At 45.7% G+C, this 115,032-nt stretch carries 114 protein-coding genes and 6 tRNA genes (2 of these 120 only partly in view); 84 read left to right on the forward strand and 36 right to left on the reverse strand.

The genetic code is table 11. From position 1 onward, the window contains the following. From FD975_RS03590 to FD975_RS10505, 6 genes are all read left to right on the forward strand, one after another. Positions 1-2,387: the 3' portion of an Hsp70 family protein gene (locus FD975_RS03590; RefSeq protein WP_215303184.1), read on the forward strand. The gene continues 106 nt to the left of window position 1, outside the view; the window shows 2,387 of its 2,493 coding nt (coding positions 107-2,493); its start codon lies beyond the left edge, outside the window; its stop codon occupies positions 2,385-2,387. Continuing rightward, entirely contained in the window at positions 2,384-3,820 is a 1,437-nt protein-coding gene (locus tag FD975_RS03595; RefSeq protein ID WP_215303186.1) for an ATP-binding protein, read from the forward strand. Before FD975_RS03590 ends, FD975_RS03595 begins: the two co-directional genes overlap by 4 nt. Before the next feature lie 11 nt (positions 3,821-3,831). Continuing rightward, on the forward strand, positions 3,832-4,458 hold the full coding sequence (locus FD975_RS03600; protein ID WP_215303187.1) for a hypothetical protein: 627 nt from the start codon (positions 3,832-3,834) through the stop codon (positions 4,456-4,458). Between the two features lie 15 nt (positions 4,459-4,473). Beyond that, positions 4,474-6,120 (forward strand): hypothetical protein, encoded by a 1,647-nt coding sequence (locus tag FD975_RS03605; RefSeq protein ID WP_215303189.1) that lies wholly within the window; start codon positions 4,474-4,476, stop codon positions 6,118-6,120. 100 nt (positions 6,121-6,220) lie between these two features. Beyond that, the gene (locus FD975_RS03610) at positions 6,221-6,559 is read left to right on the forward strand and encodes a hypothetical protein (protein ID WP_215303191.1); all 339 of its coding nucleotides are present in this window, start codon (positions 6,221-6,223) and stop codon (positions 6,557-6,559) included. 7 nt (positions 6,560-6,566) lie between these two features. After that, positions 6,567-7,394 (forward strand): HNH endonuclease signature motif containing protein, encoded by an 828-nt coding sequence (locus FD975_RS10505; RefSeq protein ID WP_215303193.1) that lies wholly within the window; start codon positions 6,567-6,569, stop codon positions 7,392-7,394. A 256-nt stretch (positions 7,395-7,650) separates the two neighbouring features. Here the strand turns inward: FD975_RS10505 and FD975_RS03620 are convergent, their stop codons facing one another. The 6 genes from FD975_RS03620 to xerC form a co-directional block, all read right to left on the reverse strand. Further along, a complete protein-coding gene (locus FD975_RS03620) occupies positions 7,651-8,997 on the reverse strand; it encodes a phage/plasmid primase, P4 family (protein WP_215303195.1) in 1,347 nt (448 codons plus the stop codon). After that, complete coding sequence (locus FD975_RS03625) at positions 8,994-9,827, reverse strand: toprim domain-containing protein (protein ID WP_215303196.1); 834 nt, start codon at positions 9,825-9,827, stop codon at positions 8,994-8,996. Before FD975_RS03625 ends, FD975_RS03620 begins: the two co-directional genes overlap by 4 nt. After that, complete coding sequence (locus FD975_RS03630) at positions 9,824-10,408, reverse strand: hypothetical protein (protein WP_215303198.1); 585 nt, start codon at positions 10,406-10,408, stop codon at positions 9,824-9,826. The genes FD975_RS03625 and FD975_RS03630 overlap by 4 nt, the downstream gene beginning before the upstream one ends. Before the next feature lie 90 nt (positions 10,409-10,498). After that, positions 10,499-10,711, reverse strand: a complete 213-nt coding sequence (locus FD975_RS03635; RefSeq protein WP_215303200.1) for a helix-turn-helix domain-containing protein — start codon at positions 10,709-10,711, stop codon at positions 10,499-10,501. Positions 10,712-10,793: 82 nt separating this feature from the next. Further along, positions 10,794-11,165 (reverse strand): hypothetical protein, encoded by a 372-nt coding sequence (locus FD975_RS03640; protein WP_215303201.1) that lies wholly within the window; start codon positions 11,163-11,165, stop codon positions 10,794-10,796. Continuing rightward, positions 11,162-12,196 (reverse strand): tyrosine recombinase XerC, encoded by a 1,035-nt coding sequence (xerC, locus tag FD975_RS03645; RefSeq protein ID WP_215303203.1) that lies wholly within the window; start codon positions 12,194-12,196, stop codon positions 11,162-11,164. Before xerC ends, FD975_RS03640 begins: the two co-directional genes overlap by 4 nt. Before the next feature lie 115 nt (positions 12,197-12,311). On the opposite strand from xerC, the gene dusA reads away from it, so the two are divergent. The 6 genes from dusA to FD975_RS03675 all read left to right on the forward strand — a co-directional run bounded on the left by dusA (position 12,312) and on the right by FD975_RS03675 (position 16,362). Further along, positions 12,312-13,406 (forward strand): tRNA dihydrouridine(20/20a) synthase DusA, encoded by a 1,095-nt coding sequence (gene dusA / locus FD975_RS03650; RefSeq protein WP_215303204.1) that lies wholly within the window; start codon positions 12,312-12,314, stop codon positions 13,404-13,406. Between the two features lie 64 nt (positions 13,407-13,470). Continuing rightward, positions 13,471-13,546, forward strand: a tRNA-His gene (locus FD975_RS03655). A 61-nt stretch (positions 13,547-13,607) separates the two neighbouring features. Further along, on the forward strand, positions 13,608-14,378 hold the full coding sequence (locus FD975_RS03660; protein WP_215303206.1) for an SUMF1/EgtB/PvdO family nonheme iron enzyme: 771 nt from the start codon (positions 13,608-13,610) through the stop codon (positions 14,376-14,378). A 19-nt stretch (positions 14,379-14,397) separates the two neighbouring features. Next, complete coding sequence (locus FD975_RS03665) at positions 14,398-15,723, forward strand: ATP-dependent RecD-like DNA helicase (protein WP_215303208.1); 1,326 nt, start codon at positions 14,398-14,400, stop codon at positions 15,721-15,723. A gap of 52 nt (positions 15,724-15,775) precedes the next feature. Then, positions 15,776-16,036, forward strand: a complete 261-nt coding sequence (locus FD975_RS03670; protein ID WP_251371409.1) for an AbrB/MazE/SpoVT family DNA-binding domain-containing protein — start codon at positions 15,776-15,778, stop codon at positions 16,034-16,036. 5 nt (positions 16,037-16,041) lie between these two features. After that, a complete protein-coding gene (locus FD975_RS03675) occupies positions 16,042-16,362 on the forward strand; it encodes a type II toxin-antitoxin system PemK/MazF family toxin (protein ID WP_215303806.1) in 321 nt (106 codons plus the stop codon). An 8-nt stretch (positions 16,363-16,370) separates the two neighbouring features. On the opposite strand, the gene FD975_RS03680 is transcribed toward FD975_RS03675, so the two are convergent. Genes FD975_RS03680 through FD975_RS03690 form a run of 3 tightly spaced genes read right to left on the reverse strand, consistent with a single transcriptional unit; the run spans position 16,371 to position 19,050 of the window. Beyond that, complete coding sequence (locus FD975_RS03680) at positions 16,371-17,960, reverse strand: gamma-glutamyltransferase family protein (protein WP_215303210.1); 1,590 nt, start codon at positions 17,958-17,960, stop codon at positions 16,371-16,373. A 14-nt stretch (positions 17,961-17,974) separates the two neighbouring features. Beyond that, on the reverse strand, positions 17,975-18,700 hold the full coding sequence (locus FD975_RS03685) for an LrgB family protein (protein WP_215303212.1): 726 nt from the start codon (positions 18,698-18,700) through the stop codon (positions 17,975-17,977). Then, the gene (locus FD975_RS03690; protein WP_215303214.1) at positions 18,697-19,050 is read right to left on the reverse strand and encodes a CidA/LrgA family protein; all 354 of its coding nucleotides are present in this window, start codon (positions 19,048-19,050) and stop codon (positions 18,697-18,699) included. The genes FD975_RS03685 and FD975_RS03690 overlap by 4 nt, the downstream gene beginning before the upstream one ends. A gap of 134 nt (positions 19,051-19,184) precedes the next feature. On the opposite strand from FD975_RS03690, the gene FD975_RS03695 reads away from it, so the two are divergent. The 6 genes from FD975_RS03695 to soxA all read left to right on the forward strand — a co-directional run bounded on the left by FD975_RS03695 (position 19,185) and on the right by soxA (position 23,986). After that, on the forward strand, positions 19,185-19,634 hold the full coding sequence (locus FD975_RS03695; RefSeq protein WP_215303215.1) for a (2Fe-2S)-binding protein: 450 nt from the start codon (positions 19,185-19,187) through the stop codon (positions 19,632-19,634). Positions 19,635-19,643: 9 nt separating this feature from the next. Continuing rightward, positions 19,644-21,875, forward strand: coding sequence for a xanthine dehydrogenase family protein molybdopterin-binding subunit (locus tag FD975_RS03700; RefSeq protein WP_215303216.1), 2,232 nt, complete (start codon positions 19,644-19,646; stop codon positions 21,873-21,875). A 139-nt stretch (positions 21,876-22,014) separates the two neighbouring features. Then, entirely contained in the window at positions 22,015-22,371 is a 357-nt protein-coding gene (soxX, locus tag FD975_RS03705; protein WP_251371410.1) for a sulfur oxidation c-type cytochrome SoxX, read from the forward strand. Positions 22,372-22,443: 72 nt separating this feature from the next. Next, a complete protein-coding gene (locus FD975_RS03710) occupies positions 22,444-22,881 on the forward strand; it encodes a SoxY-related AACIE arm protein (protein WP_251371411.1) in 438 nt (145 codons plus the stop codon). Continuing rightward, positions 22,878-23,207: a thiosulfate oxidation carrier complex protein SoxZ gene (locus FD975_RS03715; protein ID WP_215303222.1), complete on the forward strand. Its 330-nt coding sequence runs from the start codon at positions 22,878-22,880 to the stop codon at positions 23,205-23,207. The genes FD975_RS03710 and FD975_RS03715 overlap by 4 nt, the downstream gene beginning before the upstream one ends. Further along, positions 23,204-23,986, forward strand: coding sequence for a sulfur oxidation c-type cytochrome SoxA (gene soxA / locus FD975_RS03720; RefSeq protein WP_251371412.1), 783 nt, complete (start codon positions 23,204-23,206; stop codon positions 23,984-23,986). The genes FD975_RS03715 and soxA overlap by 4 nt, the downstream gene beginning before the upstream one ends. Before the next feature lie 8 nt (positions 23,987-23,994). On the opposite strand, the gene purU is transcribed toward soxA, so the two are convergent. From purU to FD975_RS03740, 4 genes are all read right to left on the reverse strand, one after another. Continuing rightward, on the reverse strand, positions 23,995-24,849 hold the full coding sequence (purU, locus tag FD975_RS03725; protein WP_215303227.1) for a formyltetrahydrofolate deformylase: 855 nt from the start codon (positions 24,847-24,849) through the stop codon (positions 23,995-23,997). Positions 24,850-24,894: 45 nt separating this feature from the next. Beyond that, the gene (locus FD975_RS03730) at positions 24,895-25,326 is read right to left on the reverse strand and encodes a hypothetical protein (RefSeq protein WP_215303229.1); all 432 of its coding nucleotides are present in this window, start codon (positions 25,324-25,326) and stop codon (positions 24,895-24,897) included. Continuing rightward, positions 25,307-25,714 carry a surface-adhesin E family protein gene (locus FD975_RS03735; protein ID WP_215303231.1) on the reverse strand — a complete coding sequence of 136 codons (408 nt, stop codon included), beginning with the start codon at positions 25,712-25,714 and terminating at the stop codon, positions 25,307-25,309. The genes FD975_RS03730 and FD975_RS03735 overlap by 20 nt, the downstream gene beginning before the upstream one ends. A gap of 71 nt (positions 25,715-25,785) precedes the next feature. Continuing rightward, positions 25,786-28,251: a penicillin acylase family protein gene (locus tag FD975_RS03740; protein ID WP_215303233.1), complete on the reverse strand. Its 2,466-nt coding sequence runs from the start codon at positions 28,249-28,251 to the stop codon at positions 25,786-25,788. A gap of 134 nt (positions 28,252-28,385) precedes the next feature. Between FD975_RS03740 and FD975_RS03745 the strand changes: the two genes are divergently transcribed. Next, positions 28,386-28,474, forward strand: a tRNA-Leu gene (locus FD975_RS03745). Between the two features lie 21 nt (positions 28,475-28,495). Further along, positions 28,496-28,942 (forward strand): hypothetical protein, encoded by a 447-nt coding sequence (locus FD975_RS03750; RefSeq protein ID WP_251371413.1) that lies wholly within the window; start codon positions 28,496-28,498, stop codon positions 28,940-28,942. On the opposite strand, the gene FD975_RS03755 is transcribed toward FD975_RS03750, so the two are convergent. Genes FD975_RS03755 through FD975_RS03775 form a run of 5 tightly spaced genes read right to left on the reverse strand, consistent with a single transcriptional unit; the run spans position 28,939 to position 33,107 of the window. Next, positions 28,939-29,352, reverse strand: a complete 414-nt coding sequence (locus tag FD975_RS03755) for a biopolymer transporter ExbD (RefSeq protein WP_215303235.1) — start codon at positions 29,350-29,352, stop codon at positions 28,939-28,941. The genes FD975_RS03750 and FD975_RS03755 overlap by 4 nt on opposite strands. Positions 29,353-29,354: 2 nt before the next feature. Continuing rightward, on the reverse strand, positions 29,355-30,047 hold the full coding sequence (locus FD975_RS03760; protein ID WP_215303237.1) for a MotA/TolQ/ExbB proton channel family protein: 693 nt from the start codon (positions 30,045-30,047) through the stop codon (positions 29,355-29,357). Between the two features lie 4 nt (positions 30,048-30,051). After that, complete coding sequence (locus FD975_RS03765) at positions 30,052-30,747, reverse strand: energy transducer TonB (RefSeq protein WP_215303238.1); 696 nt, start codon at positions 30,745-30,747, stop codon at positions 30,052-30,054. Then, positions 30,744-31,550, reverse strand: coding sequence for a glutamate racemase (murI, locus tag FD975_RS03770; RefSeq protein WP_215303240.1), 807 nt, complete (start codon positions 31,548-31,550; stop codon positions 30,744-30,746). The genes FD975_RS03765 and murI overlap by 4 nt, the downstream gene beginning before the upstream one ends. 33 nt (positions 31,551-31,583) lie before the next feature. After that, a complete protein-coding gene (locus FD975_RS03775; RefSeq protein WP_215303241.1) occupies positions 31,584-33,107 on the reverse strand; it encodes a fumarate hydratase in 1,524 nt (507 codons plus the stop codon). A 167-nt stretch (positions 33,108-33,274) separates the two neighbouring features. Here FD975_RS03775 and acs point away from each other — a divergent pair, with 167 nt between their 5' ends. From acs to FD975_RS03830, 11 genes are all read left to right on the forward strand, one after another. Continuing rightward, a complete protein-coding gene (gene acs, locus FD975_RS03780; protein WP_215303243.1) occupies positions 33,275-35,248 on the forward strand; it encodes an acetate--CoA ligase in 1,974 nt (657 codons plus the stop codon). A gap of 60 nt (positions 35,249-35,308) precedes the next feature. Beyond that, a tRNA-Ser gene (locus FD975_RS03785) sits at positions 35,309-35,399 on the forward strand. A 232-nt stretch (positions 35,400-35,631) separates the two neighbouring features. Beyond that, positions 35,632-36,204 (forward strand): phasin family protein, encoded by a 573-nt coding sequence (locus tag FD975_RS03790; RefSeq protein WP_215303245.1) that lies wholly within the window; start codon positions 35,632-35,634, stop codon positions 36,202-36,204. A gap of 97 nt (positions 36,205-36,301) precedes the next feature. After that, the gene (locus FD975_RS03795) at positions 36,302-36,607 is read left to right on the forward strand and encodes a YciI family protein (protein ID WP_215303247.1); all 306 of its coding nucleotides are present in this window, start codon (positions 36,302-36,304) and stop codon (positions 36,605-36,607) included. Positions 36,608-36,674: 67 nt separating this feature from the next. Beyond that, entirely contained in the window at positions 36,675-39,053 is a 2,379-nt protein-coding gene (locus FD975_RS03800) for a DUF748 domain-containing protein (protein WP_251371414.1), read from the forward strand. Positions 39,054-39,062: 9 nt separating this feature from the next. Further along, positions 39,063-39,287, forward strand: a complete 225-nt coding sequence (locus FD975_RS03805; protein ID WP_215303250.1) for a hypothetical protein — start codon at positions 39,063-39,065, stop codon at positions 39,285-39,287. Positions 39,288-39,488: 201 nt separating this feature from the next. Then, positions 39,489-41,291 carry an NAD(P)H-dependent oxidoreductase subunit E gene (locus FD975_RS03810; protein ID WP_215303252.1) on the forward strand — a complete coding sequence of 601 codons (1,803 nt, stop codon included), beginning with the start codon at positions 39,489-39,491 and terminating at the stop codon, positions 41,289-41,291. Positions 41,292-41,327: 36 nt separating this feature from the next. Further along, positions 41,328-44,222, forward strand: coding sequence for a formate dehydrogenase subunit alpha (gene fdhF, locus FD975_RS03815; protein WP_215303253.1), 2,895 nt, complete (start codon positions 41,328-41,330; stop codon positions 44,220-44,222). Positions 44,223-44,438: 216 nt separating this feature from the next. Then, entirely contained in the window at positions 44,439-45,419 is a 981-nt protein-coding gene (locus FD975_RS03820) for a TRAP transporter substrate-binding protein (RefSeq protein ID WP_215303255.1), read from the forward strand. Positions 45,420-45,472: 53 nt separating this feature from the next. Then, entirely contained in the window at positions 45,473-46,012 is a 540-nt protein-coding gene (locus FD975_RS03825; protein ID WP_215303257.1) for a TRAP transporter small permease, read from the forward strand. Then, the gene (locus tag FD975_RS03830) at positions 46,009-47,301 is read left to right on the forward strand and encodes a TRAP transporter large permease (RefSeq protein WP_215303259.1); all 1,293 of its coding nucleotides are present in this window, start codon (positions 46,009-46,011) and stop codon (positions 47,299-47,301) included. The genes FD975_RS03825 and FD975_RS03830 overlap by 4 nt, the downstream gene beginning before the upstream one ends. Before the next feature lie 61 nt (positions 47,302-47,362). On the opposite strand, the gene FD975_RS03835 is transcribed toward FD975_RS03830, so the two are convergent. Continuing rightward, positions 47,363-48,916 (reverse strand): rhodanese-like domain-containing protein, encoded by a 1,554-nt coding sequence (locus FD975_RS03835; RefSeq protein ID WP_215303260.1) that lies wholly within the window; start codon positions 48,914-48,916, stop codon positions 47,363-47,365. A 9-nt stretch (positions 48,917-48,925) separates the two neighbouring features. After that, positions 48,926-49,429 carry a hypothetical protein gene (locus tag FD975_RS03840; RefSeq protein ID WP_215303262.1) on the reverse strand — a complete coding sequence of 168 codons (504 nt, stop codon included), beginning with the start codon at positions 49,427-49,429 and terminating at the stop codon, positions 48,926-48,928. Between the two features lie 136 nt (positions 49,430-49,565). Between FD975_RS03840 and nadB the strand changes: the two genes are divergently transcribed. Further along, the gene (nadB, locus tag FD975_RS03845; protein WP_215303264.1) at positions 49,566-51,227 is read left to right on the forward strand and encodes an L-aspartate oxidase; all 1,662 of its coding nucleotides are present in this window, start codon (positions 49,566-49,568) and stop codon (positions 51,225-51,227) included. 10 nt (positions 51,228-51,237) lie between these two features. Here nadB and nadC read toward each other — a convergent pair whose 3' ends face one another. Genes nadC through pgi form a run of 4 tightly spaced genes read right to left on the reverse strand, consistent with a single transcriptional unit; the run spans position 51,238 to position 56,238 of the window. Beyond that, positions 51,238-52,095, reverse strand: coding sequence for a carboxylating nicotinate-nucleotide diphosphorylase (nadC, locus tag FD975_RS03850; RefSeq protein WP_215303266.1), 858 nt, complete (start codon positions 52,093-52,095; stop codon positions 51,238-51,240). A 48-nt stretch (positions 52,096-52,143) separates the two neighbouring features. Then, complete coding sequence (nadA, locus tag FD975_RS03855; protein ID WP_215303268.1) at positions 52,144-53,262, reverse strand: quinolinate synthase NadA; 1,119 nt, start codon at positions 53,260-53,262, stop codon at positions 52,144-52,146. A gap of 49 nt (positions 53,263-53,311) precedes the next feature. Then, on the reverse strand, positions 53,312-54,697 hold the full coding sequence (locus FD975_RS03860; protein ID WP_215303270.1) for a phosphomannomutase/phosphoglucomutase: 1,386 nt from the start codon (positions 54,695-54,697) through the stop codon (positions 53,312-53,314). Between the two features lie 44 nt (positions 54,698-54,741). Further along, positions 54,742-56,238, reverse strand: a complete 1,497-nt coding sequence (gene pgi, locus FD975_RS03865; RefSeq protein ID WP_215303272.1) for a glucose-6-phosphate isomerase — start codon at positions 56,236-56,238, stop codon at positions 54,742-54,744. 140 nt (positions 56,239-56,378) lie between these two features. On the opposite strand from pgi, the gene FD975_RS03870 reads away from it, so the two are divergent. The 3 genes from FD975_RS03870 (at position 56,379) to FD975_RS03880 (ending at position 58,556) form a co-directional block, all read left to right on the forward strand. Next, positions 56,379-57,515: an NAD(P)/FAD-dependent oxidoreductase gene (locus tag FD975_RS03870; RefSeq protein ID WP_215303273.1), complete on the forward strand. Its 1,137-nt coding sequence runs from the start codon at positions 56,379-56,381 to the stop codon at positions 57,513-57,515. Positions 57,516-57,535: 20 nt separating this feature from the next. Then, positions 57,536-57,625 (forward strand) — tRNA-Ser (locus FD975_RS03875). A gap of 247 nt (positions 57,626-57,872) precedes the next feature. After that, positions 57,873-58,556 carry a tetratricopeptide repeat protein gene (locus FD975_RS03880; RefSeq protein ID WP_215303275.1) on the forward strand — a complete coding sequence of 228 codons (684 nt, stop codon included), beginning with the start codon at positions 57,873-57,875 and terminating at the stop codon, positions 58,554-58,556. An 85-nt stretch (positions 58,557-58,641) separates the two neighbouring features. Here FD975_RS03880 and FD975_RS03885 read toward each other — a convergent pair whose 3' ends face one another. Continuing rightward, complete coding sequence (locus tag FD975_RS03885; protein WP_215303277.1) at positions 58,642-59,223, reverse strand: hypothetical protein; 582 nt, start codon at positions 59,221-59,223, stop codon at positions 58,642-58,644. A gap of 281 nt (positions 59,224-59,504) precedes the next feature. On the opposite strand from FD975_RS03885, the gene FD975_RS03890 reads away from it, so the two are divergent. From FD975_RS03890 to FD975_RS03910, 5 genes are all read left to right on the forward strand, one after another. Further along, positions 59,505-59,855 (forward strand): DUF1924 domain-containing protein, encoded by a 351-nt coding sequence (locus tag FD975_RS03890; protein WP_251371415.1) that lies wholly within the window; start codon positions 59,505-59,507, stop codon positions 59,853-59,855. Continuing rightward, on the forward strand, positions 59,852-60,328 hold the full coding sequence (locus FD975_RS03895) for a diheme cytochrome c (protein WP_251371416.1): 477 nt from the start codon (positions 59,852-59,854) through the stop codon (positions 60,326-60,328). Before FD975_RS03890 ends, FD975_RS03895 begins: the two co-directional genes overlap by 4 nt. Positions 60,329-60,336: 8 nt before the next feature. Next, positions 60,337-61,011, forward strand: a complete 675-nt coding sequence (locus tag FD975_RS03900; protein ID WP_215303280.1) for a cytochrome b/b6 domain-containing protein — start codon at positions 60,337-60,339, stop codon at positions 61,009-61,011. A gap of 59 nt (positions 61,012-61,070) precedes the next feature. Next, positions 61,071-62,513: a sensor histidine kinase gene (locus tag FD975_RS03905; protein ID WP_215303282.1), complete on the forward strand. Its 1,443-nt coding sequence runs from the start codon at positions 61,071-61,073 to the stop codon at positions 62,511-62,513. Between the two features lie 94 nt (positions 62,514-62,607). Then, entirely contained in the window at positions 62,608-64,710 is a 2,103-nt protein-coding gene (locus FD975_RS03910) for an alkyl/aryl-sulfatase (protein WP_215303291.1), read from the forward strand. 88 nt (positions 64,711-64,798) lie between these two features. Here FD975_RS03910 and FD975_RS03915 read toward each other — a convergent pair whose 3' ends face one another. Then, complete coding sequence (locus tag FD975_RS03915) at positions 64,799-66,013, reverse strand: CaiB/BaiF CoA-transferase family protein (protein WP_215303293.1); 1,215 nt, start codon at positions 66,011-66,013, stop codon at positions 64,799-64,801. A 113-nt stretch (positions 66,014-66,126) separates the two neighbouring features. Between FD975_RS03915 and FD975_RS03920 the strand changes: the two genes are divergently transcribed. Further along, positions 66,127-66,930, forward strand: a complete 804-nt coding sequence (locus FD975_RS03920) for an enoyl-CoA hydratase/isomerase family protein (protein ID WP_215303294.1) — start codon at positions 66,127-66,129, stop codon at positions 66,928-66,930. Positions 66,931-66,957: 27 nt separating this feature from the next. On the opposite strand, the gene hemW is transcribed toward FD975_RS03920, so the two are convergent. The 3 genes from hemW to rph are packed head-to-tail and all read right to left on the reverse strand — an operon-like array spanning position 66,958 to position 69,499. Beyond that, complete coding sequence (gene hemW, locus FD975_RS03925; RefSeq protein ID WP_251371417.1) at positions 66,958-68,166, reverse strand: radical SAM family heme chaperone HemW; 1,209 nt, start codon at positions 68,164-68,166, stop codon at positions 66,958-66,960. Further along, a complete protein-coding gene (gene rdgB, locus FD975_RS03930) occupies positions 68,150-68,749 on the reverse strand; it encodes an RdgB/HAM1 family non-canonical purine NTP pyrophosphatase (protein WP_215303295.1) in 600 nt (199 codons plus the stop codon). Before rdgB ends, hemW begins: the two co-directional genes overlap by 17 nt. Before the next feature lie 18 nt (positions 68,750-68,767). Further along, the gene (gene rph / locus FD975_RS03935) at positions 68,768-69,499 is read right to left on the reverse strand and encodes a ribonuclease PH (RefSeq protein WP_215303296.1); all 732 of its coding nucleotides are present in this window, start codon (positions 69,497-69,499) and stop codon (positions 68,768-68,770) included. A 32-nt stretch (positions 69,500-69,531) separates the two neighbouring features. Here rph and FD975_RS03940 point away from each other — a divergent pair, with 32 nt between their 5' ends. The 4 genes from FD975_RS03940 (at position 69,532) to FD975_RS03955 (ending at position 73,758) form a co-directional block, all read left to right on the forward strand. Continuing rightward, positions 69,532-70,476 (forward strand): YicC/YloC family endoribonuclease, encoded by a 945-nt coding sequence (locus FD975_RS03940; protein ID WP_215303297.1) that lies wholly within the window; start codon positions 69,532-69,534, stop codon positions 70,474-70,476. Positions 70,477-70,497: 21 nt separating this feature from the next. Next, positions 70,498-71,148 (forward strand): guanylate kinase, encoded by a 651-nt coding sequence (gene gmk / locus FD975_RS03945; protein WP_215303299.1) that lies wholly within the window; start codon positions 70,498-70,500, stop codon positions 71,146-71,148. Between the two features lie 45 nt (positions 71,149-71,193). Then, positions 71,194-71,397, forward strand: a complete 204-nt coding sequence (gene rpoZ / locus FD975_RS03950; RefSeq protein ID WP_011902918.1) for a DNA-directed RNA polymerase subunit omega — start codon at positions 71,194-71,196, stop codon at positions 71,395-71,397. A gap of 102 nt (positions 71,398-71,499) precedes the next feature. Continuing rightward, the gene (locus FD975_RS03955) at positions 71,500-73,758 is read left to right on the forward strand and encodes a bifunctional (p)ppGpp synthetase/guanosine-3',5'-bis(diphosphate) 3'-pyrophosphohydrolase (protein ID WP_215303815.1); all 2,259 of its coding nucleotides are present in this window, start codon (positions 71,500-71,502) and stop codon (positions 73,756-73,758) included. A 12-nt stretch (positions 73,759-73,770) separates the two neighbouring features. Here the strand turns inward: FD975_RS03955 and greB are convergent, their stop codons facing one another. After that, complete coding sequence (gene greB / locus FD975_RS03960) at positions 73,771-74,271, reverse strand: transcription elongation factor GreB (RefSeq protein ID WP_215303300.1); 501 nt, start codon at positions 74,269-74,271, stop codon at positions 73,771-73,773. An 18-nt stretch (positions 74,272-74,289) separates the two neighbouring features. Here greB and FD975_RS03965 point away from each other — a divergent pair. From FD975_RS03965 to FD975_RS03995, 7 genes are all read left to right on the forward strand, one after another. Next, positions 74,290-74,366: transfer RNA gene (locus tag FD975_RS03965), tRNA-Arg, on the forward strand. Between the two features lie 88 nt (positions 74,367-74,454). After that, a complete protein-coding gene (locus tag FD975_RS03970; RefSeq protein ID WP_215303302.1) occupies positions 74,455-75,627 on the forward strand; it encodes an ABC transporter permease in 1,173 nt (390 codons plus the stop codon). Continuing rightward, positions 75,627-76,394 carry an ABC transporter ATP-binding protein gene (locus tag FD975_RS03975; RefSeq protein ID WP_215303304.1) on the forward strand — a complete coding sequence of 256 codons (768 nt, stop codon included), beginning with the start codon at positions 75,627-75,629 and terminating at the stop codon, positions 76,392-76,394. The genes FD975_RS03970 and FD975_RS03975 overlap by 1 nt, the downstream gene beginning before the upstream one ends. Then, a complete protein-coding gene (locus tag FD975_RS03980) occupies positions 76,391-77,305 on the forward strand; it encodes an MlaD family protein (protein ID WP_215303306.1) in 915 nt (304 codons plus the stop codon). Before FD975_RS03975 ends, FD975_RS03980 begins: the two co-directional genes overlap by 4 nt. Further along, entirely contained in the window at positions 77,302-77,967 is a 666-nt protein-coding gene (locus tag FD975_RS03985) for a membrane integrity-associated transporter subunit PqiC (protein WP_251371418.1), read from the forward strand. Before FD975_RS03980 ends, FD975_RS03985 begins: the two co-directional genes overlap by 4 nt. A gap of 40 nt (positions 77,968-78,007) precedes the next feature. After that, complete coding sequence (locus FD975_RS03990; protein WP_215303308.1) at positions 78,008-78,793, forward strand: SDR family oxidoreductase; 786 nt, start codon at positions 78,008-78,010, stop codon at positions 78,791-78,793. Positions 78,794-78,804: 11 nt separating this feature from the next. Next, entirely contained in the window at positions 78,805-81,276 is a 2,472-nt protein-coding gene (locus tag FD975_RS03995; RefSeq protein ID WP_251371419.1) for an ABC transporter permease, read from the forward strand. A gap of 24 nt (positions 81,277-81,300) precedes the next feature. Here FD975_RS03995 and FD975_RS04000 read toward each other — a convergent pair whose 3' ends face one another. From FD975_RS04000 to FD975_RS04015, 4 genes are read right to left on the reverse strand one after another with little or no spacing between them, the layout of a single operon-like run. Next, positions 81,301-81,840 (reverse strand): RDD family protein, encoded by a 540-nt coding sequence (locus tag FD975_RS04000; RefSeq protein ID WP_251371420.1) that lies wholly within the window; start codon positions 81,838-81,840, stop codon positions 81,301-81,303. A gap of 13 nt (positions 81,841-81,853) precedes the next feature. Beyond that, positions 81,854-82,486 (reverse strand): DUF3106 domain-containing protein, encoded by a 633-nt coding sequence (locus tag FD975_RS04005; RefSeq protein WP_215303310.1) that lies wholly within the window; start codon positions 82,484-82,486, stop codon positions 81,854-81,856. A gap of 25 nt (positions 82,487-82,511) precedes the next feature. Then, entirely contained in the window at positions 82,512-82,976 is a 465-nt protein-coding gene (locus FD975_RS04010; RefSeq protein ID WP_215303311.1) for a DUF3619 family protein, read from the reverse strand. Then, complete coding sequence (locus tag FD975_RS04015) at positions 82,973-83,542, reverse strand: RNA polymerase sigma factor (protein WP_215303312.1); 570 nt, start codon at positions 83,540-83,542, stop codon at positions 82,973-82,975. The genes FD975_RS04010 and FD975_RS04015 overlap by 4 nt, the downstream gene beginning before the upstream one ends. A 193-nt stretch (positions 83,543-83,735) precedes the next feature. Here FD975_RS04015 and FD975_RS04020 point away from each other — a divergent pair, with 193 nt between their 5' ends. The 6 genes from FD975_RS04020 (at position 83,736) to FD975_RS04045 (ending at position 90,464) form a co-directional block, all read left to right on the forward strand. Then, on the forward strand, positions 83,736-85,523 hold the full coding sequence (locus FD975_RS04020) for an acetolactate synthase 3 catalytic subunit (protein WP_215303313.1): 1,788 nt from the start codon (positions 83,736-83,738) through the stop codon (positions 85,521-85,523). Beyond that, positions 85,523-86,014, forward strand: a complete 492-nt coding sequence (ilvN, locus tag FD975_RS04025; protein WP_015420909.1) for an acetolactate synthase small subunit — start codon at positions 85,523-85,525, stop codon at positions 86,012-86,014. Before FD975_RS04020 ends, ilvN begins: the two co-directional genes overlap by 1 nt. 51 nt (positions 86,015-86,065) lie before the next feature. Next, positions 86,066-87,082, forward strand: coding sequence for a ketol-acid reductoisomerase (gene ilvC, locus FD975_RS04030; protein ID WP_215303314.1), 1,017 nt, complete (start codon positions 86,066-86,068; stop codon positions 87,080-87,082). A gap of 63 nt (positions 87,083-87,145) precedes the next feature. Continuing rightward, on the forward strand, positions 87,146-87,793 hold the full coding sequence (locus FD975_RS04035) for a phosphatidylserine decarboxylase (RefSeq protein WP_215303315.1): 648 nt from the start codon (positions 87,146-87,148) through the stop codon (positions 87,791-87,793). 27 nt (positions 87,794-87,820) lie between these two features. Then, positions 87,821-88,684 carry a CDP-diacylglycerol--serine O-phosphatidyltransferase gene (gene pssA, locus FD975_RS04040; RefSeq protein WP_215303317.1) on the forward strand — a complete coding sequence of 288 codons (864 nt, stop codon included), beginning with the start codon at positions 87,821-87,823 and terminating at the stop codon, positions 88,682-88,684. Positions 88,685-88,916: 232 nt separating this feature from the next. Next, positions 88,917-90,464 carry a 2-isopropylmalate synthase gene (locus FD975_RS04045; RefSeq protein WP_215303319.1) on the forward strand — a complete coding sequence of 516 codons (1,548 nt, stop codon included), beginning with the start codon at positions 88,917-88,919 and terminating at the stop codon, positions 90,462-90,464. 40 nt (positions 90,465-90,504) lie between these two features. Here FD975_RS04045 and FD975_RS04050 read toward each other — a convergent pair whose 3' ends face one another. Further along, positions 90,505-90,867, reverse strand: a complete 363-nt coding sequence (locus FD975_RS04050) for a YSC84-related protein (protein ID WP_215303321.1) — start codon at positions 90,865-90,867, stop codon at positions 90,505-90,507. Between the two features lie 41 nt (positions 90,868-90,908). Then, a complete protein-coding gene (locus FD975_RS04055; protein WP_215303323.1) occupies positions 90,909-91,106 on the reverse strand; it encodes a hypothetical protein in 198 nt (65 codons plus the stop codon). 211 nt (positions 91,107-91,317) lie between these two features. On the opposite strand from FD975_RS04055, the gene rpsO reads away from it, so the two are divergent. The 26 genes from rpsO to FD975_RS04185 form a co-directional block, all read left to right on the forward strand. Beyond that, positions 91,318-91,587, forward strand: coding sequence for a 30S ribosomal protein S15 (gene rpsO, locus FD975_RS04060; RefSeq protein WP_015420915.1), 270 nt, complete (start codon positions 91,318-91,320; stop codon positions 91,585-91,587). 271 nt (positions 91,588-91,858) lie between these two features. Next, a complete protein-coding gene (gene pnp, locus FD975_RS04065; RefSeq protein WP_215303324.1) occupies positions 91,859-94,015 on the forward strand; it encodes a polyribonucleotide nucleotidyltransferase in 2,157 nt (718 codons plus the stop codon). A 38-nt stretch (positions 94,016-94,053) separates the two neighbouring features. Continuing rightward, the gene (locus FD975_RS04070; RefSeq protein ID WP_215303326.1) at positions 94,054-95,052 is read left to right on the forward strand and encodes an NAD(P)H-quinone oxidoreductase; all 999 of its coding nucleotides are present in this window, start codon (positions 94,054-94,056) and stop codon (positions 95,050-95,052) included. A 17-nt stretch (positions 95,053-95,069) separates the two neighbouring features. Further along, positions 95,070-95,828: a triose-phosphate isomerase gene (gene tpiA, locus FD975_RS04075; RefSeq protein WP_215303328.1), complete on the forward strand. Its 759-nt coding sequence runs from the start codon at positions 95,070-95,072 to the stop codon at positions 95,826-95,828. 22 nt (positions 95,829-95,850) lie between these two features. Continuing rightward, positions 95,851-96,198 (forward strand): preprotein translocase subunit SecG, encoded by a 348-nt coding sequence (gene secG, locus FD975_RS04080; protein ID WP_215303330.1) that lies wholly within the window; start codon positions 95,851-95,853, stop codon positions 96,196-96,198. 86 nt (positions 96,199-96,284) lie between these two features. Then, a tRNA-Leu gene (locus FD975_RS04085) sits at positions 96,285-96,369 on the forward strand. 109 nt (positions 96,370-96,478) lie between these two features. Then, positions 96,479-96,838 (forward strand): NADH-quinone oxidoreductase subunit A, encoded by a 360-nt coding sequence (locus FD975_RS04090; RefSeq protein WP_215303332.1) that lies wholly within the window; start codon positions 96,479-96,481, stop codon positions 96,836-96,838. A 5-nt stretch (positions 96,839-96,843) separates the two neighbouring features. Beyond that, entirely contained in the window at positions 96,844-97,326 is a 483-nt protein-coding gene (locus FD975_RS04095; protein ID WP_011902891.1) for an NADH-quinone oxidoreductase subunit B family protein, read from the forward strand. Between the two features lie 3 nt (positions 97,327-97,329). After that, the gene (locus FD975_RS04100) at positions 97,330-97,929 is read left to right on the forward strand and encodes an NADH-quinone oxidoreductase subunit C (protein WP_215303334.1); all 600 of its coding nucleotides are present in this window, start codon (positions 97,330-97,332) and stop codon (positions 97,927-97,929) included. A 3-nt stretch (positions 97,930-97,932) separates the two neighbouring features. Then, positions 97,933-99,186, forward strand: coding sequence for an NADH-quinone oxidoreductase subunit D (locus FD975_RS04105; RefSeq protein ID WP_215303341.1), 1,254 nt, complete (start codon positions 97,933-97,935; stop codon positions 99,184-99,186). 23 nt (positions 99,187-99,209) lie between these two features. Beyond that, complete coding sequence (gene nuoE, locus FD975_RS04110; protein ID WP_215303342.1) at positions 99,210-99,716, forward strand: NADH-quinone oxidoreductase subunit NuoE; 507 nt, start codon at positions 99,210-99,212, stop codon at positions 99,714-99,716. Continuing rightward, the gene (nuoF, locus tag FD975_RS04115; protein ID WP_215303344.1) at positions 99,713-101,011 is read left to right on the forward strand and encodes an NADH-quinone oxidoreductase subunit NuoF; all 1,299 of its coding nucleotides are present in this window, start codon (positions 99,713-99,715) and stop codon (positions 101,009-101,011) included. Before nuoE ends, nuoF begins: the two co-directional genes overlap by 4 nt. 31 nt (positions 101,012-101,042) lie before the next feature. Further along, positions 101,043-103,358, forward strand: a complete 2,316-nt coding sequence (gene nuoG / locus FD975_RS04120) for an NADH-quinone oxidoreductase subunit NuoG (protein ID WP_215303346.1) — start codon at positions 101,043-101,045, stop codon at positions 103,356-103,358. A gap of 8 nt (positions 103,359-103,366) precedes the next feature. Then, positions 103,367-104,440, forward strand: a complete 1,074-nt coding sequence (gene nuoH / locus FD975_RS04125) for an NADH-quinone oxidoreductase subunit NuoH (protein ID WP_215303348.1) — start codon at positions 103,367-103,369, stop codon at positions 104,438-104,440. 11 nt (positions 104,441-104,451) lie between these two features. Next, positions 104,452-104,943 (forward strand): NADH-quinone oxidoreductase subunit NuoI, encoded by a 492-nt coding sequence (nuoI, locus tag FD975_RS04130; RefSeq protein WP_215303350.1) that lies wholly within the window; start codon positions 104,452-104,454, stop codon positions 104,941-104,943. Between the two features lie 21 nt (positions 104,944-104,964). Continuing rightward, a complete protein-coding gene (locus FD975_RS04135) occupies positions 104,965-105,612 on the forward strand; it encodes an NADH-quinone oxidoreductase subunit J (protein ID WP_215303352.1) in 648 nt (215 codons plus the stop codon). Further along, on the forward strand, positions 105,609-105,917 hold the full coding sequence (nuoK, locus tag FD975_RS04140; protein ID WP_114652695.1) for an NADH-quinone oxidoreductase subunit NuoK: 309 nt from the start codon (positions 105,609-105,611) through the stop codon (positions 105,915-105,917). Before FD975_RS04135 ends, nuoK begins: the two co-directional genes overlap by 4 nt. A 2-nt stretch (positions 105,918-105,919) precedes the next feature. Further along, positions 105,920-107,980 (forward strand): NADH-quinone oxidoreductase subunit L, encoded by a 2,061-nt coding sequence (gene nuoL / locus FD975_RS04145; RefSeq protein ID WP_215303354.1) that lies wholly within the window; start codon positions 105,920-105,922, stop codon positions 107,978-107,980. A 24-nt stretch (positions 107,981-108,004) separates the two neighbouring features. Then, a complete protein-coding gene (locus tag FD975_RS04150; protein WP_215303356.1) occupies positions 108,005-109,471 on the forward strand; it encodes an NADH-quinone oxidoreductase subunit M in 1,467 nt (488 codons plus the stop codon). A 10-nt stretch (positions 109,472-109,481) separates the two neighbouring features. After that, a complete protein-coding gene (gene nuoN, locus FD975_RS04155) occupies positions 109,482-110,987 on the forward strand; it encodes an NADH-quinone oxidoreductase subunit NuoN (protein WP_215303357.1) in 1,506 nt (501 codons plus the stop codon). A gap of 105 nt (positions 110,988-111,092) precedes the next feature. Further along, positions 111,093-111,695: an NUDIX domain-containing protein gene (locus FD975_RS04160; protein ID WP_215303359.1), complete on the forward strand. Its 603-nt coding sequence runs from the start codon at positions 111,093-111,095 to the stop codon at positions 111,693-111,695. Between the two features lie 61 nt (positions 111,696-111,756). Continuing rightward, positions 111,757-112,284, forward strand: coding sequence for a DUF1178 family protein (locus tag FD975_RS04165; protein ID WP_215303361.1), 528 nt, complete (start codon positions 111,757-111,759; stop codon positions 112,282-112,284). Between the two features lie 81 nt (positions 112,285-112,365). Continuing rightward, positions 112,366-113,118: a transporter substrate-binding domain-containing protein gene (locus tag FD975_RS04170; protein ID WP_215303362.1), complete on the forward strand. Its 753-nt coding sequence runs from the start codon at positions 112,366-112,368 to the stop codon at positions 113,116-113,118. Positions 113,119-113,162: 44 nt separating this feature from the next. Next, positions 113,163-113,816: an amino acid ABC transporter permease gene (locus FD975_RS04175; RefSeq protein WP_215303364.1), complete on the forward strand. Its 654-nt coding sequence runs from the start codon at positions 113,163-113,165 to the stop codon at positions 113,814-113,816. 34 nt (positions 113,817-113,850) lie between these two features. Beyond that, positions 113,851-114,582 carry an amino acid ABC transporter ATP-binding protein gene (locus FD975_RS04180; RefSeq protein WP_215303365.1) on the forward strand — a complete coding sequence of 244 codons (732 nt, stop codon included), beginning with the start codon at positions 113,851-113,853 and terminating at the stop codon, positions 114,580-114,582. Then, positions 114,582-115,032, forward strand: the 5' portion of a protein-coding gene (locus FD975_RS04185; RefSeq protein WP_215303366.1) for an amino acid ABC transporter permease. Its footprint extends 215 nt past the window's final position; the window shows 451 of its 666 coding nt (coding positions 1-451); the start codon lies at positions 114,582-114,584; the stop codon falls past the right edge of the window. The genes FD975_RS04180 and FD975_RS04185 overlap by 1 nt, the downstream gene beginning before the upstream one ends.

Consider the following 115,032-nt stretch of genomic DNA (forward strand, 5'->3'; position numbering starts at 1 on the left):
CATCTGCGATATTCATTGATAAGCGTGGAAATAGGTATGTAGGTGCCAGGGCCTATGATAGCTCTGCGAAAAATCCAGATAATTCAGCAACTTTATTTAAGAGATTGATTGGTACAAATACACCAATTACCTTGAAGGCTGTAGATAAGGTTATGACACCAGAGGAGTGCTCGGCTGAAATCCTTAGAGTACTTTTTTCTTATCTACCAGAGGAAATTAGAAATGATGACTCTACAGGCACTGTAATCACAGTACCTGCAGCATTTAATCAAATGCAAAAAGATGCAACAATGGCAGCTGCCGAACTTGCTGGAATCGGTAAGGTTGCCCTAATGCAAGAGCCTGTTGCGGCAGTAATGTCTGTAATGAAGAGTAGAAAAATTGATGGCACATTCCTAGTCTATGATCTTGGCGGCGGGACGCTTGACATTGCAATTGCGGAGAGCACCTCAGGTCGGGTTAGTCTTCTAGCTCATGGCGGAATTGCAATGTGTGGTGGGCGAGATTTTGATCGGATTCTTTTTGATAATGTTGTCAAACCATGGCTTGTCAGCAACTTCGACTTAGGTGAAGCTTTTGCCACCGAGCCTAAATTTAAAAAATTACGCAATATTGCTCTTTGGGCTGCTGAAAAAGCAAAAATTGAGCTTTCTCAGAAAGAAGATGCAATTATTAGCATGCCTGAAACTGATATTGGAATTCAGGACGAGTCAGGTGCAGATATTTATCTGGATATCTCGCTTAGTCGTAACCAGTTAAACGATCTCATATCGCCCAAAATAGAAGAATCAATTGGTGCGACAAGGGATGCTCTGGAAAAAGCAGGGCTAACACCCCATGATATTGAGAGGGTTGTATTTGTAGGGGGGCCAACAAACTATAAGCCCCTAAGAGATAAAGTTGCCTTTGAATTGGGAATTGCCCCTTCAACCGATGTCAACCCGATGACTGCTGTTGCAGAAGGTGCCGCAATTTTTGCAGAATCAATTGACTGGTCTACGCAGAATAGGTCAAGAAAAAATAGTCGAGGTGCTCTTAGTACTGGCGGAACTTTGAATCTTGGTTTTAACTACATAGCCAGAACGCCAGATCAAAAATCCAAAATTATTGCCATGGTTTCAGGAAGTGTTGCGCCTGGTACAGAGTTTCAAATTGATAATTTAGACACTGGATGGTCTTCTGGTCGGATTACTTTGGTTGATAAAGCAGCCCTTGAGGTCTCGCTATCTAAACCAGGTGAGAATGTATTCAAAGTGTTTATTTTTGATGCAAATGGCGGGCCGATACGTATTGAAAATACAAGACTAGTAATTACTAGAACTGCAGCAAGCATTGATGCCATTCCTGCATCTCACTCGATTGGTCTTGAGGTCAAAGAAAAACTTGCCGGAAAAACTACGCTTGATTATTTAATTAAGGATGGAGACCAGCTTCCAAAAAAAGGAAAAAAAGTATACAAGGCAGCAGAGTCTTTAAAAGCAGGAAGTTTGAATTCTCTTAAATTTAAATTATGGGAAGGCGATATATCAGAGTCAATTTCTGATAATCGGTTTATTGGTATGTTTGAAATCAAAGGGTCAGATATTGAAGAGGGGGTAATCGCAGCAGGATCAGAGCTTGTATGCGACTTTGAGATACTTGATTCTGGAAATATTATTTTAGAAGTATCTGTGCCCTCAATAGGGGGATCCTTTCATAGCGGTAGAAATTTTTACTCGCGTCAAGAAGGCCAAATTGATTACAGTCAGGCCGCAAAAGTTGTCAGTGAACAAGCATCCAGCGCGCTTGATAAATTGGATTTAATGAGCGGAAAAATAGATGATCCTCGCCTTGATGAGGCTAAGAAGAAGCTTCAGGAATCTTCAGCAATTCGTCCAGATGAGTCGGACCCGGAGACAACTAAAAATGCTATGGATCAAATCCAAGATGCAAAAAGACTGATGTCTCTTGCTCGCAAAGAGCACCTACAGCAAATTCGTCAAATTGAACTTGATACTGTCACTAATGTATTTAATGAAGTCATTCGCCAGTATGCTAGACCAACAGAAGAGTCGGCTTGTGACAATTTGATAAGAACCGCACAGAGAGCAATAGACAATAAGAGCCCTGAGTTTGAGGCGCTTATTGACGAGCTCAGAAATAAAAATTTCCAAATACTATGGCGACAAGATTGGTTTATTGCAGATAGATTCAAAATGTACTCGGATGAGCCACATAAGTTCCCTGATATTCCTGAGTATCATGCATTAATTGCCGAGGGAAACAAGTCAATTTCCGCTGGAGATGTAGATAAGTTGAGGCAAGTTGTTGCTCAGCTTGGATCCATGAAGATCTATTCTGGTGATGAGGATGACATGATTGCAGCAACTAACATTATTTCCGGATGAATATGGAGCAATGGCTTCCAATCGGATTAGATCTACCTCTTGGGTATAAAGCTAAGAAGGTGCTTCAATCAGGAAATTCATGGCAAATTATACAAGCTTCTGAGGCTGGTAAAGCGCTCATCGCAAAGGAATCATTATTTGATAAGTGGATTAATGATGGACTTATTGATGAAACTATATTCTCAAAATTTATTTATGGAGAAGAAGTTTTCTACTCCCTTTATGTCCCTAACAAATACCAATTAACTACCCTTGATAAAGCTAAATCACCAAATTCAAAAAATGATGCAATTTCATTTGCCCAGTGTCTAAAAAAGACTAGGGATAGAAATATAGATATCGCACTACACGATGCGATTTTTATAGAGTCCATAACAAGACTGCTTCCTACCTATTCAATATCAACGCCGGTTGGTGATGATGTGCTCTTAGGATACTGGTTGACAGGTGGGATACCGATTTCTGTTCATTCTTCTAGGCGACTAAAGCAAATTGTTAGTTGGTTGGATCCAAAATATCTTGATGAAATAATTAATGTTTCAGGTATTGATGCTTCAAACAATTCTATTTTGGAGGCAGGGCTACTAAAAGATTCAGAGAGCCCAGTCGATCCAATCGGGAGGTCTAATCAGCTTGATGGCAAGGAAATTACTCAAAAATCTTCTCATTTTGAGTTGCCTGGCCGAATTGAGTTGACTCATTTTTTCAATGAGCATGTTGTAGATATTATTAATAATGAAGAGCGTTATAAATTGCTTGGAATTAATTTTCCCTCCGCCATAATTCTTTATGGCCCACCAGGTAGCGGCAAGACTTATGCGGTGGAGAAGTTAACTGATTACTTGGAATGGCCAATGTTTGAAGTTGATGCCAGCAGCATCGGAAGCCCATATATTCATGAAACTAGTAAAAAAATTGCCGATATCTTTAAGAGGGCGATTGAGAGCTCCCCTTCAATATTGGTTATTGACGAAATGGATGCTTTTTTATCTGACAGGGAAGCTGGGGCTGGCCAGCACAGGGTGGAGGAAATTGCTGAATTCCTAAGGCAAATCCCAGAGGCCACAAAAAATAAGGTTTTAATTGTCGGCATGACAAATAGGATTGATACCATTGACTCTGCCATTCTTAGGAGGGGTAGATTTGATCATGTAATTATGGTTGACTATGCCAATGAGGAAGAAATTTTAGGAATGCTTAAAAATTCTTTATCTAAGATCCCAAAAGCAGATGATCTTAAATTAATTGATGCCTCAAAAAGGCTTGCTGGTAGACCTCTTTCTGATGCGGCTTACGTAATTAGGGAGGCTGCGAGACTGGCAGCTAGAAGTGGTAAGACTCTCATAGATCAAGAAAGTTTGAATATCGCTCTGGATGAAACCCCTGTTAGGGATAAAAAATCAGAGCAACATCGTCCAATAGGATTTCTTTAGAGGGATGAGAAATGTCGGAGAATGACAATAAAAAAGGATTTGCTGGCCTATCTTCACTTGAGTCAAAAGTGGAGCCTGTTCACAGTAAAGAAGTCCCGGATCAAGAAAAAAATGAAACAAATTTAGAGGAGCCCCATTCGCAGGCAGTTAGAACAGAGCCTCCCCCCATATCAACTGTTGTGCCTAAATATACCTATTCTCCAGAAATGGAATTTGTTAAAAAGTATTGGATATGGCTATTGTTGGGAATTTTTCTTATTTATATTTTCGCATCTCAGGATAGTAAAAAAACCACATCTACTAGTTACTCATCTGGCTCCTATACTCCGGCACCGGCCTATACGGCGCCAAGCTTTAGTTCGGAGCTTGTTGAATCAAAACCCCTGTACGGCGCAAATAATGTACTTACTGCCTCTGAAATTTATTATTGCAAGGCTGAGGAGTTGAGAATTGAGTCTAACAAGACAACTGTTGATCGTTATGATGATTTTTCTTTGACAAGGTTTAATCAAACAGTCCAAGACTACAACAGTAGATGTGCCCAGTATAGATACAAAGATGCCGCCATGAATTCAGCAAACAATGCGCTTGAATCAAATAGGTATTCAATAGAGGCCCAAGGTAGGGCCAGGATGTGATGTTGAGGATTTAATATGCGCCAATTAACAAAGAATAATTTAAATGAAAATCCTTTTTATATTCTGAAGGCAAGCCCCAGGGATACTAAGGCAAAAATTATTGAGTTCGCCGATGAGGTGGGACTCAGCTTAGACTCTGAGATTTGTAATAAGGCTCGCTCAGACTTAACAAATCCTCGCAATAGAATCGCGCATGAAATATCTTGGTTTCCAGGTGTTTCCCCAAAAAAATGCCAAGAGCTAGCCCTTTTATCCCTTAGTAACCCAAAGTTTGTTCTTGATGAATCATCCTTGCCGCCTCTGGTTTTGGCAAATTTATGGACAGCATTCTTTGAAGCTCTTGATGATGGAGAGAGCGGGGTGGAAATATCAGATTCAATTGTTAAATTTGCACATCTTTTGGAAGGCCTGTCTGCTTCAGACATTATGCGAGATCTTAATGAAGATCGCCTTGTTTCTGGATTTGCAGAGATTACATCATTAGATTTAGTGGAAGAGGCTTTAACCGAAAGAAAAAAAGTCTTCAAGCTGATAGTAAGAGATTCCCTTAACAGACTTTCTACGGATCAGTTAATTTCAGTTATGACCGATGTATGCACTGAGGGTACATTAAGTGGTGAGATAAATGCGCCTGAATTTATCTACTCAATAATTGATTCTTATGAAATTGAAACCCAAGTATTTTTAAGTAATGAATATGAAACAGCAAAGAAGCTATGCACTGCTATCTTAACTAATGCAGCTGCCAATTCTTCATTGGAGCCAAATTTATCAAATCTTAATGATGTTTCTAGAAACTTCTCAAGAGTGGCTAAGCCAATACAGCTTGCATATAAGTCTAGAGGCATGGAGCATGAATTAAGTAAAACATATGCATATGAAGTAAGGTCTTTGGCTATCGATCTTCATAATAAGCATAACCAACTCGATACATCCTTAAGTCTTACAAAAGTTAATAGGGAAATTTTTGCAGATATCCCTGAATTTGTTGACCGAGCCGATGAGGATCGGGAGACTTTAATTCAATTCCAGGCTGATAAAGAAAAAAGTAAGGAAGATCAAGAGGAGTGGGCTCAAGAAATTACTTATAGCGCTGAAATTGGTTTGGTCTTTAAGGAAACTTTGTCCCTGTCTCCAAGTGGTGCATCATATGGTGCGAAAAAATACCCCCTTGATAGCATTACGAGAATTGGGTGGGGTGCGGTACGAAATTCTGTCAATGGGATACCAACTGGTACGGACCACACTATTTTCTTTGGTGATTCTAATTCACAGGCAACTGTCACAACAAGAAAAGAAAAGGTTTACCAGGACTTTACTGATAAGTTATGGCGAGCTGTTGGAATTAGAATTATTACTCAGATGATCTCTCTCCTAAGGGCCGGAAACTCTATGAATTTTAGGGAGATGACTGTATGGGATGATCGTGTAACCCTTAAAAAGCATAAACTTTTCGGGTCTGAAGATGTTACGTGTCCCTGGTCTGATGTGCAGATTTGGTCTGCTGATGGCTCCATGTACATTGGACACACTAAGGACAATAAAATATATAGTGCCCTTCCTTATCTCAGCACTGCTAATGCGCATGTATTGGAAATGTTAATTAGAGCTGCATTTAAGAAGCCTGGGCTTATTAAGCTAAGCCAAACCTTTGAAAACTAGACCTTAAGCACTTTTCTATTAATCTAATTGCATTTAATTTGGGTTATTGACTTTTCTATTTGAAATTTGCTATAGGTATCTCTCGCATGGAAAGGCAATAATGAAAACATTTATGCAACAGATTGAAGACTCCGAGGAGCTCACTGCAGTCCATGACACCGAAGTTACAAAGCCTCAAAATCCCAACCCAGATAAACAAATAACCAGTAAAACCTCACATTTTGTGCCCGATATTCCTGCATTTACAACTCTGAAGTTCGAGAAGGGGGTCAATAACAGTTATTGGGTTCATCTAATTGCTCAGTGTGGTGTTAAGCAGGGTTTAGAGATTTATTTCAGTAGTGACTTTATGGCTCCTGAATATATAGAGTTCATTAGGAAGTTAAATATCTGCACTAATCAAATCTTAGATTTTGTTGATTCAATCTCAAATAGTTAAAAATTTCATGCCATTTAATCCAAATCTTCACCAGGGTGCAGAGCTTAATAATGAGGAGCTATGTAATTTGTTCGGCTGTAGTCCTCAAGGTGGAATGCGAAGATCGCTTAAGAATGGGGCTCTGGTATTAATTTCCAATCGGGTAGAGTCTCTCTACCAGGATAGATTTGTTGACGATGTTATTCATTACACCGGAATGGGGCAGGTTGGCGATCAAGATATTAATAGTGCCCAGAACAAAACACTCAATGAATCCAAAATCAATGGAGTAAGTGTTTATCTATTTGAAGTTTTAGAGCCTAGAAAATATACCTTTACCGGTCAAGTTGAGTTAGCAGGCGAGCCATACCAGGAGGTGCAGGAGGATGTAGAGGGTAATGATCGGAAAGTTTGGATGTTTCCTCTTGGCTTCATTGGTGGGCAGCATTTGAAGCCTTTACCTGCCGAGAAAGTTAAAAGCCTAGAGATTGCTCGGGAGCGACAAATTACCAGGCTCGATAGAGAAGAGTTGCTTCATAGAGCTAAGCAAGCTGCCAAATTACCTGGCTCTAGGGCTGTCGTGTCGAAGCAATATCAAAGAAATGAGTATGTAGCCGAAGAGGCTAGAAGAAGGGCTCAAGGCATTTGTCAGCTATGTAGTGAGGCTGCTCCTTTTGCCAACAAAACTGGGCAGCCATATCTTGAAGTGCATCATGTGCAATGGCTTGCAAAGGGGGGTGAAGATAGCTTACAGAATACTGTGGCACTTTGTCCTAATTGCCATCGCAAGATGCACATCCTTGATGCGGCTGAAGATAAGCAATTCTTGCTATCTAATTTAATGCTAAAAGTCTAAAATCACGCGCGCGCGAGGGGTAAAAATACCCCCTAAAAATCGGGCATCCGATATAAAAGAATGCCCACCCGGTATGAGATCGCTTTTGTATTGCTTTAAAACATCCCCCCCAGGGGGTGTTTAATCTCAGTTCAACCTAATTCATTTTTCTCCTTTTCCTCTGGTGTAGGGTAGTGCACCCTTTTCCATTAACTCTCTATATTTAGGGTGCATAGAGTGAATAAAGGAAAGGCATACACTGGCCTACACCAATTAGTTAAAACACTGAATTTGCAATCTTTATGACTCCATATAAATTGCCATTTTTTGACCTCTTTTTAGTGAATCTTTTGGACATTTCTTCACCCCATTGAGTTGCACCTTGTGGCTGCTCACCTCGATTTAGCTTCCAATCTTTATATGTTTGATAAAGAGGATCTGATCGCTCAAAGTTCACATCGGATGGCTCCAGGGCTTCATCCATCCAATTGAATGGAGTTGATTGACTGCTCATGTAGTCTTGGATCTCAGCCTCAACCACATCACATCTGGGCAGTCTTTTGCCTAGAGTCATCCACTTGATATGCCCATCAATTAGCCAGCGCATGATGTTTTCATCCTCTTTAGCTAATTTCTCAGGCAGATCTGGATCACCCCTCCCTGTGAAGTTGGCACCAAACCTGACCATCTTGATGCGACTATTCATTGCCTCTGTGACTGATGAGAGTCTTGGTCTGTGATTGCCATAGATCAGCAGCTTAAATGTGCGATCAAACTCAAAGAGATCTCCTCGCATGAATCTGGCTGAGAGCTTTGCATCACCAGTGAGCTCATTGATTCTGTTTTCACTCCAGAATGATGATGAGTCCACCTCTGATGCGACAGCAAGTCTGCATCCAAGCAGATTCGCAATCTCAGTAGGATGACCATCATGCTTTGACTTGAGTAATGTGGAGGAGGGGATCTTCCTGGCATAAGTCCCCATGACTCGCATCACTGCATCGCCTAGAGTATTTTTACCATTGCGACCATTGCCAATCCAAAACATCAGCCAATGGTTTTCGACTGCTCCTGATAGGCATGCCCCCAGTGCAATTTGTAAAAACTCCATCAGCTCATCATCGTTGAGTGTGATCTCCTGCAAAAACTGTGGGAATCTGAACCCATAGCCATCGCCAGGAGCCACATTGGTGATGTTTGTAATTAGATCCTTTGGGTCATGCTCTTTGATCCCACCAGTTCTCAGGTCATAGGTGCCATCTGGACAGTTCAATAGATATCGGTCAGAGTCAAACATATTGGATGACCTTGCAAATGTTGGATCGTTTTTGCAGAACCATTCCACACCACTGGCGAATGACCTTTTCTCTGCTTGCTTGCCACCCACCAAAGTGGATGCAACATTTCGGCAGTAATGAGAGACCAGTCCCATTTTCTGAGCAGCCCAATATTGACCAGTCCACTCAAACCAATTATTTGAATGGTGATCAAAGATCAATCTGTCTGTGTATCTCTGGGCGAATGCCAGGGCCACAGTGTGCTCTGATCCACCTTTGAGAAGTGCATTCTCGATTGGCTCAATCTCTGTGGATGGATCAAATACCTCGATTTGATTCATGCTCATTGCTCACCTCGATTCAGTAAGTCATTGAAGTCAGTCCAGGATGGGTCGCAGTCAGGGCCAAACTTGGGGAATATGGCCTTGCCACTCACAGCTCTGGCAGCCTCCATCGCAGCTTTCCTGCCAGTCTCATCAGTGTCACCAGCGATGATGATGTCCATCTTTGGCAATTCCAATTTGAGGCTGAGTGCGACCTTGATCAGATTGCTTGCGCTAAATGCCACCACCACAAAATGCTTTCCACTCTCATGCAGGGATGCAGCTGTGGCATATCCCTCGCAGATGATGATTGGCTTGCCCTTTGTGATCATGCCAATGAAGTGACAGCCTCCAGCAGCTTTGCCACCAGGGAAAAACCTCTTGCCTCCAGCAGTATTGATAAATTGAATCGATTGCATATCGCCAGCCACTGAGTAGATCGGCACCATCAATGTTCCCTCTTTAGAGATCTTGAGGCCATGACTTTTGACTTTCTTTTTCACCAAATATGGATGGTCATCTGGGGCATCAGGAGCAGCATCAAAGATGTCCTCACACTTTTTGGCATTGGTCATATAGGTGAGCTCTCTTTTTGCATCCTCGATTGCTCTTGCCTTGGTGATCTGCATTGCAAATTGCTCTCGCTCATAGGGAGTCTTTTTGGACTGAGCTGATTGCCAAATAAATCTGTCACCATTGCGCCAGTCACCGACTACACCACCAGAGCAGTCCTCAAAGAGCAGACCCCATCCTGAGTAGTTTTTGCCAAACCTAAAGAATGTGCCTGGCTTGATGACATCTGGCAGCCTATATTCTGGAAAGTGATCCCGAATAAAATCTTTAAATTCGTTCATTGAATTATCCCCTCTGGCTTATCAAAGTGCCCCAGGGTCTCTCGATAGAGATTGAGTAATACCAATGCATGTGACACAGCAAGAAATATCTCAGTAGTCTCAACTGTGGGGAATAAGGCCTGCATCTTTTCCTCAACCAGGAATAAGAGTGCCACCTCGGACTTAGCTGATCCTGATGCAAATACAGCACCAGCAATCGTGCTGGCCAGCATCGCCATGCCAGTTCTAGTCTGTTCATTTGCCTCCATGCTTTGGCCCTTGGTGATGATGAATTGAGCATCGGCATTGCTAAGCAGAGAGAAGATATAAGTCAGAGCTGATTCACTGACTTGCTCATCCCACACTCGGTTGTGGACTACCGCTTTGACTGGCCTAGATGAGACAGCAGCATCAATCAAATCAATGAAGATGGCCTCGCCAGAGTTGATTAAGAAATATCTCGATTGCCAGCAAGGTCTCTCTGCTCTGTCATTCCATAGCTCCACCACTTGGTGAATCTGACTCTCTAGGAATCTGTTGATATGGGCATAGTTCGCAGTAGGGTGCGCAGACTTCCCCTCTCTAAGGTATTTAGGTAACATTGGAGAAGCCTTTTTTCTTAATGAGAGTTTTGGAGAGGGTTAGAGCTGATTTGGGGTGCAACCCTTGTCGGCTCGTTTTGTTTGTGGGGTTCATAAAATCCCCTTGAGATGGCTGTGATTCTTTGTGCGCTCCCGAATAAATGCCTCAACATCTGCGATGGCATAGAAAATGGTATTGCCGACTTTTGAGAATGCAGGACTCTGGCCTCTATATCTCCAGGCAGCTGCTGTCTTAGGTGTGATGTGCAGCAGAGAGCAGAAATCTGCTTCTGTGATCATCTTCATCTGAGCTAATGCTTCCATATTTAAATCTCCTTTTCACTTGGAGACTCAAAGATAAAAGCAGGAAATTGGATTCAAACTTTGAATCCAGCTTATTTTTTAATTAGCTGATCTTTTTATGAATGGTGTTGTATCTCACACCATATTTTCTGGCGAGTTTATGCTTTGCCTTGATGATTAAATCTCTATCCTGAGTATCACCAGTGATGGATGCGATCTCTGCAAGGAGCTCCTCTTTGCTAGGGGTGCCAGCGCCAATCTTTGCGGCAGCTTTATTGCCTGATTCCATGATTCGGCTACCCTTACTTGCTGCCAAATCTTCTAGGAGTTTTTGCATCATCGATGGATCGCCTCGATCCCTTAGGATTTGGGCCTCTCTAAATAAGGACTCGAGCACCTTAGTGTATGGCACTGACTCCATAGTGCCATCTGGGAATGTATATTCCACATTAAATTTCTTCTTATCCTGAGTCATATCTTTTTTGCCAGATCAGATGCTTTGAGATTCATATATCGCTTGAGCATGTCAAATGATTTGTGTCCAGAGATAAGTCTTAACTCAGGCATTGTGAGCTCTTTGTTGGCAAAGTTTGTAATTGCATGGTGCCTAAGATCATGAAAATGTAAATCAATGATCGGTGGATCAATTTGTTGGCAGCTGCGAGTGAATCTTGCACTCACAGAGCGATGATTAACTGATAGGAATATTCGGCCCTCAGTGCGCTTGCCAGCATGCCTCTTGAGCACATCTATGGCTGTTTTAGTCAGTGGAATAGTTTGATCATTGTTATGTTTATCAGTAGGTGACTTGCGCTCTCTGATCAGTACTGTGCGATCTTTCCAATTGCAATCCTCAATCAAGAGACCACAGATCTCGGCCAGACGCATCGCACTTTCAATTGCAATAGTGGTGATATCTGCCATTGGTATTTTGATGAGATCGCCTTTGCCTTTCCAATGTTTGAATAAGGCACTGAGCTCAGCCTTTGTTGGTGTTCTTGATCTTTCCTTGCCTCTAGTTTTTAAGCCGGAGTGGGTGAGGGCGGCTCTAGCATTCTTTGCCATATCTGGATCAATGTTGATCCTCCTGGAATGATGTGCCCATTTGAGGACAGATCCAAGTGTTGAGAGGTAGCCAGCGACAGTGACACCGGTTGCTCCAGACTTGATGAGCTTATCTGTGAACTCTCTGATGTGCACTTGGTTGAATGATTGCACTGGCGCGGCTGCAAATTCTGTGGATAGTCTTTTGAGATTGGCAGTCTTTGTGCGGCCCCATTTGATTTTGGGCTCAAGCTCTGCATAAGCATCTATTAACTCTGAGAGATAGGTGCCTCTTGGCACAGTAATCAATCCTGCGTTGCCGGAGCTCTCGATGGCTGCCTCAATATTGGCAGCCCACCTTGCAGCCTCTGTTTTGCTTGTAAAGGTATTGGATCTATTGACCCCCTTTTTGCGAATCTGGACTCGATAGTGGCCGGAGGGTAGCTTAACAATGGTGCTCATCAATAACCTTTAAAATGGCTCGTGTGCAAATTACTACTCAATTGGATGCCTAAATGATACAGAATTCAGTCAGATTGTGTGCAATTTGTGTGCAAATATTATTCAAAGTAGCTAAATGACAGACAGCAAAACCAAGCCCAGTATGAAGAGATTAGCTGTTGCCCCGATGATGGAATGGACAGATCGTCACTGTCGTTCTTTTCATCGCTCTCTGACTAAAGAAGCAATTCTCTATACCGAGATGGTTACCACCGGCGCACTCATTCATGGAGATGTGCCGCGTCATTTAGATTATTCGCAAGAGCAGCATCCTGTTGTTCTTCAATTGGGTGGCTCCGAACCTTCTGATTTAGCTAAAGCTGCGGAGTTAGCGCAGCAGTGGGGCTACGATGAGATTGATCTTAATTGTGGTTGTCCATCAGAGCGCGTACAACGTGGCGCCTTTGGCGCCTGCTTGATGGCTGAGCCACAACTCGTTGCTGATTGCGTTAAAGCAATGAAGGCAGCTGTGGATACTCCGATTACCGTAAAGCATCGACTTGGTTTGGATTCGATGGATGCTGCTAACTCTAAGGCAGACTATCAATTTGCATTGAACTTTATTCTTGCTGTGGCTGATGCGGGCGCTAGTCAGGTAACCATTCATGCACGCAATGCAGTGCTGAAGGGTTTATCTCCTAAAGAGAACCGCAGCAAACCACCGTTACGTTATGAAGTGGCTGCCAAGCTTCGCTTAGATGCGCAAAAGCAATTTCCTAATCTCAAGGTGTTACTCAATGGTGGTCTGGAAACTAATGATCAGATTGCTGGTCACTGGGATGATTTTGATGGCTTCATGGTTGGAAGGGCAGCGTATCATTTCCCGGCATTGCTTTTGGGCTGGGATGACATGATTTATACCGATGGCGATGCAGCTGGATACCTCTTTAGTGAAACTGAGTGGCATCGTATTCAGGTTGCGCTGGTGAAGCAAGTTCAAGCTTGGTTTGATGAGTGCCAAGCCAAAGGAAAGCCTTTTTATATTGGTGCATTCACCCGCCACATTCTGGGCCTGGCACATGGCAGGGCAGGTTCCCGCTACTGGCGTCAGCGCCTTTCTGATCACCATGCCCTAGCTAAAGTACAAAGCAAGGCTGCCATTTTGGACTTCTTTATTGATGCTAGCCTGACCCTGGGCGATTGGGCAGCATTTGAGTTTGAAAGCGCCTAAACCCTGCATCTAAGCCATTTTTGACAGGGTTTTGCCTCAAAAGCTATAATCTAAGTCTTCAGTGGCGGACGTAGCTCAGTTGGTAGAGTCCCAGATTGTGATTCTGGTTGTCGCGGGTTCGAGCCCCGTCGTTCGCCCCACCGAATATTGCATTATCCTAAGGCTCCCTTCGTGGAGCCTTTTATTTTTGAGATCATTCTGATGAAAAAATTCGATATTCTCCCAATTCTGTTTGGCTTAGTCCTGTCCGCTATCGCGATCTATTTCATGTTGCGATCTGCGCCCGCAAATAGCGCGACTGCATCAACTATTCCTGTAGTTAAAGTCGGATCTGTATCTTGGGATCAAACCGAGATGACCATTGCTGATGTCAAGACTTTTGCTGATGCCACTGGTTTTGTGAGTCAGGCGGAGAAAAATGGTGGCGGACTTTCTTACGAATCTGGCTTTGTTACAAAACCTGGCTGGACTTGGAAGACTCCTTATGGTGTTAAACCAAAAGCCACTGAGCCGGCAGTGCATCTCAATCAATCCGAAGCTGCTTCTGTTTGTCGCTTCTATGGCAAACGTTTACCGACTGATGCTGAATGGATCTCTGCGGCGTTTGTGGAACAAAGAGAGACTCCTTCTGCTGGCTATACCAAAGGTCAACGTTATCCCTTTCCAGGTGGATCCACCCCGGCTGTCTCCCATTGCTTGAATGGTTGTGGCGATTACAAGGGTGTAGCACCAGCAGGTGCGTTAAATCGCGGTACTGGTCATGTACCTACTGGCACCACAAAACCTGGAGTGAATGGCTTATTAGATATGGGCGGTAATGTTTGGGAGTGGACAGCAACTGAGCGTCATGGCGGTTTCATTACCCGAGGCGCTTCCTGGTGGTATGGACCAGACAGACAAAAAGAGTCTGATGTGGAGTCCAAGTCGGCAGATATTGGTGTGGTGTATATCGGCTTTCGCTGCGTTAGTTGATCCCATGAAACAATAAGGGATGACCAATTCCATAGTAGACCCATCCGCTATTGAAATTACCCCTGAATATCAGGACGTAATCGACGCCATCGAACGTCATGACCCTTATATTTTTGTTAGTGGTAAGGCGGGTACCGGTAAGACTACCTTAATTGGCTATCTGCGTGAGAACATTCCAGGTAACGTCGTGGTGGTGGCGCCAACTGGCGTAGCTGCATTGCAAGTCAAGGGTGTCACGATTCATTCATTCTTTCGTTTACCACCACGCTTAATCTTTCCAGAAGAAGACATCAAGCCTTTAAAAGATAAGCGTCTCTATAAAGATATCCGACTGCTTATCATTGATGAGATCTCCATGGTGAGGGCAGACGTGATTGATGCAATGGATTTGTTTCTGCGCGCTAATGGTCCACATAAGAGCCAGCCCTTTGGCGGCATTCAGGTGATGTTTGTGGGGGACTTATTTCAATTGCCACCAGTTGTATCCCAGGCAGATATGCAGGTGTTATCTGAGCGAGGCTATGAGGGCCCTTATTTCTTCTGTGCGATGGCCTTGCATCGTAAAGACGTGACTATGGTGGAGTTGTCTAAGATCTTCCGTCAGAAGGATGCACACTTTGCAGGACTTCTCAATCAGATCCGTATTAATCAAGATATTGGTGAGGCGCTCAATATTTTGAATGAGCAGTGCTTTGAAAATGCACCAGAAGTGGATGATCAAACAATTACGCTGACTACAACCAATGCCCGTGCCGATCAAATTAATAATGCAGGCCTGCGTGCATTAACTACAGACGCCAAAGTCTACACCGGTAATAGTACCGGCAAGTTTAATGTTGACGATCGTAATTTGCCTTCACCCAATCATCTGACTTTGAAGGTGGGTGCCAAGGTCATGTTTACCGCGACTGATAGCAACTTTCCTAAGCGTTGGGTTAACGGTACTATTGGCGTGGTCCGCGAATTGTTGCCCAATAGTGTGAAAGTGATGGTGCAAAACGGCCCTTACTCCAATACGGTTGAAGTAAAAGGCCATCAGTGGGAATCTTATCGCTATGACCATGACATGATGTCTGGAAAGATTTCACCTAACATCATTGGCACCTTTGTGCAGATTCCATTAATGCTAGCCTGGGCTGTCACTATCCATAAGAGCCAGGGCAAGACGCTCGATAAGATCAAAGTAGATCTCTCATCGGGAGCATTTGCATCAGGGCAAGTCTATGTAGCCCTGAGTCGCTGCACCTCAATTGAAGGGATCACCCTAGAGCGACCAATACAGCCCAAAGACGTGAGCTGTGACCAAGAGGTGAAGCGTTTCTACCTCAACTGTTTGCCTGGTTAATCTTTATCAAGCCTTGACTTTGCAATAAAATAGTTATAACATTGTTATTACTATGAAAAAACAGTTGCATCTTCAAATCCGTCAAATAGGTAACTCTCGTGGAGTGGTTATTCCTAAGGCTATCCTTGAGCAGATAGGATTTGATGATCAGGCTGACTTGGTGATTGAGGGTGACAGGCTCGTATTGAGTAAACCCAAAAAAAATCCCCGTGAAGGTTGGGCTGAGGATTCAAGAGCAATTGCCGAGGCTGGTGAGGACGAATTAGTGTTGGGCGACTTTATGAATGAAGCTGATGAGGATTGGGTTTGGTAAAAAGTATCGTTTCACGCGGAGATATTTGGTTAATTAATCTAGATCCAACTATGGGAAGTGAGATTAAAAAGACTCGACCATGCGTTGTTGTATCTCCGCAAGAGATGCATGACTTTTTGCGAACCGTGATTATTGCGCCAATGACCACAAAAGGAAGATTAGCATCCTATCGCGTGCCGATTACACACGATGGTAAAAAAGGTTTAGTCCTCTTGGATCAGATTCGCACAATAGATAAGGCCCGCCTAGTCAAAAGATTAGGCGCAGTCAGCAATAAAACATTGGGAGCTAGTCTCGATATATTGCAGGCAACTTTTACGCCGTAGTTGGAAATCTAGAATCCCGCTGCCAATCCATCTCGGCGATGATCGCTACCAGCAATATAGGCATCCTTAGTTTCTTCACCGAGCAGTGCAATTGCTTGGGCGCTACCAAAATCTAAGCTATTTGCCGGCATCACGGTCACTTCATGCCCCAGCGCTTTCAAGCCTTCAACTACAGCCGTGGGCATAGAAGCTTCTACCGTCAGTTTGCCAAGATCATCAATTCTCCAGCGGGGCGCATCAGAGCAAGCTTGGGGATTGAGATACTCATCAACAAATCGCATGACAAACTGAATATGTCCTTGTGGCTGCATATTGCCACCCATCACACCAAACGCCATAGTAGGTTGATTACCCTTTGTTAAGAATGCAGGAATGATGGAGTGAAAAGGGCGCTTACCTGGCGCTACTTGATTGGGGTGACCATCAGTCAGGCTAAAGCTCATGCCGCGGTTATGGAATGCAATACCGCCGGGAGCAACCACTCCAGAACCGAAGCCCTTAAAGTTCGACTGAATATAAGAAATCATCATGCCAGATTCATCTGCAGCACAGAGGTAAACAGTCCCGCCAGCATGAGGATCCCCTGCACCATAACTGCCTGCTTGATTGTGATTAATGAGTGCAGCACGGCTAGCCAAATAATGCCTATCTAATAGGGCGCTAGCTGGCACCTTCATCGAGCTGGCATCGGATACGTGGGCATAGGCATCGGCAAAAGCAATGCGCATTGCTTCTACTTGAAGATGAATGCGTTGCGCAGAATTGGCAGGATATTGTTTGACATTAGCAGCCTGCAAAATACCCAGCGCCATTTGTGCAGCGATGCCCGAGCCATTGGGTGGAATTTCATGGAGGGTGTATTCACCATAATCAAAGGCTAAAGGTTCTACCCATTCAGTTTGATTATTTGCAAAGTCGGTCATAGTGAAGCAACCGCCAGTACTTTGTGCGAAGTCAACCATGCTTTGCGCTAACTTGCCGGTATAAAAAGATTCACCTTCTGTCTCGGCGATCTCACGAAGTGTTTTTGCTTGAGCCGGGTAGCGCCATATTTGGCCAGCAACCGGGGCTTTGCCATCGATCAAAAAAGATTCACTAAAGCCTGGTTGATTCTTTAGGATCGGAACTGCTTCGCGCCATTGCCGAGCAATTACCGGTGAAACTGGAAAACCGTTCTCTGCATAATCAATTGCGCGCTTAAAGAGTTGCGCAAAAGGCAGCTTGCCAAATTTACGAGATAACTCAATCCATCCTGAAACCATACCTGGTACGGTTACGGTATTCCAGCCAATCAAATCCATGGCAGATTTGCCTGAAAAATAGTCTGGCGTCCATGCTCCGGGTGCGCGACCAGAGGCATTCATGCCATGGAGTTTTTTGCCATCCCAAATTAAGGCGAAGCCATCTCCACCGAGACCATTCATGGTGGGCTCAACTACGGTGAGTGTGATTGCAGTTGCTAAAGCCGCATCAACTGCATTGCCACCATGCTGCAGAGCTTCAATACCAGCTTGGGTTGCTAAAGGCTGTGAGCTAGCCACAGCATTCTTAGCTAGCACTGGGGCGCGTGCCCCACTATAAGGAGGAGAAATCAACATAATTTGAAATTTTCTTAATTAAAGATGTGATACAAAATCGGAATAGCAACCGCACTAATTACGCCGTTCATGCCCATGGCGAGGCTGGCATAAGTGCCTGCCTCAGGATGAATACTAAATGCTCTCGAGGTACCAATGCCGTGAGCGCCAATACCAATCGCAAAGCCACGCTGCCACCATGCTTTCATCCCCAATGCATTCAGAATAAAGGGCGCCAAAATAGCCCCCAGAATTCCGGTGGTGACGGCAAAGATAGCAGTCAAAGTTGGGGATACGCTAATACGTTCAGCGATGCCCATGGCAATTGGCGCGGTTACCGACTTGGGGTACATAGCACCAGTGATGCTGGAGTCTGCTCCAAATAGTTTGGCGATATTGACGGCGCTAATGATGGATACCAGGCCACCTACAACTAGAGATGCCAGCAAGGGAAATGATCTACCTTTAAGACTACTAAGTCCTCTATATATTGGTATTGCCAGTGACACCGTGGCTGAGCCCAATAAGAAGTGAATAAATTGCGCACCTTCAAAGTAGGTTGCATAGGGCATCTCAATCAATTGAATCATGCTAGCCACCAAGATGATGGCAATAGCTACTGGGTTTGCCAGAGGATTCTGTTTAGTCGTTTTATAGATTAAGAGACCAATTTGATAGGCTGCTAGGGTAATAAAGAGGGCAAATAAAGGGCTAGCGGAGAGGTAAACCCAAATCTCTACGATGGAGTGCTTTTCACTCATGATTCAGTGCTTTGGTGTTTTGCACTTAAAAAGCGGACAACGATTGCCGTTGTGGCGATTGTCAAGATAACGCTACCCACTAACGCACTCACGATGGCCAGTGCATTGGCTTTAAGTTGGGGTAAAAATAGCACCACCCCTACTGCTGCCGGCACGAATAAGAGGCCAAGGTATTGGCTAAAGCCATCTGCCACCATGGCTAAATCTTGATTTATGCCTTTGCGAAGTACCAGCCAAATAATCAGAAGGACTAGGCCAATCACGGGGCCTGGAAGAGTGGGGAGGGCAAATTTGGAAACCAGCTCACCCAGGCTTTGAAATAGAAGAATTTGAACGAGGCCGGAGATCATATGTCGATCTTACTGCCCAGCAATATATGTTGCAAAGCAATAAGTTATTTCTTCGTTAAGATAATCACAACAAAAAAGCAGGGTCTTTATCTGTTGGTGAAGGCTTGAATATAAAAACACTGAGGAGAACGCACATGGCTGACTTAAACGTCAACGGTAAAAAGTACAAGGTAGCTGTTGATCCTGATACCCCTTTGTTATGGGCGATCCGAGATCATGTTGGCTTAACTGGTACCAAATATGGTTGCGGTGTAGGTCAGTGCGGGGCTTGCACTGTGTTGTTTGATGGCCAAGCAATTCGTAGTTGCATGGTTCCAGTTAGTGCGGCTGAGGGTAAAAAAATCGAAACTATCGAAAGCCTGGAAAAAAATGGCCAGCTCTCAAAAGTACAAAAAGCTTGGGTCGACAATCAAGTGCCTCAATGTGGTTACTGTCAGTCTGGCATGGTGATGGCAACTACTGCTTTGTTACGGAAGACCCCGAAGCCGACTGATGCGCAGATAGATGCTGCAGTCACCAATATCTGCCGTTGCGGAACCTTTCAACAAGTGCGTGATGCTATTCATGCTGTGAGCAAGGCATAAGGAACGATCATGAGCAAAATTATTAACACAGCAATTACAAATACTTCACGCCGTCACTTTATTGTTGGCTCAAGCGCTATTGCAACTGGCCTGGCCATTGGCTTTGACTTCTCCTTCATCTCCAGTGCTAACGCTGCCATGGGAACGGGAACAACTTCTATGACCCCGCTTGCAACACCAGAGATTGGTGTTTGGGTGGTAATTAAGCCAAATGATGACATTGTTGTTCGTATCGTGCGCTCTGAGATGGGGCAAGGCACTATTACTGGTTTAGCACAGATGGTTGCAGAAGAATTGCAATGTGACTGGAAAAAAGTTTCTTATGAATACCCATCACCTAGCGAAAACCTCAAGCGTAATAAAGTATGGGGCAGCTACTCTACTGGTGGTAGTCGCGGTATTCGTACTTCTGAGCAGTATGTTCGTAAGGGTGGTGCAGCTGCTCGCATCATGCTCGTTCAAGCCGCGGCAAACCAATGGAATGTTCCCGCATCTGAGTGCGTTGCGAAAGACAGCGTGATTACACACACTCCATCTGGTCGCAAAACTACCTTTGGAAAAGTATCTATTGCTGCATCCCAATTAGACGTGCCAAAAGAGATCGCGCTTAAAGATCCAAAAGATTGGACTGTGATTGGTAAGTCAGTCAACCGAATTGATGGAACGGCTGATAAGGTCACTGGTAAGCAGGTCTATGCTATTGACCTGAAGTTGCCTGGGATGTTGGTTGCTACTATCAAAGAGTCTCCTGTATTTGGCGGCAAGGTTAAAAGCTACGATGCCACTAAAGCCTCCAGCATGAAGGGGGTAAAGAAAGTGGTTCAAATAGGCGACACCGCTATTGCAGTGATTGCAGAAACTTTTTGGCAGGCTAAAACTGGTTTGGATGCTGTCAACATCACTTGGGACAACGGCGCTAATGGCGATGTTTCTAGTGCTTCCATTAAGAAGATGCTGGAAGAGGGTCTGACTGCGAACGACACCTTCATTGGTAACTCTAATGGTGATGCTAAAGAAGCAATTAGTAATGCTGCCAAAACAATTGAGGCAACTTACTTTTATCCATTCTTAAACCATGCCACCCTAGAGCCGCAAACGGCCACTGCCAAGTGGACACCAGATTCTTGCGAAGCCTGGGTTCCTACTCAGGATGGTGAAGCTACTCTTGCAGCTGTGATTGCGGCATCTGGCTTGCCGGCAGAAAAATGTAATGCTTATAAGGTAAATCTGGGCGGTGGATTTGGTCGCCGTGGAGCCTTTCAGGACTACACAACCCAAGCCGTCAATATTGCTAAGCAAATGCCAGGTACACCAATCAAGTTGATTTGGACTCGTGAGGAAGATATGACGCAGGGCCGTTATCACCCAGTCATGATGTGCAAAATGACTGCTGGACTAGATGACAAGAAAAATATCACTGGCCTTAATATCCGATTATCTGGCCAATCTATTTTGGCAGCCGTACGTCCTGCAGTGGTTGCTGCCAATAAAGGCAAAGATCCTGTTGTCTTTCAAGGCTTAGATGCTGCAGGTGAACATGGCATTACGTATAGCTTCCAAAATTTAATGGTTGATCATGCAATGCGCAACAACCATGTGCCACCAGGTTTCTGGCGCGGGGTGAACGTCAATCAAAATGCCATATTCCTCGAAACCTTTATGGATGAGATGGCTGAAGCAGCAGGTATGGATGCAGTGGAGTTCCGTCGTAAGCATATGGAAAAATATCCGCGTGCTGTAGCCGTTCTCAATGCAGTTGCTGATGGTATTGGCTGGACTAAGCCTGCAAAACCAGGTGTTTTCCGTGGTCTCGCACAGATGCGTTCATTCGGTAGTTATGTTGCTGCTGCTTGCGAGCTTTCCGTGACCAATGGCAATGAGGTAAAAATTCATCGCATTGTGGCTGCAACGGATCCGGGTTATGTGGTTAATCCTGCGCAAGTTGAGCGTCAAGTCTCTGGTTCTTTTGTTTACGGCTTATCTGCTCTATTCGAGGAAGAAATTACGATTGAGAAGGGCGCGGTTGTACAGAAAAACTTTGATACCTTCAACTCCATTCGTCTTTCACAGATGCCCAAGGTTGAAACCATCATTATTCAAGGTGGTGGCAAAGACTGGGGCGGTGTTGGTGAACCGACGATTGCTGTTGCAGCACCAGCAGTACTCAACGCGATCTACCGTGCGACAGGTAAGCGCCTACGCACTGTTCCATTGAAAAATAGCGGTATCAAGTTGGTTTAATCACATTAGCAATTAGGATGGGGTAATTAGCTATGAGCGAGCAGGAATGAGGCGTACGCTAGCAGCATTCTCGCTAGGGATATCAACTCTTTTCTTGCCTTGCTCAGCGCTCTCCCAAACGTGGGTGGGGGATTCGATTATGAATCCCCTTACATCTTCTCCAGGTGATGTTTCTAGGGGGCGCGCCATTGTGGCTAGCCGTCAAGTTGGCCTATGTTTGTTATGCCATAGCGGGCCCTTTCCCGAAGAGAGATTTCAGGGCAATCTTGCACCCAACTTAAGTGATAGTGTGGGGCAATTTACCCCAGCTCAATTGCGAGCTCGCTTGGTCGACCCAAGCCGTTTAAATCCAGAAAGCATCATGCCTGCGTATTACCGAACCACTGGATTGAATCGAGTGGCTCCAAAGTTTGTCGATGAAACTATTTTTACTAGTCAGCAGATAGAAGATGTTGTTGCATTCTTAATCAGCATTCAAGATCATGCTACTAGGTAATTAACTCATGAATATCAAATTAATATGATGGATCTAAAACTAAGTACAAATACTATTAAGCTGAGTCGGCGCATGTATCTATCTGCGCTTGGTCTTTTGGGTTTATCAACTTGGATAGCACCAGGCTTGACTGTCGCCAAAAAGCCAGAGGCGATGGAAGCTATTGAAAAAATTATCGGCGCAAATTCTGTACGCGATGGTCGGGTCAATCTCGTGATTCCGCCTTTAGTTGAGAGCGGCAATTTGGTGGTTATCAAGCTATCCATAGAGAGTCCTATGACAGCAAATAATTACGTGAAGGCAGTTCATGTAATCTCAGAGGCAAATCCATTCCCGAATATATTTACTGCCTATTTCACGCCTCGCTCTGGCCGCGCCGAGTTAACTACTCGAGTAAGGTTGGCTGATTCGCAAAGGGTATGGGCTATCGCGCAAATGAGTGATGGCAGTTTTTGGCGAGGATATGCTGATACCTTGGTGACACTTTCTGCTTGTACGGAGATGATATGAGCAAGGCCTCTCGTACAGGCATTACGATGCCAGCTCAGGCAAAAAAAGGCTCTATTATCGAAATTCGAGCAATCGCCCAGCATGATATGGAGACAGGCTACCGGTACTCTGAAGATGGTAAGCGAATTCCCCGCGATATCATTCGCCTCTTTACCTGCAAGTACAACGGCGAGGAAGTATTTAGAGCGGATTTTTACCCAGGCATTGGCGCAAACCCGCTCATTATTTTTACCACTATTGCAGTAGCGTCTGGAACCCTCGAGTTCAAATGGGTGGGAGATGATGGTTATGAGGCAGTCAACCAAGCACAAATTACTGTCTCGTGAATCTTTTCATTTTTTGTTGCCGAGTATTGCCAATCTTGGCCATCCTACTTGGGGTTGATTCCAGTATTGCTGAGCCTGCGAAGGATGTTCGGCAGTCAAGCTATCAGCTGATGACTCCAGAGAACAAGGCAATGCAAGATGACCCAAATCTCAACCCTGCCTTATTTTGGGTAATGGATGGCAATAGTCTTTGGAAAGAAAATACCGGTAAAAAGAATGTATCTTGTGCATCTTGTCACGGCGATAGTGGTCGTAAGATGGTTGGTGTGGCAACACAGTTTCCTAAGGTACAAAAAGGAAAATTGCAGACTTTAGAAGGGCAAATCAATCAATGTCGTACATCACGGCAGGAGGCTCCAACATTTGCTTATGAAAGCAAAGAATTGTTAGCCTTAACGACATTTGTGGCGACCCAATCCAAGGGCTTACCTATTGCCATTCAAGAAACACCACAGAATAAAAAAGATCTTCAAGAAGGTCGCCAAATCTTTAATGAAAGAATGGGTCAGCTCAATTTATCTTGTGCGCAATGCCATCAAGATCGGGCTGGATTGAAGTTGGGAGGAAGTCTCATTCCTCAGGGGCATCCAACTGCCTACCCAATTTACCGAATCGAATGGCAGACTATGGGTTCGTTGCAAAGACGTCTGCGTAATTGTATGAGCGGAGTGCGCGCTAAGCAGTTTGAGTATGGCTCGAAGGAGATGGCTCAGTTAGAACTGTTTCTGATGTGGAGAGCAAGAGGGATGCCCCTGGAAACTCCAGGGGTACGCCCATAAAGTGTTGCCTAGTCTGAGAAGACCACAGAAGTTGCGCCGTTAATCAAAACGCGATCATGCAAGTAGTAGCGTAGGGCGCGTGACAGAACGGTACGCTCTAAATCACGACCTTTACGAACTAAGTCTTCAGGCGTATCACCATGAGTAACGCGAGTGACGTCTTGCTCAATAATCGGACCCTCATCCAAATCACTGGTAACAAAGTGCGCTGTAGCGCCAATCAACTTAATGCCTCGGGCATGAGCTTGATGGTAAGGCTTAGCACCCTTAAAGCTAGGTAAGAATGAGTGGTGAACGTTAATACAGCGGCCAGATAATTTAGTGGACAAGTCATCTGACAGAATTTGCATATAACGCGCCAAAATCACCATATCTACTTTTGAATCGGCAACGATCTCTAAAAGTTTAGCTTCTTGTGCCGGCTTAGTCTCCGGTGTTACTGGGAGGTGGTAAAAAGGAATGTCGGCAAAATCAATGCTGGAGTAGACCTCACGCGGATGGTTAGAAACAATTCCGCAAATAATCATTGGTAATTCGCCGATACGCCAGCGATAGAGCAGATCCACTAAGCAATGATCTAGCTTAGATGCCATGATCAATACGCGCTTTAAATCTTTAACGGCACGCAAGTCCCAAGTAAGATCAAAACGTTTAGCGATCTCGACAAAGCCAGTTCTCAAAGTTTTGCTATCAGCGCTACAGCTAAAGCTCACACGCATAAAGAAGCGTTTAGATGCTTTGTCATCAAATTGCTGAGCCTCTTCAATGTCACCACCCAATTCAAAGATGTAGGTTGAAACTGCGGCAACAATGCCAGGTCGATTCGGGCAGGTAAGTGTGAGGTAGTAATTTTCTGTGGTCATGGCTTTAGTAGATTGGATTGCTTGTAAGGACTAATTTTAGACTGCTTATTTAGAAGTGGTCAGGCTATCTGCGGGGCCCGGGTATGGCTCGCTCATATCTTTGATGGTGGGAATGGGAATATCGCTGCAAATGGGTTTAGGTCCCAATGCATTGAGGAAATTGCAATCTTGTTTGGTGGCCGCGGAGGCAGCATGCTCCAAGGGAGATTTTCCGGTGGTTACAGTGGAGACAGCGCTGACAGCAGTTGACGGGTTAGCTGCTGCTACGGAGACAGCAGCAGTCCCAGCAGAGCTGGCTACGCTGGTTGCTGAACTGCCAAGGGCTAAAAGAGGGGCTGCACAGCCCATCATGCTGAGGCAAAGAATTGTGCCCCCAAGAGTGATGCTGAGATAAAAGCAAAAAGCAGACCAGCCCGATGGGTTTGGCCTGCTTAGGTTGCCATTCAATGGGATGTCATTATTTACGTTGGCAGACAACGTTAAATACTCCTGCCGCCCATGACTCGCTTACTACGGGTTCAAATTCACTATCTGGAGTCTTGTTATCTGAAACTACTTTGCCGCTACCTTTATTGCCAGCGAACTCTTTGTATTCGATTGGGCGATAACTAATGGCGGGACAGTTATATTCGTTGATGCCAATGATTGAGCTAACGGGCTGCTTTGTTTTTGGATTAACCCCAGGCTTTTTAAAATCCAGCATTGACATGATTTGTGCTTTTTCACCAGAAGCGCTAACGGTATCTAGGTCTACATAAACTACCATGACCTCATTCGATCCCAATTCTTTCCACTCGGCGAAGCTGCTAGAGAATGGCAGCAAGGAGAGGAAAGTAAAAATAGTGAGTGCGTGTAATTTTTTCATGTTCAGTAGCAATATCGATTAATCGGTTAAACCCGAACTGGGTCTGAAGACTTTATTCTAAACTCCCCAGCTTATTTTTCCTTAATATTCAGATCCAGTTGCCGGCGAATTATTTTGGGCTTCATTTGCAGTGGGAGATATTCATTTTGAGCCCAAAGTCCACTCATATTCCGATAGAGCTTGCTTTGCACCCAGCCAGATTGTCCAGTTTGATAGATAAAGAGAGATTGCTCTAAATCGGATAAATCAAAGAGCGTCCTAAGACTGGGGGCCTGCTTGGTTTCAAAAGGGTTGTCAGCCCTCAGAAGCTCGAGGCGCCCCACATTGATGCTAAAGCTATCCCCAGGAAATGCTTGAGTCAAATTAAACATGCTTCCTAGGAAGGGGACTTTGCTGAAGGGGCGGTGCTCTGAGACCGCTATGTGCGCATTTCCCCAGACCCAATTTTTAGGGTTATCGCCAAATTGGGCGCTGAGTTGCTCGAGTGCATTATCAAATGCTGCATTAGAAGCCTCTGCACAAGTTTCAATTTTTTCAGTTTGGGGGTCGTTGCACCAAGGGCTATCAGGATTTTGTAATTGCAAAATCAAGGGTTGCCTAAAGTTACGCGCCCCATAATTTTCAGTAAACAAATAAGCCAAACGTGAAAAGAGTTTTCTTGATAACTGATCAGCCCAGGCGTTAAAGATGAGTGCACCAGCACTATCAATTTTCATATCGCCATCAAAGTTTCTACTAAGTTCAATAGCTTGTTGCGCGAGAGGATGTTTTGATTGGGCAGACTTAAATAATTCCAATAATGGTGTGGCACCCAAAGAGTGGGTATCTGCTTGCATTGACTTCATGGATGGGAGGTCATGCATTGACTTACCTTTAATGAGCTCCACAATTCTGTCGTAGCGGGTTGGCAAATCCCAGTCTCCAGTCAGTGGGTTCGGATCATTGCTAGACAATATTTTTTGGTTAGCAGTGGCTATCCAGTTTGTATCTGGGTTGTTGCTACTTGGCAGTTGATCAAAAGGGACGTACCCGGTCCAGTCATATTGTTTTTCCCAGCTCAGTGCTGGTGCTACTCCATATAGTCCCTGGTGTAATGTTCGCTTAGGAGCAACACCAGCTGTCTGAAGTGAAATATTTCCATCTATATCTGCCATTACAACGTTTTGCATGGGGGCATAGTTTTTGCGGAGGGCTTGCTTGAATGTATCCAAGTCTTTGGCGTGATTCATATCAATCAAACCATCAACAGATTGATTCTCGATGTCCAGAGCAGTCCATCGCAAGCTCAGGGCAAAACGATCAGTATCAATAGCACGTTTGGCTCGAGCATAAGATTCTGAAATCACTGGGCCATGTCGAGTCTCTTTGACCAAAAAGCGAAGAGGGAGCTGGCCTTTGATGTCAATGATTTCTTGGCGGACCTTAAAAGGAAGTGGTCCCTCGGGCCCACGATAGACACCAGGATTTTTTGGGTCTAATTGCTCAATATATAAATCCTGAACATCTGGACCTGTATTAGTAAAGCTCCAAGCAAACTTATCAGTTCTACCTAGTACCACTGCGGGAATACCGGGTAGGGTGGCGCCAATCACATTGAGACCTGGAGCCTCCATGTGAGCCATATACCAAATCGCCGGGGCTGATAAGCCTAGATGTGGATCATTCGCAAGCAAAGGCTTGCCAGAAGCCGTGAGCTTCCCACTGAGTGCCCAGTTATTAGAGCCAACGCCATCCTTGCCACCTGGCACTTCAGTGATGGCTAACTCTGTTGCAGGCAGCTTCTTCGACTTTTGATCGCGCGCGTGTGGATTCGGATTAAAAACATTAATATCCCGATACATTTTGGCGAAGTCAACGTTGCTCACGGGATCACCTGGTGTGTATGCTGGCATTACTTCCCACACTTGTTGGGTTGTTAAGAATTGCGAAAGTTCAAGGCGTTGCAATTCTTTATGCCAATTACCACCGAGATCAAGTGCCATCATCAACATCCATGCCACGCTATCCGTGGGGGACCAGTGACCTGGTTTGGATCCAGTTAAATAGTATTCAACCGGTAGAGCCCAACCCAAGTGGGTATTGCCAGCGTTGACCCCATCCGCATAGGATTGCAGTAATCGCTTAGTGGCAATCGGGTAGCGATCAAATTGCTTTTCGGCTGCATGCTTGATTCCTAGGGTTCGAATAAAGCGATCAATTGCTACAGTTTCATTGCCAAGAATTTCAGAAAGCCGACCGCTGGATAGTCGGCGGTTAATTTCCATTTGCCAAGAACGTTCGCTAGCATGTAAATAGCCCAAAGCAAAGAGTGCATCACTCGAGCTCTTTGCCTGGATATGTGGAATATCACTCTCATCAAAGCTAATCGCAACGGAATTTCCAAGGGTTTTTATGATCCGCTTGCCAGAGGGGTTGGTTTGAGCGGAAACGAGGTAGATTATTCCAGCTGCGATGATCAATACTAGGGCTAAAGAACCCATCCAAAAGGTGGCTTTAAATAGAGCTTTAAGACCTGGGTTTGGGGTGGAGATTTTCATGGGAATAGTTTAGTGGGTTTGCCGTAGCTCTCAGCCTAAGGGAGATGAATAGAGGCTTCCAGCCCTCAATGAGCCCCGCATGCTAAAATTTTGATTGTCTTGATTTATTTAGTACGGCTTTATTGCTCGTGCGAGCCCGAGTGGTGAAATCGGTAGACACAGCAGATTTAAAATCTGCCGACTCAAAAAAGTCGTGCCGGTTCGATTCCGGCCTCGGGCACCAATCGATTGATTTCAGGCATCCTTGAAATACCTCCACATTCTTTTCCTGCTTCTCTATGCCGCCCCCAGTTTGGCTGCTGACTCACTATTTTTTACTTGTGAGCGTTCAGAAAAGAATTACACCGAAACCTACGAGTTAAAAGTTACTCCAGCCTCAAAAAAAGAGAAAGCAAAAGTATTTGTTGATGATCGAGATCTCGATCAATCGGATGAGTTTGGCAGGCAAACGATTAAGAATGTCCTAGTCACCGAATCCACGGTGCTCGTTTCAATGGAGGCGCACTTTCCACCAGAAAGCTTTGACGGTGTTCAGTATGGGGCTGGCTCAGTCATTACAGCGATCGCTATTAATCGCGCCACTGGTCAGTTGAGAAAAGCGGAGACCATAAAAGGTGGAATTCTCTCGGCAACCCTCGGGGAGGGTACTAGGACTTATCAAGAGCAGTGCACAGCAGCTAAAAAACCTTAGTTCGGTTCAGTTACAAATCCAAGCTTAGTTAAACCAGCTCTGCGCGATGCTGCTAAAACTTGTGCAACATACTCATACTTCACGGACTTATCTGCGCGCAAATTGATTTCTGGTTGCGGTTCTTTCTGGGCAGCCTTCTCTGCATAGCCATCAAATGTTTTTAAATTAATAGGTGTGCTATTCCAGAATATTTGACCTTGAGCATCAATTGAGAGTTGAACTGATTCTGGCTTTACTTTATTGCGTACGCTATTAGCCTTTGGCAGTTCTACTTTGACAGCTTGCTGAATGACTGGCAAGGTGATGATGAAGATAATTAAAAGCACTAACATGACGTCCACCATCGGCGTCATATTAATTTCGGCCATGATGCCGCTTTCTTCGGAATCGTTCTGAAGATTAAAGGACATATTTATTCTCCGGACTTCACGCGGGCGCCAGTTACAAAGTAAGCGAGCAGATCATTTCCAAAACGATTGAGATCGGCGACCAATAATTTATTGGCACGATTGATGGCATTGAATCCCAGCACCGCTGGAATCGCTACTGCTAGGCCTAGAGCGGTCATGATGAGCGCCTCACCAATAGGACCAGCAACTTGATCAATTTGTGCGCTGCCTGAGCTGCTGATCGCGATTAAGGCGTGATAGATACCCCATACAGTTCCGAATAAACCAATAAATGGTGAAGTTGCTCCTGTTGACCCAAGGAAGGTGAGACCTTTTTGAAGGTTGGCTGAAATTCCATCGATACTGTTCTTCAGGCTTCTGGCCATCCACTCAGAATAGTTTAGTGTTTGCAAAAGCTCACGATGATTTGTGGATTGACTTTGGTGATGGGAAGAGGCAAGACTGGCAGCTTTAGCAATCTGATAATAAGGGTTGCTCACATGAGCAGTGAAAGCATTTAAACCCTGGTCATATGAAGTAGCGCGCCAAAATTGATCAAGCTCAGGCTTCAGTTTGCGCAGGTTACGCAAATCCCAATAGCGAGATAGCAAAATTACCCAGGTTACGATTGAGCAGACTAATAAAGCAATTGCCACAAAGCGGGTAATGGCATCGCCCTCGAGCCAGAGATTTGCTAAGCCGAATGGTGTATTCATAATATTAATTCTTTAAATTAAATTTAATTAAAAGGTTGGTAGAGATTCTTTGCGGCGAGCCGTTGACTAAAAATGGTTTAAAGCGATAACGTCGACCAATTTCTGTTGCTGCTCGATCTAATCGAGGAAATGAGCTCGAACGTAATAAGGCAACATCCTCAACACTGCCAGATTCATCAATGATCAATCGAACTACTACTTCACCTTGCTCGCCAGATCTTTTGGAGAAGGAGGGGTAGTACGCATCTGCATCAGGCTGGTAGACGACAACTAGTTTACCAATGTCAGTCTGAATCGGTGTGCCGCTAGAACCAGAGGTGGTGGCAGGGGCAACCGTAGCATTCGGGGTCTGTGATTCACTCTTGGTTTGGGGTGGTGTTGGTGGGGTTGCCATCTGTTGTTGAGTTTGTGGCGGCGTTGGTGCCTGTGTGGATTTCTCATCCACAGTTTTCTTCTTCTGCTCCTGCTTTGGTTTTGGGGGTGGAGCTGCTGGGGTGGCCTGAGGCTGTTTGGCGGCCTCGGGGCTCACTAGGTTTGCCATCACTCGCGCATCATCTAAGTTATTTTCATGATCGGGTTTCATTCCGCTCTGAAAGCCAATTAAAAATAGTAGATGTAATGCAACTACGATACCGATAATGATGCGCTCGGTTTTGTCAAAAGGCAGGCGGCTGTTGAGTTTGTCTAAAAATGCACTCATTTAAAAGTGCCCACCAGTTGAGATTCAATACGATGTTGATCTAGGTCGGTTTGCATCAGCTCTTGAGCCATCTGATGTAAAAGCTCTGCATCCTTGCTACTGATAAATTTAATGGAGCCATTTTCATCATGATTCAAATGCTTGCCTTGTGCTTCTAATTTTCTTTTAAGTTGACGCACTACCGCATCACTGGTATCAATTAGGTTAATTGAGTCGCCCAACAACTTGCGTATAGCTTTGCGCAAAAAGGGGTAGTGAGTACATCCCAGCACAAGCGTATCAGCTCCCGCATCCTGAATGGGCTCTAGATGCTCTGCGAGTAACTCCAAAGTTTCTTCACCATTGGCTTGGCCCGCCTCTATCAGAGGAACTAAACCAGCGCCAGCTTGTTTTACAAATTGGCAGTTTGGAAGAGTTGCCAGTAAAGCGCTAAATTTGTCACTCTTGAGCGTAGCCTCGGTTGCGAGTACACCAACGATACCGTTAGCCGACTGCATTGCTGCAGGCTTGATGCCAGGCTCAACTCCGATGATCGGAATATTGCTAAGCTCATTACGAATACGTGCAATAGCTTCAGCAGTAGCAGTGTTGCACGCAACCATAATCGCATCGCATCCCTGTGCTGCCAAGTATTGACATAGCTCCATACTGCGAGCAGCGATCCACTCGCTGGACTTTTCTCCATAGGGTGCGTTGATCGAGTCTGCTAAATAAATATAGTCGTGCTCGGGAAGTTGGCGCAGAGCCTCATCCAAGATGGATAGGCCTCCAACGCCAGAATCAAATACCCCGATGAGTGCCAAGTAAAGGTCGCTTAACTAACGGTAATGAATTGCTTAAGCGATTGTGACTGGAATATTGCCAATCTTTGCTTGCCACTCTTTTGGACCAGTCTCATGCATAGAAATGCCTGCAGAGCTCACAGCTACTGTTACTGGCATATCTTTGACATCAAACTCATAAATCGCTTCCATACCGAGGTCAGCAAAGCCAACTACCTTTGCAGTTTGAATTGCTTTGGAGACTAAGTAAGCAGCACCGCCAACAGCCATGAGGTAAGCAGACTTATGTTTCTTGATTGCCTCAATTGCAGTAGGGCCACGTTCTGCTTTCCCGATCATGGAGATTAAGCCAGTCTTAGCCAACATCATCTCAGTGAACTTATCCATGCGTGTCGATGTAGTTGGGCCTGCTGGACCAACTGCTTCATCACCAACTGGATCAACTGGTCCTACGTAATAAATCACGCGATTCTTAAAGCTCACTGGCAATTCTTCACCCTTGGCAAGCATGTCCTGAATGCGCTTATGTGCAGCATCACGACCAGTCAAAATTTTTCCGTTGAGAAGCAGTGTTTCACCTTCTTTCCAGCCGGCTACTTCTTCGGCGGTTAAGGTATCCAAGTTCACACGCTTGGATTTTTTGGTGTCTGGAGTCCAAGTCACATCTGGCCAATCAGATAAGGAAGGCTTTTCTAGTATCGCTGGGCCATCGCCATGCAAGTGGAAATGCACGTGACGGGTCGCAGCACAGTTCGGAATCATTGCGACTGGCAATGAGGCAGCATGTGTTGGGTATTCCATGATCTTGATATCGAGAACTGTAGCTAAACCACCGAGGCCTTGAGCGCCAATGCCGAGCTTATTGACCTTCTCGTAAAGCTCTAAGCGCAACTCTTCAGCGCGAGTTTTCGCACCACGCGCGATCAGTTCTTGAATATCCACCGGACCCATCAATGATTCTTTGGCCATCAACATCGCTTTTTCAGGTGTGCCGCCGATACCAATACCTAAGATACCGGGAGGGCACCAGCCAGCACCCAGGGTCGGAACTGTCTTGAGTACCCAGTCCACTATCGAATCAGAAGGGTTGAGCATGACCATCTTGGCCTTGTTCTCAGAGCCACCGCCTTTGGCAGCGCAGATAACCTCAACATCGTCACCCGGAACGATCTCGTAATGGACAACAGCAGGGGTGTTATCACCCGTATTTTTACGTTTACCAGCTGGATCTGTCAGAACTGAGGCACGCAGAGGGTTATCTGGGTTCATATAAGCACGACGAACACCCTCATTGACCATCTCGGTCACACTCATGGTGGCATCGCCCCATTGAACGTTCATGCCAATTTTGAGGAAAACGACAGCAATGCCGGTGTCCTGGCACATGGGCCGATGGCCTTCGGCACACATACGGCTGTTGGTCAAAATCTGAGCAATCGCATCTTTAGCTGCCGCGCCTTGTTCAAGCTCATAAGCCTTACCCATAGCGGAGATGAAGTCTTTTGGGTGGTAGTAAGAAATGAACTGAAATGCGTCTGCAACGCTTTGAATAAGGTCGTTTTGTTTGATATTTGTCATGATTTTGGGCTTAATTTTGTAAGGTTTCTTCTATTTTAAGGGTTTGCCATAGAGCAAATCTAGCGTGTTTTCACTTATCTTATTAGCTCTTGGGGGTGTATTGCCCTGACTCTGCGCTATTTTTGCGGAAAAAGACGACTGATTATTAAATAGAAGGGCTGTGAAGCATGGAACCATTGATGCAAGAAAACCGCGTATTTAACCCACCTGCAGACTTTGTTAAAGCTGCGGCCATTCCTGGAATGGAAGCTTACAACAAGCTTTGCGCTGAAGCTGAAAAGGATTATGACGGTTTTTGGGGTCGTCTTGCTAAAGAAAATATTTACTGGAAAAAGCCTTTCACCAAAGTTTTGGACGAATCTAAGGCGCCTTTCTATAAGTGGTTTGAAGATGGCACAACAAATGCTTCATACAATTGCTTAGATCGACAAGTTGAAAATGGTCTCGGCAATAAGACTGCACTGATTTTTGAAGCTGATGATGGTTCCGTTACAAACGTAACTTACCAAGATTTGCTCGAGCGCGTTTGCAAAATGGCAAATGCACTTCGCAAGATGGGTATCAAGTCTGGTGACAGCGTCATTATTTATATGGCGATGACTATTGAAGGCATCGTTGCCATGCAAGCCTGCGCCCGTATTGGCGCAATTCACTCTGTAGTGTTTGGAGGCTTCTCTGCACAAGCTTTACGTGATCGCATTATTGACGTCGGTGCGGTTGCAGTGATTACTGCTGACGGTCAATTCCGTGGTGGTAAATCGTTGCCATTGAAGGCGATTTGTGATGAAGCCCTTTCTACTGGTGAGTGCGGCAAGGTTAAGCATGTCATCGTAAACAAGCGTACAGGCTCTGAAGTCACGATGACTGCAGGTCGTGATGTATGGATGCAAGAAATTGTTGCTAACGAATCTGCTACATGCGAGCCAGAGTGGGTTAGTGCTGAGCACCCACTATTTATTTTGTACACATCTGGATCAACAGGTAAGCCAAAAGGCGTACAACATTCAACCGGTGGTTACCTCTTGTGGGCAATCCTCACAATGAAGTGGACATTTGACATTAAGTCGAATGATGTGTTCTGGTGTACCGCGGATATTGGTTGGGTAACAGGCCACTCCTATATTACTTACGGCCCTTTAGCTGTAGGCGCTACTGAGATCGTATTTGAAGGTGTTCCAACCTATCCAAATGCTGGCCGTTTCTGGGACATGATCCAAAAACACAAAGCGACTATTTTCTACACTGCACCAACAGCAATTCGTTCCCTGATCAAAGCATCTAGCAATGATTCAACAGTGCATCCAAAGAGTTATGACCTATCTTCATTACGTCTCTTGGGTTCAGTCGGCGAGCCGATTAATCCAGAAGCTTGGATGTGGTACTACGAGAATGTGGGTGGTTCACGTTGCCCAATCGCGGATACCTTCTGGCAAACTGAAACTGGTGGACATATGATTTCACCATTGCCAGGTGCAACACCAATGGTTCCAGGCTCATGCACATTGCCATTGCCAGGCATTCAGGCAGCAATTGTGGACGAGGCTGGCGTTGATGTTCCAAACGGTCAAGGCGGTATTTTGGTTGTCAAGCGCCCATGGCCTTCCATGATTCGCACGATTTGGGGTGATCCTGATCGTTTTGTGAAGTCTTATTTCCCAGAAGAGTTGGGCGGCACTTTGTATCTAGCAGGTGACGGCGCAATTCGTAATAAAGAGACTGGCTACTTCACCATTACTGGTCGTATTGATGACGTGCTAAACGTTTCTGGTCACCGTATGGGTACGATGGAAATTGAGTCTTGCTTAGTTGCCAATCCATTAGTTGCTGAAGCAGCGGTAGTGGGTCGTCCAGATGAAATGACTGGTGAAGCCATCTGCGTATTCGTGGTGCTTAAAGGCGGTCGCCCAACCGGTGAAGAGGCCAAGAAAGTTGCCACTGAGTTGCGTAATTGGGTTGGTAAAGAGATTGGTCCAATTGCTAAACCTAAGGACGTTCGTTTTGGTGATAACTTGCCTAAGACCCGTTCTGGCAAGATCATGCGTCGCTTGTTGCGTGTGATTGCTAAAGGTGAAGAAGTGACTCAAGATACTTCAACCCTTGAAAATCCGGCAATCTTAGATCAGCTTAAAGAGTCTGTTTAAGTAGTCACATCGGTTTTTAGAGGTAGACCCTTCCGGCAAACGTATAATCAAATGCTGTACGGAAGGGTGGATGAGCGGTTTAAGTCACACGCCTGGAAAGCGTGCGTAGGTTAATAGCCTACCGCGGGTTCGAATCCCGCCTCTTCCGCCAGTAGTTTGAAACCACCTTCGGGTGGTTTTTTCATTGTTTTTAGCCTAATTTTTCACAAAAACGGCCCCGGCATAAAATTTCTTTAGCCCCTCAACCCTTTGTTTTTAATCAAAAAATGGGGTTTTTGGTGTTTTTGTTGCGTTGCCGCAAATAATTCTTGCAGTGCAATAAAAAACTTTTTACAATGGTGCATCGCAATAAATTTATCAATTTTAAAAATTAGGAAAAAATCATGTTCCAGAATCAATTAAACGACCAACTCTCACAAGCTCAAGCTAAAGCTGTTGAAAACGCAAAATACTTGGCACAAGTAGCTGTTGAAAGTGCAAAAGAATTAGCTGAAATCAACCAAGCTGCTGCTAAAGATGCTTTAGTTGTTGCTCAAGATGCAAGCGCACAATTGTTGGCAATTAAAGATGCTCAACAGTTGGCAAAATTGGCTCAGCCAGAAACTGCTCAAGAAGCTGCTAAGTACGCTGCTGCTTACCAAGCTAAGGTAAACAAAGTTGTACGTAACGGCAACAAAGAAGTTGCTCAAGTTGTTGAGGCTTCTATTGATGACGCACGTGCTGATATGGTTAAGTTTGTTAAAGAAGCTACTAAGACAGCTCCTGCTGGTACTGAGGCATTTGTTTCTGCATTCAAAACTGCATTCGAAACTTCACTCCAACAGTTTGACCAAGTTCGCGCTTCAGCAACTGATGCTTTCGCAAACTTTGAGAAAAGTGTTGATACTGCAATGGCTAACTTTCAAGGCCAATACGCAGTAGCTAAGCCAGCTGCAAAAAGCCGTAAAGCTGCTTAATTCGTTTTAACTGCTTCAAGTGAGAAACCGCCTTCGGGCGGTTTTTCTTTTTCCGCTTACCGTAAGATCTAGGTATTGGAGTTCAATAGGAGAAAACATGATCTTTGCAATACTTTTAATGGATCGTCCCGGCACTGCAGAGTTACGTATTCAAGTGCGTCCAGAGCATCGCGCATATTTAGGTAGGTTCGCTGACAAGATGGCTTTTGCTGGCCCATTAACATCGGAGGATGGCAGGACCACAGTGGGTAGCCTACTGGTAATGGATTTCCCAAGCAAGGCAGATGTTGAGGTGTGGTTAGCAGATGAGCCTTTCACAAAGGCAGGCGTCTATGAAAAGCCCATCATTCATGTGTTTAATAACAGTTGGCAGCAAAAAGTAGGATTTCCTCCAGCAGTCTAGATAGACTCTGATACTTTCATTCAAGATTCAAATTACTGTAACGATGATTTCTTTCAATCTTTCAATTATGCGAACCTGGTTACTACGAATTACCGGGAGCTTACTTGGACTCACTTTTTTGTTCTGGTGTGCAGCACATCTTTGGCTTCCCGGTGCCATCAAGAGTGCAGTAGAGACTTATGGCAATAAGATTGGCTATCAAATCACCTATAAAGATCTCAGCATCTCTCCCTTGCGATTGCGTATCGAAATTGATGGCTTGCGATTGGTGAATAAGTATCAAGGGCAATTGCTTGACTTAAAGAAATCGGTAGTGGTGCTGAAGTGGTCTCGCCTCATTATTGGGGAATTGGGATTCGACGAGATTCTGTTGGATGGGCCTAGCATTAAGCTCGAAAAGACAGCCTCTAAAGGTGCGACAGGGCAATGGAATTGGCAGGAGTTGATATCCGCGATTACGCGTAATTTACCTCCAGTGGATTCAGCTGCGCCTAAGAAAAATATCAAAATATCAGTTGATCAATTTCAGCTCGTCAATGGCTCATTTGAGGTGTTGGACCAAAATAAAAATTTGCATGAGCAATTTAAGTCGCTTTCAATTGAGCTATTGGATATAGCAAACTACGATAAGCAAGGTGTTGTGAGTGGCGTTCGCGGCCAGTACGGGTTCAATTTAGGAGCACTTAACTTTACTTTACCTGGCTTGAATAAAAAGATTGCATTCAAGCATCTTGCTATTAAGGGCTCATTAGATAATCCGGCGCTAGATACGCTGGGCGCTCAAATTGATTTTGAGGTTGATGAGGGACGCATCAGCTCCCATTGGGATTTCAAAGCCGATAAATCAATCGCAGCTAAAGTGCAGATAGACAATATTTCAATTACCCCTTTTGTTACATTGCTTCCAGCTAATAAAGAAATTTTGACCCAGGGTGGAGTCATTCAGTCTGTTATAGATGTCAGCCTAAAGGATGATGCACTTTCTATTTCGGGAGATTTGCATTTACTAGGTTTGGATTTACTTGAGCAGGGGCAAAAGCAATCAGTCGTGAAATGGAATTCTGGTGATGTGAGTCGATTTGTTTATCAGAGTTCAAAAAACTCTGGCGCAAGTCTGTCTATTGATGAATTATCGGTTTCTCAACCAGCTCTCCAGTTTGAGATTGATGAAAAAGGCTTCTCTAATTTCAGGCGTTTATTTTCTAAATCGGATAGTGATCTGAAGATTGACCCATCTGTAGTGGAGTCAAAAGAAAAACAGTCATTTACCTTGGATATCAAAGCATTGCGCTTGCGAGATGGCGAAGTGCAATTTTCTGACTTGGCGATGAAGCCTAACTTCAAAGTCAATCTCAGAAAATTTAATGCAAGATTTACAAATGTCAATAATCTTCCGGGCCATTCATCATCCATGGTCTTGGATGGCATGTTGGCAGAATCAGGCTCCCTTCGGGGTAAGGGTCAAATGGCGTTTGATGATCCGCGTCGTAATAACGATGTGACGCTGAACTTCAAAAATGTTCCACTCAATGCTTTTAATCCAGCAGTCATGACCTTTGCCGGATACCAAATCGCAAGCGGTCGGATTAATTTGAATTTGCATTACAGCGCCAAAGATGGTGATCTGAAGGGAAGCAATCAAATCATTATTAAGAAGATTGAGCTTGGCGAAGAAGTGGCCGATTTTCAGGGGAAAAAATTGCCACTGGGTTTAGCAATCGCTCTGCTTGAGGATTCTGACGATACGATTGATGTCATGATCAATATTGCTGGTAATGTGGATTCACCTGAGTTCAGTGCGAGCGGTCTGGTGTGGCAGGCAATTAGCAATGTCTTAACTAATGTCGCCACTGCACCATTTAGAGCCTTAGGTGCGCTCTTAGGAATGGGGGCTAATGAAGGTGTGAATGCGATTTTGGGCGAGGCTGTGTACTTGCCGCCAGATCAAGATCGTTTAGAAAAATTTGGCGATTTTTTAGTGAAGAAGCCCCATGCCACATTGGAGCTCGTAGGCACTTATGATCCTACTGAAGATAAGCCTGCTTTAGCGAGGGCCATCGCAGATTTAGCCATTCTCAAGTTGGCTGGAATAAATATCTCACCGAATGATCCTATTCCTACACCTGATTTTTCTGATCCCAAGGTGCAATCTGGCTTGAAGTCGGCCTATGCCCAGTACGTTGGCAGAATTAAATTAGGTCAACGTTTAATTACTCTCCCAGATGGGGCGGGGCGCAATGATCAATTGCATGCGGAGCTGATTACCAGCATTCCCGTGACAGAGGAAGATATGAAGGTCCTGGCTAAAAACCGAGCAAAGCAGGCGCAAAGCTTAATGGTGAAAAGTAACCCAGAACTAAATGATCGAATTAGCCTTGGTGAGGTCAAAACTGTAAGCGCAGGGAGGGAGGGCGTTCCCCTCGAAGTTGAAGTCAGAATCAAGTAGACTTGAGGTATGAATTTACCTACATTCCGCCCCCTAGCCCTTCTTGCCTCTATCGCTGCCATTTCTTTGGCTGGATGCGGTTCCATTGAGTCGGCTGCCCAAGATGACTGCACCTCAATTGGCTGGCAAATCGGCAGTAAAGGTTACAACGACTGCTTCAAGGCGCGTGTTTATGAGCGTAAGCTGGACTACTCTCTCCCGCCTGGCGATCAGCCATCCCCATCAGTAATTTAACCTAGGGTTTACCCTGAATAAATTCACTTGAGCGCCGTCAAGGACTTGAGTCTTGAAATAACCCAAAATCATTTGTGATTTTGGGAATTTCCTATATGTAGCGGGGCAATTCATTCCTCGTTAAATCAGGCATTCTCAAGCAAGGCTTCATGCACATAAAAACAGCATCATTATTGCGACAAGAAATTAGAGACTAAAACTATGAATCACCCAAAACCCTCTGGAGAGATCCAGGCTGTTGCGATAGCAACTGCAGATGACTTAAGGGAAACCATTCGTCGCAAAAGCAAGCTAAAGGGGCGTCAAGCAGGTGATGCCTCCTTGGCGGAAGTTCGCCAGTTAATTGGTGATGCACCTCATCGCCGTGATTTACTGATTGAGAATTTACATAAGCTCAATGATGAATATCGTGCTTTGCATGATCGTCATTTAGTTGCCCTCGCAAAAGAAATGAATTTGCCGATGGCTGAAGTCTACGAAGTTGCTACTTTCTATCATCACTTCGAAGTGGTGCGCGGCAATGATCCGGTTGCTGATATCACTGTGCGCGTATGTGATGGCATCGCTTGCGAATTAGCTGGCGCACAAAACCTATTGGCAAAGTTGCCATCCATCTTAGGTAATCCCAAAGTTAAAGTAGTTGCCGCACCATGTGTAGGTCGTTGTGAGCAAGCGCCTGTAGCGGTAGTGCACCAGTACCCAGTATTGTTTGCGACCACCGACAAAGTTAGTGCTGCCGTCAAAAATAATCTGACCACCCAACCAATGGCTAAGGACAGCGCTAATTTTGATCCAGCAGCCTTAGCTGAAAAAGGTATATCTCCTCAAGGTGAAAATCAAGCAGTCTCTCCTGACTATGTTGGCTATGAGTCTTATTGCGCGCAAGGTGGATATGCTTTAGCCAAAGAAATTATTGACGGTAAAAAAGATGCTGAGAGCATCATCAAAGCCATGGAAAACTCTGGCCTTCGTGGTCTCGGTGGCGCAGGTTTCCCTGCGGGGCGTAAGTGGCGTATTGTGAAGGATCAAGCTGCACCGAAGTTGATGGCAGTAAACATTGACGAAGGTGAGCCAGGCACATTTAAAGACCGTACTTACTTAGAGCGTGATCCCCATCGTTTCTTAGAAGGTTTGCTGATTGCAGCTAATGTAGTGGGTATTGATGCTTGTTATATTTATTTGCGTGATGAGTATCACGGTTGCCGAGAATTGCTTGAAGCAGAGTTAGCTAAGTTAAAGGCTAGCCCCCCATTTAAGTTGCCATTGATTGAGTTGCGTCGCGGTGCTGGTGCTTACATTTGCGGTGAAGAATCCGCCATGATTGAAAGTATCGAAGGTAAGCGCGGCGAACCTCGCATGCGTCCTCCCTATATTGCGCAAGTTGGATTGTTTGGTCGTCCAACATTAGAGCATAACTTTGAAACTCTCTATTGGGTGCGTGACATTGTTCAGCGTGGCCCTGAGTGGTTTAGCTCTTTTGGCCGCCATGATCGTAAAGGTTTGCGTAGCTATAGCGTCAGCGGCCGAGTGAAGAACCCTGGCGTGAAGCTAGCGCCTGCTGGCATCACTATTCAGGAATTGATTGATGAGTACTGTGGTGGCATGCAGGATGGCCATACCTTCTATGGCTATCTACCAGGTGGCGCTTCTGGCGGCATCTTGCCAGCAACCATGAATGACATCCCGCTTGACTTTGATACCTTGCAGCCCTATGGATGCTTTATTGGTTCGGCTGCGGTAATGGTCTTTGGAGATAAGGACAAAGCACGAGATATGGCGCTTAACGTCATGCACTTTTTCGAGCATGAGAGTTGCGGTCAGTGCACGCCTTGTCGTGTTGGTACAAGTAAGGCCGCCAAGCTGATGCAGTCTAAGTCTTGGGATAAAGAAACCTTAGAGGACTTAGCTACTGTAATGGTTGATGCCTCCATCTGTGGTCTAGGTCAAGCTGCGCCTAATCCAATTCGCTGTATTGCTAAATATTTCCCACAAGAAGTTGCTTAATCAGCGACAAATTACTAAGGGAAAAACGAGACAAATATGAACGCACCAGTAAATCCTAAAGAACTTGAGTTACAAACCGTAGAGTTCAAGCTAGATGGTCAAACCATCGTTTCTTACGAAGGTGAGACCATTCTCAAGGCGGCTAAACGCCATGGTATTGATATTCCACATCTGTGCTTTAAAGACGGTTACCGTCCTGACGGTAACTGCCGCGCTTGCGTTGTGGAGATTAATGGCGAGCGCACCTTAGCACCAAGTTGCTGTCGGAGCGCAACTCCTGGCATGGAAGTCAAAGCCAATAGCGAGCGTGCATTGAAGAGTCAAAAGCTCGTGTTGGAGATGCTCTTATCTGATATGCCCGATGAAGGATTTAAGTGGGTTGGCGATAGCAAGGAAGAAGAGCAAAAAAATCAACACGGTGAGCTCAGCACTTGGGCTGCCCGTATGGATGTTACCGTCCGTCCTGAGCTCAAGGCATTGCGCCGTGAAAAAGTGAGCAATGACGTTTCTCATCCAGCGATGGCTGTGAACCTAGATGCTTGTATTCAATGTAATCGTTGCGTGCGTGCTTGCCGTGAAGAGCAGGTGAATGATGTGATTGGCTATGCAATGCGTGGCGCGCATAGTGAGATCGTATTTGATCTGAATGACCCAATGGGCGACAGTACTTGTGTTGCTTGTGGAGAGTGTGTGCAGGCTTGCCCAACAGGCGCATTAATGCCTAAGGGTTTGATCGGCTCACAAACCGTGGATCGCAAAGTAGATTCAGTATGTCCTTTCTGTGGCGTCGGTTGTCAAATTACTTATAACGTTAAAGATGAAAAGATTGTTAGCGTTGAGGGTCGTGACGGCCCAGCAAATCACAATCGTCTTTGTGTTAAAGGTCGTTTTGGTATGGACTATATCCATAATCCACAGCGCTTAACTAAGCCGCTAATTCGTAAGGCTGGCGTTGCTAAAGATGAAGCCTTGCTTGAAGGCAATCAAGATTGGTCAAACATCTTCCGTGAAGCAACATGGGAAGAGGCGCTGGAAGTTGCTGGCGGTGGTCTTAAGAAGCTCAAAGATCAATATGGCAATAAGGTCTTAGCTGGCTTTGGCTCTGCTAAAGGTAGCAATGAAGAAGCATATTTATTCCAGAAGCTGGTGCGCACTGGCTTTGGTAGCAATAACGTGGACCACTGTACCCGTCTATGCCACGCATCATCTGTTGCTGCGCTATTAGAAGGTGTTGGTTCTGGTGCAGTCAGTAATCAAGTAAACGATGTTGAGCACTCTAGCTTGATCTTGTTGATTGGATCGAATCCAACGGCGAATCATCCAGTAGCAGCTACTTGGTTCAAGAACGCCGCTAAGCGCGGTGCAAAGATTGTGTTGTGTGATCCACGCAAGACAGATATTGCTAAGCATGCCTGGCGTACGATGCAGTTCAAGCCGGATAGTGACGTTGCCATGCTTAATGCCATGATTTATACAGTTATTGAAGAAGGTCTGGCTGATAAAGAATTTATTGTTAATCGCTCGAATAATTTTGAAGCTCTCAAAGAAAATATCAAGGGTTATAGCCCAGAAGCAATGGCGCCAATCTGCGGTATTCCGGCGGAGACTTTGCGTGAAGTAGCGCGTGAGTTTGCCACTACGAAGTCCGCAATGATTTTGTGGGGTATGGGTGTAAGCCAACACGTTCATGGAACTGACAATGCCCGTTGCTTAATTGCATTAGTTAGCATCACTGGACAAATTGGTAAGCCAGGCTCTGGTTTGCATCCATTGCGTGGACAAAATAACGTGCAGGGTGCTAGTGATGCTGGCTTGATTCCGATGATGTTCCCGAACTATCAACGCGTTGATAATCCAGAAGCGCATGCTTGGTTCGAGAAGTTCTGGGATACCCCATTAGATAAGAAGCCAGGTTATACCGTTGTAGAAATCATGCATAAGATTACTGCACCTGACAGTGATCCCGATAAGATTCGCGGCATGTATGTTGAGGGTGAAAACCCGGCGATGAGTGATCCTGATTTGAATCATGCCCGCCATGCTTTAGCTTCATTGGATCTCTTGGTGGTGCAGGACATCTTTATGACTGAGACAGCATTGCTGGCGGACGTTGTATTGCCTGCAAGCGCATGGCCAGAGAAGGTTGGTACTGCAAGCAATACTGACCGTATGGTGCAAATGGGTAAGAAGGCTATTAATCCACCGGGTGATGCGAAGCCTGATTTATGGATCATCCAAGAGATCGCCAAACGCATGGGTCTCAATTGGAATTACCAAGGTCCAGATGATGGTGTTGCAGCAGTTTATGACGAGATGCGTCAAGCCATGCATGCAGCCATTAACGGCATTACTTGGGAGCGCCTTGAAAAAGAATCCAGCGTCACTTACCCATGCCTATCTGCTGAAGATCCAGGTCGTCCGATTGTGTTTAACGACAAGTTTGATACCAAAGATGGCAGGGTGAAGTTAGTGCCAGCCGATATCATTCCGGCGAATGAGCGCCCAGATTCGGAGTACCCATTTGTATTGATTACTGGTCGTCAGTTAGAGCATTGGCATACTGGCAGTATGACGCGCCGCGCTACTGTATTAGATGCGATTGAGCCTATGGCTACCGTTTCTATGCATGGCGAGGATATGACTCAGCTGGGGGTTATTGCTGGCGATGTCATTACAGTTCAGTCGCGTCGTGGTGAAGTGGCAATTCATGTGCGTAGAGATGATGGCACGCCTCGTGGCGTCATCTTTATCCCATTTGCTTACTTTGAGGCGGCAGCCAACCTCATCACCAATCCGGCCTTAGATCCATTTGGCAAGATCCCAGAATTTAAATACTGTGCTGTCAAGCTAGTTAAAGGCGGTCAAGCTTCAGTGTTTATGGGATACGGTACTAATGATTCCTCAAGGCAATTGGGGAGTGCTATCTCTTAATAACTTCTTGCCTATTTAAAAAAGGTTCCTATTACGGAGCCTTTTTTATTTTGTATTAGCAAATCTATCGTGCGCATCAACGGGGATGCTGCAGTGCATGATGAATTGATTCAATATTAGAGGAGCAGAGTCATATAAGGGATAGTAGCTATTGCAAGCTCAGACTAGATGACTAATATATATATAAATTATTATTAGAAAGTAAGGAGATAGTGCATGTTAAAGATTCTTGTTCCGCTATTTGCGTCAGCTGTTTTAGCTGCCAATGTTTATGCGGCCGATCCCATTACCATTAAATTCAGTCACGTTGTCACCGATAACACCCCAAAAGGTCAGGCCGCTCTGAAATTCAAAGAGCTTGCTGAAAAGAAGCTACCTGGCTTAGTCAAGATTGAAGTATTCCCAAATTCCCAGCTATTCGGTGATGGTAAAGAAATGGAAGCCCTGTTATTGGGTGACGTGCAAATTATTGCGCCTTCTTTGTCTAAATTTGACCGCTTTAGCAAACAAGTTCAAGTGTTTGATTTGCCTTTCATCTTTAAAGATCCTGAAGCAGTGGATCGTTTTCAGTCTAGCCCAGACGGCCAAGCTTTGTTGAAGTCTATGGAGAAAAAAGGGATTCTTGGTTTGGCTTACTGGCATAACGGCATGAAACAGTTGTCAGCTAACAAAGATATTCTTTTACCTGATTCTGTTAAGGGTCTTAAGTTCCGTATTCAACCATCCGCATTGCTCGAAGCAATTTTCAAGCAATTAGGTGCAAGTCCGCAGAAAATGGCATTCTCCGAGGTTTACCAAGGCTTACAAACTGGTGTTGTGGATGGCCAAGAAAATACCTGGTCAAACATTTACTCCAAGAAATTCTATGAAGCTCAAAAGACAATCTTGGAAACCAACCATGGAATCGTAGACTATATGGTTGTTGTTAGTCCATCATTTTGGAATAAGTTGCCACCCAATATCCGTGATGGCCTGAACTCTGCAATGAGCGAGGCAACAACTTATGGCAATGCGCTCGCTTGGAGTAAGAACCAGGAAGCTAAGGAAAAGATTATTGCTGCCAATAAGGCAAAGGTAGTTCCTTTGAATAAAGAGCAATTGGCGATTTGGAAGGCAAAAATGCAGCCAGTATGGAAGCAATTTGAGCCTCAGATTGGTGCCGGTTTAATCAAAGCTGCAGCTGCAGCTAGTAACTAAGTAGCTCTCTAACCTGAAGAAATATGGAGGGGCATTGAGTTGCCCCTTTTTCTATGAAAAATTTATTCAATAACTTTGAGGCTTATCTCATCTCGCTTCTGTTAGCGCTGATGACGACCTTAACTTGTGTCAATGTATTTTTTCGTTATGTCCTCACTCAAAGTATCGACTGGATCTTTGAGCTCAATACATTTTTGTTCGCTTGGGTGATTTTCCTGGGAGCTGCTTGGGGAATTCGTATGGGCTCGCATATTGGTGTCGACATTCTCGTGAAGAACTTGCCTAAAGAAAAAAAGCGGATTGTCGCGATCATCGCTACCTTGGCTTGTATTTTGTATTCCGGCATTGTTCTCTATGGCGCAACCATCTATGTGCATAAGATGTTCGATATCGGCATTGTTTGCCAAGATATTGAATGGCTGCCGCAATGGGTTCCCCGGATGGCGCTTCCCATAGGATATGTATTAGTTTTGATTCGCTTTGTCGAGATTTTGGTCAAGCTCATTAAGCGCGAACAATATAACTTTGGACTCGCAGATGAGGCTGCTGATGCCTTGAAAAATTTCAAAGCTGATGGGGAGTCTGCATCATGAGCGCGACTATATTATTTATCTTGCTATTTGCCTTAATGTTCTTGGGGGTGCCCATCGCGATTGCATTGGGTCTATCGAGCTTGTTAACCATCATTATGTTCGGACAAGACTCTCTAGCCTCATTGGCGCTGAAGTTGTTTGAAACCTCTGAGCATTACACCCTGATGGCAATTCCTTACTTTATTTTAGGTGGTGCCTTAATGTCGACGGGTGGGGTTGCAAAGCGTTTAATTCGTTTTGCAATTGCTTGCGTTGGTCATATTCGTGGTGGCCTGGCAATTGCTGCAGTTTTGGCATGTACATTCTTCGCAGCTGTTTCAGGATCCTCGCCGGCTACTGTAGTGGCGATTGGATCCATCATGATTGCTGGTATGGTGAAAGCAGGTTACGGCAAAGATTATGCTGCGGGCATTTTATGTAATGCTGGAACGCTTGGCATTTTGATGCCGCCTTCGATTGTGATGGTCGTATATTGTTCCGTGACTGAGCTATCGGTAGGGCGTATCTTTATTGCTGGCGTTATCCCAGCGATTCTTTTGGCAATTGCGTTAATGGTGGCTATATACATTAGCGCTCGAGTCATGAAGATTCCTGCTGCACAAAAGGCATCTGCGAAGGAGTTTTTTGAGTCTGGTAAAGATGCTATTTGGGGCTTCTTATTGCTAGTCATCATCATGGGCGGCATTTATGGCGGTGTCTTTACGCCAACAGAAGCCGCAGCAGTGGCGGCTTTGTATGCTTTGCTGGTATCAGTATTTATTTACCGAGATATCAAGTGGAGGAATATTCCAGAGGTATTTAAAGATGCCTCAAAAACGACGGTAATGTTGATGTTCATCATCGCAAATGCCATGCTGTTTGCCCATGTATTAACTACTGAGCGTATTCCGCAAATCATGGCTGAGCAGATTTTGGCTTATGGGATGCCGCCATGGGCTTTCTTGATCGTGATGAATATCATTCTCTTGATTGCGGGTAACTTTATGGAGCCAACGGCCATCATTCTGATTTTAGGTCCTCTGTTCTTTCATATAGCTACTCAGCTTGGCATTGATCCAATTCACCTGGGCATCATCATGGTGGTCAATATGGAGATTGGAATGATCACGCCACCAGTCGGACTGAACTTGTTCGTAACCTCGGGAATTACGGGTATGCCTCTAACGAAGGTGGTGCGCGCTGCGATGCCTTGGTTAGGTGTGTTGTTCTTATTCTTGATTGTGATTACTTATGTTCCGTCAATCTCCACCTATCTACCGAATCTAATTATGGGTAAGGAGCTGTCTTAGCTACCTAGCTCAGACTAAAAAAAGTCCCGCAATGCGGGACTTTTTACTTTATTAATGATGATTAAGCAATCGAAAACATATTTTTTTCTTGTTCATCTAGTTGCGCTACCAAGCCAGTTTCCCATTCTAGGTATCGCCTTGCTGCCTCCTTGTTGCCATCATGGCGGTCGTGTACAAAGAATAGGTAATCAATGCACTCAGAATCTGGAGGGACCATCGGGGTAGCGATGATATCCAAAGGCTCGGGGAATAGATTGTTTTTGCATAAGTAGATTTGAGGATTTTGTCCGTTAGTAGCTAGTTGAGCATAAGCACCTTGCGCAACGATGTGATCTTCAGCAATACATACAATAGGGCCTTTATGACCCTGGATTGCTTTTAGGAGGTGCGGGCGAATTGTCCAAACTGCCCCTGGAATATGTCCTTTACGATATTGCATGCTTGATCGCAGATCTAGAAAAAGGGTGTTTCCGTCTGCATGTGCGCTGACTAATTCGGAGTCGGTCAATATGTGAGCACCCGTGAGGTTGGCGCCAACAATTTGCGGTAGGGACACCTTGCTTTCTATCCCGTCCTTTAAAACGGCTACATCATGCCCCATTTGTTTAAGCCAGCTACCTACAGTAATTGCTCGTGCCCCATCGGAGTCATAAAGAACTATTCTGGCATTACGCACCCCGATAAACTGATCAGTTGCTTGAATCAATTGGCCGCCTGGTGTGTGCTGCGCTCCTGGCAGCGCCTTTTGTTTAAATTCTTCCGCAGTACGCACATCACATAGATAGAGCGACCGATCCATTTCTCTTGCCCATTCATTAAATTGAGCATCGCTAATGATGGGAACTTGGAAGCGGTTTGCCAATGCGGCGATATTAGCTAGCCACTGATCATCAACCTTTGCTTGTGGGTAAGGGTGGGATTTGCCATGCTCAAGCGGAAAGTCTTCTAGATACCAGCCTTGGGTGCCATTTTCCAGGGCGAATACAGGATTGCGAATGCCAAGGTTAATTAAGGTTTGCGCGCCAATGATGCTTCGTGTTCGGCCTGCGCAATTGATCACAATAGGTGTGTTTGAATTTCTAACTATGCTTTGAATGCGATAGCTTAGCTCACCATTAGGACAGCATGTTGCCCCTGGAATACTCATCTTCTTAAACTCATTTTGAGGTCTGCCATCTAAGATAATGACATCCTCAGAAGATTGAATTTTTTCCATTAATGCTGTGGCTGTAATACGCGGCGTCTGAAAATGATGTTCAATTAATTCACCAAAGGTTTTTGATGGTAGGTTTACACCAGCAAATAAGGTAAAGCCGGCATCAGACCATCCTTTTGTGCCGCCATCTAATATAAAGAGATTGCTGTAACCTATCGCATCTAGAGCTTTGGCAGCCTGTAGGCAAATATCCTGTCCATCATCATCGTATAAAACAATCTTGACATCTTTGCGGGGAACTAAGCGAGTGATTTCACCCTCGAGGCGACTAAAGGGTGAGGATGTAGCCAGAAATAGATGGGACTCGCCATATTGACCATGCTCACGAACATCGAGCACTGCCAGCTCTTGAGTGCTATGCAGCCATTGTTTTAAGGTTTTGGCGTCGATATATTGCATCGCAATGCATTACTCAATTAAAGTAAATCGGTCTCGGGTCACATGGGCCATATTCGTGCCCTCAATGCGAATGAGGCTGGTTGGCTCTACTCGTGTTGGGGAATGGATGTCACCCTCGTTATAAACATGGGCAACTCCTGGTGTTAGGCGATAGGTGTCCGTCATGCGTACTATTCCGAGCTTTTCACCATGCGCTTTTTCTACTAAGACGTAATCATGCATTTGTGTCTCACCGCTAGCTTGACCATAGATTGCCCAAGAATGGGCATGGTCATGTGGTTCGGATGTTTTGGGGCCGGTATAGCGATGTGCGACGATACAAAAGCCCAACTCAGGATCTTCATAGAGTACTGAGCGTTCAGGGGTGTCTGGGTCAAGATAGCTTTTGACGGCCTCGGCATCTTGGAGCACTTGACGTAAGAGATTAGCCACTTCAATTCGACCCTTAGGCCCACCATCTTTTTTGAGAATAGCATGGCATTGTGCGGCAAAGCTGTTCAGGCTTAAATCCATTGAATTGTCTCCATTATTTGGTTTGTATTTATGAGTACTATTCTACAAGGGCACTACGTTTCATTGCCAAGGAATCCTGTTGGATAGGGCTGGAAAAATCCAGCCATAACTCATTTGCCCTTAGAATGAGCTCTCCATGGCTAGTTCAAAACCTTCAACACCCCAAGCTGATACCAAAGCAGACCTGCCTGTTCTCATTATTGGCGCAGGTTTGGCCGGTCTAACCGTAGCCCTGCACATGGCCGATTCCCAGCCGGTGATTCTGATGGCTAAACGCGGACTTGGCGAAGCTGCTACCGCGTGGGCCCAAGGCGGTATTGTGGGTGTAGTAGATCAAGAGCACGATAGTATTGATTCTCATGTTGCAGACACCCTAGATGCAGGCGCAGGTCTCGTAGTGGAGTCAACCGCACGTTACATTGCCGAAGAAAGCGCTGAAGCTATTCGTTGGTTAGTTGAGCAGGGTGTGCCCTTTACTACTGATGAGTCAGGGCCAATGGGTTTGCATTTAACTCGTGAGGGTGGTCACAGCCACCGTCGCATTGCGCATGCTGCAGATGCCACTGGTAAGGCTATCCATGAAGTTCTTCTCGATAAAGCAAGGGCGCATAAAAATATCCAGATCTTGGAGCATTGGATTGCTCTAGACCTCATTACGAATCGTCATCTAGACGCGAAGATACAGCGCGCTAAACCGAATCGTTGTTATGGGGTCTATGCGCTCGATATTAAAAATAATCGTGTGGAAACAATTGAAGCGAAGTCAGTAGTCTTGGCTACTGGTGGTGTTGGTAAGGTCTATCGTTACACTAGCAACCCTGATACTGCCACTGGCGATGGTATTGCTATGGCATGGCGAGCAGGTTGCCGTGTTGGCAATATGGAATTTATTCAGTTTCATCCAACATGCTTGTATCACCCGAGTGATCGCACCTTTCTCATTACCGAGGCGATGCGGGGTGAGGGTGGCTTGCTAAAACTACCAAACGGCACACGCTTTATGCCAGAGCATGATGAGCGCAATGAGTTGGCTCCCCGTGACATTGTTGCTCGAGCAATCGACTTTGAGATGAAGAAGCACGGCTTAGATTATGTACATTTGGATGCTACTCATCTGGGTGAAGTATTTATTAAAGAACATTTCCCGATGATCTATGCGCGTTGCATGACTCTAGGTTTGGATATTTCAAAAGAACCAATACCAGTCGTGCCCGCAGCGCATTACACCTGTGGTGGTGTAGTTACAGACCTCAAAGGAAGGACCGACTTACCGGGTCTGTATGCAGTGGGTGAGGCAACTTACACCGGCTTGCATGGAGCCAATCGCTTGGCTAGCAACTCATTGCTGGAATGTGTGGTGATTGGTAAGGCTGCTGCAGAGGATATTTCTCAACTCAAAACGCCTCTAATGCCAAAGCTACCCCTCTGGGATGAGAGTCAAGTAGAAGATGCTGATGAGCAAGTTGTTATTGCCCATAACTGGGATGAGTTGCGTTCATTGATGTGGAACTACGTTGGTATCGTGAGAACCAATCGAAGGCTGGAGCGTGCATTACACCGTATCAAACTCCTCAGATACGAAGTACAAGAGTATTACGCCAACTTTAAAGTCACGCGCGACTTGATCGAGTTACGCAACCTACTGGAATGTGCAGAGCTGATTGTGAGATCAGCGCTCATGCGTAGAGAGAGCAGGGGATTGCATTACAGTCGTGATTACCCAGGCACCTGGGCCGTTTCTTATCCAACCATCCTGACGCCTCAAGCCGAGGGAAACTCCGAAAGTTCTGAAACCTAAACATTAGTTGTTATGGGGATATTCTCAACGAGAAATCCACTGCCTGAATATCCTTCGTCAGCTTTCCTAAGGAGATGCGATCAACTCCGGTAGCAGCGATCACACACATCTGATCTAGGTTAATACCACCAGATGCCTCAAGTAGAGCGCGACCCTTAGTAATGGCAACTGCCTCTTTCATCTGTTCGGTAGTGAAGTTATCAATCAAGATACTTTTTGCGCCAGCATTTAAGGCTTCTTCAAGCTCGGCAAAATTCTCGACCTCAATCTGAATATCTACTCCCGAATTAAGGGATTGAGCAGCTTTAATGGCAGCAGCAACACCGCCTGCTGCGGCAATGTGATTTTCTTTTATAAGGATGCCATGCCACAAAGCAAGGCGTTGATTTTGACCGCCACCCACTGATACTGCGTACTTTTGTGCGCGACGTAAACCTGGAATAGTCTTACGTGTATCCAGCACCGTACAACCATTAGGGTTAGGACTCACACCCTTAATCGCATCCACATGCTGACGCGCAATACTTGCAGTCCAAGAGAGGGTTTGTAGAAAATTAATACAGGGACGCTCTGCAGAAAGCAGGGCACGCGAGTCAGCCTCGATATCGCAGACTTTAGTATCGGCCTTCATGAGATCGCCCTCCAAATAATGCCAAGTGGCTTTTGCATTGGGATCTAGTTTCTTGAGTGTGCCCTCGAACCAATCTACCCCACACAGCACGGCCTCTTGGCGAACAATGAGCTGAGCATGAACAGGCTTACTAGGAACCAACATTGCAGTCCAGTCACCCGTGCCAATATCTTCCATCAAAGCATCATGAATATTACGTTGACGGGCTTGCTCTAAAGTCTCGTTGTACTCAAACATGAATAAATCGATCTACATTAAGAAAAAATCAAAAGATAACAACTAGGACTAAGCTACGCCGATATTCTTGACAAAGCCATGCTGTGCTTTAGCCAAGAGATCGGGGTGATTTGTAGTGAAGTCGAGCATACGTTCAATACATCCTAACGCCTCAACACGAATAGGCTCATCAATCAAGATTTCACCAGAGGCATTTTCTAGGCAATCCAAAATTCCTTGCAAACCATTCATGGCCATCCAAGGACAGTGGGCGCAACTCTTACAGGTGGCGCTATTACCAGCAGTAGGGGCTTCAATCAATACTTTATTAGGTGCTAGCTGGCGTATACGATGCAAAATACCATTGTCCGTGGCCACAATATATTCGGTGGCAGAACCTTCTACTACAGCCTTAATCATGGCGGTTGTAGAGCCGACAACGTCCGCAAGGTCGACCACTGTTTTGGGGGATTCTGGGTGAACCAGAACCATGGCATTGGGATGGGCAGCCATCAACATTTCTAATTCAACCGCTTTAAATTCATCATGAACAATGCATGCGCCATTCCAGAGCAACATATCGGCGCCAGTTTGCTCCTGAATATAGCGACCTAAATGACGATCAGGTGCCCAAAGAATTTTCTTGCCCTCAACTTTGAGTTGATGCACGATTGCTAAGGCGCAAGAGCTTGTTACCATCCAATCGGCCTGTGCTTTAACAGCAGCACTGGTGTTTGCATAGACAACGACGGTACGATCTGGATGTAATGCCCTAAAAGCAGCAAAGTCAGAAGCATTGCAACCCAAATCGAGAGAGCAGGTTGCCTCTAGATCCGGCATAAAAACGCGCTTCTCAGGGCTGAGGATTTTGGCCGACTCGCCCATGAAGCGAACGCCTGCAACAATGAGATTCTTGGCTGAATGATTCTTACCAAAGCGTGCCATCTCTAAAGAGTCAGAAACAAAACCACCAGTTGATAAAGCCAAATCTTGAATATCACCATCGACATAGTAGTGAGCCACCAATGCGGCATCTTTCTCAACCAGCAATTGCTTAATACGAGCAATCACTGCAGATTTATGTTCTCCATGCAATGGGGGAGGGGTTTTAGCCCAAGCTTGTGCAGTACAGGTTTCACCAGCAGCATTTTGCTGGGGGTAATCAAAGGAAATGGAGCTTGAGATCATGGGTAATTTTATCTCTATTGCGCTACTCACCACCATGCATCCTTCAATCTTAAAAAGGTAGCTTCGCTTCTGGCTTGGCACCCAACACTGCCACCTTAAACTCCGCCTGAATTCGCTTAATCGCCTCTTCAGTATCAGCCTCAAAGCGCATGACTACGACTGGTGTTGTATTTGAAGGCCTGGCCAAGCCAAAGCCATCGGCATACTCTACCCGCACCCCATCAATGGTGTTGATGGATTCAGAGGTAGGGAACTTGGCATTGGCTTTAATCGTTTCTAGCAAAGCAAATGGCTCACCTTCAGCACAAGCCAGCTGCAACTCTGGAGTGCAGATAGCGTTTGGCAGATTATTTAATGTGTCGCTTGGGTTTTTCTCTTTACTGAGAATCTCTAGTAAGCGGGCGCCTGTATACAGACCATCATCAAAACCAAACCAACGATCTTTAAAGAAGATATGACCACTCATCTCACCAGCAAGTGGGGCGCCGGTTTCTTTTAGCTTGGCTTTGACTAGGGAATGGCCTGTTTTCCACATGATGGGTTCGCCACCAAGTTCTTTGATATAGGTTGCTAAATTACGAGTGCATTTCACATCATAAATAATTTGGCCTCCTGGATTGCGGGCGAGAACGTCTTTAGCAAAGAGCATCATCTGGCGATCTGGAAAAATCACTTGCCCATCTTTGGTCACTACGCCCAAACGATCTGCATCGCCATCAAAGGCAAGGCCTAATTCATTATCGGTAGTCTGAAGATTCTTGATGAGATCTTGTAAATTTTCGATATGTGCTGGATCAGGGTGGTGATTGGGAAAATGCCCATCCACTTCGCAGAATAGCTCTTCAACCTCACAGCCTAAAGCTCTAAACAACTTCCCAGCAAATGCACCACCAACACCATTACCGCAATCTACGGCAATCTTCATGGGACGAGCAAGCTTGATGTCTCCCACGATGTAATTGAGATACATGGGGAAAATATCAAAAGTACTTCTAGTGCCTTGGCCTACGGCAAACTTCTTCGCTTCAATGCGCTTACGTAAATCCTGAATTTTTTCCCCGTAAATCGCCGCTGTTCCCAAAACCATTTTGAAGCCGTTGTAATTAGGTGGGTTGTGGCTGCCGGTAATCATGACCCCGGACCTTGGTGTCTTGCCATTAATCGTATGGTTAGCAGCAAAGTACACCATCGGTGTTGCAACCATCCCTAGATCAATTACATTAATACCGGTGGAAAGCAGGCCTTCAGTAAGAGCCTCAATCAAGCTAGGGCCAGATAAGCGACCATCACGACCGATAACGATATCGGTTTCACCAAGCTCATGCATCTCAGTGCCAAAGGCCTGCCCAATCAACTTAGCAATCGATGGATCTAAGGTCTCATCAATGATGCCGCGGATGTCATACGCTTTAAAAATAGATGGAGACAATTGCATTACAGATCCTTTGGTAAATACACCCAAACAATGCTGGGCGAAAACTAGTCATTTGAATTTAATAAATTAATGCGAGCGGCAGTCACCGCATCAATATCTGTACTAGCCTGAATATCAGGCTGATGACTTGCGAGGGCCTTCTCAATTGGCTTAGCTAGTACTTTTCCATATTCCACGCCAGGTTGATCAAAGCTATTGATATTCCAGAGTGCGCCTAATGTTGCTGTACGGTTCTCGTATAAAGCAAGTAGGGCACCAAGATAAAAAGCGTTGAGCTTGGGCAGTAGTAAGAGATTGCTCGGACGTTTACCGGGGTAAATATCATTTGGATTGCTGGCAGTTTTACCATTCGCTAATGCCTGAGCTTGTGCCAAACAGTTGGAAAGCAGAATGCGATGATGTGCTACTGCCTCTGGTCTATCACTCATCGGCTCACGCACGGCAATGAAATCTATTGGAATGATTTCTGTACCTTGATGAAAGAGTTGGAAGTAAGAGTGTTGCGCATTGCTACCTGCGCTGCCAAATACCACCGGCGAGGAATGCTTAACAGGCTTGCCATTGCGATCAACACTCTTGCCATTACTTTCCATATCCAGCTGTTGCAACCACTTTGGAAACCAATCCAGGGCATCGGCATACGGAATGGCAGCATAAGCTTTGATATTGTGTTTCTCTTGCTGGTATAGCAAGGTGAGCGCCATGATGACAGGTAGATTTTCTTCGAGAGGTGCATTCTTAAAATGCAAATCCATGGCCTCAGCACCAGCCAAAAATTGTTTGAAAGTCTCAAAGCCATATTGCAAGGCAATAGGTAGGCCGACTGCTGACCATACGGAGTAGCGACCACCAACCCAATCCCAGAAAGGAAAAATATTTTCTTCTTCAACCCCAAAGTCTTTGGCGGCAGGAATATTGGCAGTGACCGCATACAAAGCATGTGCAATTTGACTTGACGTGCGTCCACTCTCTTTAAGCCAAGCTACAACGGCTTTGGCATTCATGGAAGTTTCGAGAGTCGTAAATGATTTTGAGACCACAATCACGCGGGTGCTGTGAGGCTGAGCGCGCGCCAAAATGCGTGCTAATTCAGCGGTATCAATGTTCGCTAAAAAATGCATGCGCATTCCGCGACTTTCAATACCAGGTACATGTGCTAAGGCTTCAATTGCTAAGCGGGGGCCAAAGTCAGACCCACCAATGCCAATGTGAATCACATCTGTGACGCCAACCCATTTATTGCAAAGTGCTTCAATGCGACGCCAAACCTCAGATACTGCTGGCATGACGTCTGAACCACCAATCAGTACTGGCGTTTTGCTCAGATTGCGCAGCGCCGAATGCAGGGCAGGGCGATCTTCGCTATTGTTGATGTGCTTACCAGCAAACAGGTCTGCAATGAACTGCTCTAACTGAGATTTGCGAGCATTCGCAAATAACTTTGCCCAGTCGCTGGCGTCAATTCCTTGATAGGCGGTATCGAGCACCATATCAAGGGCAGAGTGAACACTGTTACTGGCGAATTGGGCTTGCAAGGACATTCCTAGATTTTATCAATAAGGACATCAAAACCCCCTTAAAACGCTGAAAATGTTACGATTTCATCAATAACAAGGCTTTAGCTTGGGCAAAAGTCATCACAAGATTGAGACATATCTGAAATCAGGTCAGGAATAGCGGAATGGAGCAGGTTGATTGCGTCGTAGTAGGCGCTGGAGTGGTTGGATTGGCAGTTGCTCGCGAGATGGCATTGCAGGGTCGAGAAACTATCTTGCTCGAGCGCGAAGATTCATTCGGAACTATTAGCAGTGCACGTAATAGCGAAGTCATTCATGCGGGGATTTATTACCCAAAAGATTCTCTCAAGGCCAAACTCTGCGTGGAAGGCAATCGGCTCTTATATGAATACTGCCGCAGTCATCAGGTGAGTACACAAGCTTATGGAAAGCTGATTGTTGCTGCTGATACTAGTCAGCTAGATGATCTCCAGGCTATTTTGTATAAAGCGCAAAACAATCAAGTACCCGATATCAAAATGATCTCAGGATCTCAAGCCAAAGCGCTTGAGCCGCAGTTACAGTGTGAAGCAGCAGTGCTCTCAGCATCAACGGGTGTAGTCGATAGTCATGGATTAATGTTGTCATTGCTAGGTGGGTTTGAAGATGCAGGCGGCATGGTTGCTTACCAATCTCCATTACTTAGCGCTAAGCCAATTGGCAATGCTGCCGAAGGCGGCTTCGAGCTCACGATTGGCGGTTCCGATGGCATGACTATTCAGACCAAGTTACTGATTAATTGCGCGGGACTCAGCGCTCCAGCATTAGCTCAAAAAATCGAAGGCCTCTCGAAAGATCTGATACCTAAAGCTTACTTCGCCAAAGGCAACTACTTCTCTTTATCCGGAAAGTCTCCGTTCAGCCATTTGATTTACCCCATTCCTGAACCTGGCGGATTGGGTGTTCATCTGACACTCGATATGGGTGGACAGGCGAAGTTTGGCCCTGATGTGGAATGGCTCGATATTGATGATGAAAGTCAAATTAACTATACGGTTGATCCCAAGCGAGGAGAGGGCTTTTACGCCGCAGTAAGGCAATACTGGCCCGGTCTAAAAGATGGTGCTTTGCAGGCGGATTACTCTGGTGTCAGGGCCAAAATCGTCCCGCCAAATGCCCCAGCAGGAGATTTTTACTTCGAAGGGCCTGAGCAGCATCAGCTTCAAGGCTTATTTAACCTCTATGGATTTGAGTCCCCAGGTCTCACCTCTTGTTTGGCAATTGCCCAGCATTTGGAGGCGCAGATCAAAAGTTCTTTATAATCTAGGACTCAAATCGCAAAGGAAGAGTGGCAGAGCGGTTGAATGCACCAGTCTTGAAAACTGGCGAGGATGAAAGTCCTCCGTGAGTTCGAATCTCACCTCTTCCGCCAAGTTAATCGGTTTTACAAGGGTTTGTAGCAATTCAAAATCCTCGTTACCAAAAGCATGACCAAAGCCATCCTTCGGGGTGGCTTTTTTCTTGGTCGCTACTGGCTCGCCATCAGTCAAAAAATCTGCTTTGTGATGTCAGAAAGATCCTGCTCATAGGGGTATCCCTAAATAAAGATAATATCTTTATAGTGGGTCAATAATTTCTAACAATAAGAATCTCAGGGTTCTATAGGGACTAAGACAAATATGTATGACGATCAATCACGCCTTGATTTGGGGCAACTAAATATCGAGCGCGGAAGTTATTCCGCTGCATTTGATATCTTTTATGGCCTCGCTAAAGATCGAGCTAGTGAAGATGCACTTTATGCATTAACCAAAATGTGTTTTGATGGCCGCCTAAACCCCGAGCAAATCAATACGCTATTTACATTACAGAACTCAAATAGTAGTTTGGGTAATGGTTATGCACACTTTAATGTGGGCTTAATGTTTGAGCGCGGCATGGGTGATGTTAAGCAAGATTACAAAACTGCCGTCGAGTACTATGAAAAAGCAATCAAAGAAGAGGTGCTAGATGCCTACTGTAATTTAGGCAATATTTATATCCTGGGTACAGGTGTAGCGCACGGTGTAGTCCCAAATCGCGAAAAAGGTATTGCCTTGTTAAAAAAAGGTGCGGAGGAGGGTAGTAGGCAGGCTGCATTTACCTTAGGTTCTTTATATGCAACTGGCGACATTATTGAGCAAGACCTCAAGCAGGGATATCTCTATTTAACCTTGGCTGCATTTGCTAAGCATGATCAGGCAAAGCGGGTTCTTTTGATATTTGAACATGCTCACCCAGGCAACTACCGAGAGGAATTTGACACGGCTCAGCAACAATATTGGAAGATTGAAACTATGCGCAGGCTCTATAAGTGTGTTTAATGCTCTAAGATTTAAGTCAAATAAAAACCCCAGCAATCACTTGCTGGGGTTTTCTCTTTCTAGTAGCTAGAAAAGCGTTATCGCATTACTTCTTTGCAGCTGGCGCACTTACAACAGCAGCAATTGCTTCTGTATACACGACTCTAACTTGGTCGTTTACAGCGATATCTTTCATCAAGTCAGGATTCTGAACTTTAACTTTAAAGATGTTTCCTTGAGGGCCTTTTAAAGATACGGTATTTTTAGCTGTATCAATCGCTTCAACATTCGCAGTTGCAGTTACGGTGTTGCTAGTGATCATGCCTGGCTTATCGCCTTGTGGGGCAGTAGTAGTGCTAGTAGTAACTTGCTCACTAGTGGTGCCTGGGTTTTTTACCTTAACCAATTCAATCGCTACAGCGAGTTCATAAACAACGTCAAAACGATCACCCACTTTGATTTCAGCAAAGTTCTTTACTTCAGGACCAGCAACAATAGTCGATTCACCATCTTGATTTTTGAGGGTAACTGTTCGAGTTGCAGCATCAATCTTGATTACTTCACCGTCATAAATGAGAGCAGTTTCTTGAGCGGCCACGGCAGCAACAGGAGGCTTTGGTTGATTGAGCATGAAGTAGGCGACTGCAGCAATAGCAGTAAGAATGATCACAATGACTATTTTTTTCATAACGGTACTAATCCTTAATAAATTGGGGTGCATTAGCTTTGAGTAGTAATGCAGTAGTTGATAAATGCGCTTAATTTGGCATTTATATAGATTGTATTACTCATACCGGTCATCAGAATTATTTTTAGGAGATTTTTAGTGAATAACCCCTAAATACCTGACTATTTTACTTACTTATCAAAATGGGCTGTCATATCAATGGCGCATACTAAGTAAATAGTATGAGTAGTGTGAATAGAGAGGTATGTATGTTTTGGAAGTTATTTTCGGGGCTAATTTTCATGGGTCTGCCCCTTATAGTTAGTGCGGCAACGCCTCTGGACTTACTGAAGTCCTATGAGGCTCAATCTGGAAAAGCATCGCCCGCCAGAGGGGAGCAGTTCTTCAATGCCAAGCACGGCAAGGAATGGAGTTGTGCATCGTGTCATGAAAATCCCCCAAATCACGACACTAAACACATTGTGACTGGGAAGGTGATCAAGCCATTGGCGCCTAGCGCCAACCCTTTACGATTTACTGATGAGGCCAAGGCTGAGAAATGGTTTAAGCGTAACTGCAATGATGTACTAGGCAGAGACTGTAGTGCACAAGAAAAAGCGGATGTCCTCGCTTGGTTAATGACCGTTAAATGAATCTCATCAATATGAAAAAAATTCTTCTAATTACTTTCTCTATGCTGATGGCAGCATCACCTACATTCGCTGCAAAAATGACAATGCCTGCAGATGCACCGGCTTCATACGAGGCTGAGTGTGCAAGTTGCCATATGGCCTATCCACCAGCATTATTAAGCGAACAAAGCTGGAAAAATGTCATGTCTGGCCTATCCAAGCACTTTGGTACCGATGCTAGTGTGGATGCAAAGACTCAAACTGAAATTACAAGCTGGTTAATAAAGAATGCCGCCACTCGACAGAAGTACAGCGAGATCGCCCCTGAAAACCGCATTACCAAAACATCATGGTTTATTCGTGAGCATGACGAGGTGAGGGCGGATGTTTGGAAGCGGGTAAGCATCAAGAGCCCTGCCAATTGTGGAGCTTGTCATATTGATGCTGCTAAAGGCATTTTTAGTGAGAACAATATAAAGATTCCAGCGAAATGAGCCATCAGATGAATGAGTCAATTCGCGATTCAGTTGGAGCCACCGGTAAGGTAAGGGAAGCCATTATGGTGTGGGACATGCCGGTGAGAGTATTTCATTGGCTGCTAGTGATTTGTTTTGCTGGTGCTTGGCTTAGCTCAGAGAGTGAGCGATGGGCCATGATTCACTATGCATTTGGATATACCGCGTGCTTACTTGTCCTCATTCGCTTAGTGTGGGGTCTGATTGGCACTCGCTATGCCAGATTTAGTCAATTTCTGAAAAAACCAAAGGCAGTGCTTGAACATTTTATGGCTATGCTACGCGGCCATCCCCATCACGATGTTGGGCACAACCCAGCGGGCGGTCTGGTCATGTTTGCGCTGATGCTCCTCATCTTGATTATTGGCTTGAGTGGTTATTTATCCGTTAAAGAGTTTTTAGGTAATTTTGTTTCAGAGATTCATGAGGCGGTTTCAAGTTTAGTTTTGGGCCTAGTCGTCGTTCATATTGTTGCCGCAGTTGGCATGAGCTTGATCGAAAGACAAAATCTCATCAGATCAATGGTGACGGGTAAGAAGCAGGGTATGCCAGATCAAGGAATTCCTTATCCGCAATATCTAATCGGCGCGCTGATTTTTCTTGGCGCTCTCTACTTCTTCTATCTCACTTTAACTGGCAGATTGCCTGGCCTGACTCAGTAAAAGTCTCCCCGATAGAGGATTGAGATCGGGGATATTCGCCTCGTTGTACGATAGATGGCATGAAGCTTCTGATAGCCCTGTATTTCTATATTCTTGCCACCATTCAGTTGGGTTTGCTATTGGGTGTCTATCACTACTATCGCTCTCAAAGTGCTGTTAGGCCAAGCGCATATTGGATGGGATCTTTGGTGGTGAGTATTTCGGCCTTAGCCATCTTTGGTACTGGAGTTTTGACGATTGAGGATGTCTCAAAGCCAGAATTTAATTTCACCATAGCCAATACATTGTTCTATGTGGCTGCTATTTTGCAACTGCTATTTTGTAGGTCGCTGAATCAGCCAATTAGTAAACGCATCGAATACGCCTTCATATTTTCCGTCTTCATTTTCATTCCATTCTTTGAGTGGATGCGGATTCATGGCACATTCGAAATTCGAACCGCAGTCATTTGTGTCATTACTGGATCTTTCTTTATTTGGCAGATTGTTCAATTGCGCGAAAAGAGAAAGTCGACTCCTTCGAAGCAATTAATGTATTTGCAATACGCCACTACTGCAGAATTATTTTTTGCTATTGGGCGACTCTCTGTTGTCGTTGCGTCTGGCCTCACTATTCGTCAAGTTGAGCAGATTCCCCAGTTTTTGATTCTTCTGACAATCATGCAAATCGTGATGAACACGCTGGCTTACATTGCGATTGGTGGTTATTGGTCTGAGCGTATTGCGCTGGCAAGTGCTCAATCGCAAACTGAGAACAAAGAAATTAAAGCTTTATTAACTGAGCGCGAGAATTTGATTTCTAGTTTACTTAAAGCCAATAAAACTGCAGCAACAGGGGCTTTGTCAGCCTCGATTGCCCATGAGCTTAATCAGCCCTTGGGGGCATCGCAACTGAATATCCAGTTTCTACAGAAGAAGTTATCTGAGGGTCATTTGACTGCCGAGCAAAATCAAGAGATTCTGGCTGCCTTACTAGCTGATAACCAACGCGCTACCAACATCATTCAATCGCTGCGCTCTATATTTTCTGATGGAAAGATTGGCACCGAACAGATCGAGCTTGACGAATTAATCGAATCTATTCTCAAGATTACTAAGCCTGAAATTCAGGCAAAGAATATTCAAGTGGTTCTAGATCTGAGCTCGAATTCGGTAATTAACGTTAATCGTGGCGAGATCCAGCAAGTGCTCCTGAATCTCATTAATAACGCAATCCAGGCCCTAAGTGAATCCCCTCGATCCTCTCGAATGCTCCAGATTGAGAGTCGAGATGTTTCTGGGGGTGTTCAATTGCTTATCTCTGACAATGGCGGTGGCGTGCCAAATGATGCCCAGATGCACTTATTTGAATTGCTCTCCAATAGCAATAAGCGTTCAGGTATGGGCTTAGGTTTATGGCTTTGCCAACATATTGTTTCTCGTCATGGTGGCAGCATTCGTTATGAGGATGCCGCTGGCGGTGGGGCTCAATTTACCGTCTTTTTGCCATCCACCCAGGACTAGCTTACTAGCTGTAGGGCTAATTGCCCAATGACAGCCCATTCTTTACATTCGATAAGTATCTTTTTACCAATATTCGCATTAGCTCAAGGCCCACATGAAAACCCAATTAACTCTGATTGCTGCATCTATCGCACTCATTTCTGGAAATGCCGTATTTGCAGCTGGTGGCGGTGGAGTCGTAGCTGATCCGGGCGCTATGCAGGGTAAGCACTTTGATGCCAAAGGCAAAGCCCCCTCGACCTTTACGGTGGAGCTGCAGAATGGCTTACGCAAAACCCTACCTTTTGAAGATAAGCGTGATTTTGAAGAATCCAAGAGAGGATTTATTGCTGCCCCTGCTTATAAAACCATCATGGCAGATGCAGGTAACGTAGCCTGGGATATGGGTAGCTATGAGTTCTTATTGCAGGGCAAGGATTTTGATAGCGTTCATCCATCTTTACAGCGCCAGGCCATTCTCAATATGGGCTATGGTCTCTATGAAGTCGTCCCAGGAAAGATTTATCAAGTACGCGGCTTTGACTTATCCAATATTAGTTTTGTTAAAACCAATACCGGTTGGATTGTCTTTGATCCACTGACCTCCAAAGAGACTGCAAGAGCAGCTTTGGAATTAGTTAACGAGAAGCTAGGTAAGCGTCCAGTTGTTGCGGTGGTGTATTCCCACTCCCATGCTGATCACTTTGGTGGTGTGCGTGGTGTGGTTGATGAGGCTGATGTAAAGAGCGGAAAGGTGAAGATCATTGCTCCGGCTGGCTTTATGGATCATGCTGTTGCAGAGAACGTATACGCAGGCAATGCTATGACACGCCGTCTGTATTTTCAGTACGGTGTTTTATTGCCACGCAGCCCATTTGGTCACGTTGATCAATCCATTGGTAAAAATACAGCCGCAGGCAATCTCGGCTTAATTGAACCTACCATTCTCATTAATGAGCCATTTGAAAAAATGACAGTAGATGGCGTGGAGATGGAGTTTCAAAATACGCCAGGTACAGAAGCGCCCGCTGAGATGAATACTTATTTCCCACAGATGAAGGCATTCTGGGCTGCTGAAAATATTACCGGCACCATTCATAACATCTATACCTTGCGTGGCGCTTTAGTCCGCGATGCCTTGGCATGGTCTAAGAATATTAATAATGCTCTATATCGCTATGGCAACGAAGCACAGGTGATGTTTGCTTCTCATTCATGGCCACGCTGGGGTAATGATCGCGTACAAGAAGTCATGCGTACTCAGCGCGATAGTTACGCCCACTTGAATAATGAAGTTCTGCATTTGGCGAACAATGGCGTCACGATCAACGAAGTGCATAACGTTTACAAGCAGCCAGAGAGCTTAAAGTCTCAGTGGGCGGCGCATAGCTACCATGGCTCAGAGGAGCACAACAGTCGTGCGGTGATCAATCGTTACCTAGGTTACTGGGATGCTAATCCTGCTACTTTGATTCCCTTATCACCAAAAGATTCTGCGCCGCTGTATGTCGAGATGATGGGTGGTGCCGGCAAGATCATGGCAAAAGGTAGGCAGCTTTATAAGCAGGGCAAGTATCGCGAAGCGATGGAGATTGTGAATAAATTGGTTTATGCAGAACCAAACAACACAGCAGCCAAGGATTTGCTGGCAGACATTTTTGAACAAATTGGTTATCAAAAAGAAAGTCCAAGTGTGCGTAATAGTTTCTTGGGCGCGGCCTATGAACTTCGTCATGGTATGCCTTCTGGAGCATCACCAAAGACTAATGGCCCTGATATGATCAGAGCAATGACTACTGAGTTATGGCTCAATGCCTTAGCGATTAGCATGGATAGCAAAAAAGCTGCCGGCATGAAGTTCACTATTAATCTCGACACCCCAGACAATGGTGAAAAGTTTGTAATCGAGATGAGTAATTCTGCGCTCACTAATATCAAAGGCTATCAGGATAAAAACCCCAACCTGACTATCATCGTGAACCGTAGCGACTTAGAGAAAGTCATGGGCGGTCAAACTACCTTTGAAAAACTCCAAGCCGAAGGAAAAGCTAAATTTGAAGGCGACCGCAAAGCATTTGATCAATTGCGAAGCACGATGACTACCTTTACACCGGACTTTGAGTTGATACCTGGTACCAAATCTAAAAAAGCCCCACCTGCTCAACCAAGCAAAGATCCGTTTGAGGCTCCTCCAATCGCCAATTCAGATGGTGCCTAATGAAGTCCCGTTGTGTTTAGGTCGCTGATTAAGTAATAGAGAATGGGCTCCTGGGAGCCCATTTCTTTTATCTGAATGCGTTGGTAACTCAGGCTGCGAAAGCGCCGCCATCTTCTAGTGATTTCAGTTCATCACCGGCAATACCCAATTCCTGAAGCACCTCATTGGTGTGCTCCCCAAGCAGTGGGGGATGTCTAGATACCTGCTGTGGAGTCCCCATCATCTTGACTGCGAATCCAATGTTCGGAACCTTACCTTCAATCGGATGATCGATTTCCATGCGCATCTTGCGATGCTTGCCATGTTCGCTATCAAATGCCTGAGGATAAGTATTAATTGGCCCAGCTGGGATGCCGGCTGCTAGAAGGAGATCCACCCATTCTTCGCTGGTTTTGGTAACGAAAGTCTTTTCAAGTTCAGCTGCCAGTATTAAGCGATTGGCAAGACGCAAGGGATTTGTCCTAAACAATGGATCCTCGAATAGCTCAGGTCGCCCAATTTTGTCGCAGAGCAGTTTCCATAGTTTTTGATTAGTAGCACCCATGACAAAGTAGCCGTCAGAGGCCTTCATGGCCTGATAGGGCGCGCTCATATGATTGGCAGTGCCAAGCTTGTAGGGTTCAACACCAGTTCCCCAGTACTGGGCTGTATCCCAGATGGAGAATGCCAGCGCAGAATCAAATAGAGATGCGTCAATGAATTGACCCTCGCCTGATTTGGTTTTACCAATATAAGCAGACAGAATTCCATAGGCTGCAAAGAGGGCGCAACCAATATCGGCAACAGGCACACCAGCTTTTACTGGAGGACCATCTGGATAGCCGGCAACACTCATGACGCCAGACATGGCCTGTGCCATCAAATCAAATCCTGGGCGGTCAGCCCATGGACCTGTTTGACCAAATCCAGAGATGCTAGCGTAGACCAAACCTGGGTTGATATCTTTGAGTGTTTGGTAATCGATGCCGAGTTTTTTCATAACCCCAGGTCGATAGTTTTCTACCAAGATGTCTGCAGTCTTCACTAATTCAAAGAAGACTTTTTTGCCAGCGTCAGTTTTCAGATTGAGAGTGACGCTGCGTTTGTTGCGATTCATATTCAGAAAGCCCATGCTGTCTGAACCTTTCATCTTGAATCCCATGGCACCACGAGTTTGGTCACCTGTGCCTGGAGGTTCAATTTTGATGACATCTGCACCCAGGTCGGCGAGTAACATACAGCAGTAGGGGCCCGCCATGACTTGACTCACATCAAGCACTCGCACTCCTGCCAGTGGCAGGGGTTTGCTATTTGAAGCGTTCATTTTGTCTCAATTATTTTTATGTTTAGAATGAAGTGCTAATAATAGCTATCAATATAAAACAAATAGAGAGACCTTGTTGTGCACCTACTTACTAGGCTTCATTGATCAATTCCATGGCTAATACCGAAGCTTCCAAATCACTGTCACTTGCCGAAGTTCATTTAGAGCTTCGTAATGGTATGGCATTGATTACCTTTGATCATGTAGCTGCGCGCAATGCCATGACTGCCCAGATGTATCAAAGCTTAAAGAGCATTTGCGAAGATCTGACCAAGAACTCTGCAGTGCGGGTGGTGATTCTGCGTGGTGCTGGTGGTAAATCATTTGTCTCCGGTAGTGATATCGCCCAGTTCGCCAGCTTTACATCTGGTGAGGATGGTATTCGCTATGAGGAAGGAATTGACGACTACCTTGCTCCATTAGCCATGTTGCCTATCCCCACCATCGCAGTCATTGATGGCATGGCAGTAGGCGGTGGACTTGCTATTGCGAGTTGCTGTGACTTTCGCATCTCTTCGCCAGATGCGCGCTTTGGAGTCCCTATTGCCAAAACCTTAGGTAATTGTTTATCCGCTGCTAATGTTGCTTGGCTTGTTGCGCACCTTGGTGTGAATATTGTCAAACGCATGTTGCTATTAGCTGAGCTCGTGACTGCACCAGAATTACTACAGAAGGGCTATCTATTGGCTACGTATCCTGCTGAAGAACTTGAGCATGAAGCAAATCAGTTGGCAGAGCGTTTAATGAAGTTAGCGCCCATTACCCAGAAATCCACCAAGCAAACTCTAACAAGAATAATGAAGAACAACTTGCCAGATTGCAGCGATTTGATTCGGGAATGCTATGGCAGTGAGGACTTTAAGAATGGGGTTGCAGCATTTTTGGATGGGAAGCCACCCGTCTGGACAGGAAAGTAATTCAATTCCTATATCTGTAGATAGTTCTTACAAAAACATCTCTTGTAAATTATTCAGATAACGCAAACCCTGTTCGGTAGCCTTAAGCTTGCTGGGATTTGAATCTAATAAACCTTTTTTGCAGGCCTCATCCAATCCTTTTGAAACTACGTTTAGTGGCAAGCCTGTGCGCTCGCTAAAGGTGATGGTATCTACACCATCAGTGAGGCGCAATGTATTGAGCATGAATTCAAAAGGAAGATCTTTACTTGGAATCTCCCTAGCTTCAATCAAGGCATTGCCTTTGCTTTCCATTACCTGCATGTAAGTCTCGGGGTGGCGCTCGCGCACTTGTCGGGTGATTTTGTCTGGGAAGGAAATCTTGCCATGGGCTCCTGCACCAATCCCGATGTAATCACCAAAGCGCCAGTAATTAAGATTGTGTTTGCACTCTTGATCTTTCTTGGCATAGGCAGAGACCTCGTACCGTCTATAGCCAGCCGCTTCAAGAAGAGCTAAATTCTGCTCAAAGATCGCATCAATCTGATCTTCATTAGGCAATTTGGGTGGGAAATTCGCAAAGTAGGTATTGGGTTCAAGCGTTAAGTTATAGAAAGATAGGTGCGGAGTCTTAAAGGAGAGCGCAGTTTCAATATCTGCTTTAGCAGCTTCCAGGGTTTGATTAGGTAAGCCGTACATCAGATCTAAATTGACCGACTTGAAGTGCTGCAAGGCAATCTCAATCGCGCGCTTGGCTTCTTCGCCATTATGAATACGTCCCAAGGCTTTTAACTGCTTATCTTGAAAACTCTGGATGCCTAAAGAGACGCGATTGATTCCCGCCCTAGCAAAGCCTGCAAACTTATCAGTCTCCACTGAGCCTGGGTTGGCTTCCATAGTGATCTCGCAATCGGGCTCTAGGTTTACCCGTGCCCGAATGGCAGAGAGCAATTCATTCATGCCGTTAGCAGATAGCAAGCTAGGTGTGCCACCACCAATAAAGATGCTGTGGACTTGACGACCCCAGATGCGAGGCAGCTCCGTCTCGAGATCAGTAATAAGCGCTTTGATGTAGCGTGCTTCATCAAATCCCTGTGAAGCTTTCACGCCATTGCCGTCATCTTTAATTTGATGTGAATTGAAGTCGCAATAAGGACACTTCTTTTCGCACCACGGAAAATGAATGTACAAAGACAGCGGGGGTAGGGCGGTGAGTTTTGGCGTAGTGGCCAAAACGGGATTAAGCGTGTTCAGCACGGCTTTGAAGTTTTGCAATGAGTTCGCGTAATGCTTGGCCACGGTGGCTAATGAGATTCTTCTCTGAAGATTCTAGTTCTGCGGCAGTGATGCCGAGCTCAGGCAAAAGGAAGTGCGGGTCGTAACCAAATCCATAACTTCCCTTGGCCTCATCAATCATTTGCCCATACCAGCGGGTTTGCACGATGAGCGGTTCAGGGTCATTGGCACTATTGACCATCACGAGCGCGCAGACATAATGCGCTCCACGATCCGCTTTCCCTTTGAGGGCTGCAATCAGTTTTTGATTGTTAGCAGCGCTATCCCCATCAACACCTGCATAACGCGCTGAGTAGACTCCAGGTGCGCCATCTAATGCGTGGGCACAAATTCCGGAGTCATCGGCAAGAGCAGGCAGGCCACTAGCTGCGCTGGCATGACGTGCTTTAGCCAAGGCATTCTCAACAAAGGTGTGATGCGGCTCTTCTGCTGACGGAATGCCTAACTCACCCTGAGGGATAACCTGAAAATGAAAGGGCGCCAAGAGCTCCTGGAACTCTCGAACCTTACCGGCATTGTTAGAAGCGAGAACGAGTTTTTGCACCAGCCACCCTTTAATCTTTTATTTAAATGCTTCTTTTTGGAGTTGCGTTAAATCCGCAATACCTTGCTCTGCTAAATCTAAGAGCGCATTTAATTCAGAGCGGGAGAATGCTGCGCCTTCAGCAGTACCTTGCACTTCAATCATTCCGCCTTTACCGGTCATAACGACATTCATATCTGTATCGCAAGAAGAGTCTTCTGGGTAATCCAAATCAAGCACTGGCACGCCTTGGTAGATACCAACAGAAATCGCTGCAACACTATCAATAATAGGATCTGATTTCAGTACACCACTTTGCAGGAGGGTATTAATCGCATCACGTGCGGCAACATAAGCGCCCGTAATCGATGCAGTTCTGGTTCCACCGTCAGCTTGTAAGACATCACAGTCAAGATGGATAGTTCTTTCACCCAATATTTTGAGATCAAAGACGCTACGCATCGCACGGCCAATCAAGCGCTGAATCTCTTGTGTGCGACCAGACTGCTTACCTCGTGCAGCTTCACGATCGCTGCGGGTGTGAGTGGAGCGGGGGAGCATACCGTATTCAGCAGTAACCCAACCTTCACCTGAGCCTTTTTTATGGGGAGGTACCTTTTCCAGAATACTGGCGGTACAGAGTACCTTGGTATCACCAAAAGCAATCAGAACTGAGCCTTCTGCATGCTTGGTAAAAGCACGGCTGATACTCACTGGGCGCAATTGCGTAGGGGTGCGGCCACTAGGGCGGGTGATGTTGGGCTTGGTCATGAGGTTTGGTCCTAAAGATCTACAATGTCCATATGATATCGAGCATGACTGGTTATGGCAGCGCTTCACGCCAAGTCTCCCTAGGAGCTGGTGTAGTAGCTGATCTGCAGGTGGAATGTCGGGCTGTCAACAGCCGCTTTCTGGATTTGGGCTTTCGTCTTCCGGACGAGTGTCGCGGGGCTGAGCCTGCCTTAAGAGAAATGGCGACTCAAAGCCTATCTCGAGGCAAGGTCGAGTTTCGGGCCGTATGGCGCGTTAATTCGGGTGCAGCGGGGGCAGCGGGGGCAGCCAAAGCCAACCCCCATGCCTTGGGTGCTCTAAACAAAGATCGTTTAGATGCCCTATACACCCTCCAGGAGCATGCTCAAGTCGCTTTTCCTCATGCTGAAGCATTGCGGATTGCAGATATTTTGCGCTGGCCTGGCATTGTTTCTGAACCAAGAGGTGAGGAAGAGGGTTGGATTACCGCTACTCTGGAAGCTGGTCGCGCAGCTTTAACTGCCTTAATGGATAGCCGCCATGCAGAAGGCAAGGCCCTAGTCACAGTATTAACGACCATCACAAGCAAAATGCGTGAGATTGTGAAGAGCATTGAGCCTAAGGTGCCGGCTTACGTTTCTCAGTATCAAGAAAAACTCACTGAACGCTTGGCTGAAGCATTAGCAGCTCAAGAGCAGGGCAAGGGCAGTTCTGGCACGGAGTTGATGGAGCGTATTCGTCAGGAAGTGGTGCTCTACGCAGTTCGTATCGATGTTGCGGAAGAGTTTGCTCGACTCAAGACTCATCTTCAGGCAGTAGATACTGCTCTGGCAGGTAAAGGGCCAGTTGGAAAACGTTTAGATTTCTTGATGCAAGAGTTGAATCGTGAAGCCAACACCTTGAGCTCTAAATCTGTTTCAGAAGAATGTACTCAAGCTGCTTTAGAGCTCAAGCTCTTGATTGAGCAGATGCGTGAACAAGTCCAAAATTTAGAGTAACCATCACTTACACAAATTATTATGGCCAGCCCTAAACCTAAAGCTAACCTATCTCCCGCTTATCAAGGCAGCATGTTGATGATCGTTGCCCCATCAGGCGCTGGAAAATCCTCTTTGGTGAATGCCTTATTGCAAGAAGATACGGCGCTCAAGCTCTCCCTTTCCACTACAACCCGTGCGCCAAGGCCAGGCGAGGTGGATGGCAAGGACTATCGCTTTATTAAAAGAGATGAATTTATAGCGGAACGCGATCAAGGTAATTTTTTGGAGCATGCAGAAGTGCACGGCAATTTTTACGGCACCTCCAAAGCTTGGATCGAAACCCAGATGAAAACCGGGCGCGATGTGATGCTCGAGATCGACTGGCAGGGCGCCCAGCAAATTCGTCAAATTATTCCCGAAGTGCAGTGGATCTTCATCTTCCCGCCTTCATTTGAGGCCTTAGAGGAGCGCTTGCGTAAACGTGGGCAGGATGATGAGGAAACCATTCAGAGAAGGTTGGCTGCAGCCCATTTAGAGCTTCAGCATGCCCATGAAGCGGATTTCATTGTCATCAACGATGATTTTGAGCAGGCTTTAATTGATTTACGCCATGTTGTTGCTGCCAGCCGCTTACGCTCAGGGCCAATTATGGCTCGCAACCCAGCGCTTTTAAGGCGGCTTGGGGTCTAATCAGTTATCCTATAGGTATTGAAGCTAAATTTAAGTGAGTTCAGCATGGCCCGTATTACTGTAGAAGATTGTCTAAAAACTATCCCAAATCGTTTTGAGCTGGTATTGGCCGCGACTTATCGCGCACGTCAATTAGTTCAAGGTCACTCCCCACGTGTTGAGTCCAGAGATAAAGCAACTGTAGTTGCCTTACGTGAAGTTGCTGCTGGTGTAACTGACCGTGACATGTTGACCAAAGTACCTTTGTAATTCAGGGGTTCCGTTGTGGAGCTCCCCTTAGGCGACCAAAACACATCGGAATCCAAAGGTCGGGTCTCGCCTAAAGAGACTGTTAATAGCGATAAGTCTTCCATCATCGCAACATTGTTAGCTCAATCGAGCCGACATTTATTTGGCCCTACCTCTGCGCCAGCACTGCCACTAAAGCATCAGGTTGTTTCTATCGATGGCCTGATTTCTAAAATAGGCTATCTCAAGCCTGAAGAGGTTACGCTCATTAAGCAAGCATTTCATTTTGCAGATGCGGCTCATCTCGGGCAGTATCGTCACAGTGGCGAACCTTACATTACCCATCCCGTATCCGTTGCTGAATTGTGTGCCACCTGGCATTTAGATGCTTCCTCCATCATGGCGGCTTTGCTGCATGATGTAATTGAAGATACGGGATGTACTCAAGCTGATCTAGTTGGAAAGTTTGGCAGCAAAGTAGCCGAGCTTGTCGAAGGTTTGACTAAGCTGGATAAATTGGAGTTCCAAAGTCATGCTGAAGCGCAAGCAGAAAGCTTTCGTAAGATGTTTATGGCAATGGCCCGTGATGTGCGAGTCATTCTGGTCAAGCTAGCTGATCGCACACACAATATGCGTACGCTTGATGCTGTACCGATGGAAAAGCGTCGCAGGGTAGCTACCGAGACCATTGAGATCTATGCTCCGATTGCCCATCGCTTAGGCCTCAATATTATTTACCGCGACTTGCAGGACTTGAGTTTCCGTTATTCGATGCCTATGCGCTTTAGGGTAATCGAAGATGCAGTGAAGCGGGCGCGTGGCAATCGCAAAGAGATGGTAGAAAAGATTTTGCAGAACGCCCGTATGGCTTTTGCAAAAGTGAATCTCGAAGTTGATCTACAAGGCCGAGAAAAAACCCTCTTCAGTATTTACAACAAAATGCGAAGCAAGCATCTGAGCTTTTCTCAAGTGCTCGATGTCTATGCCTTTAGGGTTACTGTGCACTCGATTGATGAGTGCTATCGTGCTCTCGGAATTTTGCATGCTCTCTATAAGCCAATGCCTGGCAAGTTTAAGGACTACATTGCGATTCCTAAGCTCAACGGCTATCAGTCCTTGCACACAACCCTCTTAGGGCCATCGGGTGTGCCGGTTGAGTTTCAGATACGTACTGGCGATATGCATGCGGTCGCTGAGGCTGGTGTTGCTGCGCACTGGGCATATAAGGATGGCGGACCGGATATGAGCGAGGTACAAAACCGGGCTCATCAATGGCTGCAATCCTTGATTGATATTCAGGACAGTAGTGGGGATTCACAAGAATTCTTAGAACACGTCAAAATTGATTTGTTCCCCGACGCAGTGTATGTTTTTACTCCAAAGGGTCAGATTAGAGCCTTGCCACGTGGCGCTACCGCCTTAGACTTTGCTTATTCAATTCATAGTGATGTGGGCAACACTTGTGTTGCAGTCAAGATTAATGGCATGCAATTACCGCTACGTAGTGAGTTAAAGAATAGCGATATTGTTGAAGTGGTGACATCGGCCAACTCCCAGCCGAATCCGGGCTGGTTGGCATTCGTTAGGACGGGCAAAGCTCGCGCCTCTATTCGCCATTCACTGAAGACCAAGCACTACGCCGAGTCTCTACAGTTGGGCGAGCGCCTCTTGGCGCATGCTTTGCGTCAACAAGGGGTGGATGCCGGCCTCTTATCTCCAGAGATCTGGGAAAAGTTATTGCACTGGACTGGTGATAAAACGCGCGAAGAGGCCTGTGTCAACATTGCTTTGGGTCGCAGATCCCCGCAAGAGTTAGCTATTCGATTGAAGATCTTGATTGATGACGAGGGTGGTTCAGAGCAAATGCGCTTGGGCGCGGCAGATTGGGTTACCCCTCATCAAGAAATTGCCTCACATCACCATCAGCGTCAGGCTATTTTGGTCGATGGTCGCGAAGGAAATTCGATAAGCTTTCAAACCTGTTGCCATCCGATCCCAGGCGACAACATTATTGGCTATCTCGGAAAGGGTGAAGGTTTACAGGTACACACTAATGACTGTCCAGTAGCCCTCAAAATGCTTTCGAAGGATAGCGACAAGTGGGTAGAGGTCGAGTGGGGCAAAGAGGTTAACCGAGAATTTGAGGTTGATCTTGCAATCGATACCCGCCAAGGAAAGGGTGTTCTGGCTAGAGTGGCTAGTAGTGTGACTGCTGCGGACTCCAACATCATGAACGTATCTATGGATGACCGATATAAAGAAGATGCCGTTACGATTCGATTCACAATACAAGTATCAGATCGTTTGCACCTTTCCAAGGTCATGCGTAGCCTGCGCACCAATCATGATGTGATGCGCGTGACTCGAGTTCGGGCTAGCTAATTTATTTACCTACTATTGGTACTGAACATCTAGGATTTCAATTTCACTAGGGCCCGATGGCGTCTGAATTTTGACGCAATCACCTACGCGTGCTTTGATCAGAGCTTTAGCAATCGGGGAGACCCAACTGACGTGACCAAGCTCTAAATCAACCTCATCAACGCCCACAATAGTGATAGTCGTCTCCTTGCCTGCATTGACACCCTCTAGGCTTGCATAAGTCACAGTGGCCCCAAAAAAAACCTGCTCAGCATCTGCTTCGCCTGATTTTCGGGCTTGGTTATCGACTACCACAGCAAATTCCAGGCGCTGGTTCAGGAAGCGAATCCGTCGATCTATCTCTCGAAGTCGCTTTTTTCCGTAGATATAGTCGCCATTTTCAGAGCGGTCGCCATTGGATGCGGCCCAGTGAACAACCTTGACAACCTCAGGCCGATCAAGGTCCAGGAGCTGTAAAAGCTCGCTTTTGATGCGTTCATGACCAGCGGGTGTAATGTAGTTCTTCTCTTCCATGGCATAATTATGGCTGTTGCGGCTGTAGCTCAGCTGGATAGAGTACTTGGCTACGAACCAAGGGGTCGTGGGTTCAATTCCTGCCAGCCGCACCAACCTATACAGGGCCTAGTTGAAAAACTGGGCCCTTTTTCTTTTTAGCCATTTCACAGTGGTTTCACGCAAATCCCTTATAGTTTGCCTATGGCCATTTCTGACCTTAATTCCGCGATTTCACCAGCTCCAGTAGCTATTTGGACGCAAACTGACGCAATCCATGCTCAAGTTAGCTTGAGCGGTGCTGTCAACGTGTATTCATTGGCCAGCGTGTGGACAAATATTCGGAAAAAACAAAACCTCTGGTTAGCACAAGGAAATGCCCAAAACCATGCTTTGGTTTTTGATGCTTCAAAAGTGAGCTCTTTAGATGGATCCGCATTTGCATTCTTAATAGATGTCCAAGAAGCTCAGCAAAAAGCGGGTGGACAGTTTGAGATTCAAGGATTGGATCCAAAGTATCAGCCGCTATTGAATGAGTTTGACCCCATCAATAAACTATTTCCGGTTCCTGCACCAAAACCAAAAACCAGTTTTGTTGTCAGTGTTGGTATGGCGGCACAAAATTTTTTGGATGATGTCCGCGGTTTAGTGACCTTTGTTGGGCATCTCTCTGCGGATTTAGCATGGTCAATACGCAATGTCAGGCAAGTGCGTTGGGGAGATTTTGTCAATGCGGCTGTAGAGGCAGGCATCTCTGCATTACCGATTGTTGGCCTCGTTGCCTTTTTGATTGGCGTTATCTTATCTTTTCAGGCAGCAATTGGCATGCAACAGTTTGGAGCAGTTTCTTTTGTCGGCCCTCTAGCTGCTTTAGGAATAGTGCGTGAGATGGGGCCTTTAATTACTGCCATCCTATTAGCTGGCCGCTCATCTGCTGCTTTTGCTGCGGAGATCGGCACAATGACTGTCAACAGTGAAGTAGATGCTTTGGTCACTGGTGGTTTAAGTCCAGTTCGATTCTTGGTTGTGCCACGGGTATTGGCAGGGATCTTGGTGGCGCCAATTCTGACTCTATACGCAGATATCGTCAGCATTTTTTCTTCGATGTTAACAATGCAAATTTACGGTATCCCCTTTATTAATTTTTATAACGGCATGTTAGCTGCTGTCGATATTGAGGATGTGCTCTCTGGGCTTGTGAAAGCTACTTTATTTGGTGTGGTTGTTTCTGCGATGGGATGTTTGCGCGGCATGCAAACTGGGACCGGCGCCGCTGCGGTGGGTATTTCTGCCACCAGAGCGGTGGTGAGTAGCATTGTCATGATTGTTTTGGTTGACGGTATTTTTGCTTATATCTCCTACAGGACAGGGTTTTAATGAACGCAATAGAAAACGCGATCGACGTTCAAAACCTCTCTGTAGGGTACGGCTCCAAAGTGCTATTGCAGAACCTGAATTTTTCTGTCGCTAATGGTGAGATTTTTGTCATTCTAGGTGGATCCGGTTGTGGCAAATCGAGTCTCTTAAAGAATTTATTTGGTCTGTATCAACCTCTCTCTGGAGATGTATTGATCGAGGGTCAAAATATCACTACCGCTCAGGGTGCTGAACGCCAAAAAATTATGACGAGCTTTGGTGTGATGTATCAGCAAGGCGCTTTATTTGGCTCTATGAATTTGCTTGATAACGTAACCCTCTTTATGGAGGAGTACACCCAGCTAACTAGAGATCAAATGAATTTATTGGCGCGATGTAAGTTGGACTTAGTGGGCTTACTCCCATACGAAACTTATATGCCTAGTGAGATTAGTGGTGGCATGCAAAAACGCGCAGCGATTGCGCGCGCCATGGCTTTGGATCCAAAGATCTTATTTTTGGATGAGCCTTCAGCCGGTCTTGATCCGATTACGTCAGCCGATCTTGACAGTACGATTTTGGATTTATCAAAAAACTTAGGATTTACCTTTGTCATCGTTTCACATGAATTAGCAAGTATTTATTCGATTGCCGACAAGGTAATCATGTTGGACAAGGACGCTAAAGGCATTATTGCTGAGGGTGACCCTAAAGTATTAAGAGACACTAGTAAAGATCCTAGGGTGCATCAATTCTTTAATCGCATTATGAGCAAGGACGCAGCATGAGTAACAACTCCAATCCCAATTATTTCCGCTTAGGCATTTTTGTTCTGGCGGCAATCGGTGCATTGCTCACCATTATCTTAATCTTTGGCTCGGGTCAGTTCTTTAAAAAGTCATTCATGGTGGAGACCTATGTAAAGCAATCGGTGACTGGCCTAGATGCTGGAGCAGCGGTGCGCTTTCGGGGGGTAAAGATTGGACAGGTAACTTCCATTACTTTATCAGGGGATGTGTATGAGAAAGATATCCCGATGCTTCAGAAGCAAGAGTATGTTGTCGTAAGAATGCAAATTTATGGCGACTCTATAGAAAAGAGTCACCTCGAAACTTTTATTAAAGATAATTTGCGTGCCCGTATTAGATCGATGGGTATTACTGGTGTGAATTATGTGGAGCTAGATTTTTATCCTAAATCTGATCAAATCTACACCCTCAAATACCCGTGGGAGCCAGAGTACCCAGTAGTTCCATCGATGCCAAATCAGGCTGATGAAATTATTTCTGGTATCCAAAAACTGATTGGTGCCTTCAATGGCTTAGATGTGGATGGGACCCAGAAGAAATTTGATGCGTTATTAGGTAACTTAAATAAGCTAATGGCTGGCGATGGAAGGGATAGTGCAGGTCTCATCAATACAGTGCAAGATCTCAATGTGCTCTTAGATCGTATTGCTAGGGTTACTGATAAAGATCAACTGAACATCCTGATGCGTGAATTGATTGCCACCATGGTTTCTTTGCGCCAAACCGTGACTAGCGTCCAAGGTGACACCACTGCAACCCTAGAAAATCTTCGCCAAGCCAGTGAACAGTTAAATGAGTTCACCCGCGTGGCAAGTCAATCACCGTCTACCTTGATTTGGGGTGAGCCACCTGCACGCATTACTCCTCCAATGAATGGAGTTCAAAAATGATGTCAATGAAAATCCAGATGATGAAAAATTCAAGCCTGACTCGGTTTGCTGTTTGCGCATTAGTCATCGCCACATTGAGTGCCTGCTCCTTACCTAAAAGACCCGCCTTGGAAACTAGCAGCTGGATGGTTGCGCCTGAGCGCACAGGAGCACCATACAAACCGCGTAGCGATTTATGGTTGAAGATGGGTTCAGTCACGACCACCCCGCCTTTTGATGGCAAGTCTTTGGTTTATCGTCTTGGCGATCAGCGCTATGAAAAGGATTTCTACAATATTTATTCTGCGCTGCCAAATGAGATGGTTGGTAATGCCACTCGCCAGTGGTTGAATAATGCTCAAATCTTTTCCATGACAGTGGGGCAGGGTAATAGCTTTTTCCCTTATTACAACTTGCAAGTTTCAGTGGAAGAGTTTTATGGCGATTACCGCGTCCGTCCGGAGGCAGTTGTTACAGCAGAGTTTTTCCTATCCGCAACTGATCCGCAAAAGCGCAATCCAGTAATTGGTAAAAATCGTTACACCAAGAGAATCATGCTAAAAGACAATAGCCCTCAAGCATTGGTCTTGGGTCAGCAGGAGGCTCTAGCGCAAATTTTGAAAGAGTATGAGGCAGTGCTGTATAAGTACGCTGGAAATCTGCCCCCACCTTTAGGGCAATAGTCATTTTAGAATTACTACAAATATAAAAAGTGGAGAAGACATGGATTTAGGACTGAGAGGTAAAGTGGCATTAGTAATGGCATCTAGCAGAGGCTTAGGTCAAGCTATGGCGGTTTCTCTAGCTCGTGAAGGTGTTAAGGTGGCTGTAACTGGTCGCAATCCCGAGGGCCTAAAAAAATCTGTTGAGTTAATTGAGGCTGCCGGTGGAACTGCATTGGCTTTGAGTTGGGATTTATCGGATCCTTCTGTCATTGACGGCCTAGTCAGCAAAATAGAACAAGAGCTTGGCCCAATTGATATCTTGGTCAATAACACTGGCGGACCTCCTCCAACATTGGCTGCTGGCCAAGACCCCGCTTTATGGCAAAAAAGTTTTAATGACATGGTCCTATCGCTCATTAGCATTACTGATCGCGTGCTTCCGGGTATGCGTCAGCGTAAATGGGGCCGCATTATTACTAGCACTACTTCAGGTGCGATTGCTCCAATTAAGAACTTGGCAATTTCCAATACCTTACGCGCTGCACTATTAGCCTGGTCGAAAACCTTGTCGGCAGAAGTGGCTGCCGATGGAGTGACAGTGAATGTGATCATGCCGGGTCGTGTAGCAACCGATCGCTTGCGTCAATTGGATGAAGCGCGTGCTCAACGTGAGAACATTAGCTACGACTCTGTTGTGAAATCTAGCTTGAATCTGATCCCAGCGGGTCGTTATGGTGATCCTCAGGAATATGGTGATACTGCTGCGTTTTTAGCAAGTCAAAACGCTTCATATATCACTGGGTCAGTGATCCGGGTTGACGGCGGCCAGATTCAGGCGATTTAGTCGCCGTGCTAGTGAGTTTTCTGCGGGATATTCGGCGAGACTTGCGATCCAGTGAGCTGCTTGCTTTACTGGTTGCGCTAACTCTATCGGTTGCAGCTTTATCTAGCGTCAGTTTTCTGGCGGATCGGATGCAGCGAGCCTTTGAGTTTGATGCTCGCCAACTTCTTGCTGCAGATATACTGCTTGTTTCTGATCAGCCTTTGCCTGAACGGTTTATTCGAGAGGCAAATAATCGTCAGCTGAGTGTTGCTCAGACCGTTGTTTTTCCGAGTATGGCCACTGTTGGTGCGCAAAGTAAGCTTGCATCCCTCAAAGCGGTATCTAACACTTATCCCTTGCGCGGGTCTTTGCAGGTCTCACCCTCCCAGGCCGGCCTCACTCCGCCAGCTGCTTCAGTCTGGGTAGACCCAGCTATGCTCAATACATTGAAGGCCAAAGTGGGCGATCAGATGTTATTGGGAGACAAGACGTTTTTAATTGGCGGCATTTTAGAGCGCGAACTCGACCGGGGTGCAGGCTTTATGAACTTTGCACCACGCGTCATGATGTCACTAGATGACTTGCAGTCAACAGGTTTAATTGGTTTGGGTAGTCGCGTTACTTATCGTCTATTGCTGGCGGGAAATGATCAGGCTATTTCTGATTATGAAAAATGGGCTACTCAATGGATTGAATCTGAGGGTCTCAGAGGAATGCGTATTGAGACCTTGGAAAACGCGCAACCGGTGATGCGTAAGACTCTAGAGCGAGCAGAGCGATTTTTATCTTTAGTTGCCTTGTTGACCGCAATGGTGGCTGCAGTAGCAATTGCATTATCTGCGCGTCGTTATGTTTTAAAGCAGTCAGATGTTTGTGCAGTTATGAAATGTCTTGGGGCAAGTCAAGGGGCAATTCTAGTAAATCAAATCAAAGTATTGGGGGCTCTGTGCTTATCAGCTGCACTTATGGGTTCAGCTATTGCTTACGGCGTTCAAGAAATATTAATTCATATTTTGGGTGATTTAGTTTTTGCTGATTTGCCTGTGATTTCCCTCTGGCCATTAACTTGGAGCATCTTATTCTCCTCCTGTTTATTAATTGGCTTTGCTGGCCCACCCTTATTTAGTTTGGTCATGATCTCGCCAGTTCGGCTGATTCGAAAGGAGTTAGGTGCTGTCAATATCAAGTCACTTTGGGTTGCACTTTTTGGAATTATTACTTGTCTAGCCTTAATTGCTATCGCAGCGCAGGATTTGAAACTAGCTTCTTGGGTTGCGATTAGCTTCACTTTGGCCGTTACTTTGTTTGCCATAGTTTCTTGGTCATCACTACGCCTGCTTAATCTTGGTTTTTCGAGTTGGAGCACTAAGAGCTTTGCTCTCCGCTTTGCGTTGACTGTGCAAGCGCGCCGCGCAGGATTTGCGGTAATGCAAATTACTGCTCTGGGCATTGCCTTGATGGCTTTACTACTCATTCTCTTACTTCGTCAGGATTTATTGGTCACTTGGCAGGGAAACATTCCAGCTGATGCACCCAATCGCTTCATGATTAACATTCAGGAAGATCAAAAGCTAGGCATTACCCAGTCTTTACTTGGTGCGGGAGTTGCTAACCCTAGTTTTAGTCCAATGGTCCGTGCACGCCTGGTTGAGGTTAATGGCAAAGCTATTGGGCCGAATGATTATGTTGATGAAAATGCACGTCGCTTAGTCGATCGAGAATTTAATCTCTCTTATACCGAGCAATTGCCAGATGGTAATCGAATTACTTCTGGAAAATGGATTGATGGCAGTGCGCCGCAAGTTTCTTTGGAGGCGGGTATTGCAAAGACCTTAAAGCTTAAGCTGGGTGATCAAATGACTTTTGAACTCGCTGGTGAAAAAGTTACCGCACCAATCACTTCTCTTCGTAAACTGGATTGGAGTTCCATGAAGGTGAATTTTTTTGTCATCATGTCGCCCGCCATGCTTGCTGAAATGCCCCAATCATGGATTACCTCCTACTATCAAAGTCCTCTCATTGAAGGGCTTGATTACCAACTTGCACAGAGCTACCCCAATCTCACTATTGTCGATGTAGCGTCCTCTTTGCAACAGATACAAGACGTATTGGATCGACTGTCTTCAGTACTGGGTCTTCTGTTTGCCTTTACGATCGCAGCAGCAATTCTGGTTTTAGTGGCTGCAATTGCAGCCACTCAAGATGAGCGCTTTAGAAGTGCTGCATTACTCAAAGCGGTAGGTGCATCGCGCGCTTTACTAAGAAAGATAGCTCTGGCTGAACTGTTGATTATTGGAGTGCTCTCTGGAGTTTTAGCTGGACTAGCTGCTGGAGTAGCAGCGTGGGCGCTGGGTCGATTTGTATTGGAGATTGAGTTCAATGCATTCGTACAGTCTTTAGCGATGGGAATTATCTTTGGAGTCTCTGCTTGTCTCTTGGCTGGATATCGTTTTCAAAGAAAAATTCAAACAACAACTGCAATGGAGTGTTTGCGCGAGATCTAGGGCGCACTCTCTAACGAGAGTACTTTAGGAGAGTTTCACTAAGTTTTTTGGCAGCTCAACTAAACGCGTTCCACTAAAGCGATCTGGCAGACTTTGTCGTAGCAACGGGCTAACGCGATTCAAATAGATGCTTAATGGCCATAGAAATAAAGCAACCGCAAATAGCATTTCAATAATTTGCCATCTCTGAAGTTCGAAAACCCACTGCAGAAGGACGCAAGGTATGAGCCATAGAGATCCATAGACATAGCGCCAGATTGCTTGCTTTCGAGTGAGCTTGTGGCCACCTGGACCAATCATGCGTATCCGCCAGGTTTGCATCGCAAGCGTTTGCCCTGACTTTGTCCAATACCAGGAAAAGTAGATCCCAAGAACCACATAGAGGTAGAGGAAGGTGAGCCAACTCGGTAATGAGACGCCAAACAGAATGCCTAAGCCTAAATTGGGAACTAAAAATGTTAGGGCAATTACACCCAGTAAAACCAACTGCTCATAAAGCGTACAAGAAACACGTCGCCAAAATTGCGGAGCAGGAAGCGTATCTAATTCCGCTGAGGTAATCACGACTGAGGAATTCTTATTGATTGCTTGAGTCGCTATCCGAGCTTGCGCCTTGCGGAACAACTTCTTGAGCTGGAGTGACTGCGGCAGGTAATGCCGGAGCTAAGTTCGACTGCTGAATGATGGGATGTTGTTGCAAGGTTGGCGCACTTACGACCGTGGGCTTCTTCTTTTGATTTAATTCAGCCTGAGCAAGTTTATTTTTTTGCTCGGCACTCAGTTTTTGATAAGCGCTCCAAGCTTCAGCTTTTTTCTCAGGCGGAAACTTGAGGCTGCTTAGGTAATTCTCTCGTGCAATACGACGATCTTTTTGAGACAGGTTTGACCAGCTGGCCATGCGAGACTGAAGCCGTTGTTGATCTATTGCCTTCATCCTGGGGTACAGGTTGGCCACCTGGGTCCATCGTTTACGACTTTCAGGCAACATGTAGTCCCAATCACCCTCGAGAGGGGCCAGAATGTTTTGTTGTTCAGGCTTTAGACCTTCCCATGTCCCATCCTGCTTTTTCGCTGGGGTAACCGTGCTTTTGCCGTGATTACTTGTTGCTGTCTGAGCAAATGCGGTGGGCGAGATTAGAGCGCTAATAGCTAGCGTAAGGGCTGAGCTGATGCTGAGGACTGCACAAATAGAGCGTAAGTTTTTTAGCATGCGCTATTTGAGTTTTCGTTTGATATTAAGAAGGTGATTTGGGTGTATCCAAGCCATCTTGCTCTGCATCGGCTAAGGGGCCATTCTTGAGGAAGCGCATAAAGCCGCTATCAGCATAGGCATCAGGGGGTACATCGTCGCTTAACAGGGCTGCATCTAACTCGGCAATGTCATTAATCCGGGAGTTATCTTGCCATTGGGCAATTCCGACTAAGCCAAAAACAAGAACAACAAGAGGGATCACCCAGCCCACGTTATTCCAAAAAGAACGAGAACCCGAAGACCAGTTCCCAGAGGTGCTGGCCAAAACATATTGTTTGATACGCACTTTTTCTGGTTTTTTTACGGAAAGCGCTTTTAAGCGCGCTGCATACAGACGATCTTTGATGCCAGCTGGCAAGGATTGAGACCCTTGGCGGAGCAGGGCAGCAGCGGACTGGCCAAATTGGTCAGCTTCTGTTGGGTTTAGGATATCTTGATTGCGGTTCACAGCGTAATTCCTTTTAATTTCAATGCTTTAGCTAGAGCTTGGGTAGCTCTTGAGCAGTGGGTTTTGACGCTTCCCTCGCTACAACTCATAGCAAGGGCAGTTTCAGTAATACTTAGCTCATCCCAATAACGCATCAGGAAGGCTTCTCGTTGACGGACAGGTAATTTTGATATTTCTGACTCTAGGGACTCCAAAAGCTGACTTCGCTCCAGCTTAAAGGCACCATCTTGGTGAATTTCACTGTCATCCGGGGCGGAAAGTGACTCTAAGGGGTCGAAATCATCATTTTCATCTGATTTCTTGCCCATATTGGAGAATAGGGTTACCCAGGTATTGCGAACCTTTTGACGTCTAAACCAGTCATGAATACGGTTTTGCAGAATTCTGGTGAAAACCAGTGGTAGCTCGGCTGCGGGGCGGTCACCATATTTTTCAGACAACTTAATCATGGCATCTTGAACAATATCTAAGGCTGCATCGTCATCTCGCACAGCATAGACAGCTTGCTTGAAAGCACGCTGCTCAACACTGCTGAGGAAGTCAGAAAGTTCTTGGGGTGAAGCCATTCAGTGGATTAGACCTGAATCAGATGGAATTGGTCTATTTTAGGGGATTGCTATAGAATGTAGGGCTTACTACCTAGAATCTCATTCAAGAAGTGGTTTTTTCCGGTAGCAGCGCCGTTCGAACTCGGGCCACAAGCAAGAGACAGAACAGACCAAACAATTTTTTGCCGAAAATTGCAAAGGACGAAAGAAAATGAATACAAGCAGCGCCGAATTTTTAGCTTCTAAAGCTAACCAAGACACAGCAAACCCAAATTCCACAGCGAATGCGCCTGAAATGATTGGCGCCGAGATGTTGGTGAAGGCATTGCACAAAGAGGGTGTTGAATATGTTTGGGGTTACCCAGGCGGTTCAGTTCTCTTCATCTACGATGAAATCTTTAAGCAGGACAAGTTTGAACATATTCTTGTTCGTCATGAGCAAGCAGCAGTTCATGCGGCCGATGGCTATGCGCGCGCAACCGGTAAGGTTGGCGTTGCTCTAGTCACTTCAGGTCCAGGTGTTACCAATGCGGTTACCGGCATTGCTACTGCTTACACTGACTCCATCCCAATGGTGGTCATTAGCGGCAACGTGCCTACGTATGCAATTGGTGAAGATGCTTTCCAGGAAGCGGATACCGTTGGTATTACTCGCCCAGTGGTGAAGCATAATTTCTTAGTGAAGGATGTAAAAGACCTTCCTTTAGTGATTAAGAAAGCTTTTCACATCGCCCAAACAGGTCGGCCAGGCCCAGTATTGATCGACATCCCTAAGGATGTCTCCGCTGCGAAGGGGCCATTTGTTTATCCAGATACCTTGGAGATGCGTTCTTATAACCCGGTAATCAAAGGGCATAGTGGGCAGATTCGTAAGGCAGTTTCTTTATTGCAAGAAGCAGAGCGCCCATACATCTATACCGGTGGTGGCGTTATCTTGGCTGATGCTGCACCTGAGTTAAAAGAGTTTGCTGATTTGCTGGGCTATCCAGTAACCAATACCTTGATGGGTCTTGGTGGATTTCCTGGTACGAGTCCTCAGTTCCTCGGTATGCTCGGTATGCACGGTACTTACGAAGCCAATATGGCGATGCAGCACAGCGATGTGTTGATTGCGATTGGCGCTCGTTTTGATGACCGCGTGATCGGTAATACCACGCACTTTGCAAGCCATCCTCGCAAGATTATTCATATTGATATCGATCCCTCCGTGATTTCAAAGCGGGTGAAAGTGGATGTACCTATCGTTGGTAATCTCAAGGAAGTATTGCAAGAGATGACTGCTCAGCTTAAAGCTGCTGGTCCACGTAAGAATGATGCCAAGTTAGCGGCATGGTGGGAGCAGATTAACGAGTGGCGCAAAAAAGATTGCCTGAAGTACGACGAAGCTTCGCAAATTGTGAAGCCTCAGTACGTTGTTCAGAAGTTATGGGAGCTTACTGGTGGCGATGCATTCATTTGCTCTGACGTAGGTCAGCATCAAATGTGGGCCGCTCAGTTCTATAAGTTTGATAAGCCCCGTCGTTGGATTAACTCTGGTGGTCTGGGTACGATGGGCGTTGGCTTGCCGTATGCCATGGGTATCAAGAAGGCATTCCCTGATAAAGATGTATTCACCATTACAGGTGAGGGTTCGATTCAGATGTGTATTCAAGAGTTGTCTACTTGTAAACAGTACGACACGCCTGTGAAGATCGTGTCATTGAACAACCGTTACCTCGGTATGGTTCGTCAATGGCAAGAGCTAACTTATAACAAGCGCTATTCCAGTTCGTATATGGATTCTTTGCCAGACTTTGTGAAGCTGGCAGAGGCTTTTGGCCACGTTGGTATGCGCATTGAGAAAAAGTCTGATGTTGAAGGCGCTCTGAAAGAAGCGATTCGTTTAAAAGATCGCACTGTGTTTATGGATTTCCAGACCGACCCAGAAGAAAACGTTTGGCCAATGGTTCAAGCGGGTAAGGGTATTACTGAAATGCTTTTGGGTAGCGAGGATCTCTAATGCGACATATTATTTCTGTATTGATAGAGAACGAACCAGGCGCATTGTCCCGAGTTGTTGGCTTGTTCTCTGCACGTGGTTACAACATTGAAACCTTAAGTGTTGCACCTACTGAAGATCCATCGCTTTCTCGTATGACGATAGTCACGATTGGCTCTGAGGATGTGATTGAGCAAATTACAAAACACTTAAATCGCTTGGTTGAAGTGGTGAAGGTATTTGATTTGACTGAAGGTCCTCATATCGAGCGTGAGTTGATGATGATTAAAGTTCGCGCGGTAGGTAAGGAGCGTGAAGAGTTGAAGCGTACAACGGATATCTTCCGTGGTCGCATCATTGATGTGACTGATAAGAGCTACACCATTGAATTGACTGGTGATGGCGCTAAATTGGATGCCTTTATTGATTCGATTGATCGTGCATCAATTCTGGAAACTGTCCGTTCGGGTGGTTCTGGTATTGGGCGCGGTGAACGCATTCTCAAGGTTTAATTTTTTTAACTGATTACTGAATTAACTACATTTTCAATACAAGGAAAGAGCATGAAAGTTTTTTACGATAAAGACGCTGATTTGTCCCTCATTAAAGGCAAAAAAGTCACCATCATTGGTTACGGTTCACAGGGCCACGCACATGCTTTGAATCTCAAAGATTCAGGTTGCAACGTGACTGTTGGTTTACGTAAAGACGGTGCTTCTTGGAGCAAAGCTGCGAATGCTGGCTTGACAGTTAAAGAGGTTGGCGAAGCTGTTAAAGATGCAGATGTAGTCATGATGCTCTTGCCTGATGAGCAAATCGCTGAGGTGTACAACAAAGAAGTACATCCAAATATCAAGCAAGGCGCTGCATTGGCATTCGCTCACGGCTTTAACGTTCACTACGGTCAAGTTCAGCCACGTGCCGACTTGGACGTCATCATGATTGCCCCTAAAGCACCAGGCCACACTGTTCGCGGAACTTATGCTCAAGGTGGCGGTGTTCCACATTTGATCGCTGTATACCAAGATAAATCTGGCTCTGCTCGTGATGTTGCTTTGTCATATGCAACAGCAAACGGTGGTGGTCGTGCCGGCATTATTGAAACGAACTTCCGTGAAGAAACTGAAACTGACTTGTTCGGTGAGCAGGCTGTTCTTTGTGGTGGCGCAGTCGAGTTGATTAAGGCTGGTTTTGAAACTTTGGTTGAGGCTGGTTACGCTCCTGAAATGGCTTACTTCGAGTGCTTGCATGAACTCAAGTTGATTGTTGACTTGATCTACGAAGGTGGTATCGCCAACATGAACTACTCTATCTCTAATAACGCTGAGTACGGTGAGTATGTGACTGGCCCACGTGTTGTAACGGAAGATACTAAGAATGCAATGCGTCAGTGCTTGAAAGATATTCAGACTGGTGAGTACGCTAAGAGCTTCATCTTGGAAAACAAAGCAGGCGCACCTACTTTGATTTCACGTCGTCGTTTGAATGCTGAGCATGATATTGAGATAGTTGGTGCTAAGTTGCGCGCGATGATGCCTTGGATTGCAAAGAACAAGTTGGTTGACCAAACTAAGAACTAAGCAGCATTAAAGTAACAAGCGGTTTGAAATTAATAGCAGTAACTAAAAAGGCTCAGAACAAAGATGATGTATCCGCACCCCATTATTGCGAAAGAAGGTTGGCCGTATTTGGCATTAGTGGGGGCTATTACTTTGCTAGTCCACTACCTGGGTGGTATTGCGTGGTCATGGCCTTTGTGGATCATCTTTACCTTTGTTCTGCAGTTCTTCCGCGATCCACAGCGCATTGCTGCCATCGGTCGTGACTTAGTTTTATCTCCAGCTGACGGCCGTATTGTCGTTGTGGAAAAAGCCAATGACCCTTATGCGGGTCGTGAAGCTTTGAAGATTAGTGTTTTCATGAATGTATTTAACGTTCACTCCAACCGTAGCGCAGTCAATGGCTTGGTAAAAGAGATTCAGTATTTCCCTGGCAAGTTTGTGAATGCCGATCTAGATAAAGCCTCTACTGAGAATGAGCGTAATGCTGTGGTGATTGATGCCAATGGCCAAATCGTGACTTTGGTTCAAGTTGCAGGGCTTATTGCCCGCCGTATTCTCTGTTATATCCATGTGGGCGATAGACTTAAAGCAGGTGAGCGATACGGCTTTATTCGCTTTGGCTCTCGTGTCGATGTATATTTACCCTTAACAGCCGAGCCTTTGGTCACTGTTGGTGATAAGGTTTTTGCTACGAATACTGCATTAGCTCGCGTACCCGGCTTAGATTAATTAAGTCGTTTTAACTGGGAATATTCTTTGAGTACATTTCGTCGTCGTGGCCGCATTGACCGTAGTCGCTTGGCACGCACCCGCACCGATCGCACTCAAGATGAGTGGGCGGAGGATCTTGGTGATGAAATTGATTTCGAAGTAGAAGACTTGCACGAGAATAAGACGCGTAAACGCAGCAAAGGTATTTACCTGCTTCCCAATGCATTCACTACTGCAGCCTTGTTCTGCGGTTTCTTTGCTATCGTCAATGCGATGAACCATCAGTTTGAGATGGCCGCGATTGCCATCTTTGCATCTTTGGTTTTGGATGGCATGGATGGTCGTGTTGCACGAATGACAAATACCCAAAGTGCTTTTGGCGAACAGTACGACTCTTTGGCTGACATGGTGTCATTTGGCGTAGCTCCAGCGCTTGTGGCTTATGAGTGGGCTCTAAAAGATTTAGGTAAGTGGGGTTGGTTAGCTGCCTTTACCTATTGCGCCGGTGCTGCTTTGCGCTTGGCCCGTTTTAACGTCAATACCGGTGTTGTTGATAAGAAGTTTTTCCAGGGCTTGCCAAGTCCAGCTGCTGGCTCATTAATGGCTGGTTTTATCTGGTTGGCTGATGACAATAAGATCCCGGTACGCGACAGTGCGATTCCGTGGATTACTTTCTTCTTGGCTGTTTACGCTGGTTTGACAATGGTGTCCAATGCTCGTTTTTATAGTGGTAAGGCCTTGGATGTTCGCTATCGGGTTCCATTTGGTGTAATGGTCTTAATGATCCTTACCTTTGTGTTGATTTCATCCAACCCTCCTTTAACTCTATTTGGCCTCTTTGTGGTGTATTCCATTTCAGGTTATATCATTTGGGCGTGGGAACGACTGAGTGGTCGCCGTTTTAGCTAAAACTGGATTTTTAGGTTATATTTAAACCATGTTAATGAATTTCTCACTTCTTTCCGGTCTTCTTCTACTAGCACTAAGCCTACAGCTTGGGGCAGGTAAGGCCTGAGTTAATGAGATTAAAGTAATTCATTAGCCACCACATACCAGCCCCAGCAAATTGCTGGGGTTTTTGTTTTTAGATTTGTAATTAAGTAGAAAACATAATTAAGTAATACTGAACCGGAGAGTAGTGATGAGCGACAAAGTAATCATTTTTGATACCACCTTGCGTGATGGCGAGCAGTCGCCTGGTGCCTCAATGACCAAGGATGAGAAGGTTCGTATTGCACGCCAATTGGAACGTCTTAAGGTAGACGTGATCGAGGCTGGATTTGCTGCAAGCTCTGAGGGTGATTTTCAGGCTATCTCTGCGGTTGCTGCTGCCGTTAAAGATTCCATCGTATGCTCACTCGCACGCGCCAATGACAAAGACATTACGAGAGCAGCGGATGCTTTGAAAGCTGCTAATGCAAAACGCATTCATGCATTCTTAGCCACTAGCCCATTGCATATGGCAGTGAAGTTGCGGATGTCTCCAGAGGAAGTATTAGAGCAAGCGAAGCGTTCTATTCGTTTTGCCCGAAATTTGGCTGAAGATATTGAGTTCTCGGCGGAAGATGGCTATCGCTCAGAAATGGATTTCTTGTGCAGGGTAGTTGAGGCGGTAATTAATGAAGGTGCAACTACCATCAACATCCCCGATACTGTAGGTTATGCCACACCTGAGTTGTATGGAGAGTTCATTAAAACTTTGCGTACCCGCGTCCCGAATTCAGATAAAGCAGTATGGTCTGTTCATTGCCACAATGACTTGGGTATGGCTGTTGCTAATTCATTGGCTGGCGTGAAGATTGGCGGCGCTCGTCAAATTGAGTGCACCATTAACGGCTTGGGTGAGCGTGCTGGTAATACAGCCCTGGAAGAAATTGTGATGGCCTTGCGCACACGCAAGGACTACTTCGAGATGGTGTGCGGCATTGATGCTACCCAGATTGTTCCGGCATCCAAATTGGTATCGCAAATTACTGGTTTTGTTGTTCAGCCAAACAAGGCAGTCGTTGGCGCTAATGCTTTTGCACATACCTCCGGTATTCACCAAGATGGCATCTTGAAGAATCGCGATACCTATGAAATCATGCGCGCTGAAGATGTGGGTTGGTCTGCTAATAAGATCGTGTTGGGCAAGCTGTCGGGTCGCAATGCATTCAAACAGCGTTTACAAGAGTTGGGTATTGCAATTGAAGCTGAAGCAGATTTGAATGAAGCATTTGTTCGCTTCAAATCATTAGCCGATCAAAAATCAGAAATCTTTGATGAAGACATTATTGCCATCATGTCGGATTCTGCTGCAGCAGAAGAGGGTGAGTTTTATAAATTTATCTCCTTGAGTCAGCATTCTGAAACGGGTGAGCGTCCAAAATCTAAAGTCACCTTCCGGGTTGGCGATAAAGAGACAAGCTCCGAGTCTGAAGGTAATGGACCAGTTGATGCCAGCCTGAACGCGATTGAAGAAGTGGTGAAGAGTGGGGCAGAGCAATTGCTTTACTCGGTCAACGCAATCACTTCAGGTACGCAGTCTCAGGGTGAGGTGACTGTGCGTTTGGCTAAGGGCGGGCGTATTGTGAACGGCGTTGGAACTGATCCAGACATCATTGCCGCTTCAGCAAAAGCGTATTTATCTGCGCTCAATAAATTGCATGATCCGAGTCAAGCTAAGCTCAATGCGCAGATGACGCCTTAAATATTTGGGTCGTATTTTCGACGCTTCTGAATTACACCTCTTATTTATCGAGGTCTGTATTTTTGTAATACTTGGTGCCCTTGCCGGTGATTTCAGCGGCAAGGCCCGAGTCAGTCAATTGGTACATCAACACGCCGGGCGCAACGACCACTGCATCTTGGTAGGCATCGCCATCTTTTTCGTATTTGGCGGCTGCAGTCATTTGACCGCCAAAGGTCCAGCCGGAATTGACGAAGTCATTTAAGGCAGCTTTTGTCTGAAATACAAAGATGTTCTGGAATGACTTAATTCCAAAGCCAAGACCAGCTTGTACTTCAGCCATATTCATATAAATTGGCTTAAGCCCATCCTTTTGGATGACTACGCCGCTGCCGGTACCTCCGCCTGCAATGAATATCTTCATGCCAAAGTTACTAAAGGTGGCATAGCCAACAGACTTTTCGATCAGTTCTTTCCCTTGGGCTGTACTTGGTATAGCGCTTTAAGGGTGTCATTGCTCGTTTTAAGAATGTCTTCCCGTTGCTGAGCAACCGTCTTTTGAGTCGCAAAAGGATTGGAAAACTGTGCAAAAGCACTGTTATTGAGGCAAAAAGTACCTAAAACCAAAGCAAAAATAGGGGTGGTCAGGCGATAAATTTTCATAAGTTATTGATTTTATTGATTATTTCTGGATAAATGCTTGAAAGGTTCTCTAGAGAATAGCAAGTTATGAGGGCAGGGTCTCATTTTTATGGCCTCTCTCTGATACAATTCGAGGGCTTTGATTTTTAAAGCTTTTTTGTTTTATTTGATTAATAAATGCACGACACAATTTGGGTGAAAGCTCAGGTGTTCGCAAGTTAGGAGTATGAAAATGGCAGTTGCTGATATTAAAACGGCGGAAATCGTCAAAGAAAACGCGCGCAGCGCAAACGATACAGGTAGCCCTGAAGTTCAAGTTTCATTGCTAACAGCCCGTATCAATGAATTAACCCCCCATTTCAAAGCTAACGCTAAGGATCATCACAGCCGTCGTGGTTTGTTGAAGATGGTTTCACGCCGTCGCCGCCTCTTGGATTATCTCAAGGGCAAGGATTTGGGTCGCTACCGCGCATTGATCGAGAAATTAGGTCTCCGTAAGTAATTCTTATCGGTATTGCAATGCCATCTTTCTTAAGGTTGTTTCGTAACAGATTCAGTCTTAAGCAGATGGCATGTTTTTTGAGCGCTTCAAGATTATTTGTGTAGGGGATCGTGTCATTCCAATGAGTTTCTGGATTGAAGAATTCAGTGCCTCCCTGGAATGGCATCCCCTGTGATCTTTAAACGCTCCAGTGTTGTCGTGACACTGCTTTATCCCACGACAAGCGTAAAAACCATGTGGCTTTTACGTGAACAATTTGGAGAAGATCAGAATGACGATGTTTAAAAAAGCAGTAAAAACGTTTCAATGGGGTAACCATCAAGTAACTATGGAAACAGGCGAGATCGCTCGCCAATCTGGTGGTGCTGTCATCGTTAACGTTGATGACACAGTAGTGATGGGTACGGTTGTAGCTTCTAAATCAGCGAAGCCAGGCCAGTTATTTTTCCCATTGACTGTTGATTACCTCGAAAAAACTTACGCTGCAGGAAAAATTCCTGGTGGCTTCTTCCGTCGTGAAGGTCGTCCATCAGAAGGCGAGACATTGATCTCCCGTTTGATCGATCGCCCATTGCGCCCTTTATTTCCAGAAGGCTTCTTAAATGAAGTTCAGGTAGTGGTGCATGTGTTGTCTATCAACCCGGATGTGCCTGCGGATATTCCTGCATTGATCGCTGCTTCTGCAGCTTTAGCAGTTTCAGGCATTCCATTTGCTGGTCCAGTCGGCGCAGCGCGTGTTGGTTACGCTAACGGCCAATATCTCTTGAATCCTACTCGTACAGAGCAAGCTACTAGCGAAATGGATTTGATTGTTGCTGGTACGCAAGCTGCTGTATTGATGGTTGAGTCAGAAGCCAATCAGTTGTCAGAAGAAGTGATGTTGGGTGCGGTTGTATATGGTCATGACCAAATGCAAACTGCGATCAATGCAATCAATGATTTAGTGCGCGAAGCTGGTAAGCCAGAGTGGGATTGGACTGCTGCTCCTAAAGATGAGCCATTCATTGCTAAGGTCACTGCACTAGCTGAAGCGCCATTGCGTGAGGCTTATCAGATTCGTCAAAAGGGCGCCCGTTCAGACAAGCTCAAAGAGATTTCTAAAACAGTTTTAGCGAAGTTAGCAGAAGAGGGTGATGTTGATGCAGTTGCTGTTAGCGACATCATGTTTGAAATCGAGGCGAAGATTGTTCGTAGCCAGATTTTGAATGGCGAGCCACGTATTGATGGTCGCGACACACGCACTGTTCGTCCGATTGAAATTCGTAATGGCGTATTGCCACGTACCCACGGTTCAGCATTGTTTACTCGCGGTGAGACACAGGCACTCGTAGTAGCTACTTTGGGTACTGCGCGTGATGAGCAGATCATTGATGCACTCGAAGGTGAGTACCGTGATCGCTTCATGTTCCACTACAACATGCCTCCGTTTGCTACTGGTGAAACTGGCCGTGTAGGTAGCCCTAAGCGTCGTGAAATTGGTCACGGTCGTTTGGCTAAGCGCGCATTGATTCCAGTATTGCCAAGCGCAGAAGATTTCGCGTACAGCATTCGTGTGGTTTCAGAAATCACTGAGTCTAATGGCTCTTCTTCAATGGCTTCTGTTTGTGGTGGCTGCTTAGCAATGATGGATGCTGGTGTTCCAGTGAAGGCACACGTTGCTGGTGTTGCGATGGGCTTGATTTTGGACGGTAACCGTTTTGCTGTGTTAACAGATATCTTGGGTGATGAAGATCACTTAGGCGATATGGACTTTAAAGTAGCGGGTACTGCTAACGGTATTACTGCTTTGCAAATGGACATTAAAGTTCAAGGCATCACTAAAGAAATTATGCAAGTTGCATTGGCTCAAGCTAAAGAAGGTCGCTTGCATATTTTGAGCAAGATGCAAGAAGCGATGGGTTCAGTTCGTACTGAATTGTCTGCACATGCTCCACGCATGGTTTCTTTCAAGATTCATCCAGACAAGATTCGTGAAGTAATCGGCAAGGGCGGCGCAACAATTCAAGCCTTGACTAAAGAAACCGGTTGCAGCATCGATATTAAAGATGACGGTACAGTAACAATCGCATCTACTTCTGCTGAAGGTATGGCTGAAGCAAAAGCGCGTATCGAAGGCATTACTGCTGAAGCTGAAGTAGGCAAGATCTACGAAGGCCCAGTTGTGAAGTTGCTTGAGTTCGGTGCTTTGGTAAACATTCTTCCTGGCAAAGATGGTCTCTTACACATCTCAGAAATTTCTAATGAGCGTGTAAAAGAAGTTAAGGACTATTTAGCAGAGGGCCAAGTAGTGCGCGTGAAGTTGTTGGCTGCTGATGAGCGTGGTCGTTTGCGTTTATCTCTTAAAGCTGCAATGGCTGATGAAGGTGGCACGATTGCTCCTTTGGCTGGCGCGACTGAGGCTGCCCCTGCATCTGGCGAAACTGCTTAATTATTTACTAAGCCATTTAGTTACCGAGCGGAGTTCATATGCGCGTAATGGAAATCAAAGAATTTGGCGCACCAGAAATGCTGGTGGCTGCTACTCGTCCTGATCCAGTGGCTCCGGCTGCTGGTACGGGCGAGATTTTGATTAAGGTAATTGCTGCTGGGATTAATCGTCCGGATGTTTTACAGCGTAAAGGCCATTACCCAGTGCCAGCAGGCGCATCGGATATTCCTGGTCTCGAAGTAGCGGGTGAGATTATCGGCGGCGACTTAGCTCACGCCGATAATCTATTTGGTCTCAAAGTTGGCGATAAGGTTTGTGCGCTTGTGCAAGGCGGTGGTTACGCAGAATTGTGTACCGCTCCCATTGCACAATGCCTGCCTTATCCAAAAGGGTTTACTGATCAAGAAGCGGCATCTTTGCCCGAAACTTTCTATACCGTATGGAGCAACGTCTTCATGCGTGGTGAGTTGTCTGAAGGCGAAACCTTGCTAGTTCAAGGTGGTTCAAGTGGCATCGGTGTGACTGCCATTTTAATTGCCAAGGCTTTGGGTCATAAAGTATTCGTGACTGCCGGCACCGATGAGAAGTGCGCTGCATGCGTGGCTTTAGGTGCTGATCTGGCGATCAACTACAAGACACAAGATTTTGCAGAAGAAGTGAAGAAGGCAACAGACGGTAAGGGTGTCAACGTTATTCTCGACATGGTTACCGGTGCTTATGTACAAAAAGAGATTGATTGCTTAGCTGATGATGGTCGCATTGTGATTATTGCAATCATGGGCGGATCAAAGGCTGAAGTAAATACCGGACAAATTTTGCGTCGTCGTTTAACCATTACTGGTTCTACCTTGCGCCCACGTCCAGTGTCATTCAAGAAACAAATTACTCAGCAGTTACATGCACGTATCTGGCCTTTGCTAGATGCAGGCAAGTTGAAGCCAGTAATTTATAAAACATTTACCTTGGATCAGGCTGCTGATGCCCATCGTTTGATGGAGTCTTCTGAGCACGTTGGCAAGATTGTCCTCACTGTTTAAGTATTGAGCTAGATTTAATGCGCCCACTCACTGTTATCGGCAACTGGAAAATGAACGGCAGTCTTGCAAGCAATGCAGACTGGGTCAAGATCGTTTGCCGTGGCATGGAGCAGGGAATGCCTGCTGGTCGCAAGTATGCAGTGTGTGTTCCTTCTCCTTACTTATCGCAGTGCGGTGAGTTAATTCAGAATTGCTCTTTAGCTTTTTTAAGCTTAGGCGCTCAGGATGTATCTGCTTATACTGCTGGCGCTTATACCGGCGAGGTTGCAGCCTCCATGCTCAAAGAATTGAATTGTGCTTATGTGATTGTTGGACATTCTGAACGTCGTCAATATCATCACGAGGTTGATGAGCAGGTTGCAGAGAAAGCCCTTCAGGTACTTGATAACGGCATGATCCCTGTAATCTGTGTTGGTGAATCTGCAGATGAGCGAAATTCTGGTCGTGAGATTGAGGTTGTCAGAGGTCAAATTTCAAAACAAGTGGCCATTTTGCAAGATCGTTTAGCTGACTGCCTGATTGCTTATGAGCCTATTTGGGCTATTGGCACTGGCAAGGTAGCAAGCGCTCAAATGGCCCAAGATATGCATCGAGCAATCCGCTTGCAGTTAGCGGAGTTTGATGAGGATGTAGCTTCCCATGTGGGAATTTTGTATGGCGGTAGCGTTAAACCTGACAATGCCGTTGAACTATTTGCAATGCCGGATATTGATGGTGGATTGATTGGGGGTGCTTCCTTAAGCCCGCAGGATTTTCTGGCTATCTGTCAGGCCTAGTTTTTTTATTTGGAGATAAGCCATGGAATGGTTTAAGACTTTATTGATCGTTTTGCAGGTAATTTCTGCTTTGGCTGTGATCTTGCTGGTGTTGTTGCAGCAGGGTAAGGGTGCTGATATGGGTGCTGCTTTTGGTTCTGGATCCTCAGGCAGTCTCTTTGGCGCCAGTGGTTCAGCCAACTTCCTATCCCACACAACTGCTATTTTTGCGGCAGTCTTTTTTGTCTGCACTTTAGGGATTACTTGGATTGGCAATAAAAAGGAAGTTAGCCCTGGAATTTTGTCTGGCACTGTAGCGCCGGTTGTGGCTCCAGCCCCAGCCCCAGCTGCTCCAGCCCAGGATCCGACTAAGCCGGCTGTTCCAAAGTAAAAAAAGTAGGTTTTAAGCACTCTGTGCCCCTTTTTTTGGGGTAACTCAGTGGTGCAATGCAGTAGAATTGATGGGTTTTACAAGATGCCGACGTGGTGAAATTGGTAGACACGCTATCTTGAGGGGGTAGTGGCTTAGGCTGTGCGAGTTCGAGTCTCGCCGTCGGCACCAAATTGTAGAATTTGTAGGGATTTATGCTGTAAATCAAGGTTTTGCATTCCGGAATAATTGATAATTTGTAGCTAATTAGGAATTACCAGACGAACGACTTAGGGCCATTTTGAATCTCGCTAACTACTTTCCCGTTCTGCTTTTCATCCTTGTAGGTATTGGGGTGGGTTTAGTCCCCATGTTCCTCGGAAAAATCTTGGCTCCTTCGAAGCCGGATGCTGAAAAACTGTCTCCCTATGAGTGTGGTTTTGAAGCTTTCGAAGATGCGCGTATGAAATTTGACGTGCGCTATTACCTCGTTGCCATCCTATTTATCTTATTTGACTTAGAAACCGCCTTCCTGTTCCCGTGGGGCGTTGCTTTACGTGACATTGGCTGGTTTGGCTACGCTTCCATGGTGATTTTCTTATTGGAATTCATTGTGGGCTTTGTGTACATCTGGAAAAAGGGCGCTCTCGACTGGGAGTGATCGATATGGCATTAGAAGGCGTTCTCAAAGAAGGATTTGTTACCACTACTGCAGACCAGTTAATTAACTGGACGCGTAATGGCTCTTTATGGCCAATGACTTTTGGCCTTGCTTGCTGCGCTGTAGAAATGATGCATGCGGGCGCATCCCGTTATGACTTAGATCGATTCGGTGTAGTTTTCCGCCCATCTCCACGTCAATCAGACTTGATGATTGTGGCTGGTACTTTGTGTAACAAGATGGCTCCAGCTCTTCGTAAGGTCTATGACCAAATGCCTGAACCACGCTGGGTAATCTCCATGGGCTCTTGTGCCAATGGTGGTGGTTATTACCATAACTCGTATTCAGTAGTTCGCGGTTGTGACCGTATCGTGCCAGTGGATATCTATGTTCCTGGTTGCCCTCCAACTGCAGAAGCGTTGATCTACGGAATCATTCAGTTGCAATCGAAGATCGCTCGTACTAGCACGATTGCGCGGAAGGCTTAAATCATGTCAGATCGTTTAGTTCAACTCACGGCCAATCTAGAAAAAGTTTTAGGTAAGCGCGCTCAATCTATTGAAGTCGCCTTGGGCGAAGTTACTGTTGTCGTTAATGCGGATGCCTATTTTGAATCCGCCATGTTGTTACGCGATGACCCTTCCTTGGCTTTTGAGCAATTGATTGATTTGTGCGGTGTAGATTATCAAGACTACCGTGAAGGGCAGTGGGGCGGTCAGCGCTTTGGCGTTGTTTCACATCTTTTATCCATAGCGCATAACTGGCGTTTACGTGTTCGTGTATTTGCTCCAGAAGATGCTTACCCGATTGTTGCCTCGCTAACTCCTGTTTGGTCTGCTGCCAACTGGTTTGAACGTGAAGCGTTTGACCTCTACGGCATCTTGTTTGATGGTCATGAAGACTTGCGTCGTATCTTGACCGATTATGGTTTCATTGGCCACCCATTTAGAAAAGATTTCCCAATCTCTGGCAACGTAGAAATGCGCTATGACCCAGAGTTGAAGCGTGTGGTGTATCAGCCAGTCACGATTGAAGCGCGTGAAATTACACCGCGTATCGTGCGTGAAGAGCAGTACGGAGGTCCGGTTTAAGTCATGGCACAAATTAAGAACTACACCCTCAATTTTGGTCCTCAGCATCCTGCGGCTCACGGCGTATTGCGTTTAGTACTGGAGCTTGATGGCGAGGTAATTCAGCGTGCTGATCCGCACATTGGTTTATTGCATCGCGCTACAGAAAAATTAGCTGAGACACGTACTTGGATTCAAAACGTTCCTTATATGGATCGTTTGGACTATGTCTCGATGATGGCTAACGAACATGCTTACGTGATGGCAATTGAAAAGTTGCTTCAGGTAGATGTTCCATTGCGTGCTCAATACATCCGCGTGATGTATGACGAGTTAACTCGTTTGCTCAATCACCTCTTGTGGATTGGTTGTCATGGTTTAGACGTTGGCGCGATGGCCGTGTTCTTGTATGCCTTCCGTGACCGTGAAGATATTTTTGATATGTACGAAGCCGTTTCTGGTGCTCGTATGCATGCTGCTTACTACCGTCCAGGTGGAGTCTATCGTGACCTGCCAACGCAGATGGCGCAATACTCTAAGTCTAAGATTCGTAGCACTTCTGCAATCAAGCGTTTAAATGAAAGTCGTAGTGGTTCACTGCTCGATTTCATTGAAGACTTCTCCGGCCGCTTTGATGCCAATGTAGATGAGTATTGCAATCTCCTTACTGATAATCGTATTTGGAAGCAGCGTTTAGTTGGTATTGGTGTTGTAACTCCTGAGCGCGCTTTGCAGCTCGGCTTCACAGGGCCTATGTTGCGTGGCTCCGGTATTGAGTGGGACTTACGTAAAAAACAACCTTACGAAACTTACGACAAGCTCGACTTTGATATCCCTGTTGGTGTAAATGGTGACTCTTATGATCGCTATTTAGTTCGCATGGAAGAAATGCGTCAATCGAATCGCATCATCAAGCAATGTGTGGCTTGGCTCAAGGCAAACGATGGCCCCGTCATGAGCGATAACCATAAAGTATCTCCACCAAAGCGTGTAGATATGAAGACCAATATGGAAGAGTTGATTCACCATTTCAAACTCTTTACTGAAGGTATGCACGTTCCTGATGGCGAGGCTTACTCTGCGGTTGAGCATCCAAAAGGTGAGTTTGGTATCTATTTGATTTCTGATGGCGCCAATAAACCATACCGCATGAAAATTCGTGCACCAGGATTCGTACATTTATCTGCGATGGATGAGATGTCACGTGGCCACATGTTGGCTGATGCTGTAACCATTATTGGTACTCAAGATATCGTGTTCGGGGAGATTGACCGCTAAAACAGCGCGCCAAGGATGAATTCATGACAACAACTCTTCAACTTTCGGACAAAACGCTTGCAGATATTGCGCGCAATGTCGCGAAATATCCTCCAGACCAAAAACAATCTGCAGTGATGGCCTCATTGATTGCTGCCCAAACTGAAGTAGGTTGGGTGTCACCAGAGGTGATTGCTACAGTTGCTCAAATTTTAGAAATGCCAACGATTGCAGTTGATGAAGTGGCTACTTTCTACAATATGTACAACACCAAACCGATTGGTAAGTACAAATTAGTAATTTGTACAAATCTACCTTGCCAGTTAACTCACGGCGAAACAGCGGCTACATACTTAAAAGAAACTCTCGGTATTGGTTACAACGAAACCACCCCATGCGGAACTTTTACCCTGAAAGAGGGTGAGTGTATGGGAGCGTGTGGAGATTCTCCAGTAATGCTCGTCAATGACAAGCGCATGTGTAGTTTCATGAGTAAAGAGAAGATTGATACCCTATTGAAAGAACTCCGTGCGGAAGGGAAAGCAGCATGACCAGCTTGCACGATAGACACATTAAGCCTTTGATTCTCGCTGGATTGAATGGTGAGAATTGGCGTTTAAAAGATTACGAAAGCCGTGGTGGTTATCAACAGTTGCGTCGTATCATCAATGACAAAATCGCACCAGATGCAATTATTGCTGAACTAAAGGCATCATCTTTGCGTGGTCGTGGAGGCGCAGGTTTCCCAACGGGATTGAAGTGGAGCTTCATGCCCCGTCAATTTCCCGGTCAAAAATATTTAGTTTGTAATAGTGACGAAGGTGAGCCTGGTACTTTTAAAGACCGCGACATCATGCGTTACAACCCGCATGCCTTGATTGAGGGCATGATTATTGGTGCCTACACTATGGGCATCTCTGTGGGTTATAACTATATCCACGGTGAAATTTTTGCAGTCTATGAGCGCTTCGAAGAGGCGCTTGAAGAAGCCCGTGCTGCTGGATATCTCGGCGACAAAATCATGGGAAGTGATTTCAACTTCCAATTGCATGCAGCTCCTGGTTGGGGTGCATATATCTGTGGTGAAGAGACTGCGCTTTTAGAGTCGCTTGAAGGTAAGAAGGGTCAGCCACGCTTTAAGCCCCCATTCCCTGCAAGCTTTGGTTTGTATGGCAAGCCAACCACAATTAATAACACTGAAACTTTTGCTGCTGTGCCATTCATTATGGCAATTGGTGGCCAGGCTTATTTAGACTTAGGCAAGCCTAATAACGGCGGTACAAAGATTTTCTCCATCTCTGGCGATGTGACTTATCCAGGCAATTATGAGATCCCACTAGGGACCCCATTTGCTGAATTATTGAAACTTGCTGGTGGTATGCGTGACGGTATTCCATTGAAGGCAGTTATTCCTGGTGGATCTTCTTCCCCAGTAATTCCGGGTGCCGAGATGATGACTCTCACCATGGACTACGACAGTATTGCAAAAGCAGGGTCCATGCTGGGATCTGGTGCAGTCATCGTAATGAATGAAACCCGCTGTATGGTTCGTGCCTTAGAGCGCTTGTCTTATTTCTATCACGAAGAATCTTGTGGTCAGTGCACTCCATGTCGCGAGGGCACTGGTTGGTTGTGGCGCATCGTTCACCGCATTGAGCATGGCGAAGGTCGTCCAGAAGATTTGGATTTATTAAATGATGTAGCTGCAAACATTCAGGGTCGCACGATTTGCGCCTTGGGTGATGCGGCTGCTATGCCAGTTCGTGGCATGTTGAAGCATTACATGGATGAATTTGCGTATCACGTAGAACATAAGCGCTGCTTAGATTCTGCAAAACCTTTATAAGACATTGAGCACGGGACATCTTAAAGTGAGCATGGTTGAAATCGAATTAGATGGTAAGGCAGTAGAAGTTCCGCAAGGTTCGATGGTGATGCATGCCGCGAACAAGCTCGGCGCTTACATTCCTCACTTCTGCTATCACAAGAAGTTATCTATCGCTGCTAACTGCCGTATGTGCTTGGTAGAAGTAGAGAAGGCGCCAAAGCCATTGCCAGCTTGCGCAACACCAGTAACGCAGGGTATGAAGGTATTTACCCATTCCGCTAAAGCAGTTGAAGCACAGCGCTCAGTGATGGAGTTCCTTTTAATTAACCATCCTTTAGATTGCCCAATTTGTGATCAAGGTGGTGAGTGCCAGTTACAAGATTTGGCAGTGGGTTACGGTAAATCCAATTCACGCTACGAAGAAGAGAAGCGTGTTGTATTCCACAAGAATGTTGGCCCTCTTATCTCTATGCAAGAGATGACACGTTGTATTCATTGCACTCGTTGCGTACGTTTTGGTCAAGAAGTTGCCGGCGTCATGGAATTGGGCATGGTCAATCGCGGTGAGCATTCTGAAATCACGACTTTTGCAGGCCAGACTATTGATTCTGAACTTTCTGGAAACATGATTGATTTGTGCCCAGTAGGTGCATTAACCAGCAAGCCTTTCCGCTATGCTGCGCGTACTTGGGAATTAGGCCGTAAGCGTTCAGTTAGCCCTCATGACAGTCTGGGTGCTAATACGACTATTCAAACAAAAGCGAACAAAGTAATGCGCGTCGTTGCTTTGGAGAATGATGCAATTAATGAATGCTGGATTAGTGATCGTGATCGCTTCGCCTACGAAGGCTTGAACAGTGCTGATCGTGTAACTACCCCAATGGTGAAGCAGGGCGGTCAGTGGTTGGAGACTGATTGGCAATCCGCCCTGGACTACGTTGCCCATTCACTCAAAACCATTTCTTCTGAGAGCGGTCCTGAAGCGGTGGCCGCCTTAGCGCACCCAATCTCCAGTACTGAAGAGTTGTTCTTGCTTCAAAAAATGATTCGCGGCTTGAGTTCGAATCAAGTTGAGACTCGTTTACGTCAAACTGACGTGAAAGGCGCAGCTTCAGCCCCATGGTTGGGTATGCCGATTGGCAAATTAAGTGAGCTCGATCGTGTGTTGGTAATTGGTAGCTTCTTACGTAAAGAACAGCCATTGATTGCTGCGCGTTTACGTGCCGGCACAAAGCGCGGCTTGCAAGTCTCACGTATTGATGCGGGTGGTGATGACTGGTTGATCCCTGCTTCGGGTATTGCTGCAACTCCAAGCGCATGGCTCAATACATTAAGTGAAGTTGCCTTGGCTGTGGCTAAAGCAAAATCTGCAACTGCTCCAGCAGGCACGCCTAACTTAACAGTTTCTGCTACTGCACAAAAAATTGCGGATAGCTTGCTGTCTGGTACGTCTACTTCAGTATTGCTAGGCTCTGCTGCAGTCGCCCATCCACAAGCATCTGACTTACATGTCTTGGCGCAATTCATTGCTGAGCAAACTGGCGCTACTTTAGGCTTCTTACCAGTTGGCGGTAATGCTGTTGGTGCTAGCTTAGTCAAGGCTAATGGTGTGGGCGTTGAATCAGTTCTTTCTGGTGAGCGTCGTGCTGTCATCTTGATGAATATCGATCCAGACGCTGACTTGCCAAATCCTACGCAAGCGCGTGCTGCTTTGGCTAAAGCCAATACAGTGATTGCCTTGAGTGCATATAAGAGTGCTGACCTCCTTGAGGTAGCCGATGTCATTCTGCCGATCTCTACATTCACAGAAACGGTTTCTACTTTCATTAACTCAGAAGGCCGTGCGCAAACAATTCAACCAGCGGTAAAGCCTTTGGGTGATTCTCGTCCAGCATGGAAAGTGTTGCGTGTTTTAGGCGGCTTATTGAATTTAGATGGCTTCCTGTACAACATGCCTGAAGAGGTATTGGGTGAAGCGCTTGGTGAAAACTATTGCACTAAGTTATCAAATCAATCCACCGCAAGCGGATTGACCAATGGAAACGCAGCTGTAGCAGCAGGTTTAGAGCGTTTATCTGATGTTGGTATTTACGCCGGCGACCAAATCGTCCGCCGTTCATCAGCATTGCAGTTAACGCGCGATGCTAAGCGCGGCAATCAAGTTGGATTAGGTCAAGCACTCTTTAATGAGCTGGGCTTGAAAGAGGGCGATGCTGTGCGAGTGACTCAAGATAGTCAGTCCGTAGATTTGCCGGCCACATTGGAAGCGAATTTAGCTCAGGGCGTTGTCAGAATTTCTGCGGGCACTATGGCTAGCGCTAAATTGGGATCGATGTTTGGTCCTGTAACTGTTAGCAAGGCATAAGGGACGAGATGGATAATTTCTTGAACCTCGTTACCACCCAAGGTGAGGCCATCTTTGGCTCACTATGGCCACTCGTTTGGGCTTTGGTACGTATCGTGATCATCGTGTTGCCAATGTTTGGCGCCGTTGCATACATGACTCTTTGGGAACGTAAGTTAATCGGCTGGATGCATATCCGACTGGGACCAAACCGTGTTGGTCCATTAGGTTTGCTACAACCTATTGCTGACGCTTTGAAGTTGCTCATGAAGGAGATTATTTCTCCTACTCGGTCTAGCAAAGTTTTGTATTTCATTGCACCGGTGATGGTGATCATGCCAGCTTTTGCTGCATGGGCAGTCATCCCCTTCCAAGCAAAAATGGTCTTGGCGGATGTCAACGCAGGTTTACTGTACGTCATGGCAATCTCATCTATTGGTGTTTATGGCGTAATCTTGGCCGGTTGGTCATCTAACTCCAAATATCCGTTCCTTGGCGCAATGCGTGCATCAGCACAAATGATTTCTTACGAAATTGCCATGGGCTTTGCATTAGTTACAGTATTGCTGACTTCAGGTTCTTTGAATCTGAGTAGCATCGTTGCCTCTCAAGAGCAGGGTTATTTTGCTGGTATGGGATTGAACTTCCTTTCTTGGAATTGGTTGCCATTGCTCCCAATGTTCGTGATCTACTTTATCTCTGGTGTAGCTGAAACCAATCGCCATCCATTTGACGTGGTTGAGGGTGAGTCTGAGATTGTTGCTGGCCATATGGTCGAGTATTCAGGCATGGCATTTGCAATGTTCTTCTTGGCTGAATATGCCAACATGATCTTGATTGCTGCATTATCTGCAACGATGTTCTTGGGCGGCTGGTTACCAATTGTTGATTTGCCAATCCTTCGTGATATCCCAGGCTTCTTCTGGTTGTTTGCTAAAACCTTCTTCCTCTTGTCTTGCGTCATTTGGTTGCGCGCCACATTGCCGCGCTATCGCTATGACCAAATCATGCGTTTGGGTTGGAAGATCTTTATTCCCATCTGCGTATTCTGGGTGGTTGTCGTTGGCGCCTGGGTTGTATCCCCATGGAATATTTGGAAATAAGTTGATCAATCATGTTTAAGAAAATTTCCCAATTCCTCGATAGCTTGATGCTCAAAGATATTTTGACTGGTATGTCGATTACCGGTCGCTATCTTTTTAAGCCAAAAATAACTGTTCAATATCCAGAAGAGAAGACTCCACAGTCTGTGCGCTTCCGCGGTTTGCATGCTTTGCGCCGCTATGAAAATGGGGAAGAGCGTTGTATTGGTTGCAAATTGTGTGAGGCGGTATGTCCTGCCTATGCCATCACGATTGAAACTGCCGAGCGTGATGATGGTACTCGTCGCACCAGTCGTTATGACATTGATTTAACTAAGTGTATTTTCTGTGGCTTTTGCGAAGAAGCTTGCCCAGTGGACGCTATTGTTGAAACGAATATTTTTGAGTATTTCGGAGATAAGCGTGGAGATTTGTACTTCACCAAAGAAATGCTTTTAGCTGTAGGCGATAAGTATGAAAAAGATATTGCCGCTAACCGCGCAGCTGATGCGCCTTATCGTTAATCGAATAAAGCAAAACGACATATGACATTCGATACTTCTACACTCTTTGCAGTCTTCTTTTATGCCTTTGCTGGGCTCTTGGTGATTTCAGCATTGCGCGTGATTACTGCTCGTAACCCAGTGCATGCTGCACTGTTTTTGGTTTTGGCATTCTTCTGCGCTTCTGGTCTTTGGATGCTTCTGAAGGCAGAGTTCTTGAGCTTGGCTCTCATTCTTGTTTACGTTGGCGCCGTGATGGTGCTCTTCTTGTTTGTGGTCATGATGCTAGATCTTGATCTCGAGCATTTACGTCGTGATTTCAAGAAATTCTTACCCGTAGCTTTCTTGATGGGTGCGGTCATTGTCTTGGAATTGTCCATCGTATTGATTCGCAGCTTTATCGGTACAAGCGCTCCAGTGCAGCCGATGCTTGAAGAGATGGCTATAGGCAATACCCAAGCTTTGGGTATGTTGATTTTCGTTGATTATGTTTATGCTTTCGAGGTTGCCGGAGTGATTCTCCTGGTGGCTATCATTGCCGCTGTTGCTCTGACCCTTCGTAATCGTAAAGATTCCAAGTCCCAAAATATTCATGAGCAAGTGAATGTGAATTCTGCTGATCGCATGCGCATCGTCAAGATGGATTCTGATATGGCCGCCAAGCAAGATGCTCGCGGAGAGAAGAAATGACTATTACCTTAGCCCATTATTTAGTGCTTGGCGCAATCCTATTTGCGACTAGCGTGATTGGTATCTTCTTGAATCGTAAGAATGTCATTGTGCTTTTAATGGCGATTGAATTAATGCTTCTTTCGGTGAACATGAACTTTGTAGCCTTCTCTCATTATTTGGGTGACATGGCTGGTCAGGTATTCGTATTCTTTATTTTGACTGTGGCTGCTGCTGAGGCGGCAATTGGTTTGGCAATCCTTGTTGTGCTCTTCCGTAAGGTAGACACCATCGATGCAGATAACCTTGACCACTTAAAAGGCTAGTCATGCAATTGACCTTAACTCTTCCTGTTCTCTGCGCAATTCCACTGGCGCCATTATTTGGCTCAGCTATTGCAGGATTCTTTGGTACTAAATTAGGCGGCAATCGCATCGGAAATGGTGCTTGCCAGTTTGTCACCATTCTCGGTGTGATGATCGCTTTCGTCCTGTCTTGCTTTGTCTTGGTGCAAGTAATGGATGGCTTTTATTTCAACGGTACCGTCTATCGCTGGATGCAATTAGGTGAGCTCAATCTTGATATCGGCTTCTTAATTGACCCACTGACAGCGACAATGATGTGTGTGGTGACGTTTGTATCTTTGATGGTTCACATTTACACCATTGGTTATATGAAGGGCGAAGAGGGCTATAACCGCTTCTTCTCCTATATCTCCCTCTTCACCTTCGCCATGTTGATGTTGGTGATGAGTAACAATCTCTTGCAACTCTTCTTCGGTTGGGAAGCAGTGGGTGTAGTTTCTTATTTGCTGATTGGCTTCTACTACGAGCGTCAATCTGCTGTATTTGCCAATATGAAGGCCTTCTTGGTTAATCGTGTTGGTGACTTCGGCTTCATCCTCGGCATTGGCTTGCTATTGGCTAGCACTGGCTCTATGCAATACGATGTGATCTTTGCTCAGAACACAGCACTGGCTGCCCAAACATTACCGGGTACTAGCTGGAATTTAGTTACCGTAGCATGTATCTGCCTCTTTATTGGCGCAATGGGTAAATCAGCTCAGTTCCCATTGCATGTTTGGTTGCCAGACTCTATGGAAGGCCCAACCCCAATTTCTGCATTGATTCATGCTGCAACGATGGTGACAGCCGGCATCTTTATGGTGTCCCGCATGTCGCCTCTATTTGAGTTGTCTGATGCTGCATTGAGTTTCATCTTGGTAATTGGTTCGATCACCGCGCTCTTCATGGGCTTCTTAGGCATCGTTCAAACTGATATTAAGCGGGTAGTTGCTTATTCAACGCTCTCCCAATTAGGCTATATGACTGTAGCCTTGGGAGTGTCTGCTTACCCAATCGCCATATTCCATTTGATGACGCACGCATTCTTTAAGGCGCTCTTGTTCCTCGCTGCGGGTAGCGTGATTTTAGGTATGCACCATGAACAAGATATGCGCAAGATGGGCGGACTCTGGAAGTACATGCCAATCACTTGCTTGATGATGTTATTAGGTAACTTAGCATTGATCGGTACGCCATTCTTCTCTGGCTTCTATTCCAAAGACTCCATCATCGAAGCGGTAGCTGCTAGCCACATTCCTGGCTCTGGTTTTGCTTACTTCGCAGTGATGGCCAGCGTTTTTGTAACAGCTCTATATTCCTTCCGTCTGTACTTCTATGTGTTCCACGGTAAAGCCCGCTGGGGACATGCTGATGCTCATGCACATGATCACCATCATGATCATGCAGAGCAGGGTGACGATCATCCGCATCATGGTTTAGCTCCCGGTGAAAAACCGCATGAGTCACCATTTGTTGTGACCTTGCCTTTGATATTGTTAGCGATTCCTTCAGTGATCATTGGCTACTTCACGATTACGCCCTTACTGTTTGGTACTTATTTTGGCGATTCAATCTTTGTTGATATTGGCAAACATCCAGCCATGAAGGAGCTTGCTGAAGAGTTCCATGGTCCGATTGCTATGGCAATGCATTCATTGACTTCACCAGTATTGCTCCTAGTGGTACTAGGTGTATTAACTGCTGCGATTGGTTACCTCTGGGCACCAAAGTTGCCTGGCGTTGTTGCACAAGCATTTGCTCCTATCAAGAAACTCTTGGATAACAAATACTATCTCGATGATTTAAACCAAGCGGTGTTTTCTAAAGGCCTGCTGTGGATCGGCGGTATCTTATGGCATCGTGGTGATCAACAGGCTATTGACGGCTTCTTGGTTAACGGTAGCGCGCATGCAGTAGGGCGCTTTTCTGCAGTGATCCGCCATTTGCAATCCGGTTATCTCTATCACTATGCCTTCGCAATGATTGCAGGCTTAGCGGTATTGTTAGCTTGGGTTTTGTACGCTTACCTGCCTTTTGTTCGCTAGGCCTTTGTTACTTAAGTAGCCATCATGATTCTTTCTTTCGCCATCTGGATCCCGATTTTTTTCGGCATCATTATTTTGTTCTACGGTTCAGAGAGACCGACGGCCGGCGTTCGCTGGTTGGCACTCTTTGGTTCCATATTGGGCTTTATTGCAACCCTCCCACTCATCATTCATTTTGATATTGCCAATCCTGGCATGCAGTTTGTTGAAAAGATGAGCTGGATTCCTCGCTATGATATTAACTACCACCTAGGTATCGACGGCATCTCAGTTTGGTTCATCGTTTTAACTGCATTTATTAATATTTTTGTGGTGATAGCTGCTTGGGAAGTAATTGATAAGAAGGTGTCTCAGTACATGGCTTCTTTCTTAATCCTTTCTGGATTAATGATTGGCGTCTTCGCTGCTTTAGATGCCTTGTTGTTCTATGTATTCTTTGAGGCAACTTTAATTCCGATGTACATCATCATCGGTGTGTGGGGTGGTCATAACCGCATCTACGCTGCATTTAAGTTCTTCCTATACACCTTGCTTGGCTCACTGCTCACTTTGATTGCCATGCTCTATTTGTACAACGTGACAAATACCTTCGAAATCTTGGCTTGGCACAATGCTCGCCTCGATATCGTTGAGCAAATTCTCTTGTTCTTCGCCTTCTTCATGGCATTTGCTGTGAAGGTGCCAATGTGGCCTTTGCATACTTGGTTGCCAGACGTACACGTTGAAGCACCAACAGGTGGTTCGGTGGTACTGGCAGCAATTATGTTGAAACTGGGTGCTTATGGCTTCCTACGTTTCTCATTGCCAATTGCCCCTGATGCCAGTCAGTATCTTGGCCCATTTGTGATCTTCTTATCTTTGGTGGCTGTAATTTATGTTGGTGCAGTTGCCTTGGTTCAAAAAGATATGAAGAAGTTAGTTGCGTATTCATCAGTAGCGCACATGGGCTTTGTGACTCTCGGCTTCTTCCTCTTTAGTCCGCTGGGGATTGAGGGCGGTATTGTGCAGATGATTTCTCATGGCTTTGTTGCTGGTGCCATGTTCCTCTCAATCGGTGTCCTGTATGACCGTATGCATACCCGTCAAATTGCAGATTACGGTGGTGTGGTTCACCGTATGCCTGCGTTCACTGCATTTGCAGTCTTAATGGCAATGGCAAACTGTGGCTTGCCAGCTACCTCTGGTTTCGTGGGGGAGTTTATGGTGATTTTGGCTGCCGTAGATTATGACTTTGTAATTGGTATCTTGGCTGCAACCGCCTTGATTCTGGGCGCTGCTTATTCCTTGTGGATGGTCAAGCGCGTTTTCTTTGGTGCAATTACCAACAAGCATGTTGAGGAATTGAAAGATCTCAATGCGCGCGAGTATTTCATGATGACAGTACTGTCCATCTGTGTAATTGGAATGGGTGTTTATCCGAAGCCTTTTACCGACATTATTCATCCGTCCGTGATTAATCTGCTGCAGCATGTTGCTGTAAGCAAACTCTGAGTAAAAGCCAATGCAAGCATTCGACCTATACGCCGTCCTGCCGGAACTCGTTTTACTTGTAGTCGCCTGTCTTTTATTGGTGGCAAGTGTTTACGTGCCTGAGCGTCAGCCAGCCACCCCTGGAGTAGAGCAAGATATCTTCCACACACCACGTGGCGTTGGCTTTGTTTATTTCTTCTCGATCATTTTGCTGGTGTATTTGATCTTTGCATTTTTAGGTCGTATTGGAGATGTTTCGGTCGTTGCTATGAATGGCCTGTTTCAGTCCGATCCTATTTCAAACCTTCTCAAGGCATGCTCATGTGGTGCTGTGTTAGTGAGCTTGGTATATTCAAAGCAATATCTCAGCGATCGCGCACTCTTCCGTCCTGACTTCATCGTTTTGGCTTTATTGGCCTTGTTAGGGCAGTGCATCCTAATCTCTGGTGCTAATCTATTGACTCTTTATTTGGGTCTTGAGTTAATGGCTCTGCCAACTTATGCTTTGGTAGCTATGCGTCATAGCAGTGAGAAGAGTGTAGAAGCAGCTATTAAGTACTTTATTCTTGGCGCATTGGCATCTGGTTTCTTGCTCTACGGTATGTCTATGCTTTATGGCGTAACCGGTTCACTTGATTTAATTGAAATCTTCAGAACAGTTGCTGATCCACGTATTAATCATTTGGTGATGGCTTTTGGTTTGGTATTTATTGTTTCTGGTTTAGCTTTTAAGTTAGGTGTAGTGCCATTCCACATGTGGGTACCTGACGTGTACCAAGGCGCTCCAACAGCAGTTACTTTGATGATTGCTGCGGCTCCAAAGATTGCTGCCTTTGCTTTGCTATTCCGTCTACTGGTGAATACTTTATTGCCACTGATGGGCGATTGGCAGCCAATGCTGGTCTTGTTGGCAGTTCTGTCTTTAGTGGTGGGTAACGTCACCGCCATTGCGCAAACCAATATGAAACGCATGCTAGCTTACTCAGCCATTGCGCAAATGGGTTTTGTATTGCTTGGTATGTTGTCAGTTTTTGATGACCATGCTTTTGGCGCATCCATGTTCTACGCGATCACTTATGTATTAACTACATTAGGCAGCTTCGGCCTCTTAATGATGTTATCGCGCAAAGGTCATGATTGCGAAACTATTGATGATCTCAAAGGCTTGAATAAACGTCATCCATGGTTTGCCTTTATTGGCTTGGTAATGATGTTCTCTTTGGCCGGTATTCCGCCGACAGTAGGTTTTGCTGCCAAGTTGGGTGTACTCGAGGCATTAGTGGACGGCGGACATACCTTCTTGGCCATCATCGCCGTGATTGCTTCATTGATTGGTGCTTTCTACTACCTCAGAGTGGTGAAGGTGATGTACTTCGATGAGCCAAAAGAAGAGCATGCTGAAGAGATTTCTGGTTCTGGTTTTGCTCGTGGAATTTTGAGTTTGAATGCGATATTCGTTTTAGCTCTCGGCATCTTCCCAGCCGGACTCATGGCTGTTTGCCTCGATGCAATGCGCCGTACTCTATTGGGTTCATAAGCAAGCTATTTAAACTGATTTAGATGAAGGCTCCGAATAGGGGCCTTTCTCTTTTCTGTCATCTAGACTTTGTATGATGGATATTCAATTGATGAAAGATATACTATGACTGAAAAATTCTTTAAAGACTTGCCAATTGGCGATGCCCATTTGAGAGAAGAGCGCTTATCTGGTGAGGATATTTATGGCGGTATCTTTTTGAATATGAAGCGCGACCAAGTCAGCTTGCCTGATGGCAAGCAAGCAGTGCGTGAATACCTGACGCACCCTGGTGCAGTTGCGATTTTGGCTATCTTAGATGATGGTAGGGTGCTGATGGAGCGTCAATATCGCTACCCAATCGCAAAAGCTTGCATTGAAATTCCTGCGGGCAAGTTGGAGATTGGGGAAGATCGATTATTGTGTGCCCAGCGAGAGTTAGAAGAGGAGACAGGTTATTCCGCTAGCAAGTGGAGTTTTATCCGTCGCATCCACCCAGTGATTTCCTACTCGACAGAATTTATTGACATCTATCTCGCTGAAGGTCTGACCTCTGGGAAAAGCCGTCTCGATGATGAAGAGTTTTTAGACGTATTTGCCGCCCCTTTAGAGCAATTATTAGATTGGGTAGAGCAGGGTGAAATTACAGATGTAAAGACAACGATTGCTACTTACTGGCTAGACCGTTATCAACGTGGCCTAGTGAGCCCCACGCCTATTCCAGGGTAATTTCGTAATCCTATTAAAATAGAGATATTGAATTTAGCAATTTTGTCCCTATATAGGTCTTATGAAAGTTTATAACCTCGCTTGCCCAATGGATCATCGCTTTGAGGGATGGTTTGCCTCTGAGGAGGATTGTCTTGCCCAGCAAGACAAGGGAATGCTTGCCTGCCCTATTTGCGATAGCACCGAGATTACCCGGATGCCATCTGCCCCACATATTGCTAAATCGGGCTCCAGCAAGGAAATGCCCGCTTCAACTGAATTGACTGTTACCAGCCCTGGATCAGTAGATGCTAGCGGTGTTGCCAGCACAATCAGCGGCGATGTTGTTGCCCTGACTGGAAGCGATCATTCTCAATTAGAGGCACAGGTACAGGCAGCCTTTTTAAAGGGTATGCGTGAGTTAATGGGGCGTTCTGAGGATGTAGGTAGCGCGTTTGCAGAAGAGGCTCGCAAAATTCACTATAAGGAATCTCCTGAGCGGAGTATTCGTGGTCAAACCACTCTAGATGAGGCCGAGGCTTTACGCGATGAAGGAATTGAGGTCATGGCGATGCCCATGTTACCTGCCTTTAAAAACACGCTGCAGTAGCCAGTCCAACCCTAATTCCCCTATACTTAGTGTGCACCCAAAGTCTGGGTGTAACCATTGATCGGGATAGGAGATGTATTTATGAAACGCTTTTTTCTGGCGCTGTTTGCTGCTGTTCTAGCGCTCACTGTTGTGGCTTGCTCCAAGTCCTCTGATTCCAAAGAAATTAAGGTTGCTGTTTCCCCCGCATCTCCCCCCATGCTGTTTGATGACAAGGGGCAGATCATTGGTGCAGATATGGATATTTTCCAGGGTTACTGCCAGTCTCGCGGCTGCACTTTGAAGGTGACTCCTTATGATTGGGCTGGAATGTTGGGTGCTGTTTCTAGCGGCCAAGCAGATGTTGCTTTCTCTGGCATTTCTATTACAGACAAGCGTAAAGAGGTAATGGATTTTTCCCAGCCTTACTATGACAATGCTTGGCATCTCGTCAGCATGAAGAATAAAAATATCCAAATCACGGATTTGAATCAACTTAAGAAATACTCCATCGGCTATCCGCGCGGCATGGCTTACGATGATCTGATTAAGAATGAGTTGGAGCCAAAGGGCTACTACTCCCTGAGCAAGGTCAAACTGTATCCCTCATATGCTGAGGTGATCACCGACCTGCAAAATGGCAATCTTGATCTGGCTTTTATTGAAGAGCCCGTATTTCTTAATTATGAGAACAAGTTGAAGTTACCAATTCAGAGTAGCTATGTGTTTACAGGCTTTGATAAGTTGGGCTTTGCTTTTGCTAAAGGCTCTAAATTGCGTGATGACTTTGATAAGTACCTCAATGAACTTGGCCCAGAAAAAATTAAAGCCATTCTAGATAAGTGGATGAAATAAACGCTGCTGATCAAGGTCTTAACTAGTAGTCGAAAGCCTGCCCTGTGACTTTTCTGGATATTCTTACCCAGTTAGCTCAGGGCATTTCTTATACGGTACTGGTAACACTCGTTTGCTCTGCAACCGGTTTAGTGGTGGGTTTATTTCTAGCAAGCCTGCGTCGTATGGATATTCCTTGGCTCATTCCGCTGATTGACAGCTATGCCTATGTATTTAGGGGTGTGCCAGTTTTGGTTTTACTATTTATGGTGTACTTTGGCTTGCCGGGGATTGGTTTTAAAGTCCCACCCTTGATGGCTATGGCACTGAGTTTGGGTCTAGTGGCATCTGCCTATTTGGCTGAGGTATTTCGGGGTGCATATAACTCAGTCGATCCCGCCGAAGTAATTGCAGCCCAAGCAATGGGGATGACGCGTATTCAGGTCCTCAGATTTATCGAGATACCGCAGATGTTACGATTCTCGATTCCAGGCATGGTCAATGAGTTCACTTCAGTTTTAAAGTATTCGCCATTTGCTTACACCGTTGGGATCCCGGAGATTACCAAGCAAGCTATGACATTGACCTCGACAACGCTGCGGGGTATTGAAGTCTATCTAGCGGTGGGCATCCTCTATTTTGTGATTTATAGAATTTGCTTGCTCGGTGTTCAGTTGTTGGCTAAACGCTATCAAATTCCGGGGATGAGTCCAGTATGACTACCAAGATGACATTATTCAAAGGGGTAATTTTGTGGCGTTAATTCAAGTGAGAGATTTGGTTAAGGAGTTTGGCGGACAAACAGTCCTTTCCAAGATCAATCTCGATCTCAATGAGGGGGAGGTCCGCGTTTTGATGGGCGCCTCTGGTTCTGGTAAGTCTACTTTATTGCGCTGCCTCAATCGCTTGGTTGAACCCACTTCAGGATCGATCGTATTTAGGGGTAGCGAGGTGTTGGGACCTGATGTTGATGTGCGAGAGTTGCGCAAGCAAATTGGTTTCGTATTTCAGCAGTTCGCTTTGTATAGTCATTTGACTGTTTTAGATAATGTCTCATTGGGTTTGCGCAAGCTGCATGGCATGGGCAAAGCAGAGGCGAAAGAAAAGGCTTTATTTGAGTTATCTCATTTTGAGATGACGCCACATCAAGATAAATACCCCTCGCAGCTTTCTGGTGGGCAGAAGCAGCGAGTTGCCATTGCGAGAGCGCTCGCTATGGATCCGGCAGTCTTAGTCCTCGATGAGCCCACTTCAGCATTGGATCCTGTGATGTCTAGAGATGTCGCCGATTTAATCAATCGCTTGCATGGCGAGGGCATCACTATGATTTGCGTTACACATGACCTCAACTTAGCGCGCAATATAGCAGATACAGTGATGTTCTTAGACCGTGGTGTTATTCGTGCTGATGATCGGATTGATACTTTGAGCAAGCACGCTGATCCAGAGATCAAAGCCTTCTTTGGTGCAGAGGAAAAGCGTTGATGGGAGGATGGCCATCCTTTGTCCGTGATCTCACGGAGCAGATGCCCTTAATTCTGACTGGGCTGGTGAAGACTTTGCAATTAGCCGGCTTGATTAGTGTTTCAGGTTTGCTTTTGGGCATTGTGGTGTTTTATCTCACCCTCAGCAAAAATCAGTATGTACGTAGCGCCATCAATGCTTATATCTCCTTCTTTATCGGAATGCCCTTAATCGTTTTGTTGTTCTTAATGTATTACGGCTTACCTCAATGGGGTGTTCGACTATCTCCATTTGCGGTGGCTTTTATTGGTTTTACCTTCAATGTGGCTGCCTACAATGCAGCGTATTTAAAGACTGCCTTTAATGGTTTAGACAAGACTCAACTTGAGGCAGCAAGTGTACAGGGCTTTAGCCCGCTGCAGATTTTTAAGTTCATTACTTTGCCGCAGGTCATTCGCTTTTCTATTCCAG

It is taken from the genome of Polynucleobacter sp. AP-Jannik-300A-C4 (genome assembly GCF_018688335.1).
Classification (GTDB): domain Bacteria; phylum Pseudomonadota; class Gammaproteobacteria; order Burkholderiales; family Burkholderiaceae; genus Polynucleobacter.

Excerpts from the sequence above, each read along its gene's own strand:
- FD975_RS04035 (WP_215303315.1), top strand. The coding sequence starts at position 87,146 with ATGATGTATCCGCACCCCATTATTGCGAAAGAAGGTTGGCCGTATTTG.
- FD975_RS04095 (WP_011902891.1), top strand. The coding sequence starts at position 96,844 with ATGGCATTAGAAGGCGTTCTCAAAGAAGGATTTGTTACCACTACTGCA.
- FD975_RS03690 (WP_215303214.1), bottom strand. The coding sequence starts at position 19,050 with ATGATCTCCGGCCTCGTTCAAATTCTTCTATTTCAAAGCCTGGGTGAG.
- FD975_RS03870 (WP_215303273.1), top strand. The coding sequence starts at position 56,379 with ATGGAGCAGGTTGATTGCGTCGTAGTAGGCGCTGGAGTGGTTGGATTG.
- pgi (WP_215303272.1), bottom strand. The coding sequence starts at position 56,238 with ATGTCCTTGCAAGCCCAATTCGCCAGTAACAGTGTTCACTCTGCCCTT.
- FD975_RS03660 (WP_215303206.1), top strand. The coding sequence starts at position 13,608 with ATGAAAAAATTCGATATTCTCCCAATTCTGTTTGGCTTAGTCCTGTCC.
- FD975_RS03970 (WP_215303302.1), top strand. The coding sequence starts at position 74,455 with ATGGCCATTTCTGACCTTAATTCCGCGATTTCACCAGCTCCAGTAGCT.
- FD975_RS03680 (WP_215303210.1), bottom strand. The coding sequence starts at position 17,960 with ATGTTGATTTCTCCTCCTTATAGTGGGGCACGCGCCCCAGTGCTAGCT.
- FD975_RS03990 (WP_215303308.1), top strand. The coding sequence starts at position 78,008 with ATGGATTTAGGACTGAGAGGTAAAGTGGCATTAGTAATGGCATCTAGC.
- FD975_RS04050 (WP_215303321.1), bottom strand. The coding sequence starts at position 90,867 with ATGAAGATATTCATTGCAGGCGGAGGTACCGGCAGCGGCGTAGTCATC.
- FD975_RS03765 (WP_215303238.1), bottom strand. The coding sequence starts at position 30,747 with ATGAGTGCATTTTTAGACAAACTCAACAGCCGCCTGCCTTTTGACAAA.
- FD975_RS03600 (WP_215303187.1), top strand. The coding sequence starts at position 3,832 with ATGTCGGAGAATGACAATAAAAAAGGATTTGCTGGCCTATCTTCACTT.
- FD975_RS03695 (WP_215303215.1), top strand. The coding sequence starts at position 19,185 with ATGGCTGACTTAAACGTCAACGGTAAAAAGTACAAGGTAGCTGTTGAT.
- FD975_RS03835 (WP_215303260.1), bottom strand. The coding sequence starts at position 48,916 with ATGCAATATATCGACGCCAAAACCTTAAAACAATGGCTGCATAGCACT.
- FD975_RS03980 (WP_215303306.1), top strand. The coding sequence starts at position 76,391 with ATGAGTAACAACTCCAATCCCAATTATTTCCGCTTAGGCATTTTTGTT.
- FD975_RS03715 (WP_215303222.1), top strand. The coding sequence starts at position 22,878 with ATGAGCAAGGCCTCTCGTACAGGCATTACGATGCCAGCTCAGGCAAAA.
- ilvC (WP_215303314.1), top strand. The coding sequence starts at position 86,066 with ATGAAAGTTTTTTACGATAAAGACGCTGATTTGTCCCTCATTAAAGGC.
- FD975_RS04015 (WP_215303312.1), bottom strand. The coding sequence starts at position 83,542 with ATGGCTTCACCCCAAGAACTTTCTGACTTCCTCAGCAGTGTTGAGCAG.
- FD975_RS03665 (WP_215303208.1), top strand. The coding sequence starts at position 14,398 with ATGACCAATTCCATAGTAGACCCATCCGCTATTGAAATTACCCCTGAA.
- nuoI (WP_215303350.1), top strand. The coding sequence starts at position 104,452 with ATGTTTAAGAAAATTTCCCAATTCCTCGATAGCTTGATGCTCAAAGAT.
- rpsO (WP_015420915.1), top strand. The coding sequence starts at position 91,318 with ATGGCAGTTGCTGATATTAAAACGGCGGAAATCGTCAAAGAAAACGCG.
- FD975_RS04105 (WP_215303341.1), top strand. The coding sequence starts at position 97,933 with ATGGCACAAATTAAGAACTACACCCTCAATTTTGGTCCTCAGCATCCT.
- nadC (WP_215303266.1), bottom strand. The coding sequence starts at position 52,095 with ATGTTTGAGTACAACGAGACTTTAGAGCAAGCCCGTCAACGTAATATT.
- FD975_RS10505 (WP_215303193.1), top strand. The coding sequence starts at position 6,567 with ATGCCATTTAATCCAAATCTTCACCAGGGTGCAGAGCTTAATAATGAG.
- FD975_RS03635 (WP_215303200.1), bottom strand. The coding sequence starts at position 10,711 with ATGGAAGCATTAGCTCAGATGAAGATGATCACAGAAGCAGATTTCTGC.
- FD975_RS03830 (WP_215303259.1), top strand. The coding sequence starts at position 46,009 with ATGAGCGCGACTATATTATTTATCTTGCTATTTGCCTTAATGTTCTTG.
- FD975_RS03760 (WP_215303237.1), bottom strand. The coding sequence starts at position 30,047 with ATGAATACACCATTCGGCTTAGCAAATCTCTGGCTCGAGGGCGATGCC.
- FD975_RS03975 (WP_215303304.1), top strand. The coding sequence starts at position 75,627 with ATGAACGCAATAGAAAACGCGATCGACGTTCAAAACCTCTCTGTAGGG.
- FD975_RS03640 (WP_215303201.1), bottom strand. The coding sequence starts at position 11,165 with ATGACTCAGGATAAGAAGAAATTTAATGTGGAATATACATTCCCAGAT.
- greB (WP_215303300.1), bottom strand. The coding sequence starts at position 74,271 with ATGGAAGAGAAGAACTACATTACACCCGCTGGTCATGAACGCATCAAA.
- nuoN (WP_215303357.1), top strand. The coding sequence starts at position 109,482 with ATGCAAGCATTCGACCTATACGCCGTCCTGCCGGAACTCGTTTTACTT.
- FD975_RS04165 (WP_215303361.1), top strand. The coding sequence starts at position 111,757 with ATGAAAGTTTATAACCTCGCTTGCCCAATGGATCATCGCTTTGAGGGA.
- rph (WP_215303296.1), bottom strand. The coding sequence starts at position 69,499 with ATGACCAAGCCCAACATCACCCGCCCTAGTGGCCGCACCCCTACGCAA.
- FD975_RS03685 (WP_215303212.1), bottom strand. The coding sequence starts at position 18,700 with ATGAGTGAAAAGCACTCCATCGTAGAGATTTGGGTTTACCTCTCCGCT.
- nuoF (WP_215303344.1), top strand. The coding sequence starts at position 99,713 with ATGACCAGCTTGCACGATAGACACATTAAGCCTTTGATTCTCGCTGGA.
- FD975_RS03985 (WP_251371418.1), top strand. The coding sequence starts at position 77,302 with ATGATGTCAATGAAAATCCAGATGATGAAAAATTCAAGCCTGACTCGG.
- FD975_RS03630 (WP_215303198.1), bottom strand. The coding sequence starts at position 10,408 with ATGTTACCTAAATACCTTAGAGAGGGGAAGTCTGCGCACCCTACTGCG.
- rpoZ (WP_011902918.1), top strand. The coding sequence starts at position 71,194 with ATGGCCCGTATTACTGTAGAAGATTGTCTAAAAACTATCCCAAATCGT.
- FD975_RS03710 (WP_251371411.1), top strand. The coding sequence starts at position 22,444 with ATGTATCTATCTGCGCTTGGTCTTTTGGGTTTATCAACTTGGATAGCA.
- FD975_RS04170 (WP_215303362.1), top strand. The coding sequence starts at position 112,366 with ATGAAACGCTTTTTTCTGGCGCTGTTTGCTGCTGTTCTAGCGCTCACT.
- FD975_RS03735 (WP_215303231.1), bottom strand. The coding sequence starts at position 25,714 with ATGAAAAAATTACACGCACTCACTATTTTTACTTTCCTCTCCTTGCTG.
- FD975_RS04070 (WP_215303326.1), top strand. The coding sequence starts at position 94,054 with ATGCGCGTAATGGAAATCAAAGAATTTGGCGCACCAGAAATGCTGGTG.
- FD975_RS03605 (WP_215303189.1), top strand. The coding sequence starts at position 4,474 with ATGCGCCAATTAACAAAGAATAATTTAAATGAAAATCCTTTTTATATT.
- FD975_RS04135 (WP_215303352.1), top strand. The coding sequence starts at position 104,965 with ATGACATTCGATACTTCTACACTCTTTGCAGTCTTCTTTTATGCCTTT.
- FD975_RS03895 (WP_251371416.1), top strand. The coding sequence starts at position 59,852 with ATGAATCTCATCAATATGAAAAAAATTCTTCTAATTACTTTCTCTATG.
- FD975_RS03915 (WP_215303293.1), bottom strand. The coding sequence starts at position 66,013 with ATGAACGCTTCAAATAGCAAACCCCTGCCACTGGCAGGAGTGCGAGTG.
- FD975_RS04020 (WP_215303313.1), top strand. The coding sequence starts at position 83,736 with ATGAATACAAGCAGCGCCGAATTTTTAGCTTCTAAAGCTAACCAAGAC.
- FD975_RS03800 (WP_251371414.1), top strand. The coding sequence starts at position 36,675 with ATGCGAACCTGGTTACTACGAATTACCGGGAGCTTACTTGGACTCACT.
- nuoE (WP_215303342.1), top strand. The coding sequence starts at position 99,210 with ATGACAACAACTCTTCAACTTTCGGACAAAACGCTTGCAGATATTGCG.
- secG (WP_215303330.1), top strand. The coding sequence starts at position 95,851 with ATGGAATGGTTTAAGACTTTATTGATCGTTTTGCAGGTAATTTCTGCT.
- FD975_RS03805 (WP_215303250.1), top strand. The coding sequence starts at position 39,063 with ATGAATTTACCTACATTCCGCCCCCTAGCCCTTCTTGCCTCTATCGCT.
- FD975_RS03825 (WP_215303257.1), top strand. The coding sequence starts at position 45,473 with ATGAAAAATTTATTCAATAACTTTGAGGCTTATCTCATCTCGCTTCTG.
- FD975_RS03920 (WP_215303294.1), top strand. The coding sequence starts at position 66,127 with ATGGCTAATACCGAAGCTTCCAAATCACTGTCACTTGCCGAAGTTCAT.
- fdhF (WP_215303253.1), top strand. The coding sequence starts at position 41,328 with ATGAACGCACCAGTAAATCCTAAAGAACTTGAGTTACAAACCGTAGAG.
- FD975_RS03595 (WP_215303186.1), top strand. The coding sequence starts at position 2,384 with ATGAATATGGAGCAATGGCTTCCAATCGGATTAGATCTACCTCTTGGG.
- ilvN (WP_015420909.1), top strand. The coding sequence starts at position 85,523 with ATGCGACATATTATTTCTGTATTGATAGAGAACGAACCAGGCGCATTG.
- FD975_RS03775 (WP_215303241.1), bottom strand. The coding sequence starts at position 33,107 with ATGACAAATATCAAACAAAACGACCTTATTCAAAGCGTTGCAGACGCA.
- FD975_RS03820 (WP_215303255.1), top strand. The coding sequence starts at position 44,439 with ATGTTAAAGATTCTTGTTCCGCTATTTGCGTCAGCTGTTTTAGCTGCC.
- nadA (WP_215303268.1), bottom strand. The coding sequence starts at position 53,262 with ATGATCTCAAGCTCCATTTCCTTTGATTACCCCCAGCAAAATGCTGCT.
- acs (WP_215303243.1), top strand. The coding sequence starts at position 33,275 with ATGGAACCATTGATGCAAGAAAACCGCGTATTTAACCCACCTGCAGAC.
- FD975_RS03885 (WP_215303277.1), bottom strand. The coding sequence starts at position 59,223 with ATGAAAAAAATAGTCATTGTGATCATTCTTACTGCTATTGCTGCAGTC.
- nuoH (WP_215303348.1), top strand. The coding sequence starts at position 103,367 with ATGGATAATTTCTTGAACCTCGTTACCACCCAAGGTGAGGCCATCTTT.
- FD975_RS04055 (WP_215303323.1), bottom strand. The coding sequence starts at position 91,106 with ATGAAAATTTATCGCCTGACCACCCCTATTTTTGCTTTGGTTTTAGGT.
- FD975_RS03840 (WP_215303262.1), bottom strand. The coding sequence starts at position 49,429 with ATGGATTTAAGCCTGAACAGCTTTGCCGCACAATGCCATGCTATTCTC.
- purU (WP_215303227.1), bottom strand. The coding sequence starts at position 24,849 with ATGACCACAGAAAATTACTACCTCACACTTACCTGCCCGAATCGACCT.
- FD975_RS03860 (WP_215303270.1), bottom strand. The coding sequence starts at position 54,697 with ATGCAATTGTCTCCATCTATTTTTAAAGCGTATGACATCCGCGGCATC.
- FD975_RS03740 (WP_215303233.1), bottom strand. The coding sequence starts at position 28,251 with ATGAAAATCTCCACCCCAAACCCAGGTCTTAAAGCTCTATTTAAAGCC.
- FD975_RS03670 (WP_251371409.1), top strand. The coding sequence starts at position 15,776 with ATGAAAAAACAGTTGCATCTTCAAATCCGTCAAATAGGTAACTCTCGT.
- nuoL (WP_215303354.1), top strand. The coding sequence starts at position 105,920 with ATGCAATTGACCTTAACTCTTCCTGTTCTCTGCGCAATTCCACTGGCG.
- FD975_RS03790 (WP_215303245.1), top strand. The coding sequence starts at position 35,632 with ATGTTCCAGAATCAATTAAACGACCAACTCTCACAAGCTCAAGCTAAA.
- tpiA (WP_215303328.1), top strand. The coding sequence starts at position 95,070 with ATGCGCCCACTCACTGTTATCGGCAACTGGAAAATGAACGGCAGTCTT.
- FD975_RS04005 (WP_215303310.1), bottom strand. The coding sequence starts at position 82,486 with ATGCTAAAAAACTTACGCTCTATTTGTGCAGTCCTCAGCATCAGCTCA.
- nadB (WP_215303264.1), top strand. The coding sequence starts at position 49,566 with ATGGCTAGTTCAAAACCTTCAACACCCCAAGCTGATACCAAAGCAGAC.
- gmk (WP_215303299.1), top strand. The coding sequence starts at position 70,498 with ATGGCCAGCCCTAAACCTAAAGCTAACCTATCTCCCGCTTATCAAGGC.
- FD975_RS03700 (WP_215303216.1), top strand. The coding sequence starts at position 19,644 with ATGAGCAAAATTATTAACACAGCAATTACAAATACTTCACGCCGTCAC.
- FD975_RS03620 (WP_215303195.1), bottom strand. The coding sequence starts at position 8,997 with ATGAGCATGAATCAAATCGAGGTATTTGATCCATCCACAGAGATTGAG.
- nuoK (WP_114652695.1), top strand. The coding sequence starts at position 105,609 with ATGACTATTACCTTAGCCCATTATTTAGTGCTTGGCGCAATCCTATTT.
- nuoG (WP_215303346.1), top strand. The coding sequence starts at position 101,043 with ATGGTTGAAATCGAATTAGATGGTAAGGCAGTAGAAGTTCCGCAAGGT.
- FD975_RS03810 (WP_215303252.1), top strand. The coding sequence starts at position 39,489 with ATGAATCACCCAAAACCCTCTGGAGAGATCCAGGCTGTTGCGATAGCA.
- FD975_RS03905 (WP_215303282.1), top strand. The coding sequence starts at position 61,071 with ATGAAGCTTCTGATAGCCCTGTATTTCTATATTCTTGCCACCATTCAG.
- FD975_RS03890 (WP_251371415.1), top strand. The coding sequence starts at position 59,505 with ATGGGTCTGCCCCTTATAGTTAGTGCGGCAACGCCTCTGGACTTACTG.
- FD975_RS03880 (WP_215303275.1), top strand. The coding sequence starts at position 57,873 with ATGTATGACGATCAATCACGCCTTGATTTGGGGCAACTAAATATCGAG.
- FD975_RS04045 (WP_215303319.1), top strand. The coding sequence starts at position 88,917 with ATGAGCGACAAAGTAATCATTTTTGATACCACCTTGCGTGATGGCGAG.
- xerC (WP_215303203.1), bottom strand. The coding sequence starts at position 12,196 with ATGAGCACCATTGTTAAGCTACCCTCCGGCCACTATCGAGTCCAGATT.
- FD975_RS03910 (WP_215303291.1), top strand. The coding sequence starts at position 62,608 with ATGAAAACCCAATTAACTCTGATTGCTGCATCTATCGCACTCATTTCT.
- pnp (WP_215303324.1), top strand. The coding sequence starts at position 91,859 with ATGACGATGTTTAAAAAAGCAGTAAAAACGTTTCAATGGGGTAACCAT.
- FD975_RS03795 (WP_215303247.1), top strand. The coding sequence starts at position 36,302 with ATGATCTTTGCAATACTTTTAATGGATCGTCCCGGCACTGCAGAGTTA.
- FD975_RS04150 (WP_215303356.1), top strand. The coding sequence starts at position 108,005 with ATGATTCTTTCTTTCGCCATCTGGATCCCGATTTTTTTCGGCATCATT.
- FD975_RS03755 (WP_215303235.1), bottom strand. The coding sequence starts at position 29,352 with ATGTCCTTTAATCTTCAGAACGATTCCGAAGAAAGCGGCATCATGGCC.
- FD975_RS04100 (WP_215303334.1), top strand. The coding sequence starts at position 97,330 with ATGTCAGATCGTTTAGTTCAACTCACGGCCAATCTAGAAAAAGTTTTA.
- FD975_RS03610 (WP_215303191.1), top strand. The coding sequence starts at position 6,221 with ATGAAAACATTTATGCAACAGATTGAAGACTCCGAGGAGCTCACTGCA.
- FD975_RS03625 (WP_215303196.1), bottom strand. The coding sequence starts at position 9,827 with ATGAACGAATTTAAAGATTTTATTCGGGATCACTTTCCAGAATATAGG.
- FD975_RS03940 (WP_215303297.1), top strand. The coding sequence starts at position 69,532 with ATGATATCGAGCATGACTGGTTATGGCAGCGCTTCACGCCAAGTCTCC.
- soxX (WP_251371410.1), top strand. The coding sequence starts at position 22,015 with ATGAATCCCCTTACATCTTCTCCAGGTGATGTTTCTAGGGGGCGCGCC.
- dusA (WP_215303204.1), top strand. The coding sequence starts at position 12,312 with ATGACAGACAGCAAAACCAAGCCCAGTATGAAGAGATTAGCTGTTGCC.
- FD975_RS03900 (WP_215303280.1), top strand. The coding sequence starts at position 60,337 with ATGAATGAGTCAATTCGCGATTCAGTTGGAGCCACCGGTAAGGTAAGG.
- FD975_RS04160 (WP_215303359.1), top strand. The coding sequence starts at position 111,093 with ATGACTGAAAAATTCTTTAAAGACTTGCCAATTGGCGATGCCCATTTG.